The sequence below is a fragment of the Leucobacter sp. NPDC058333 genome, assembly GCF_042726155.1.
Taxonomy (GTDB): Bacteria; Actinomycetota; Actinomycetes; order Actinomycetales; family Microbacteriaceae; genus Leucobacter.
Genome location: NZ_JBHXHV010000004.1, coordinates 404,568 through 513,059, shown reverse-complemented (window position 1 = coordinate 513,059; position 108,492 = coordinate 404,568). Strand labels below are relative to the sequence as shown.

116 protein-coding genes, 2 tRNA genes and 1 riboswitch (1 of these 119 cut by a window edge) are annotated in these 108,492 nt (G+C 66.2%); of the genes, 55 read left to right on the top strand and 63 right to left on the bottom strand.

Going from position 1 to position 108,492, the window contains the following annotated elements; genetic code table 11:
- The first annotated feature begins 74 nt into the window (after positions 1 to 74).
- Entirely contained in the window at positions 75 to 866 is a 792-nt protein-coding gene (locus tag ACFWHR_RS15275) for a uroporphyrinogen-III synthase (protein WP_382449169.1), read from the top strand.
- 2 nt (positions 867 to 868) lie between these two features.
- Positions 869 to 1,291 carry a hypothetical protein gene (locus tag ACFWHR_RS15270; protein ID WP_382449168.1) on the top strand — a complete coding sequence of 141 codons (423 nt, stop codon included), beginning with the start codon at positions 869 to 871 and terminating at the stop codon, positions 1,289 to 1,291.
- A 33-nt stretch (positions 1,292 to 1,324) separates the two neighbouring features.
- Here ACFWHR_RS15270 and ACFWHR_RS15265 read toward each other — a convergent pair whose 3' ends face one another.
- The 3 genes from ACFWHR_RS15265 to ACFWHR_RS15255 form a co-directional block, all read right to left on the bottom strand.
- Complete coding sequence (locus ACFWHR_RS15265; RefSeq protein WP_382449167.1) at positions 1,325 to 1,900, bottom strand: nitroreductase family protein; 576 nt, start codon at positions 1,898 to 1,900, stop codon at positions 1,325 to 1,327.
- Positions 1,901 to 2,003: 103 nt separating this feature from the next.
- Positions 2,004 to 3,017 carry an AEC family transporter gene (locus ACFWHR_RS15260; RefSeq protein ID WP_382449166.1) on the bottom strand — a complete coding sequence of 338 codons (1,014 nt, stop codon included), beginning with the start codon at positions 3,015 to 3,017 and terminating at the stop codon, positions 2,004 to 2,006.
- Positions 3,018 to 3,707 carry a TetR/AcrR family transcriptional regulator gene (locus ACFWHR_RS15255; protein ID WP_382449165.1) on the bottom strand — a complete coding sequence of 230 codons (690 nt, stop codon included), beginning with the start codon at positions 3,705 to 3,707 and terminating at the stop codon, positions 3,018 to 3,020. It lies immediately after the preceding gene.
- 127 nt (positions 3,708 to 3,834) lie between these two features.
- Here ACFWHR_RS15255 and ACFWHR_RS15250 point away from each other — a divergent pair, with 127 nt between their 5' ends.
- On the top strand, positions 3,835 to 5,502 hold the full coding sequence (locus ACFWHR_RS15250) for an amidohydrolase (RefSeq protein ID WP_382449164.1): 1,668 nt from the start codon (positions 3,835 to 3,837) through the stop codon (positions 5,500 to 5,502).
- A 71-nt stretch (positions 5,503 to 5,573) separates the two neighbouring features.
- Entirely contained in the window at positions 5,574 to 6,953 is a 1,380-nt protein-coding gene (locus ACFWHR_RS15245) for a Na+/H+ antiporter NhaC family protein (protein WP_382449163.1), read from the top strand.
- Here the strand turns inward: ACFWHR_RS15245 and ACFWHR_RS15240 are convergent.
- On the bottom strand, positions 6,920 to 7,861 hold the full coding sequence (locus ACFWHR_RS15240; protein ID WP_382449162.1) for a LysR family transcriptional regulator ArgP: 942 nt from the start codon (positions 7,859 to 7,861) through the stop codon (positions 6,920 to 6,922). The genes ACFWHR_RS15245 and ACFWHR_RS15240 overlap by 34 nt on opposite strands.
- Positions 7,862 to 7,950: 89 nt before the next feature.
- On the opposite strand from ACFWHR_RS15240, the gene lysE reads away from it, so the two are divergent.
- The gene (gene lysE / locus ACFWHR_RS15235) at positions 7,951 to 8,565 is read left to right on the top strand and encodes an L-lysine exporter (protein WP_382449161.1); all 615 of its coding nucleotides are present in this window, start codon (positions 7,951 to 7,953) and stop codon (positions 8,563 to 8,565) included.
- Here the strand turns inward: lysE and ACFWHR_RS15230 are convergent.
- From ACFWHR_RS15230 to ACFWHR_RS15220, 3 genes are read right to left on the bottom strand one after another with little or no spacing between them, the layout of a single operon-like run.
- The gene (locus ACFWHR_RS15230) at positions 8,562 to 9,386 is read right to left on the bottom strand and encodes a response regulator (protein WP_382449160.1); all 825 of its coding nucleotides are present in this window, start codon (positions 9,384 to 9,386) and stop codon (positions 8,562 to 8,564) included. The two genes, lysE and ACFWHR_RS15230, sit on opposite strands and share 4 nt — an antisense overlap.
- Entirely contained in the window at positions 9,373 to 10,677 is a 1,305-nt protein-coding gene (locus ACFWHR_RS15225) for an ATP-binding protein (RefSeq protein ID WP_382449159.1), read from the bottom strand. Before ACFWHR_RS15225 ends, ACFWHR_RS15230 begins: the two co-directional genes overlap by 14 nt.
- 17 nt (positions 10,678 to 10,694) lie before the next feature.
- Positions 10,695 to 11,348 (bottom strand): MBL fold metallo-hydrolase, encoded by a 654-nt coding sequence (locus ACFWHR_RS15220; protein WP_382449158.1) that lies wholly within the window; start codon positions 11,346 to 11,348, stop codon positions 10,695 to 10,697.
- 140 nt (positions 11,349 to 11,488) lie between these two features.
- On the opposite strand from ACFWHR_RS15220, the gene ACFWHR_RS15215 reads away from it, so the two are divergent.
- The 3 genes from ACFWHR_RS15215 to ACFWHR_RS15205 are packed head-to-tail and all read left to right on the top strand — an operon-like array spanning position 11,489 to position 14,714.
- Positions 11,489 to 12,490 carry a tripartite tricarboxylate transporter substrate binding protein gene (locus ACFWHR_RS15215; RefSeq protein ID WP_382449157.1) on the top strand — a complete coding sequence of 334 codons (1,002 nt, stop codon included), beginning with the start codon at positions 11,489 to 11,491 and terminating at the stop codon, positions 12,488 to 12,490.
- Positions 12,487 to 13,176: a tripartite tricarboxylate transporter TctB family protein gene (locus ACFWHR_RS15210; protein ID WP_382449156.1), complete on the top strand. Its 690-nt coding sequence runs from the start codon at positions 12,487 to 12,489 to the stop codon at positions 13,174 to 13,176. The genes ACFWHR_RS15215 and ACFWHR_RS15210 overlap by 4 nt, the downstream gene beginning before the upstream one ends.
- A gap of 2 nt (positions 13,177 to 13,178) precedes the next feature.
- Positions 13,179 to 14,714 carry a tripartite tricarboxylate transporter permease gene (locus tag ACFWHR_RS15205; RefSeq protein ID WP_382449155.1) on the top strand — a complete coding sequence of 512 codons (1,536 nt, stop codon included), beginning with the start codon at positions 13,179 to 13,181 and terminating at the stop codon, positions 14,712 to 14,714.
- A 154-nt stretch (positions 14,715 to 14,868) separates the two neighbouring features.
- On the opposite strand, the gene ACFWHR_RS15200 is transcribed toward ACFWHR_RS15205, so the two are convergent.
- Positions 14,869 to 15,348, bottom strand: coding sequence for a hypothetical protein (locus ACFWHR_RS15200; RefSeq protein ID WP_382449154.1), 480 nt, complete (start codon positions 15,346 to 15,348; stop codon positions 14,869 to 14,871).
- Positions 15,349 to 15,477: 129 nt separating this feature from the next.
- Positions 15,478 to 16,554: a threonine aldolase family protein gene (locus ACFWHR_RS15195; RefSeq protein WP_382449153.1), complete on the bottom strand. Its 1,077-nt coding sequence runs from the start codon at positions 16,552 to 16,554 to the stop codon at positions 15,478 to 15,480.
- A gap of 63 nt (positions 16,555 to 16,617) precedes the next feature.
- Here ACFWHR_RS15195 and ACFWHR_RS15190 point away from each other — a divergent pair, with 63 nt between their 5' ends.
- The 5 genes from ACFWHR_RS15190 (at position 16,618) to ACFWHR_RS15170 (ending at position 22,033) form a co-directional block, all read left to right on the top strand.
- On the top strand, positions 16,618 to 18,198 hold the full coding sequence (locus ACFWHR_RS15190) for a hypothetical protein (RefSeq protein WP_382449152.1): 1,581 nt from the start codon (positions 16,618 to 16,620) through the stop codon (positions 18,196 to 18,198).
- Positions 18,199 to 18,291: 93 nt separating this feature from the next.
- A complete protein-coding gene (locus tag ACFWHR_RS15185) occupies positions 18,292 to 19,176 on the top strand; it encodes an ABC transporter ATP-binding protein (protein ID WP_382449151.1) in 885 nt (294 codons plus the stop codon).
- Positions 19,173 to 20,057: an ABC transporter permease gene (locus tag ACFWHR_RS15180; RefSeq protein ID WP_382449150.1), complete on the top strand. Its 885-nt coding sequence runs from the start codon at positions 19,173 to 19,175 to the stop codon at positions 20,055 to 20,057. The genes ACFWHR_RS15185 and ACFWHR_RS15180 overlap by 4 nt, the downstream gene beginning before the upstream one ends.
- Before the next feature lie 9 nt (positions 20,058 to 20,066).
- The gene (locus tag ACFWHR_RS15175; protein ID WP_382449149.1) at positions 20,067 to 21,362 is read left to right on the top strand and encodes a sensor histidine kinase; all 1,296 of its coding nucleotides are present in this window, start codon (positions 20,067 to 20,069) and stop codon (positions 21,360 to 21,362) included.
- The gene (locus ACFWHR_RS15170) at positions 21,359 to 22,033 is read left to right on the top strand and encodes a response regulator (protein ID WP_382449148.1); all 675 of its coding nucleotides are present in this window, start codon (positions 21,359 to 21,361) and stop codon (positions 22,031 to 22,033) included. Before ACFWHR_RS15175 ends, ACFWHR_RS15170 begins: the two co-directional genes overlap by 4 nt.
- A gap of 113 nt (positions 22,034 to 22,146) precedes the next feature.
- On the opposite strand, the gene ACFWHR_RS15165 is transcribed toward ACFWHR_RS15170, so the two are convergent.
- Positions 22,147 to 23,127, bottom strand: a complete 981-nt coding sequence (locus tag ACFWHR_RS15165) for a patatin-like phospholipase family protein (protein WP_382449147.1) — start codon at positions 23,125 to 23,127, stop codon at positions 22,147 to 22,149.
- A gap of 182 nt (positions 23,128 to 23,309) precedes the next feature.
- Positions 23,310 to 24,128 carry a siderophore-interacting protein gene (locus ACFWHR_RS15160; RefSeq protein WP_382449146.1) on the bottom strand — a complete coding sequence of 273 codons (819 nt, stop codon included), beginning with the start codon at positions 24,126 to 24,128 and terminating at the stop codon, positions 23,310 to 23,312.
- A gap of 173 nt (positions 24,129 to 24,301) precedes the next feature.
- Between ACFWHR_RS15160 and ACFWHR_RS15155 the strand changes: the two genes are divergently transcribed.
- Genes ACFWHR_RS15155 through ACFWHR_RS15145 form a run of 3 tightly spaced genes read left to right on the top strand, consistent with a single transcriptional unit; the run spans position 24,302 to position 26,327 of the window.
- Positions 24,302 to 24,661: a GntR family transcriptional regulator gene (locus ACFWHR_RS15155; RefSeq protein WP_382449145.1), complete on the top strand. Its 360-nt coding sequence runs from the start codon at positions 24,302 to 24,304 to the stop codon at positions 24,659 to 24,661.
- Positions 24,658 to 25,620 (top strand): ABC transporter ATP-binding protein, encoded by a 963-nt coding sequence (locus ACFWHR_RS15150; protein ID WP_382449144.1) that lies wholly within the window; start codon positions 24,658 to 24,660, stop codon positions 25,618 to 25,620. The genes ACFWHR_RS15155 and ACFWHR_RS15150 overlap by 4 nt, the downstream gene beginning before the upstream one ends.
- The gene (locus ACFWHR_RS15145; RefSeq protein ID WP_382449143.1) at positions 25,617 to 26,327 is read left to right on the top strand and encodes a hypothetical protein; all 711 of its coding nucleotides are present in this window, start codon (positions 25,617 to 25,619) and stop codon (positions 26,325 to 26,327) included. The genes ACFWHR_RS15150 and ACFWHR_RS15145 overlap by 4 nt, the downstream gene beginning before the upstream one ends.
- A 174-nt stretch (positions 26,328 to 26,501) precedes the next feature.
- Here the strand turns inward: ACFWHR_RS15145 and ACFWHR_RS15140 are convergent, their stop codons facing one another.
- Both ACFWHR_RS15140 and ACFWHR_RS15135 read right to left on the bottom strand, forming a co-directional pair.
- Positions 26,502 to 26,915 carry a YciI family protein gene (locus ACFWHR_RS15140; RefSeq protein WP_382449142.1) on the bottom strand — a complete coding sequence of 138 codons (414 nt, stop codon included), beginning with the start codon at positions 26,913 to 26,915 and terminating at the stop codon, positions 26,502 to 26,504.
- Positions 26,916 to 27,088: 173 nt separating this feature from the next.
- Positions 27,089 to 28,462, bottom strand: coding sequence for a dicarboxylate/amino acid:cation symporter (locus ACFWHR_RS15135; protein WP_382449193.1), 1,374 nt, complete (start codon positions 28,460 to 28,462; stop codon positions 27,089 to 27,091).
- A 281-nt stretch (positions 28,463 to 28,743) separates the two neighbouring features.
- Between ACFWHR_RS15135 and ACFWHR_RS15130 the strand changes: the two genes are divergently transcribed.
- From ACFWHR_RS15130 to ACFWHR_RS15115, 4 genes are all read left to right on the top strand, one after another.
- On the top strand, positions 28,744 to 29,232 hold the full coding sequence (locus ACFWHR_RS15130) for a YajQ family cyclic di-GMP-binding protein (RefSeq protein WP_382449141.1): 489 nt from the start codon (positions 28,744 to 28,746) through the stop codon (positions 29,230 to 29,232).
- 43 nt (positions 29,233 to 29,275) lie between these two features.
- The gene (locus tag ACFWHR_RS15125; RefSeq protein WP_382449140.1) at positions 29,276 to 29,692 is read left to right on the top strand and encodes a DUF3151 domain-containing protein; all 417 of its coding nucleotides are present in this window, start codon (positions 29,276 to 29,278) and stop codon (positions 29,690 to 29,692) included.
- A gap of 131 nt (positions 29,693 to 29,823) precedes the next feature.
- Positions 29,824 to 31,110, top strand: a complete 1,287-nt coding sequence (locus ACFWHR_RS15120) for an adenylosuccinate synthase (protein WP_382449139.1) — start codon at positions 29,824 to 29,826, stop codon at positions 31,108 to 31,110.
- A gap of 10 nt (positions 31,111 to 31,120) precedes the next feature.
- Positions 31,121 to 31,423, top strand: coding sequence for a chorismate mutase (locus tag ACFWHR_RS15115; protein ID WP_382449138.1), 303 nt, complete (start codon positions 31,121 to 31,123; stop codon positions 31,421 to 31,423).
- Here the strand turns inward: ACFWHR_RS15115 and ACFWHR_RS15110 are convergent.
- Both ACFWHR_RS15110 and ACFWHR_RS15105 read right to left on the bottom strand, forming a co-directional pair.
- Positions 31,420 to 32,124, bottom strand: coding sequence for an IclR family transcriptional regulator (locus ACFWHR_RS15110; RefSeq protein WP_382449137.1), 705 nt, complete (start codon positions 32,122 to 32,124; stop codon positions 31,420 to 31,422). The two genes, ACFWHR_RS15115 and ACFWHR_RS15110, sit on opposite strands and share 4 nt — an antisense overlap.
- A 109-nt stretch (positions 32,125 to 32,233) precedes the next feature.
- Positions 32,234 to 33,712, bottom strand: coding sequence for an aromatic amino acid lyase (locus tag ACFWHR_RS15105; protein ID WP_382449136.1), 1,479 nt, complete (start codon positions 33,710 to 33,712; stop codon positions 32,234 to 32,236).
- Between the two features lie 198 nt (positions 33,713 to 33,910).
- Between ACFWHR_RS15105 and ACFWHR_RS15100 the strand changes: the two genes are divergently transcribed.
- The 5 genes from ACFWHR_RS15100 to ACFWHR_RS15080 all read left to right on the top strand — a co-directional run bounded on the left by ACFWHR_RS15100 (position 33,911) and on the right by ACFWHR_RS15080 (position 38,449).
- Entirely contained in the window at positions 33,911 to 34,975 is a 1,065-nt protein-coding gene (locus ACFWHR_RS15100; RefSeq protein WP_382449135.1) for an ABC transporter ATP-binding protein, read from the top strand.
- Positions 34,972 to 35,619, top strand: a complete 648-nt coding sequence (locus ACFWHR_RS15095) for an ABC transporter permease (protein ID WP_382449134.1) — start codon at positions 34,972 to 34,974, stop codon at positions 35,617 to 35,619. The genes ACFWHR_RS15100 and ACFWHR_RS15095 overlap by 4 nt, the downstream gene beginning before the upstream one ends.
- Positions 35,619 to 36,359 carry an ABC transporter permease gene (locus tag ACFWHR_RS15090; RefSeq protein WP_382449133.1) on the top strand — a complete coding sequence of 247 codons (741 nt, stop codon included), beginning with the start codon at positions 35,619 to 35,621 and terminating at the stop codon, positions 36,357 to 36,359. Before ACFWHR_RS15095 ends, ACFWHR_RS15090 begins: the two co-directional genes overlap by 1 nt.
- A gap of 62 nt (positions 36,360 to 36,421) precedes the next feature.
- Positions 36,422 to 37,345, top strand: a complete 924-nt coding sequence (locus ACFWHR_RS15085; protein ID WP_382449132.1) for an ABC transporter substrate-binding protein — start codon at positions 36,422 to 36,424, stop codon at positions 37,343 to 37,345.
- A 57-nt stretch (positions 37,346 to 37,402) separates the two neighbouring features.
- Complete coding sequence (locus ACFWHR_RS15080) at positions 37,403 to 38,449, top strand: Rv2578c family radical SAM protein (RefSeq protein ID WP_382449131.1); 1,047 nt, start codon at positions 37,403 to 37,405, stop codon at positions 38,447 to 38,449.
- Between the two features lie 136 nt (positions 38,450 to 38,585).
- Here the strand turns inward: ACFWHR_RS15080 and ACFWHR_RS15075 are convergent, their stop codons facing one another.
- Positions 38,586 to 38,867, bottom strand: coding sequence for a hypothetical protein (locus ACFWHR_RS15075; protein ID WP_382449130.1), 282 nt, complete (start codon positions 38,865 to 38,867; stop codon positions 38,586 to 38,588).
- 205 nt (positions 38,868 to 39,072) lie between these two features.
- On the opposite strand from ACFWHR_RS15075, the gene ACFWHR_RS15070 reads away from it, so the two are divergent.
- Positions 39,073 to 39,855, top strand: a complete 783-nt coding sequence (locus ACFWHR_RS15070; RefSeq protein WP_382449129.1) for an ABC transporter ATP-binding protein — start codon at positions 39,073 to 39,075, stop codon at positions 39,853 to 39,855.
- Positions 39,852 to 41,240 carry an FtsX-like permease family protein gene (locus ACFWHR_RS15065; RefSeq protein ID WP_382449128.1) on the top strand — a complete coding sequence of 463 codons (1,389 nt, stop codon included), beginning with the start codon at positions 39,852 to 39,854 and terminating at the stop codon, positions 41,238 to 41,240. Before ACFWHR_RS15070 ends, ACFWHR_RS15065 begins: the two co-directional genes overlap by 4 nt.
- A gap of 107 nt (positions 41,241 to 41,347) precedes the next feature.
- Here ACFWHR_RS15065 and ACFWHR_RS15060 read toward each other — a convergent pair whose 3' ends face one another.
- A complete protein-coding gene (locus tag ACFWHR_RS15060; RefSeq protein WP_382449127.1) occupies positions 41,348 to 42,268 on the bottom strand; it encodes a 3-methyladenine DNA glycosylase in 921 nt (306 codons plus the stop codon).
- Between the two features lie 52 nt (positions 42,269 to 42,320).
- Positions 42,321 to 42,713: an RNA-binding S4 domain-containing protein gene (locus ACFWHR_RS15055; protein ID WP_382449126.1), complete on the bottom strand. Its 393-nt coding sequence runs from the start codon at positions 42,711 to 42,713 to the stop codon at positions 42,321 to 42,323.
- 50 nt (positions 42,714 to 42,763) lie between these two features.
- Between ACFWHR_RS15055 and ACFWHR_RS15050 the strand changes: the two genes are divergently transcribed.
- The 5 genes from ACFWHR_RS15050 to ACFWHR_RS15030 all read left to right on the top strand — a co-directional run bounded on the left by ACFWHR_RS15050 (position 42,764) and on the right by ACFWHR_RS15030 (position 48,297).
- On the top strand, positions 42,764 to 43,390 hold the full coding sequence (locus ACFWHR_RS15050; protein WP_382449125.1) for a YigZ family protein: 627 nt from the start codon (positions 42,764 to 42,766) through the stop codon (positions 43,388 to 43,390).
- Between the two features lie 447 nt (positions 43,391 to 43,837).
- Positions 43,838 to 45,007, top strand: coding sequence for a DNA polymerase III subunit delta' (locus tag ACFWHR_RS15045; RefSeq protein WP_382449124.1), 1,170 nt, complete (start codon positions 43,838 to 43,840; stop codon positions 45,005 to 45,007).
- Complete coding sequence (locus ACFWHR_RS15040; RefSeq protein ID WP_382449123.1) at positions 45,004 to 46,629, top strand: alpha/beta hydrolase; 1,626 nt, start codon at positions 45,004 to 45,006, stop codon at positions 46,627 to 46,629. Before ACFWHR_RS15045 ends, ACFWHR_RS15040 begins: the two co-directional genes overlap by 4 nt.
- Positions 46,630 to 46,700: 71 nt before the next feature.
- A tRNA-Thr gene (locus tag ACFWHR_RS15035) sits at positions 46,701 to 46,775 on the top strand.
- 391 nt (positions 46,776 to 47,166) lie between these two features.
- The gene (locus ACFWHR_RS15030; RefSeq protein ID WP_382449122.1) at positions 47,167 to 48,297 is read left to right on the top strand and encodes a hypothetical protein; all 1,131 of its coding nucleotides are present in this window, start codon (positions 47,167 to 47,169) and stop codon (positions 48,295 to 48,297) included.
- On the opposite strand, the gene ACFWHR_RS15025 is transcribed toward ACFWHR_RS15030, so the two are convergent.
- Complete coding sequence (locus ACFWHR_RS15025) at positions 48,294 to 48,899, bottom strand: SOS response-associated peptidase family protein (protein ID WP_382449121.1); 606 nt, start codon at positions 48,897 to 48,899, stop codon at positions 48,294 to 48,296. The genes ACFWHR_RS15030 and ACFWHR_RS15025 overlap by 4 nt on opposite strands.
- Positions 48,900 to 48,944: 45 nt before the next feature.
- Between ACFWHR_RS15025 and ACFWHR_RS15020 the strand changes: the two genes are divergently transcribed.
- Positions 48,945 to 50,066, top strand: coding sequence for an acyltransferase family protein (locus ACFWHR_RS15020; RefSeq protein WP_382449120.1), 1,122 nt, complete (start codon positions 48,945 to 48,947; stop codon positions 50,064 to 50,066).
- 8 nt (positions 50,067 to 50,074) lie between these two features.
- Here ACFWHR_RS15020 and ACFWHR_RS15015 read toward each other — a convergent pair whose 3' ends face one another.
- From ACFWHR_RS15015 to ribD, 5 genes are all read right to left on the bottom strand, one after another.
- Positions 50,075 to 52,048: an ABC transporter ATP-binding protein gene (locus ACFWHR_RS15015; protein WP_382449119.1), complete on the bottom strand. Its 1,974-nt coding sequence runs from the start codon at positions 52,046 to 52,048 to the stop codon at positions 50,075 to 50,077.
- A 158-nt stretch (positions 52,049 to 52,206) separates the two neighbouring features.
- Positions 52,207 to 52,695, bottom strand: a complete 489-nt coding sequence (gene ribH, locus ACFWHR_RS15010) for a 6,7-dimethyl-8-ribityllumazine synthase (protein ID WP_382449118.1) — start codon at positions 52,693 to 52,695, stop codon at positions 52,207 to 52,209.
- 45 nt (positions 52,696 to 52,740) lie between these two features.
- On the bottom strand, positions 52,741 to 54,042 hold the full coding sequence (gene ribA, locus ACFWHR_RS15005; protein ID WP_382449117.1) for a GTP cyclohydrolase II: 1,302 nt from the start codon (positions 54,040 to 54,042) through the stop codon (positions 52,741 to 52,743).
- The gene (locus tag ACFWHR_RS15000) at positions 54,039 to 54,761 is read right to left on the bottom strand and encodes a riboflavin synthase (RefSeq protein WP_382449116.1); all 723 of its coding nucleotides are present in this window, start codon (positions 54,759 to 54,761) and stop codon (positions 54,039 to 54,041) included. Before ACFWHR_RS15000 ends, ribA begins: the two co-directional genes overlap by 4 nt.
- Positions 54,761 to 55,876: a bifunctional diaminohydroxyphosphoribosylaminopyrimidine deaminase/5-amino-6-(5-phosphoribosylamino)uracil reductase RibD gene (gene ribD / locus ACFWHR_RS14995; RefSeq protein WP_382449115.1), complete on the bottom strand. Its 1,116-nt coding sequence runs from the start codon at positions 55,874 to 55,876 to the stop codon at positions 54,761 to 54,763. The genes ACFWHR_RS15000 and ribD overlap by 1 nt, the downstream gene beginning before the upstream one ends.
- A gap of 57 nt (positions 55,877 to 55,933) precedes the next feature.
- Positions 55,934 to 56,074, bottom strand: a riboswitch (FMN riboswitch).
- Between the two features lie 172 nt (positions 56,075 to 56,246).
- On the opposite strand from ribD, the gene ACFWHR_RS14990 reads away from it, so the two are divergent.
- Entirely contained in the window at positions 56,247 to 57,287 is a 1,041-nt protein-coding gene (locus ACFWHR_RS14990) for an alcohol dehydrogenase catalytic domain-containing protein (protein WP_382449114.1), read from the top strand.
- A 61-nt stretch (positions 57,288 to 57,348) separates the two neighbouring features.
- On the opposite strand, the gene trpS is transcribed toward ACFWHR_RS14990, so the two are convergent.
- From trpS to ACFWHR_RS14975, 3 genes are all read right to left on the bottom strand, one after another.
- Positions 57,349 to 58,356, bottom strand: a complete 1,008-nt coding sequence (gene trpS / locus ACFWHR_RS14985; protein WP_382449113.1) for a tryptophan--tRNA ligase — start codon at positions 58,354 to 58,356, stop codon at positions 57,349 to 57,351.
- An 88-nt stretch (positions 58,357 to 58,444) separates the two neighbouring features.
- Positions 58,445 to 59,302 carry an exodeoxyribonuclease III gene (locus ACFWHR_RS14980; protein WP_382449112.1) on the bottom strand — a complete coding sequence of 286 codons (858 nt, stop codon included), beginning with the start codon at positions 59,300 to 59,302 and terminating at the stop codon, positions 58,445 to 58,447.
- 75 nt (positions 59,303 to 59,377) lie between these two features.
- On the bottom strand, positions 59,378 to 60,256 hold the full coding sequence (locus ACFWHR_RS14975) for an exodeoxyribonuclease III (protein ID WP_382449111.1): 879 nt from the start codon (positions 60,254 to 60,256) through the stop codon (positions 59,378 to 59,380).
- Between the two features lie 134 nt (positions 60,257 to 60,390).
- Here ACFWHR_RS14975 and ACFWHR_RS14970 point away from each other — a divergent pair, with 134 nt between their 5' ends.
- The 4 genes from ACFWHR_RS14970 to ACFWHR_RS14955 all read left to right on the top strand — a co-directional run bounded on the left by ACFWHR_RS14970 (position 60,391) and on the right by ACFWHR_RS14955 (position 62,928).
- On the top strand, positions 60,391 to 61,710 hold the full coding sequence (locus ACFWHR_RS14970) for an LCP family protein (protein ID WP_382449110.1): 1,320 nt from the start codon (positions 60,391 to 60,393) through the stop codon (positions 61,708 to 61,710).
- Positions 61,711 to 61,794: 84 nt separating this feature from the next.
- Positions 61,795 to 61,885: transfer RNA gene (locus tag ACFWHR_RS14965), tRNA-Ser, on the top strand.
- Between the two features lie 109 nt (positions 61,886 to 61,994).
- A complete protein-coding gene (locus ACFWHR_RS14960; protein WP_382449109.1) occupies positions 61,995 to 62,258 on the top strand; it encodes a hypothetical protein in 264 nt (87 codons plus the stop codon).
- 148 nt (positions 62,259 to 62,406) lie between these two features.
- Positions 62,407 to 62,928, top strand: a complete 522-nt coding sequence (locus ACFWHR_RS14955) for a hypothetical protein (RefSeq protein ID WP_382449108.1) — start codon at positions 62,407 to 62,409, stop codon at positions 62,926 to 62,928.
- On the opposite strand, the gene ACFWHR_RS14950 is transcribed toward ACFWHR_RS14955, so the two are convergent.
- Complete coding sequence (locus ACFWHR_RS14950) at positions 62,925 to 64,100, bottom strand: low temperature requirement protein A (RefSeq protein ID WP_382449107.1); 1,176 nt, start codon at positions 64,098 to 64,100, stop codon at positions 62,925 to 62,927. The genes ACFWHR_RS14955 and ACFWHR_RS14950 overlap by 4 nt on opposite strands.
- Positions 64,097 to 64,570, bottom strand: a complete 474-nt coding sequence (locus tag ACFWHR_RS14945) for an SRPBCC family protein (RefSeq protein WP_382449106.1) — start codon at positions 64,568 to 64,570, stop codon at positions 64,097 to 64,099. The genes ACFWHR_RS14950 and ACFWHR_RS14945 overlap by 4 nt, the downstream gene beginning before the upstream one ends.
- Positions 64,571 to 64,688: 118 nt before the next feature.
- Here ACFWHR_RS14945 and ACFWHR_RS14940 point away from each other — a divergent pair, with 118 nt between their 5' ends.
- Entirely contained in the window at positions 64,689 to 65,216 is a 528-nt protein-coding gene (locus tag ACFWHR_RS14940; RefSeq protein ID WP_382449105.1) for a DUF6328 family protein, read from the top strand.
- On the opposite strand, the gene ACFWHR_RS14935 is transcribed toward ACFWHR_RS14940, so the two are convergent.
- Positions 65,213 to 65,428: a hypothetical protein gene (locus tag ACFWHR_RS14935; protein WP_382449104.1), complete on the bottom strand. Its 216-nt coding sequence runs from the start codon at positions 65,426 to 65,428 to the stop codon at positions 65,213 to 65,215. The genes ACFWHR_RS14940 and ACFWHR_RS14935 overlap by 4 nt on opposite strands.
- A gap of 102 nt (positions 65,429 to 65,530) precedes the next feature.
- Positions 65,531 to 66,784, bottom strand: a complete 1,254-nt coding sequence (locus tag ACFWHR_RS14930) for an MFS transporter (RefSeq protein ID WP_382449103.1) — start codon at positions 66,782 to 66,784, stop codon at positions 65,531 to 65,533.
- 60 nt (positions 66,785 to 66,844) lie between these two features.
- On the opposite strand from ACFWHR_RS14930, the gene ACFWHR_RS14925 reads away from it, so the two are divergent.
- Positions 66,845 to 67,516: a GntR family transcriptional regulator gene (locus ACFWHR_RS14925; protein WP_382449102.1), complete on the top strand. Its 672-nt coding sequence runs from the start codon at positions 66,845 to 66,847 to the stop codon at positions 67,514 to 67,516.
- A gap of 12 nt (positions 67,517 to 67,528) precedes the next feature.
- Here the strand turns inward: ACFWHR_RS14925 and ACFWHR_RS14920 are convergent, their stop codons facing one another.
- The 14 genes from ACFWHR_RS14920 to ACFWHR_RS14855 all read right to left on the bottom strand — a co-directional run bounded on the left by ACFWHR_RS14920 (position 67,529) and on the right by ACFWHR_RS14855 (position 79,629).
- The gene (locus tag ACFWHR_RS14920) at positions 67,529 to 68,272 is read right to left on the bottom strand and encodes a hypothetical protein (protein ID WP_382449101.1); all 744 of its coding nucleotides are present in this window, start codon (positions 68,270 to 68,272) and stop codon (positions 67,529 to 67,531) included.
- 98 nt (positions 68,273 to 68,370) lie between these two features.
- Entirely contained in the window at positions 68,371 to 69,219 is an 849-nt protein-coding gene (locus ACFWHR_RS14915; protein ID WP_382449100.1) for a hypothetical protein, read from the bottom strand.
- A gap of 66 nt (positions 69,220 to 69,285) precedes the next feature.
- On the bottom strand, positions 69,286 to 69,993 hold the full coding sequence (locus tag ACFWHR_RS14910; protein ID WP_382449099.1) for a hypothetical protein: 708 nt from the start codon (positions 69,991 to 69,993) through the stop codon (positions 69,286 to 69,288).
- A 137-nt stretch (positions 69,994 to 70,130) separates the two neighbouring features.
- Positions 70,131 to 70,652 (bottom strand): hypothetical protein, encoded by a 522-nt coding sequence (locus ACFWHR_RS14905; RefSeq protein WP_382449098.1) that lies wholly within the window; start codon positions 70,650 to 70,652, stop codon positions 70,131 to 70,133.
- A 323-nt stretch (positions 70,653 to 70,975) separates the two neighbouring features.
- Positions 70,976 to 72,241: a hypothetical protein gene (locus ACFWHR_RS14900; RefSeq protein ID WP_382449097.1), complete on the bottom strand. Its 1,266-nt coding sequence runs from the start codon at positions 72,239 to 72,241 to the stop codon at positions 70,976 to 70,978.
- Entirely contained in the window at positions 72,234 to 72,536 is a 303-nt protein-coding gene (locus ACFWHR_RS14895) for a hypothetical protein (protein WP_382449096.1), read from the bottom strand. Before ACFWHR_RS14895 ends, ACFWHR_RS14900 begins: the two co-directional genes overlap by 8 nt.
- Positions 72,533 to 72,856, bottom strand: a complete 324-nt coding sequence (locus ACFWHR_RS14890) for an SAV_915 family protein (protein ID WP_382449095.1) — start codon at positions 72,854 to 72,856, stop codon at positions 72,533 to 72,535. Before ACFWHR_RS14890 ends, ACFWHR_RS14895 begins: the two co-directional genes overlap by 4 nt.
- Before the next feature lie 164 nt (positions 72,857 to 73,020).
- On the bottom strand, positions 73,021 to 74,238 hold the full coding sequence (locus ACFWHR_RS14885; RefSeq protein ID WP_382449094.1) for a glutamate--cysteine ligase: 1,218 nt from the start codon (positions 74,236 to 74,238) through the stop codon (positions 73,021 to 73,023).
- A gap of 205 nt (positions 74,239 to 74,443) precedes the next feature.
- Positions 74,444 to 75,343 carry a prenyltransferase gene (locus ACFWHR_RS14880; RefSeq protein ID WP_382449093.1) on the bottom strand — a complete coding sequence of 300 codons (900 nt, stop codon included), beginning with the start codon at positions 75,341 to 75,343 and terminating at the stop codon, positions 74,444 to 74,446.
- Positions 75,330 to 75,659 (bottom strand): lycopene cyclase domain-containing protein, encoded by a 330-nt coding sequence (locus ACFWHR_RS14875; RefSeq protein ID WP_382449092.1) that lies wholly within the window; start codon positions 75,657 to 75,659, stop codon positions 75,330 to 75,332. Before ACFWHR_RS14875 ends, ACFWHR_RS14880 begins: the two co-directional genes overlap by 14 nt.
- Positions 75,656 to 76,006, bottom strand: a complete 351-nt coding sequence (locus ACFWHR_RS14870) for a lycopene cyclase domain-containing protein (protein WP_382449091.1) — start codon at positions 76,004 to 76,006, stop codon at positions 75,656 to 75,658. Before ACFWHR_RS14870 ends, ACFWHR_RS14875 begins: the two co-directional genes overlap by 4 nt.
- Before the next feature lies 1 nt (position 76,007).
- Positions 76,008 to 77,630: a phytoene desaturase family protein gene (gene crtI / locus ACFWHR_RS14865; RefSeq protein ID WP_382449090.1), complete on the bottom strand. Its 1,623-nt coding sequence runs from the start codon at positions 77,628 to 77,630 to the stop codon at positions 76,008 to 76,010.
- A complete protein-coding gene (locus tag ACFWHR_RS14860) occupies positions 77,627 to 78,481 on the bottom strand; it encodes a phytoene/squalene synthase family protein (RefSeq protein ID WP_382449192.1) in 855 nt (284 codons plus the stop codon). The genes crtI and ACFWHR_RS14860 overlap by 4 nt, the downstream gene beginning before the upstream one ends.
- A 38-nt stretch (positions 78,482 to 78,519) precedes the next feature.
- Positions 78,520 to 79,629, bottom strand: a complete 1,110-nt coding sequence (locus ACFWHR_RS14855; protein WP_382449089.1) for a polyprenyl synthetase family protein — start codon at positions 79,627 to 79,629, stop codon at positions 78,520 to 78,522.
- 98 nt (positions 79,630 to 79,727) lie between these two features.
- Between ACFWHR_RS14855 and ACFWHR_RS14850 the strand changes: the two genes are divergently transcribed.
- On the top strand, positions 79,728 to 80,429 hold the full coding sequence (locus ACFWHR_RS14850; protein ID WP_382449088.1) for a MarR family winged helix-turn-helix transcriptional regulator: 702 nt from the start codon (positions 79,728 to 79,730) through the stop codon (positions 80,427 to 80,429).
- Between the two features lie 42 nt (positions 80,430 to 80,471).
- On the opposite strand, the gene aztD is transcribed toward ACFWHR_RS14850, so the two are convergent.
- From aztD to aztB, 3 genes are read right to left on the bottom strand one after another with little or no spacing between them, the layout of a single operon-like run.
- Positions 80,472 to 81,680 carry a zinc metallochaperone AztD gene (gene aztD, locus ACFWHR_RS14845; protein WP_382449087.1) on the bottom strand — a complete coding sequence of 403 codons (1,209 nt, stop codon included), beginning with the start codon at positions 81,678 to 81,680 and terminating at the stop codon, positions 80,472 to 80,474.
- Positions 81,681 to 81,708: 28 nt separating this feature from the next.
- Positions 81,709 to 82,668 (bottom strand): zinc ABC transporter substrate-binding protein AztC, encoded by a 960-nt coding sequence (aztC, locus tag ACFWHR_RS14840; protein ID WP_382449086.1) that lies wholly within the window; start codon positions 82,666 to 82,668, stop codon positions 81,709 to 81,711.
- Between the two features lie 8 nt (positions 82,669 to 82,676).
- On the bottom strand, positions 82,677 to 84,836 hold the full coding sequence (gene aztB / locus ACFWHR_RS14835) for a zinc ABC transporter permease AztB (RefSeq protein ID WP_382449085.1): 2,160 nt from the start codon (positions 84,834 to 84,836) through the stop codon (positions 82,677 to 82,679).
- Between the two features lie 55 nt (positions 84,837 to 84,891).
- On the opposite strand from aztB, the gene aztA reads away from it, so the two are divergent.
- From aztA to ACFWHR_RS14810, 5 genes are all read left to right on the top strand, one after another.
- Positions 84,892 to 85,545 (top strand): zinc ABC transporter ATP-binding protein AztA, encoded by a 654-nt coding sequence (gene aztA / locus ACFWHR_RS14830; protein WP_382449084.1) that lies wholly within the window; start codon positions 84,892 to 84,894, stop codon positions 85,543 to 85,545.
- A gap of 86 nt (positions 85,546 to 85,631) precedes the next feature.
- Positions 85,632 to 86,759 carry an alanine racemase gene (alr, locus tag ACFWHR_RS14825; RefSeq protein WP_382449191.1) on the top strand — a complete coding sequence of 376 codons (1,128 nt, stop codon included), beginning with the start codon at positions 85,632 to 85,634 and terminating at the stop codon, positions 86,757 to 86,759.
- 153 nt (positions 86,760 to 86,912) lie between these two features.
- The gene (locus ACFWHR_RS14820; RefSeq protein WP_382449083.1) at positions 86,913 to 87,368 is read left to right on the top strand and encodes a DoxX family protein; all 456 of its coding nucleotides are present in this window, start codon (positions 86,913 to 86,915) and stop codon (positions 87,366 to 87,368) included.
- A 201-nt stretch (positions 87,369 to 87,569) separates the two neighbouring features.
- Positions 87,570 to 88,220 carry a LysE family translocator gene (locus tag ACFWHR_RS14815; RefSeq protein WP_382449082.1) on the top strand — a complete coding sequence of 217 codons (651 nt, stop codon included), beginning with the start codon at positions 87,570 to 87,572 and terminating at the stop codon, positions 88,218 to 88,220.
- A 103-nt stretch (positions 88,221 to 88,323) separates the two neighbouring features.
- Positions 88,324 to 89,163 (top strand): aldo/keto reductase, encoded by an 840-nt coding sequence (locus tag ACFWHR_RS14810; RefSeq protein ID WP_382449081.1) that lies wholly within the window; start codon positions 88,324 to 88,326, stop codon positions 89,161 to 89,163.
- Positions 89,164 to 89,169: 6 nt separating this feature from the next.
- Here the strand turns inward: ACFWHR_RS14810 and ACFWHR_RS14805 are convergent, their stop codons facing one another.
- Positions 89,170 to 89,535 carry a winged helix-turn-helix transcriptional regulator gene (locus ACFWHR_RS14805; protein ID WP_382449080.1) on the bottom strand — a complete coding sequence of 122 codons (366 nt, stop codon included), beginning with the start codon at positions 89,533 to 89,535 and terminating at the stop codon, positions 89,170 to 89,172.
- Positions 89,536 to 89,692: 157 nt separating this feature from the next.
- On the opposite strand from ACFWHR_RS14805, the gene ACFWHR_RS14800 reads away from it, so the two are divergent.
- Entirely contained in the window at positions 89,693 to 90,553 is an 861-nt protein-coding gene (locus ACFWHR_RS14800; protein WP_382449079.1) for an SDR family oxidoreductase, read from the top strand.
- Positions 90,554 to 91,293: 740 nt separating this feature from the next.
- Here the strand turns inward: ACFWHR_RS14800 and ACFWHR_RS14795 are convergent.
- From ACFWHR_RS14795 to ACFWHR_RS14780, 4 genes are all read right to left on the bottom strand, one after another.
- Complete coding sequence (locus tag ACFWHR_RS14795) at positions 91,294 to 91,797, bottom strand: CarD family transcriptional regulator (protein ID WP_382449078.1); 504 nt, start codon at positions 91,795 to 91,797, stop codon at positions 91,294 to 91,296.
- A 245-nt stretch (positions 91,798 to 92,042) separates the two neighbouring features.
- Positions 92,043 to 92,594, bottom strand: a complete 552-nt coding sequence (locus tag ACFWHR_RS14790) for a TspO/MBR family protein (protein ID WP_382449077.1) — start codon at positions 92,592 to 92,594, stop codon at positions 92,043 to 92,045.
- A gap of 93 nt (positions 92,595 to 92,687) precedes the next feature.
- Entirely contained in the window at positions 92,688 to 93,347 is a 660-nt protein-coding gene (locus tag ACFWHR_RS14785) for a GNAT family N-acetyltransferase (RefSeq protein ID WP_382449076.1), read from the bottom strand.
- Positions 93,348 to 93,379: 32 nt separating this feature from the next.
- Entirely contained in the window at positions 93,380 to 93,766 is a 387-nt protein-coding gene (locus tag ACFWHR_RS14780; protein WP_382449075.1) for a hypothetical protein, read from the bottom strand.
- A gap of 120 nt (positions 93,767 to 93,886) precedes the next feature.
- On the opposite strand from ACFWHR_RS14780, the gene ACFWHR_RS14775 reads away from it, so the two are divergent.
- The 4 genes from ACFWHR_RS14775 (at position 93,887) to ACFWHR_RS14760 (ending at position 98,093) form a co-directional block, all read left to right on the top strand.
- Entirely contained in the window at positions 93,887 to 94,231 is a 345-nt protein-coding gene (locus tag ACFWHR_RS14775) for a hypothetical protein (protein WP_382449074.1), read from the top strand.
- Positions 94,232 to 94,274: 43 nt separating this feature from the next.
- Positions 94,275 to 95,075: a nitroreductase family protein gene (locus ACFWHR_RS14770; RefSeq protein ID WP_382449073.1), complete on the top strand. Its 801-nt coding sequence runs from the start codon at positions 94,275 to 94,277 to the stop codon at positions 95,073 to 95,075.
- Between the two features lie 153 nt (positions 95,076 to 95,228).
- On the top strand, positions 95,229 to 97,184 hold the full coding sequence (locus tag ACFWHR_RS14765) for an AMP-dependent synthetase/ligase (protein WP_382449072.1): 1,956 nt from the start codon (positions 95,229 to 95,231) through the stop codon (positions 97,182 to 97,184).
- 33 nt (positions 97,185 to 97,217) lie between these two features.
- Entirely contained in the window at positions 97,218 to 98,093 is an 876-nt protein-coding gene (locus ACFWHR_RS14760; protein WP_382449071.1) for a DUF1295 domain-containing protein, read from the top strand.
- A 42-nt stretch (positions 98,094 to 98,135) separates the two neighbouring features.
- On the opposite strand, the gene ACFWHR_RS14755 is transcribed toward ACFWHR_RS14760, so the two are convergent.
- Positions 98,136 to 98,981, bottom strand: a complete 846-nt coding sequence (locus ACFWHR_RS14755; protein WP_382449070.1) for a PhzF family phenazine biosynthesis protein — start codon at positions 98,979 to 98,981, stop codon at positions 98,136 to 98,138.
- Positions 98,982 to 99,042: 61 nt separating this feature from the next.
- On the opposite strand from ACFWHR_RS14755, the gene ACFWHR_RS14750 reads away from it, so the two are divergent.
- The 3 genes from ACFWHR_RS14750 to ACFWHR_RS14740 all read left to right on the top strand — a co-directional run bounded on the left by ACFWHR_RS14750 (position 99,043) and on the right by ACFWHR_RS14740 (position 102,079).
- Positions 99,043 to 99,840 (top strand): alpha/beta hydrolase, encoded by a 798-nt coding sequence (locus ACFWHR_RS14750; RefSeq protein ID WP_382449069.1) that lies wholly within the window; start codon positions 99,043 to 99,045, stop codon positions 99,838 to 99,840.
- A 161-nt stretch (positions 99,841 to 100,001) separates the two neighbouring features.
- Positions 100,002 to 101,069 carry an ACR3 family arsenite efflux transporter gene (arsB, locus tag ACFWHR_RS14745; protein WP_382449068.1) on the top strand — a complete coding sequence of 356 codons (1,068 nt, stop codon included), beginning with the start codon at positions 100,002 to 100,004 and terminating at the stop codon, positions 101,067 to 101,069.
- Positions 101,066 to 102,079 carry a metalloregulator ArsR/SmtB family transcription factor gene (locus tag ACFWHR_RS14740; RefSeq protein WP_382449067.1) on the top strand — a complete coding sequence of 338 codons (1,014 nt, stop codon included), beginning with the start codon at positions 101,066 to 101,068 and terminating at the stop codon, positions 102,077 to 102,079. Before arsB ends, ACFWHR_RS14740 begins: the two co-directional genes overlap by 4 nt.
- A 54-nt stretch (positions 102,080 to 102,133) precedes the next feature.
- On the opposite strand, the gene ACFWHR_RS14735 is transcribed toward ACFWHR_RS14740, so the two are convergent.
- From ACFWHR_RS14735 to ACFWHR_RS14715, 5 genes are read right to left on the bottom strand one after another with little or no spacing between them, the layout of a single operon-like run.
- The gene (locus tag ACFWHR_RS14735) at positions 102,134 to 102,748 is read right to left on the bottom strand and encodes a hypothetical protein (RefSeq protein WP_382449066.1); all 615 of its coding nucleotides are present in this window, start codon (positions 102,746 to 102,748) and stop codon (positions 102,134 to 102,136) included.
- Positions 102,745 to 103,326, bottom strand: coding sequence for a DNA/RNA endonuclease G (locus ACFWHR_RS14730; RefSeq protein WP_382449065.1), 582 nt, complete (start codon positions 103,324 to 103,326; stop codon positions 102,745 to 102,747). Before ACFWHR_RS14730 ends, ACFWHR_RS14735 begins: the two co-directional genes overlap by 4 nt.
- On the bottom strand, positions 103,323 to 103,652 hold the full coding sequence (locus tag ACFWHR_RS14725) for a hypothetical protein (RefSeq protein ID WP_382449064.1): 330 nt from the start codon (positions 103,650 to 103,652) through the stop codon (positions 103,323 to 103,325). Before ACFWHR_RS14725 ends, ACFWHR_RS14730 begins: the two co-directional genes overlap by 4 nt.
- Before the next feature lie 11 nt (positions 103,653 to 103,663).
- Entirely contained in the window at positions 103,664 to 103,852 is a 189-nt protein-coding gene (locus ACFWHR_RS14720) for a DUF2273 domain-containing protein (protein ID WP_382449063.1), read from the bottom strand.
- Positions 103,849 to 104,355 carry an Asp23/Gls24 family envelope stress response protein gene (locus tag ACFWHR_RS14715; protein WP_382449062.1) on the bottom strand — a complete coding sequence of 169 codons (507 nt, stop codon included), beginning with the start codon at positions 104,353 to 104,355 and terminating at the stop codon, positions 103,849 to 103,851. The genes ACFWHR_RS14720 and ACFWHR_RS14715 overlap by 4 nt, the downstream gene beginning before the upstream one ends.
- Positions 104,356 to 104,605: 250 nt before the next feature.
- Here ACFWHR_RS14715 and ACFWHR_RS14710 point away from each other — a divergent pair, with 250 nt between their 5' ends.
- Positions 104,606 to 105,382, top strand: coding sequence for an SDR family NAD(P)-dependent oxidoreductase (locus ACFWHR_RS14710; RefSeq protein WP_382449061.1), 777 nt, complete (start codon positions 104,606 to 104,608; stop codon positions 105,380 to 105,382).
- A gap of 55 nt (positions 105,383 to 105,437) precedes the next feature.
- Here the strand turns inward: ACFWHR_RS14710 and ACFWHR_RS14705 are convergent, their stop codons facing one another.
- The 4 genes from ACFWHR_RS14705 to ACFWHR_RS14690 form a co-directional block, all read right to left on the bottom strand.
- A complete protein-coding gene (locus ACFWHR_RS14705) occupies positions 105,438 to 105,638 on the bottom strand; it encodes a hypothetical protein (RefSeq protein WP_382449060.1) in 201 nt (66 codons plus the stop codon).
- Between the two features lie 110 nt (positions 105,639 to 105,748).
- Positions 105,749 to 106,492, bottom strand: a complete 744-nt coding sequence (locus tag ACFWHR_RS14700; protein WP_382449190.1) for a GolD/DthD family dehydrogenase — start codon at positions 106,490 to 106,492, stop codon at positions 105,749 to 105,751.
- A gap of 2 nt (positions 106,493 to 106,494) precedes the next feature.
- Complete coding sequence (locus ACFWHR_RS14695; RefSeq protein ID WP_382449059.1) at positions 106,495 to 106,956, bottom strand: ribose-5-phosphate isomerase; 462 nt, start codon at positions 106,954 to 106,956, stop codon at positions 106,495 to 106,497.
- Positions 106,953 to 108,492: the 3' portion of a dihydroxyacetone kinase family protein gene (locus ACFWHR_RS14690; protein ID WP_382449058.1), read on the bottom strand. Its footprint extends 185 nt past the window's final position; the window shows 1,540 of its 1,725 coding nt (coding positions 186-1,725); its start codon lies off the right edge, out of view; it ends in the stop codon at positions 106,953 to 106,955. Before ACFWHR_RS14690 ends, ACFWHR_RS14695 begins: the two co-directional genes overlap by 4 nt.

Sequence of the window (108,492 nt, the reverse complement as noted above, 5' to 3'; positions counted from 1 at the left end):
CCGTCAAGGGTCGGGGCCGCAGTTTCGCGCTGCGGGTAGCGACCACAATTTTTTGTGTCGAGTGAGTGGGGTGTATGTCTGCTGAGGCGAAGCCGCTCAGTGGTCTTCGGGTGCTCGTTCCTCGGGGCGGAACCTGGGGCGATCTGGTCTCCAAGGCGCTCCGCGAGCGCGGAGCGCACACGGTGATTGCTCCGCTCGTTGACTTCGCGCACACGAGCGAAGAAGACAAGCTCGTCGATGCACTCGCGGCCCTTGAGGCTGGCAAGTTCGACTGGTTGACCGCGACGAGCTCGACGGTTGCCGACGTACTCAAGCACCACAATGCGGTGATTCACCCCCACACGAGCGTCGCCATCGTCGGCGAGGCTACAGCGGTCGCGTTCACTGATGCTGGCTATCCGATCACTCGCACACCGAGCCAGGAAAACAGCACTCATGCACTGCTCGATGAGTGGAGCGAAATCGACACCGACGCGGTGCTGAAGGTATTGACCCTGCGATCGGACGTGGCGATCCCGGTGCTCACAGAGGGGCTCATGGAGCGTGGTCACGATGTCACGCAGGTGCTCGCCTTTCGAACGGTCGGCGTACCGGCGTCGGTGCACATCCGCGAAGATATCGAGTCGGGCCGCATTAATGCGTTGCTCGTCGCTTCCGCGAAGATCGCGGAGGAGGTCGCGGCGCAGTTCCCCGATATTCCCGTCGACACGATCGTCGCCTGCGTCGGCGTGAACACGCTTGAGGCGGCCGCTGAGCTCGGCCTTCCCGCTGATGCTGACGACCCGAGTCATCCCGAGTACGCCCGCAAGCGCGCACTCATTGAGACCGTCGAGTCGGTCATCGACCAGAGCGACATGTTGGACTGATCATGGCGAGAGTCGAAGTGCACCCGGATCGCGTCGTGATCAAACTCACGGCTGCGGAAAAGTTCGCGTCCATGCGACGCCGCGACATCGTGCTCGACCGCTCCGCGATCTCATCCGCGATCGTCACGAACGACCCGTGGATCTGGGTGCGCGGCGTGCGCGCCCCCGGGGCAGCACTGCCGGGCACACTTGCTGCAGGCACCTGGCGTACGTTTACCGGGCGCGACTTTGTGCTCGCGCGCCGTGGCCGTGACGCCGTGGTCATCGATTTCGAGACACCCGAACACGCAGACGACGAAGATCACGGCTGGCACGGTGAATTCGACCAGTTCTCACGCGTGATCGTGTCGACGGTGCACGCGGGCGATCTGATTCAGGCCCTGCGCCTTGATGGCGGGCCCATCGCCGTCGACACCGAAGCCTGAACAGGCGTCAGTGCCGACGGCACTACGTGTGATTTAGCCGCGAACGAGCACGAGCTCGTCGATTTCGAGGCGCGTGCGCGGAGCGATCTCGCGCTCGCGCAGTGCCTCGGGGAGGGAGTCGGCGTCGCCGAGCTTGCCGATAGCGCTGATTGAGACGGGCAGTAGGCGATCCTCAAGGTTGAACGCAGTGCGAATGGCTTCGCGGTCGAAGCCACCGAGCTGGTGCAGGTGGAGGCCCTCTGCGGTCGCCTGCACGCTCAGGTGCGCGACAGCCTGCCCGAGATCGTACTCGGCCCAGGGAAGGGCGTTGCCAGCGGCGTCGGTCGTCTCGGCCACGTTCACGATGAGCGCGCCGGCGTTGACGGCCCAGGTGCGGTTGAAGCCCATGAAGGTCTCGGTGATCCGGTCGAAGGTTTCACTGCCGCGGCGCGCGATGATGAACCGCCACGGCTGCGTGTTGTTTGCGCTCGGCGCCCAGCGTGCGGCCTCAAGCAGCCCGCGCAGTGCGCCCTCGGGGAACGCGTGCGTCGTGTCGAACGCGCGGGGGCTCCAGCGCTCGGTGAGAGTGTCGAGGATGGGGGCGCTGGTAGTTGCGGTGCGCGGGCTCACGTGGTGGCTCCTTTTGACGTGCGGGTGTGTTTCCGAATACACCCAACCAACGCGGTGCGTTCGCTATTCCCGCGGCGGCTGACGTTGCCATGAGGCGCTCAGCTTAGCCGAGCCACCAGGCGATCCCGGCGATGATGGGCAGCGACGCGAACGTCGTGAGAAACACGGTGTCGCGCACCATCGTTTCGGCGCGACGATAGGTCGCCGCGTAGTTGTAGACGTTTTGCGCGGTGGGCAGTGCGGCGATGATCGTTGCGACGAACACCTCGTGGGGGCCGAGGCCGAAGGCGGTTGCGAGGCCCCAGGCGACGGCCGGCATCAATAGCAGCTTGAGGGCTGTCGCGGTGAAGACGGCGCTGCGCCCAGTGCCACGCTGCAGTGCTCGCTGACCGCGCAACGAGATTCCGAAGCTGAGGAGCACCATTGGTATGGCCGCGTCGCCGAGCATTTCGAGCGGGGCCGAGAGCAGCGAGGGGATGGGAATACCCACGAGCGCGACCACGAGGCCGAGCACCGACGCGATGATGATCGGGTTCGAGGCCGCGCGGCCGAGCGCGCTCAGACCGCCGCGAAGCGCGCCGCCCGACGCGCCGTCCTGCCCCGCCTGCCCGGCCCGCTCGGCTTGCTCTGCCCGCCCGGCTTGCTCCGGGGGCGGACCGTCGACGAGACGGCCCGTCCGCGTCGTTTCGAGCATCGACAGGATGGTCGGCGCGAAAAAGATGAGCTGCACCAGAATGAGGGGCGCCACGTACGCCGCATCGCCCAAGATGTACACGGCGACAGGAAGTCCGAGGTTGTTCGCGTTGACGTAGCCCGAGCACGCTGCGCCGAGCGTCGTTGCTGCCCGATCCCGCTTGAACCACAGGCGTGAGGCGACAACGAAGACGGTAGCAACGATGATCGCGGCGAGGCTCGTGATCAGAATGACGGGGGAGAGCATGATGCTCGGGTCGCTCTGCCGCAGCACGGTGAAGAGCAGCGCGGGGGTTGCGACGAAAAAGGCGACGTTGTTGAGCACGCGGCGCTGATCGCCCTGCACGACGCCAAAGCGTGCGGTCAGGTAGCCGGCCCCGATGATCCCCAGAATGAGCGCGAACCCCTGCAGCACCCCGTACATTCAGTGCGCCTCGCTGCCCGAGGTGGTGACAGCCCCCGCCTCGCGAATGCCGGCGACGAGTGCGCGCAGCCCGAACGTGAAGGTGAGATCGATCACGGAACTTTCGGCTGCGGCGGCCGCGCGGCTCGCGGACTGCTCGGCCGCGGCGAGCACGGGGGCCTGCGCCGCGCCACCGTGGGGGCGCAGATTGTCGGCGGGCGCGAGGGCGTCGAGGGCAGAACCGATGATGAACGACTCAAGCGCGACGATCGCGGGCAGGATCAGGTGTTCGGGGTACCCGTCGCGCGCGAACGATGCCGCAATGCGCTCGTAGTCGGCAATCGATTCGGGTTCGCCGGCAACCGGCAGGGTCGCGAGCGCGGCGATCAGACCCGAGTGACGCCCGAGGGTCTCGCGGTAGGCAAACGCCCAACCGTGCACGGCCTCAAACCACGGCCGATCGATAAAGCCGTGGTCGCCGATGCGGAGCGTGAGTTGCCCGCGCATGGCGGCTACGAGCGCTTCGCGGCTCGGAAAGTAGTAGTGCAGTGCCTGGGGCCGAACCCCGAGTGACCGGGCGACGGCGGCGAGCGTGAATTCGCCGCCCTGCTCATCTGAGAGCGCGAACGCCGCCTGAAGAATGCGGTCGCGTGAGAGCAGTGCGCTCCGCGGTCGCCCCGCTGGGCGCTTGGCGTCGGGGGTCGGGCTCACGCCGCTCCTTCCGTGTGGCTTGCGGGTTTAATTGAATAGGCGTAAATTAATGTCGTTCTGCGACTCGCACGGCGGCGAAACTGCCTTCGGAGCGAGCGCACGGTCTCGAGCAGAGTGGATCGCACCGATGACGGCAGCTGATTTCATCATAGATGGGGCGCGGATTCGCACCCTCCTCTCCGGTGACGCCGACCCAGCGCCGAGGGCGCTCGCGATCGGCGGCGGGCGGATCCTCGGCATCGGAGATTCGGCCTCGATCCGCGAGGCGTTCGCGGGTCGCACGACCGCGATTCACCCCGCGCACGGTGCCACAATCACCCCCGGCCTGATCGACGCGCACATGCATCCGATTCAGGGAGCAGACCTCACCCAGGGCATCGATCTCGGCGGCATATCCGATCTCGCGGGCCTGCGCGACGCGCTCGCCGCCGAGGCCGCGCGGGTGCGCAACGGCACCGCGGGAGGCAGCGCGTCAGGTGCCGCACACGGCAGCGCGTCTGGATGGGTGCGCGGCTGGAATCTCGACTACGCGGTGTTTGCCGGAGAGCCGCTGCGCGCCGAGCTGATTGACGATGCACTGCGCGGGGTGCCCGCACTGCTGTTCTGCTTCGACTTTCACACGGCGCTCGCCTCGACTGAAGCGCTGCGCATCGCGGGGATCTCTGGCGCGCGCGACTTTGACGACAGCTCCGAGATCGTGGTCGATGCGACGGGCCGCCCGACGGGTGAGCTGCGCGAAGACAGCGCGTATCAGCCGGTGCTCGCCCGGATGCCAGAGCTTGACCCTGCGGCGCTGCTCGACGCAGCCCGCCGCACGCTCGCCGGTATGCGCCGGTCTGGGCTCACCGGCGGCACGATCATGGACGGCAACTCAGCGACGCTCGATCTGCTCCAGGCGATCGACGGGTCGGGGTCGGGCCTGCCCGTGCGCCTCGTGAGCGCGATGGACGTGAAACCCACGTATTCGACGGCGGAACGGGCCGCGATTCGCGCCCAGCGCGGTCGCGCTGGCGCGCGCTGGCGGGGTGGTGTGATCAAGCTCTACGCCGACGGCGTGATCGATACCGGCGCGGGCTGGCTCTACGAGGCGGATGCCGACGGTGAGGGTCTCGCCGGTTTCTGGGGCGAGCAGCGCGAGTTCACCGAAGCCGTGCGCGAGTTCACCGCGGCCGGATTCCAAATTGCCACGCACGCCATCGGTGACCGGGCGGTCGGCGAGACGATTACGGCCTACGAGAGTGTCGGGTGCGCGGCGCTGGGCCGGGCGGTGCACCGCATCGAGCACCTCGAGACGCTGCACCCGCGCGACGTCGAGCGTCTCGCAGTTCACGGCATCACCGCCTCGATGCAACTGCCGCACATGCAGTGGCGCATCGCCGACGGCAGTGACGAGTGGGCGAGGCGGCTCGGCCCCGAGCGCGCGGCACGCGCCTGGAACGCTGGTTCGGTGTTGCGCGCTGGCGCGCCGCTCGCGCTCGGTTCGGACTGGCCGATTGCGAGTCTCGACGCGCGCGTCGGTCTCGCCTGGGCGGTGCTGCGGCGCCACCCGGGCGACCTCGACGGCTTCGTGTACGAGCCGGCCGAACGGCTCACCGGGGCGCAAGCGTTGCACGGCTACACGCGTGGCGCGGCGCTCGCGCAGGGCGACGACGACCTGGGCGTTATCCGCCCCGGCGCCATCGCCGACCTCGCCGTATGGGCCGAGGATCCCACCGAGGTGAACGGCGACGATCTCGCCCAGCTGCCGGTGCTCGCGACCTATCTCGACGGCCAGCGCGAAGACCACGCGGCCTAACCCCACCCTCTCCGGCGCGCAGCGCCGACCGCTATCACCGCGGCAGTGATGCCCGACCGAGAAAGCTCAGTATGGAAATTCAGAACACCGCGTGGGCAATAGTGCCCGTGCTCACCGTCCTCCTCGTCTCCGTACTCACAAAGCGTGCGCTGCTCGGCCTGCTCTGCGGCACCGTCGTGGGCGCCGTGCTGCTCGGTGGCTGGGGGTTTTTCGACCAGCTCGTGGGGCTGTTCGGAGCCTCGATGACCAACGAGACCGTTCACTGGCTCGTCATGGTCGTCGTGTTGTTCGGCATCTTGATCGCGTACTTCAACGCGTCGGGGGCCGTCAGCGACTTCGCCCGCTGGACCGAGCGGTTCGTGAACTCGCGTCGCAAGTCACTGCTGCTGACCTGGCTGCTCACGGTCGCGCTGTTCATCGACGACTACCTGAACGCGCTCACCGTCGGTACGTCGATGAAGCGCGTGACCGACCGCTACGGAGTGCCGCGCACCATGCTGGGCGCGATCGTCAAACTCACCTCCGCTCCAATCGCCGTCATCATTCCGTTCTCGACGTGGGCCGTGTTCTTTGCCGCGCTGCTCGAACAGGACGGCGTCACCGTCAACGGTTCGGGTTTCGGTGCGTACCTCCAGGGCCTGCCGTTCGTGTTCTTTGGCTGGTTCGCGCTGGCCATCGGCCTGCTGCTGGCGCTCGGCGTGCTGCCGCTCGTCGGCCCGCTCCGCCGCGAACAGTTGCGCGTCGACCGCTCCGGTGACCCGCTGCCCGAGGGGCTCTCCGAGGAGGAGCGTGAGTTCGAGCTCGCCGACTCGAGCACCGCGACCGCTCGCCCGCTGCCCTTCAACTTTCTTGTGCCGATCGCGACGCTGATCGCCGTCACCATTGCCACCGAGGTCGACATCGTGAAGGGCGCCGCAGCGGCCGTGGTGGTCGCTATCGTGCTGTTCGTCGCCCAGCGTCGCCTGACCATCCGCGAGGTCTTCGAGAGCGCATTCGAGGGCATTTCGAGCATGACCTACGTGATCGTGCTCTTCGTGCTGGCGTTCATGGTGCAGCAGGTCAACATGGATCTGCACCTCGCCGAGTGGGTCATTGGAGTCACCGAACCGGTGATGCACGGTGCGCTGCTGCCCGCCATCGTGTTTCTCGTCTGCGGCGTCTACGCTTACGCAACGGGCGCGTTCTGGGATCTCGCCGCCGTTATCACGCCGGTCGTGCTGCCGCTCGCGATCGCGGTCGGTGTCGATCCGGTGCTCGCGGGCACCGCGGTCTTCTCTGGCGCGGCGCTCGGCTCGACGACGTGTCTCTACGGCGACGGCATCATTCTCGCGTCGAAGTCGGTCGGCGTGAAACCGCTGAATCTGATGCTGTCGATTTTGCCGTACGCGGGGCTCGCCGGGCTGCTCTCACTCGTCGCCTACCTCATCGCGGGCTTCGCGCTGGTGGGGTGAGTTCGTGTGCCGTTCTCGGGGGTCTGGTCACCGAGGGCGGCAGCGGCCTCCTCGGCGATCACGCGCGAGAGCCCATCGAGCACGGGCGAATCGAGCTTCCAGCGCTGCCAGTACAGCGGCATCAGGATCGGCCGGTCGCCGAGCGCGACGAGCCGCCCGTCGGCGAGTCCCGGCCGGCACTGCAGCTCGGGCAGCATGCCCCAGCCCATGCCGAGCTCAATCGCGAGTGCGAACTCAGACGACGACGGCACGAAATTGCGCGGCGGATCGACGTGTGCCCGCGTCACCCGGCGGATGAACCGCTGCTGAAACACGTCGTGACGGTCGAACTCGAGCATGGGCGCCGTCGCGAGGGCCTCGGCGGTGACCCCGTGCGGAAAGTGGCGGGCGACGAAGTCGGGGCTCGCGACGGCGCGGTAGCGATCCGTGCCCACGCGCGTCGATGTGCACCCGGGAACGGCCGCCGCGGTCGCCGTGAGCGCCGCCATCGCGGTGCCGCTGCGCAGCCGCTCCGTCGACACCGTCTCGTCGGCGCGCAGCACCTCGAACGTCGCCCCGGTCTCCCGCGCTGCGCGCGCGAGTGCCGGCACGAACCACGTTGCGAGCGAGTCGGCGTTCACCACGATCGGGATGCGCGTGCCGGCTGTCTGCCCGGCGCCGAGCTCCTCAGACACGTCTGCGGCGATGCGCTCGATCTGGCGCGCCGCGCGCAGCACGGCCGCGCCAGCCTCGGTCACGGTGACGGGACGCGTGCGCTGTACGAGTACCGTGCCGACGCGCTGCTCCATTGCCCGCACGCGCTGGCTCACCGCCGAGGGCGTGATGTGCAGCCGACGCGCTGCGCCCTCGAAGCTCCCCTCCTCGACGATGGCGGCGAACGTTGCGAGGTGTTCGATCGGCAGATCCATGCTTTGATCTTAAGCAGAACTTACGAAGCTGAAGAAAAATGAGGCACGCTCAACTGGAATCGGTGCCGCGCAACCCCTAGCGTCGAACCGTGATCATCCCACTCCTCATCGGTCTCGGCAGCGGCCTCTCGCTCATCGTCGCCATCGGCGCGCAAAACGCGTTCGTTCTGCGGCAGGGCATTCGTCGCGAGCACGTGCTGCCGGTCGTGCTCATCTGCGGGCTCGCCGACGCGGTGCTCGAAACGCTCGGCGTTGCCGGAATCGGTTTCATCGTTGAGCGCGCGCCGCTCGTGCTCGACATCGTGCGCTGGGGTGGCGTGGTCTTCTTGCTCTGGTACGCGTGGACGGCGGCGCGGCGCGCGATGCGGCCCGAGGCGCTGATTGCGGGGGAGGGCAAGCCCGAATCACGGCGGCGCACGATCCTCGCCTGCCTCGCCATCACACTGCTCAATCCGCACGTGTATCTCGACACGATGGTGCTGATGGGCTCGATCGGTAACGCGCAGGGCGACCCCGAGCGGTGGTGGTTCGTGCTTGGCGGCGCGCTCGCGAGCATCGGCTGGTTCTTCCTGCTCGGATACGGAGCGCGGGGCCTCAGCCGGTTCTTCGCAACGCCGAAGTCGTGGCGCATTCTCGACGGGGTGGTGGCGGTGACGATGCTCGTGATTGCCGCGCGCCTCGTGTTCAGCGAGATGGGCGGCTAGCGCGGATTCTCCACCGGAGGTGCCGGCACGATGCGGTACAGCACCTCCGGGCGGCCGCGCTTGCCGTAGCGGTGCGCCAGGTCAATGGCGCCGACGTCGACGAGATAGTCGAGGTAGCGGCGCGCGGTCGCGCGCGAGATCTCGCACCGCTGCGCGAGTTCGACGGCCGAGACCGGGTGCACCGGGTCGAGCACGGCGAGCACCGAAGCGAGTGTCACCTCTGAGATGCCCTTTGGGAGCTGGGTCGGCCTCGCGAAGTCGCCAGCACGGGCGGCGTCGGCACCGGCGCCCGGGGTGCCGGTGCCCGCTGCGCGGTGCGCGCCAGAAGCGAAGTCGGAGGATGTTGGCAGCGCGATCCTGCCCGTCGATTGCAGGCGATCAATCTCGCCCTGTCCGAGCGCGACCTCGCGAGCATCGTCGGGAGCGTCACGTCGCTCGGCGCGGTAGGTGGCTAACCTGGCCTGCAGCGCCTCCTCGGTGAACGGCTTCACCAGGTACCCGATGACGTGCGCGGCGAGTGCCTGGCGCACCGTGACCTGGTCGCGGGAAGAACTGATGACGAGCACGTCGGGCGACGCCTCACGCAGCGTGCGCAGGCGATTGAGCACCTCGATGCCGCTGATGTCTGGCAGCCGCATGTCGAGCAGCACGAGGTCGACGTCGCCGCGCACCCCGTGCTGCACGGCCTCGCGGCCGGTACCGACGGTCGCGGTGACCACGAACCCCGGCGTCCCGGAGACGTAGCGACCGTGCAACATGCGGGCGCCCGGGTCGTCGTCGACGACGAGAACGCGGACCGGGCGCGGATCACCGGCGGTCATTGAGCACCTCCAGCTCGAAGCGGAACCGGGCGCCGCCCCGGTCAGAGCGACTGAGCTCGATCACGCCGCCCCGGCGGGCCACCGTGCGCCTCACGAGATCGAGGCCGATGCCTCGACCAAGCCCCGACGTGTCGGCCTTCGACGAGAACCCGCGCGTAAATACGCGGTCTGCGGTCCCGTTTGCGATCCCGGGCCCGTCATCGGTGACCTCGCCGCGGAAGACGCCGTCTGCCTCGACGAGCGCGCAGTGCACGAGCGTCGCGCCAGCCTCTCCCGCGTTTCGGCAGAGATTCGCGAGCACGAGCGTGAGGTCTTCGTCGACATCGGAGGTGACATCGATTGCCGTTTCAAGCACCGCGCCGTGGCCGCCGAGTTCGGCGCGCAATGCGTCGAGGGTTGCGCGCAGCAGCGGTTGCTCGCCGAGTCGCGCCCCGGCACCGGTGGTGTCGACGGGGGCCGTGTGGTCGATGTAGGCGAGCGCGTCGGCGGTGTCCCCGTGTGAGACGAGGCCGTGAATGACGTGCAGGCGGGTGTGGAACTCGTGCGTCTGCTCGCGTAGCGCGGCGGCCGTACGCCGCACGGCCTCCGCCTCTTGCGCGACGGCGTCGAGGCGACGGAAGCGCCGTTCGAGCAGCGCCGCAAGCAACGAACTCACCAGCGTACCCGCGAGCAGCGCGCCCAGTGCCCACGGCAGCAGCTGGTGCAGCGCCACGTCGAAATCAGCGGAGATGCGCGACTCAAGGATGCCGACGGACAGTGAACCGATCACCGCGCCGTCGGCGTTGCGCACCGGAATCTTCGCCCGCAGCGTTGTGCCGATGGTGCCCCGCTCGGTGCCGAGAAACTCCTCGCCGCGCAGCACGTCTTCGATCGACGTCGACACCGGTTTGCCCCGCTCCGACGGCGTTGGGTGAGTGATGCGGATGCCACGGTCGTCGGTGATGACGAGGTAGTCGACACCAGCAGCCTCTTCGACCACGTCGGCCAGCGGCTGCAGTTCGCGCGTCGCCGCGCTCACGTCTGGACCGGTGCGTTCGAGCACGGTGCGCACCTGATCCAGCTGCGAGAGGCTCGTGGCGACATCGCGCACGCGGTCGGCCGTCGCGTCGCGGATGCTCGACTCCTGCACGGAGATGGCGATGCTCGTCGTGACGCCCACGCCGGCGAGCACAATGAGGGTGGGCAGCAGCAGGATCGCGAGGCGCGCGAACCGCGACGATGCTGGCGACGATCGCGATACGGATCGCGACGATGCTGGCGACGCCGGTCGTGGCGACGTGTGGGTGAACACTCGGAACCTCTGTCTGGCTACAGTTCGAGCGATTCACCCGGGGCGAGGGTGAGCAATTCTTGACCGGTGAGGCCCTTCGTGAAGCGCGCGAACGATCCTCGCCCGAGGTCGCTCAGCATCAGATCGTGGATCTGCACGGTGCGCTTCGGCGCGACAGCGCGAATGAAGTCAACGAGGTCGGTCAGTTTGGTCCAGGGGCCCGACGTCGGGGCGAGCAGCGTCTCGACGGGGATCTCCGGCACGAAATACGCGTCGCCCGGGTGGTAGACGTCGCCATTGATCACGTAACCGACGTTGCTCAGCGACGGAAGGTCGCGATGGATGACGGCGTGCTCGCCGCCCACAGCCCGCACCTCGAAGCCATTCGCCGTGATGGAGTCGCCGGGAGCGACGGCGGTGATGCGCCCTGCGAGTTCTGTGCCGGCAGCAAATTCGGCGTGGTTTTCGGCGAGGCTAGCTGGCGCCCACACCCGCAGCTCCGGCCGGGCCAAAAGCGCCGTGGCGATTACCGACGGATCGAAGTGGTCGGGGTGATCGTGGGTGATAAGGATGGCCGTGGCGGCCGCGATCAGCTCTGCGGAGTTCGACGTGAACGTGCCCGGGTCGATCAGCAGCGAGCGCTCGCCGTCGGCGAGCGCGACGGTTGCGTGAGCGTGTTTGGTGAGGCGCATGGCGCACACTCTACAGTTCGCCGGTGGAGTGCTCGTGAGCATCAATGAGCACAATGCTCGCCGACGCCTGAGCGGCAGCTGAACGCTGCGAGTGTGGGGCAGTCAGTGCGGCACAACGGCGTCCGCACGGAGGAGTGAACATGACACAACCAGCGAAGAGCAGCGCCCGGCGCAACGTTTTCCGCATCATCGGCGGCGCAATCGCCGTCTCGGCCATCGGAGTCGCCACGTTCGGTTCCATCAGTTCGGCAGCGCTCGGAAGCGACGTGCACTCGTCGCTGACGATCATCGCTCCCGCCGCGGCGGGCGGTGGCTGGGACACCGTCGCGCGCGAGATGCAGCAGGCGCAGCGCGCCAACGGTCTGAGCGCGAACGTGCAGGTCGTGAATATGCCGGGTGCTGGCGGCACGATCGCGCTCGGCAACCTGTCGCTGCTTGAGGGGCAGGCCAACACCATGCTCGTCGGCGGTACCGGGTTGCTCGCCGCGACCATCCAGTACGGATCGGCGGCGACGCTCGACGACGTCACCTCGCTCGCCGTGGTGTTCGAAGAGTACGACGTCATTGTCGTGCCCGCCGACTCGCCCTACGAGACACTCGACGACCTCGTCGAGGCGTGGCGCGCAGACCCGAAATCGATCCCGTGGACCGGCGGCGGCTCGTTCGATCAGCTCGTCGTGACCGACCTCGCGCTCGCCGCGGGCATCGAACCGGTCGACACGACGTACATCTCGTCGGACGGCGGCGGCGAGGCCGTCGCAGCTCTGCTGAACGGAACGGCCCAGGCCGCGACGGGCGGCTACCCCGACAACGTCGACCAGATCGAGTCGGGCCGCCTGCGAGCCCTCGCCATCGTCGCAGAGGAGCCCATCGAGGGGGTCGACATTCCCACCGCGCGCGAGCAGGGTTACGACATCACGCTCGCCAATTGGCGCATGCTCGCAGCCCCGGCGGGGCTCACCGACGAAGAGACCGAGGGGCTCAGCGATCTCGTCGCCGACACCCTCGCGACGCCCGAGTGGGCCGAAGCCGTCGAGCGCTACCACTGGAGTGAACAAGTGATCACCGGCGACGATCTGGACGCCTTCCTCGCGGAGGAGCATGACCGAATCGCTCGCCTGTACGAGGAGATGGGGCAATGATGCCGACCAATAATCCGACCGCAATGTCCGCGGTCGTCGGCGAAGAGATTCGTCTCGCCGCGGGCACCGGCCGGTCGGCCGAGCTGCTCAAACACCTGATCATGCCCGCGCTGCTTGTGGCTTTTGCCGCCTACCTGGGCTTCGGAATGCTCACCATGCGCGTGCCAGAGGGCACCGCGTTTCCCGGCCCGCGCTTCTTTCCGACGATCATCGCGAGTGGGCTGGTGCTCTTCGCGATCTTGCTCGTCGTATCAGCGATCAAGCAGCTGCGAGCTGAGGCCGCAGAGCGCGCCGCGGCAACTCGGCAGCTCGATGACTTTGAGCTGATCAGCATGGAGGGATCGGTCGGCGGCGGTGCCGCCGACTTCGCCAGCGCCGATGGTACCGCAAGCGCCGCCCTGACCAGCGCCGATGGTACCGCCGTCGAATCGCGCGCGGTCAAGATCGACTGGCGCTCTCTCGCGTGGATCGTGGGCGCCTTCATCGGGTTCGCCCTGCTGCTGAATGTGCTCGGTTGGGTCATTTCGGCTGGCCTGCTCTTCTGGTGCGTGGCCCGCGGATTCGGGTCGCAGAAGCCCATCGCCAGCCTGATCACCGGGCTCACCGTCAGTTCGCTCGCGTACATCGCATTCGCAATGGCGCTCGGCATGTCGCTGCCGTCAGGCATTCTGGGCGGGGGGTTCTGATCATGGAATCACTCCAGCTGCTCATGGAGGGCTTCACCGGAGCCCTCACCTGGCAAAATCTCGTCTGGGTGCTCGTCGGGTGCCTCCTCGGCACCGCCGTCGGCGTGATGCCCGGCCTCGGCTCTTCGATGGCCGTCGCCCTCCTCCTGCCCGTCACGTTCTCGCTCGAACCGACGGCCGCATTCATCATGTTCGCTGGCGTGTACTTCGGCGGTCTCTTCGGCGATTCAACGATGGGCATCTTGATGAACACGCCGGGCCAAGCCTCGGCGATCGCCTCGACATTTGAGGGCCACAAGATGGCGCTCAACGGCAAGGCGGCGCAGGCCCTCGCGACAGCAGCGATCGGCGCGTTTGTGGGCGGCTTCATCGCGTCGATCCTCGTCGTGTTTCTCGCCCCTGCGCTCGCCGACTTCTCCTCGAGTTTCGGGCCAGCAGAGTTCTTCGCCCTCGCGGTGTTCGCGTTCGTCGCGACGTCGTCGGTCGTTACCGATAACGCGGTGAAGGGGCTCGCGGCGCTGTTCATCGGGCTCGGCATCGCCGTGATCGGTGTCGACGGGGCGTCAGGCGCACCGCGCTTCACGCTCGATTCACCGTTCCTGTTCGACGGGGTGTCGCTCGTCACCGTCACGGTCGCCGTGCTGGCGCTCGGTGAGGTCATCTACGTTGCCTGCCTCGAGCGGCACATGAACGACAAAGCGATGATCAAGCCGAAGGGGCGGCCGTGGCTCTCCAAGGCCGAGTTCAAGGAGGCTGCGCCCGCATGGCTGCGAGGTACGGCGATTGGTTTGCCGTTCGGCGTGGTGCCGGCCGGCGGATCCGAGATTCCCACCTTCCTGGCCTACGGGCTCGAAAAGCGACTCGACGCGCGCCGCAAGACGCCGAAGTTCGGCACTGGCGCGATCCGCGGCCTCGCCGCTCCGGAGGCCGCTGGCAACTCGACGACGGGCATGGCGATGGGCGCACTGCTCGCACTCGGCCTGCCGATCTCGGCGACCGCCGCGATCATGCTCGCCGCGTTCCGCCAGTACGGTCTGCAGCCAGGACCGCTGCTCTTCGAGCGCGCCCCCGAGCTCGTCTGGGTGCTGCTCGCGAGCTTCTTCATCGCGATGATCGTGCTGCTCATCTTGAATCTGCCGTTCGCGATGCTGTGGGCGAAGCTACTGTTGATTCCGCGCCCGTACCTTTACGCGGGCATCACGCTGTTCTGCGCGCTGGGCATCTACGCGACCTCTGGTTCGATTTTCGACCTGTTCATGCTGCTCGGCATCGGCATCGTCGGCTTCCTGATGCGTGCGCTCGACTTTCCGCTCGCCCCGCTGATCATCGGGATGGTGCTGGGACCGCTGGCCGAGACCAGCCTGCGCGATGCGGCGATGAGCGCGAACGGCGACTTCTCCGTGCTGGTGCAGGGGCCGATCACGCTGACGCTGTATGGCGTGCTGCTGCTCGTGCTGGTGTTCGCGGTGCGGAGCAGGATCGTGGCTCGCCGCCGTGCGAAGGCTGAGGTCGCAGAGCCAGCTGAGGTATCGGTGTAGCTGCCCGGCGCCCGGCGCCCAGCGCCAGACGCCAGGCACCCAGCGCTTCGGTGAGAGATTCGGCTTCGGTGAGACCATTCAGTTCGTTCTGGTCTCACCGAAGCCGAATCGCTGACCGTGGGCGGGGGCAAGATGTGTGCTCTCCGGAGGGCAGCTAGGCCCGTGCGGGTTCGAGACCGCGTCCAGACGAATAGCGCCACGCTGTGCCCGCTGCATCCTCAAACTCCATCCAGTGGACGAGATACCGTGGCGACTGGGCGTAGGGACGTACTGGCTTGCCGTATTCGGCGAGTGAGAGCGGATAGTCCCAAGTGTCGGAGTCGCGCTTCACGAAGTACTCGCCAGGCGGCAATATCTGGAGCAGTTCGGATTCGATCTCGCGGCCGTGGAGCGACAAGCCGACCTTGACGTTCCTGATCGGAGCGGGCGAGCTGTTCACCGCAACGAAACCGTACTCATTATTCTCGTCACCGCGGAAGGACCCCGCCCAGGCCCATACTCCGCTCGCTTGAGCACGTCTGAGTCGTTCGTCTTCTTTGACCTGAGACCGGTGGGACTGGCGCAGCTGAATCGCAGCGAATCCCACGGCGAGAGTAGTGATCCAGGTTGGCAGGTCGCCCCAGAAGCCATTCATTCATTACTCCTTCAAACAGGATACGTAAACATATGCATAAATAAACCTAGCAATGAGTGCAGGCCAGACATAGTTTTAGCATTGTTAAGAAGGGGTACGTTACGGATGGATCGCTGTGCGTCCGCGGGGCTAGCCTGCAATGACCCCGAGCAGGGCGTCGATGTCATCCGGCGTCGTGTCGAAGGCGCACATCAGGCGGTAGAGGCCGGGTTGGGTGGGCCACGCGCCGAACGCAAACGCAGTCTGGGCCCGTGCCGCCACATCGGCGGGAAGCTCCACGAAAACGGCGTTGGACTCAACCGGTTGGGCGATCCTCAGCCCCGGCAGGGCACCCGATGCTTCGATGCTCCGCAGCCCATCTGCCAGGTGCTGCGCGAGGGCGTTGGCCCGCGCGGCCGAGCGCTGCCAGAGATCGCCCTCGTACAGGGCGACAAGCTGCGCCGAGATGAAGCGCATCTTCGAAGCGAGCTGCAGGTCGATCTTCCGCAGGAACGTGATGCCGGACGCGGCACCGGGCCGCAGCACCACGATCGCTTCGGCGCCGAGCAGACCATTCTTTGTGCCGCCGAGACTCAGCAGGTCGACGCCGACTTCAGTGGTGAGCGCGCCGAGCGAGGTACCGAGATGCGCGGCGGCGTTTGCGAGGCGTGAGCCGTCGACGTGCAGCACCATGCCGAGCTCGTGCGCCTGATCGGCAAGGTCCCTGATTTCCTCCGGGGTGTACACCGTGCCGAGCTCGGTCACCTGCGAAATGGAGACCGCCCCCGGCTGCGACCGGTGCTCGCTGCCGAACCCCCACGCCTCACGTGCGACGAGCTCGGGGGTGAGCTTGCCGTCGGGGGTGTCGACGCCGAACAGCTTCAGGCCGCCGGTCTTTTCGGGCGCTCCCGCCTCGTCGGTGTTGATGTGCGCGGTGCGCGCGCAGATGACGGCGCCCCAGCGGGGCAGCGCAGCCTGCAGCGCAAGCACATTCGCGCCGGTGCCATTAAACACCGGAAACGCCTCGGCGTCAGCGCCGAAGTGCTGCCGCGCGACCTCCTGGAAGCGCGCCGTCCAGGGGTCGCCGCCATACGCCGGCACGTGACCCGCGTTCGCCGCGACGATCGCCTCGATGACCTCGGGGTGCGCACCCGACCAGTTGTCCGAGGCGAACGAGCGGGAAACGGGGGTAGCGGGTGCGGGCGACTCTGCGGCGTGCTGGCTCATCGCCCCAGCCTACGACTCCGCACGGTGCCGTTGCCCCAGCGTTCCCGGAGTATTGTGGGCTGGGTGAATCGCAGCGGACCCGGCCATCAGCGTCGCGTGCGTGGCTCGCTCACGGGGCAGGTTGTGGCTCGGCGGGGGCTCCCGGGGTGGTGCGCCGATGTGCTTCAGTGGGCGGCGCTCGTCGGCCTGTCGGGCTGGGCGTGGCCCGTCAGCGGCGGCGCGGTGGTGTTCTTCGCCATCGTCGGGTGGCTGTTCGGATTCGTGCTGTATCGCTGCCGACCCGGCGCCCGCTGGGCGCGCGGCCTCGTAGTTGCCGGTGTGCCGATCGCGATCGCCGCGCTTTTCTGCTGGGGGCTCGCTCGCGACCCCGAGTGGATGACGCCGCTCGTAATGCTGCCAGCGGCAGACATCGGGGCGAGGATCGCGGAGCTGCGCGAGCGTGCCACCGGTATCCGGCGCTCGGTACTCGCCGCCGACTGGGTCGGCATTGACGCGGTCGGAGATCCGGGCGGCGTGCAATTCGATGTGCGCCCGCTCCTCGCCCGGATACCGCGTGCGGAGCAGCGCGAGTTCGCGCGGCAGAGCCCGCAACTTCGCCAGGGCGGCCTCGTCGCTCGCCTGATATACGTGACCGTGGTCGTTGCGGTCATGCCGCTCGGACTCTTCGCGATGCTATTCGGTATGGGCCAGGAACTCAGCGACCACCACGACGATATGGTGGGCGAGCTGATCGCGATGACGGCGATGCTGTCACTGATGACACTGGCGTGGATCGTGCTGATCTGGTGGAGCGGGGCGACACGCGCCCGTGTCACATCGGTCGCCGACCACCTGCGGCTGTTGCGGTTTGGTCGGGCCAACGGTTTCGAGTATTTCCCCGGCCCGGTGGCTGGGCGCGGCTCAGACACGCTGACCCGGGTCATGCGCACCCCGCGAGGTGCGCGTCCGATCATGATCGCAAACCGCGAGGGAGCGCGCCGCGGTGGCGCAGCGCCCGCTGGGCCCGCGTCGCCCGCAGCAACCGCGGCCTCCGCAGCCGCGGTGTCGGCCGGGATCGAGACCACGCACTTCGGCGGCCTCTGCGAAGTGGAACTCGCTACCGAGCTGCCGCACCTGTGGCTACGATCAACCCGGCATCGCGCGCCGGCGTTCTCTGCGTACACCGCCCCCGACCGCTCCCAGCGGCTGTCGCTTGAGGGCGACTTCGATCGGTACTTCGAGCTGTATTGCCCGCAGGGGTACGAACGCGACGCGCTGTACCTGTTCACCCCCGACGTAATGGCGTGGTTGATCGACGACGTGAGCGGCTTTGACGTCGAACTCATCGATCGGCGGCTCGTGCTGCGGTCGCGGGGCGACCTCGTCACACGCGATCCCGAGGATTGGGCACGGCTCGCCGAGGCGCTGCAGGCCGTGCGGCAGCGCATCGTGCAGTGGGAGCGGTGGCGTGACGATCGCGAAGCGTCAGCTTCGCTGAACTACGGCTCAGCGGCGGCTGCGCTGCAGCTGACGTCGCGCGCGGCTCCTGGCCGCGTCGGAGCGGGGGGCCGCCGGCTGCGGTTGGGGCTCGGCGCGGGCGCCATCTTCGTCGGCGTGTACGCGACGATGTTTGTGCTGCTGACCGTGATCGCGAACGTGCTCTAGTTCTGGCCGCGCGAGCACTGTCCACCGATCGGTGGACCCGGCGTCGACCGACCGGTCGTACCGCTGCGGCGCGGTCGGGCGCATGCTTGGCGTATGCACAGCACAACTCGATCCGCCGCCATCTCGGTGCGCGGTCTCACGAAGCACTACGGCGACCGCCAAATCCTCGACGGTGTCGACCTCGACGTCGCCCGCGGCGAGACCTACGCGCTACTCGGGCCGAACGGCGCGGGTAAGAGCACAACAATCGAGGTGCTTGAGGGTGTGCGGCGCGCATCGGCAGGTGAGGTGAGTGTGCTCGGGGAGCACCCTATGTCAGCCCCGCGCGCGTGGAAGTCGCGGATCGGCATCGTTGCGCAGTCGACCGGTGAACTCGGCCCGTACACGCCGCGCGAGCTGATTACACGATTCGCATCGCTCTATCCCAATCCGCGCGGAGTCGATGAAGTGCTCGAGCTCGTGGGGCTCACGCAGCACGCGAAAACGCGCGCCACCAAGCTCTCGGGTGGTCAGCAGCGCAGACTCGACGTCGCGCTCGGCATCGTCGGCCGGCCCGAGCTGGTGTTCCTCGACGAGCCGACGACCGGGTTCGACCCCGAGGCGCGGCGCCAGTTCTGGTCGATGCTCGCAGGGTTGACGAGTGAGGGAGCGGCGGTGCTGCTCACCACGCACTATCTCGACGAGGCCGAGTACCTGGCGGATCGCGTGGGTGTCTTAACCGGCGGCCGCATTGTCGCCGAGGCAACCCCCGACCAGCTCGGTGGCCCCGAGGCGCGGACGCCGATTGTCAGCTGGCGCGACGCCGCCGGTGTGCGGCACGAGGAGCGGAGCGCGGCTCCCGGCCTGCTCGTGGAGCGGCTGGTCGACGAGGCCCGCGAACTGGGGCTGGCCGAGGGGCCCGCCGAACTCGAGGTGCGGCGCCCCGCCCTCGAAGACATCTATCTCGACCTGATCGGCGCAACCGGAGCGGAACGATGAGCACACACGACACAACACCGGCCCAGTCACTCAAGCGTCAAGCGCAGGCGGACGCCGTGCCGGGCACACTCCCGGGGATCCTGCGCACCGGTTTTGCGAACATCGGCTTCGAACTCCGCGGTTACTTCCGCACCCCGGACGCCGTGTTCTTTACCTTCCTCTTTCCGCTCGTGATGCTGGGCATCTTCGGCGTCGCGTTCGAGTCGCAGGGCGACGTCGGCGTGCTCGAGGACGGCACAGGCGGCATTTCGATGGCCGCCTACTATCTGCCCGGCATGGCAGCGGCTGGCCTACTGCTGATCGGCATGCAGAACCTCGCGACCGACATCGCTCGCGAGCGCAGCGATGGCTGGCTGCGGCGCCTCGGCGGCACACCGCTCTCGCCCGTGAGCTATTTCATCGGCAAGATCGGCATGATCCTGGTGACGGCCCTCGCTCAGCTTGCGCTGCTCGTGGCGTTCGCGGCCGTCGCGTTTCAGGTTGAGCTGCCGACCGAGCCGGAACAGTGGTTGCGCCTCGCGTGGCTGTTCGCATTCGGGATCGTGGCAATGGCGTTGCTCGGCGTCGCGCTCTCGGCACTGCCGCGTTCGTCGCGCAGCGCCACCGCGGTGATTCTGCCGATCGTGCTGCTGCTGCAGTTCATCTCGGGCGTCTACCTGCAGTTCTCGATGCTTCCCGAGTGGTTGCAGCAGGTGGCCAGCTTGTTCCCGCTGAAGTGGCTGGCGCAGGGCATGCGCTCGGTGTTTTTGCCCGATCATTTCAAAGCGCTCGAACTCAGCGGTTCGTGGGATCTCTCTCTGGTCGCACTCAATCTCGGAATCTGGCTGGTCGTGGGGCTCGTGCTGAGCCTCGTCACCTTCCGGTGGCAGCGACGGTCATAGAGTGAAGCCATGATTCCGAGTGAGGCGCAGCCTGCCGCCACCACGAGCTACTCCCTTCGGTGGTGGGACGCTGGCTTCGTGGCGACGCTCACGACGATGGGAATCGTCGGCGGGCTGGTGCTCTGGAGCGACGATGCGCCGAGCATCTGGCCGCACGCGGCCTCCGTGTGGGGCGTGCTGGCGCTGATCGGGGTGTGGTATCTCGTGCTGGGTCGCGCGGCGCTGCGGCGGGCCGGCCTGAATCTGCCGTCGCGGTCGGGCGATGCGGTGTTTCTCGCCGGGTTGATTCTGCTGATGGGCCTGGCCACGTACGCTGTCGACACGTACGCAACGCTGCAGGCGATCGGGTATCCGCTGATCTGGACGGTCGCACGTCAGTACCGGTCGGCGGTGCTGCTGAGTGCGGCTCTCGCGGTATCGATCGCGCTCGGTTTCGTTGAATACGGCATGGCGTTCCTGCACGAGGGCGGGGCCTGGGGCGCGATCGCCGTCGCGACCCTCTCGTTTGTGTTCGCCGTAGCGATGGGCACCTGGATCACCCGGATCCACGATCAGGGCGAACGTCACCGGGCACTCGCCGAGGCGCTGCGCCGCTCGCAGAGCGAAGTTGCCGCGCTGTCTGAGTCCGCCGGGGCGTCGGCCGAGCGGGAACGCCTCTCGCGAGAGCTCCATGACACCCTCACGCAGACCCTGACCGGGCTCGTGATGCTGAGTGAGCAGGCCGACCGGGCGCTCGCGGCCGACGATATCGCGGGCGCGCAGGATCGACTTGCGCGCGTGCGGTCTGCGGCTCGAGAGTCTCTCAGCGAGGCGCGGGCGCTCGTCGCCACCACGCAGCCGCTCGGCGACGGCGGCCTTGAGCTGGCCATAGAGCGGACCGCGGCGAGGTTGCGCGCCGACACCGGGCTGGAAGTGACGTGCGATATCGCGCCCCTCGAACTCGACCGTGAACGGCAGGTCATGCTGTTGCGCGCCACCCAGGAAGGGCTGTCAAACGCGCGCAAGCACGCCCGCGCGTCAGCGGCGAAGGTGTCGTTGACGCGAGCCGGGGATGGGAGCATCGTACTCATGGTCGACGATGACGGTGTCGGACCGAGCGCGACGGACGCGTCAAGCGATGCTGCGATCGCCAGCGGGTACGGGCTCACGGGTCTCGCCGACCGCATCCGAGGAATCGGCGGCGAAGTACGGTTCGGTGCCGGGCCGAAAAGCGGGGCGCGGCTCGAGGTGCGACTGCCAGCGGTGCGACTGGCAGCTGTGCAGGGTGCGGCAGCGCGGCTGAATGAGCGCGAGGGGGAGCGGTGACAGTGCGAATCTTGGTGGTCGACGACCACCCCATCGTGCGCGCCGGCATCGCCGGGCTACTCGCCACAGAGCCCGACTTCGAGGTCGTCGGGGAGGCCGCCTCGGGAGAGGAGGCACTCGCGCTCGCCGCCGCTGCGCGCCCCGACGTCGTGCTGATGGACTTGCGGATGCCCGGTATCGGCGGGGTCGAGGCGACGCGGCGTCTCGTGCACGGCAGCGACGCACCGCCACGGGTGCTTGTGTTCACGACGTACGAGGAGGACGACCAAATTCTCTCCGCAATCGAAGCGGGAGCAAACGGCTACCTCGTGAAGGCGGCGCCGGCCGAAGAGCTCGCCGCGGGCGTGCGCGCCGTCGCCGCCGGGCAGACGGTGCTGGCGCCGTCGATCGCCGCGCAATTGGTCGCGCGAGCGAGTGGTGGCGGAGGGAATAGTGGTGCGGGGAGTCGTGGCGCGGTGACCGGCTCCGAAATTCACGTGCCGAGGCTGACGCCGCGCGAGATCGAGGTGCTGCGCCTCGTTGGCGATGGACTGAGCAACCCCGAGATCGGCGCACGGCTTTTCATTGGCGAGTCCACGGTGAAGACGCACCTGCTGCGCGTGTTTGAAAAACTCGGGGTCTCGGATCGCACTCGCGCTGTGATGCGGGCGCTCGAGTGCGGCATTCTCTGATCGGGCTGTGGATAATTACACGGGTGTAATTCGTGTCGTGTGGGTCGATGCGGGGCGGGGATCGCAGAGTTATCCACACCCCCGCCCCGCATCTGTGCAGAATTACACCGTTGTCATTCGCTGCCGCCTGAGTCGGTGATTCCCCAGAATTCAGCGAGAACTTCCGCGTGGGCCACGCCCTGCGCGTAGCCGAGGCGCGCCGCCTCCGGTCGTAGCCAGCCGCGCATCGCGTTCTCCCCGAACAGGTGCTCGTCGGTGGCAGCGGGGGCAATGATCTCCACGCGGCTCCCACCAGCTCGCAGATGGTCCGCCTGTGATGAGAGGTGGGTACCCCACTCGACCGGGGTGAGTGCTTTGCCGCCGAACGGCGACAGCACCAGTACGCGCTCGTACCCCGCGGCGAGGTCGGCATTCTCCGCGTTCGTGCGGAAGCCACCGTCGATGTAAGCCGAGTCGCCGATTCGGTATGGTCGTCCGCTCGAGCAGCTCGCGGCAACCGCGTCGGTAAGACTTACCCCCGAATCGCGGTCGAACACCACGGGTTCACCGGTGTTCGCGTCGACGGCGGTGAGCCACACTCGGCCGGCCGGCCACTCCTGACTGGGCAGGCGGGACGCGACAGTGTCGTGCCACGCGCTCTGCCACGAGCTGCCCGCATCGGTGTTGATGTTGGTGTTGATGTCGGTGTCGAGGTCGCGGGCGGCAGCACCCATGAGCACCCGCATTTCGGCGAGACTCCCAGCGGCGTCGATGACCCGCTGAATGCGATTGACGGGGCTCGGGCCTACGGGCTGGGTGTGTGGCGGGCGCCGTGGCAAGTGCTGTGGCGCTGTGGCTTCCGCCGCAAGGATGTCGGCGTAGAGCGCAGCGGGTGCCGCGCCCCCGAGCTGCGCCGCCGCCGTTGATCCGGCGGACGTGCCGATGACGAGGTCTGCCGCGCGCGGGTCGAGCCCGCCCTCGTGCAGGCCAGCAAGAACGCCGATGAGCCATGCGTTTCCGGTGGATCCGCCACCACCGAGTACGAGCGCACGTGAGCGAGGCACCGCCGGTTGATCAGCCTCGGAGTGGTGAGAAGGGGGAGTGTGTGCGTCCATAGGAGTCGCCTTTCGCAATGTGCTGATTGGCGCTCCCCGCCGCGACTACTGCCGTCGCGTGATCATGCACAGTGGGGGAGCACCCGATGTGGATACTGCGTACATGGGTCTCACCTCCTTACATGTGCAACACGATCTGATGCATCTTTTCACGTGCCGCGGGCGGGCGCAATATCGCCGGACTACCGCTCCCGCCAGTACCCGCAGAAGTCGACCGCGTGTTTTGCGACCCCGCGATCGTTGACGAGCAGTCGACGACCGCCCGTAGCGAGCTGCTGTTCGCCGGCGACAAAAGCGGACACGGGGCCCGAGGTCGCAGCCTCGGGGAGCTCGCGAAGGGCATGGAGCGCTGCGGCGCCCGGACGCGCCCCGTGCTCGCGAACGATCCACTGCACGTCGACTCCCGCGGGAGCGTCGATGGGTTGGCGATCCTCGTCTTGGGGTATTTCAATCACCGCGTGCCCCCGGGCGCTTCTGGGAAGGTCGCGCAGAATGCCGATCACGGCGGGCAGAGCGCTTTCATCGCCGGCCAGCACGACCTGATCTGCGTCGGCGACCGCGCGGTACCCGCAGCCCTGGTCGATGAGCGCAACGCGCGCGCCCACCGGCATTGATGCTGCCCACGGTGCCGCGACTCCCGCGTGCGCGGGGTCTTCGGATTCGTGCATCACGAAGTCGATGTCGAGCTCGTGTAGGTCGGGTCGAAACTCGCGCACCGTGTAATTGCGGATTTCGGGTCGCGTCGCCTTCGGCAGGGTGAGGTAGCGCAGATATCCGCGCGTATCGAAGCGATCCGCCATCCGGTCGAACCGCGTGCTATCGCCCGCGACGGGAATCGCGAGCCGGAACCACTGATCGAAGCCGAGGTGCCGCCAGCGTGAAAGGTCGTCACCGGCAACCGTGAGTCGGACGAAGCTGGGTGAGATGCGGCTCGCAACCACGACCTCCGCCGTGATGAGACCGCTCTCGGCGTGAACTACGGCGATATTGCTGGCTGTCATGCCCGCCTCCTTGGCTCGCGGCGCCGGGTGCCGCGACCTCCAACGCTAGTTCATCAGATGATTGCTCGGCTACCATTCTTGACAGAGTGCGGGTCGGTGTGTAGGTTCATTAGTGAAGTAACTAACCAAGGAAGCTGCTGATCACGGCGACCCATACTGAAACGAGGTGAGGAGTGTTCGACGACAACCGTCCGATTTTCCTCCAGCTCGCCGACCGCCTCTCCGACGACATCGTGCGGGGCACGTACGACGAAGACGAGCAGGTTCCCTCAACGAACGAGCTTGCCGCCCACATGCGCATCAATCCCGCGACGGCGGGAAAGGGTCTGGGGCTGCTGGTTGACCAGGGAATTCTCTACAAGAAGCGCGGCATCGGCATGTTTGTCGCCGAGGGCGCACGTGCCCGTATTGCTGCCGAACGACAACTCGGTCTTACGGACCGGTTCGTGCGGCCGCTCCTCGCCGAGGCCGCAACGCTCGGCCTGACCTCCGCCGATGTCATCCGCCTGATCGAACAGGAATCTTCATCATGACTCAGATCGCCATAGAAACTCGGAATCTCACGCGACGCTATCGAGGGGCCACTGCTCTCGACGGAGTCTCCGTGCAAATCCACGCGAACGTTATCACCGGCCTGCTGGGCCGTAATGGCGCCGGGAAGACGACGCTCATGTCACTCATCACGGCTCAGGATCGGCCAAGCTCGGGCTCCGTTGACGTCAACGGCCATCCGCCGTTCGAGCGCGCTGAGACCATCGAACAGATGTGTTTCGTGCGTGACAATCAGCGCTATCCAGACGACTATAAGTTGCACCACGCGGTGCGGGCGGCTCGCTTCTCGTATCCGAATTGGGATCAGGGCGTCGCCGATCGACTGATCGACGCATTTCGGATCCCGAGCAAGTCGGTCGTCAAGAAGCTCTCGCGTGGGCAGCTGTCATCGCTCGGTATCGTGCTCGGGCTCGCCTCCCGATCGCCGATCACCTTCTTTGACGAACCGTATCTGGGACTCGATGCAACGGCGCGCGCGATCTTCTACGATGAACTGCTTCGGGACTACGCCGAACACCCGCGCACGATCGTGCTGTCAACGCATCTCATTGACGAAATGGACCGGCTGCTCGAACGAGTGATTGTCATCGATCAGGGCAAGATCGTGCGTCACGATGACGTTGATGCGATGCGCGGCAGTGCGTTTCAGGTCGCGGGCAAAGCGAGTGAGGTCGACGCCTTTATCGCCGGTCGGCCCGTGCTGTCTCGTCGTCAGATCGGCGGACTTGCGACGGCGGTCATCAACGAAGCCCCGACCGCCGAGCATCGCGGGGCGGCGGGCGGCCTTGAGTTGAGCGCCGTCTCGCTGCAAGACCTCGTGGCAGCGTACGGCCTCGCCGACTCGACGAGCGAGGCCTCAGCCCGTAGCGCGGGTGACCAGTCGGTCGATTCTGCCGCCGACACCTCCGCAACACCGCACTTTGAACGGAGCGCATCATGAACCGCGTACTCAAGGTGACCAGGCTGCATACCAACAAGATCAGCAGCTTCGTCACCGCACCACTGACGATCTTGGCGATGGTGATGATCGTCTCAGTGGTCATTGCCATCGCCATCCAGCGCGCGGGTTCAGTACCTGGCACGGCCGAATACATAGAGGGTGCCCGCTGGAACAGCGGCGTCGTCTGGTCGCTCCCGGGGTTCCTGATCTACTACGGGGTGCAGGCCGTAGCGACGACCTATCCGTTCGCGCTCGCCCTCGGCACGACGCGCCGCAACTTCGTGGTCGGGACCATGCTGGCGAACGCGCTGCAGGCCGCCTACGTCACGCTGCTGCTCGTGGTGCTGCTCGGCATCGAGCGCGCCACAGACCACTGGTTCGCGTCGGTCTACGTTCTGGACACCTACGCGCTGGGCGCTGGGAACCCGTGGGTGCTCGCCGTGACCGGGTTTATCGGAGTACTCTTCTGCCTCACCGTAGGCGGGTTCTTCGGCGCGATCTGGGTTCGGTTCGGAGCCAAGGGGCCGGCGGTCGTTGGCGCAGGTCTCGCGCTCGTGGTCGCAGTGCTGCTGCTGGTTTTCGCCCCGCGGCTCCCCGAACTCGTCGGCGCGATGAGCGGCGCCAGTGTCGCGATCACAGCGCTCGGTGTCATTGTGCTCGCGCTGATCGCGACCTGGTTCGCCATGCGCCGAGCCGCAGTGCGCTGACTGCTGCGCTGCCGGGCGCTGCGCTAGCGCGCGCCGCCCTGGCGAGCGGGGCCCTGGCGAGCGGGGCAACTTTTGGAGGGTGTCGGCCTAGCAACACGCCCCAAAAGTTACCCCGCTCGCGGGGGCAGGGGTTTGGGTGGGGTGGGTTTGGGTGGGGTGGTGTAGGGCGGCCGGTTAGCCGTTGGCCTGTTCGATCCACTCCTTTTCCTTCTGCACCCACTCGTCATCCTGCGGAAACTCGTCGACGCCGGGGATGCGCCGAACCTCGAGCTGATTGCCCGCCCCGAGCGGAGCGCGCGCAGCCCAGCTGGCTGCGTCTTCGATGGTGGGAACGTCGATGATCCAGTACCCGTTGAAGCGCGCCTCGGTGGTGCCGTAGGCCCCCTCCACGATTGCTGGCGGATCAGCCGAGAAGTCGACCACGCGCCCCTCTTCGGCGGGTGCGAGCCCGCCGCCTCCGGCCATCACTCCGGCCTCGATAAGCGATTCGTTGTAGCGCCCCATTTTCTCGAGCATCTCGGAGAACGGTACTTCGGCCGCCGCGGCGAGGGCCTCGTCGGTGGCGCGCATGATGAGCATGAACTGCATGTGAACTCCATTCGGGTGTGCAATGCCCGAGCTGGTGCCGAGCGGTGTGGAATTGACTGTGGCACGATCCGTCGACATTGGGAAGAGGTGCCCGGCGTACGCACAGCGGAGGGGGTGCCGCGCCAGTGCGCAACACCCCCTCCGCTGTGCTGTGACAGCGTGCGTTCTACCGCTTAGACCTGCTGCGCGGGCACCCGGCCAGTTGCGGGGCTTTCGGCGGTATCGCTGCCGGCTTCGACGTCAGTGTTGTCGAACGCGAGGCCCTGGCGCGGCGCGTTGTAGAGATCGAGATCCAGGATCCCCTCGCGCTTTGCCACGATCGCTGGCACGAGTGCCTGACCGGCGACGTTGACCGCGGTGCGGCCCATGTCGATGATCGGATCAACCGCGAGCAGCAGTCCGACGCCCTCGAGCGGCAGGCCGAGCGTCGACAGGGTCAGCGTGAGCATGACGGTCGCGCCGGTGGTGCCGGCGGTTGCCGCCGAACCGACGACCGAGACGATGACGATCAGCAGGTACTGCACGATCGTGAGATCGATGCCGAAGAACTGCGCGATGAAGATTGCCGCCACCGCTGGGTAGATCGCGGCGCAGCCGTCCATCTTCGTGGTGGCACCGAGCGGCACAGCGAACGATGCGTACCCGCGGGGCACGCCAAGGTTGCGCTCCGTGACTCGCTGCGTGAGCGGCAGCGTGCCGATCGACGAGCGGCTCACGAAGCCGAGCTGCACCGCGGGCCAGACGCCAGAGAAGTACTGCTTGACCGAGAGCCCGTGAGACTTCACCAGGATCGGGTAGACCACAAAGAGCACGAGCGCGAGCCCGAGGTACAGCACTGCGACGAACCAGGTGAGCGAACCCATCTTGTCCCAGCCGTACTCGGCGACGGCGTTGCCGATGAGGCCGATCGTGCCGATTGGAGCGATGCGAATGATCCACCACAGCACCTTCTGGATGATGGCGAGCGCTGACTCGGTGAGCACGATGAACGGCTCGGCCTTCGATCCGATCTTCAGCGCCGCGATACCGACGGCGACAGAGATGACGATGACCTGCAGCACGTTGAAGCTCGGGCTCGCCATGATCGCGCCACTCGCGGGGTCAGCGCTGGCCGATACCCCCAGGCCCAAGAAGTTCGACGGCACGAGGCCGATGAGGAAGTTCCACCACGTGCCGACAGAATCGGGTGCGTCTGGGGCGAGCGCCGTCTGCGACGCGGCGGCACCGGGCTGGAACGTGACGCCGAGTGTGATGCCGATAGTCACTGCGATGAGCGCGGTGATGGCAAACCACAGCAGCGTCTGCCCCGCGAGGCGCGCCGCGTTGGTCACCTGCCGCAGGCCGACGATGCTCGACACGATGGCGGTGAACACGAGCGGGATCACGGCCGCGCGCAGCAACGATACGTAGCTGCTGCCGATGGTCGCGAGCGTCGCGTGCAGCCCGTTCGGGTTATCTTCCGCGTCGGCGCCGAGTGAGCGAGCAATGCCGCCCAGAATGAGGCCGACGACGAGGGCGGCGAGAATCTGCCACCCGAACGACGTCATCCAGCGGGGGAGGCGACGGGCCCGGGGCGGGGCAGCCTGTGTTGCAGACACGGTGAGGAGTCCTTTCGAAGCGGGTCGAGGTCGGGCCGGGGTTGAGGTGTCGCGGCGCGGTGGCGCGCGGGCGCAGCGCCCGGGGAGGGCGCCCGTCGATGACCCCGGAAACGCAGAACAGCCTAACAAGACATTCGTAAAATGAATACCTGACATTACATTTCGCGCATGTCGAGGTTGGGCGGGACGACGCCCGCGCGATCCCGCGCCGCCTCGGGTACGCTGGGCACATGGCTGATTCTTCGTTTGACGTGGTGAGCAAGATCGACTCAATGGAGGTCGAAAACGCGGTAAACCAGGCCCGCAAGGAGGTCGAGCAGCGCTACGACTTCAAGGGCGTGGGCGCCGACGTCTCGCTCACGGGCGAGAAGATCCAGATCAAGGCGAACACCGAAGAGCGCGCGAACGCCGTGCTCGACGTGCTGCACTCCAAGTTCATCAAGCGGGGGCTGTCGCTGAAGTCGCTCGACACGGGCGAGCCCTACGCGAGTGGTAAGGAGTACCGTATCGATGCCTCGCTCAAGGAGGGCATCGACCAGGCCACCGCGAAGAAGCTCAATAAGCTGATTCGCGATGAGGGCCCGAAGGGCGTGAAGTCGCAGATTCAGGGCGATGAGCTTCGCGTGTCCTCGAAGAGCCGCGACGACCTGCAGGCGACGATGGCGCTGTTGAAGGGCGCCGACATCGACGTCGCTCTGCAGTTCGTCAACTACCGCTAGAGCTATCGGGCTGCCGTACGAACTGCGTCGTTACACTGACAGCATGATTGGCGAAAACCTGCTCGGACCCGAACCCACCCTGCTCGCTGCCGATACCGCGGTGTCTGAAGCGCTGGCCTCGGGGGCCGACCCGGAGGCGGTGGTGCGCGAGCACCCCGATTCGCCGCGCGCCTGGGCAGTGCTCGCCGACGCCGCTGACGCTGAAGGGCGCGAGGTCGAGGCCTACGCGTTTGCGCGCGTCGGGTACCATCGCGGTCTTGATTCCCTGCGCAAGTCGGGCTGGCGCGGCGCCGGTCCCGTGCCGTGGTCGCACGAACCCAATCGTGGCGTGCTACGGGCGCTGTACGCGCTGCGCCGGGCAGCCGGGCGCATCGGCGAAACGAGCGAGGTGGAACGCCTCACTGAGTTCCTCAACGGCGCTGACCCCGAGGTGATCCGCGCCATCGAAGCTGGTCACTGAGCCGCCTGCCGCGTCGGCTGATGCGGCGGCCTCGGCGGCCGCTACGCCTGCCGCCGAGCAACTTCGGCGAAAGTTGACAGCGCTTCGATAGACTGGCTCAGTACGTGCCGTTGTCGAAGGAAGGGGCTGAAATGCCCGCAGTGCTCATCACCGGTGCCCAGTGGGGCGACGAGGGGAAGGGTCGCGCAACCGACCTCCTCGGCAGCCGAGTCGACTATGTCGTCAAGTTCAACGGCGGCAACAACGCCGGCCACACCGTGGTGGTGGGCGACGAGAAGTATGCGTTGCACCTGCTGCCGTCTGGCATTCTGACCCCCGGCGTGACGCCGGTGATCTCGAACGGCGTCGTCGTCGACCTCGACGTGCTGCGGGGCGAGCTCGAAGCGCTCGGCGGCCGCGGTGTCGACGTCTCTCGCCTGAAGGTGAGCGCGAACGCGCACGTCATCACGGCGTACCACCGCACGCTCGACAAGGTCACGGAACGCTTCCTGGGGAAGCGCCAGATCGGCACCACCGGCCGCGGCATCGGCCCGGCCTACGCCGACAAGATCAACCGCGTCGGTATTCGCATCCAAGACATCTTCGACGAGGGGATCCTGCGTCAGAAGGTCGAGGCTGCTCTCGAATTCAAGAACCAGGTGCTCGTCAAGATCTACAACCGTCGCGCAATCTCTGCCGACGAGGTCGTTGAAGACCTGCTGGCCTACCGTGAAATGCTCGAGCCAATGGTCTGCGACACCGCACTGTTGCTGCACGAGGCGATGGCCGAAGACAAGACCGTGCTGTTCGAAGCCGGCCAGGCCACGATGCTCGACATCGATCATGGCACCTACCCGTTCGTGACGTCGTCGAACGCGACGGCTGGCGGGGCGAGTACCGGATCGGGTCTGCCTCCCCACGCGCTCGACCGCGTGATTTCGGTCGTCAAGGCGTACACGACGCGCGTTGGCGCCGGCCCGTTCCCGACCGAGCTGTTCGACGAGTCAGGCGACTACCTGCGCAAGCAGGGCTTCGAGTTTGGCACCACGACGGGCCGCCCCCGCCGCTGCGGTTGGTACGACGCCCCGATCGCCCGGTACGCGGCGCGCATCAACGGCGTCACCGACTTCGTGCTCACGAAGCTCGATGTGCTCTCGGGCCTCAAGACGATTCCCGTTTGCGTCGCGTATGACGTCAACGGAGTGCGGCACGACGAGATGCCCGTCAATCAGAGCGACTTTCACCACGCGACTCCCATTTACGAGGAGTTTCCGGGCTGGAATGAAGATATCTCGGGCGCGCGTCGCTTCGAAGACCTGCCGAAGAACGCGCAGGACTACATCGTGGCACTCGAACGCATCAGCGGATCGCGCATCTCTGCCGTTGGCGTCGGCCCCGAGCGCGAGCAGGTCGTGGTGTTGCACGACCTGCTCGGCTGAGGAGCCCCGCGTGGGTGACCAGTTCGCGATTGACCGGCTGGAGCGTCTCCGGTCGAGCATCGACAACATCGATGCCGCGCTCGTGCACATGCTCGCGGAGCGCTTTCGCTGCACGCAAGAGGTGGGTCAGTTGAAGGCGAAGCACGAGATGCCCGCCTCAGACCCGTCGCGGGAGGCCCGCCAGATCGACCGTCTGAGGAGACTCGCCGAGGACGCGCACCTCGACCCTGAGTTCGCCGAGAAGTGGTTCAACTTCGTGGTGGCGGAGGTCATTCAACACCACACGCAGATCGCCGACGAGCACAAGGCTTAGAGGCGCAGCAACTGGGTGAGTTCACTTGCGGCGGCGCGCACGGCCTCCCCGTGCGCCGCTATCGCAGCTGGCGGCATGCGAAAGCTGGGCCCGGCAATACTCAGTGCCGCGATGGGTTCGCCGCCACTCGAGAACACGGGTGCGCCGATGACGGTGGAGTCAGCGTCGTCGACCGCGGGCATCACGACGAATCCGCTCGGCGGCGTGCGGCCGTCGAGCACCTCGCCGGTCACCGATCCTGACATCGCGACAGTGCGCCCCGCCCAGCCGTCAAAGCCGACGTGCCGAATCGGCAGCGGGCTCTGCACTTCGCGAAGGAACGTGCACGTGTTCGCGGGGCCCGGCACCGCGAGATAGCTTGACTCCGACGTCAGCGCGGTGAGTCGCTGCAGCACCGGTGCTGATGCATCAATGAGGTCTTCTGCCCGCGCCCCCTCAGCGGATACCCGAGACTGCACAAATCGCTCACCGAGCGAGTACTGGCCGCTCTCCGCGCGCGACACATAGCCCCAGTGTTCGAGGGCGCGCAACATGCGCATGGACGTGCTCGTCGGGAGATCCGTCGCGCGAGCCAGATCGCTCAGTGAAATGGGGCCGTGCTCGACGACGTTGGTCAGGATCTCGAGCGCCCGATGCACGGCCTGTGGTCCGAGCGCCGAGTCGACCTCGGTGGTCGGTTCTCCGGAGTCTTTGCCTGTCATCTCACTACCCCCGGGTCGAATGCACCGCGAGCCGTCGCTGCAGACCCGCGCGCACACGAGTTTATGCGACCTTGCCTTGGCAAGCCGCCATGGAGGGGGTGCAGGAGGGTCACTCGCGTTCGCTGCCGACGACGGCCGCAAACCGGGAAATGAGTCCGACGGCGGTTTCCAGGTCGCCTCGAAGGTCGCGATCCGAGAGGTCACTCGGCAGTGCGCGGGCCATCGCGAACAGTTCGGCCAGACCTGAATCGACCGCTGGCGCCGGCCGGGTTGATTCGTCCCCGGCCACGCGCGCGGCGCGCACCGCGATCAGGATCTCGGCCGCGACAATCACCTCGAACCCGTCGATCGCACGCTCGAGCTTGGTCAGCGCGCTCGGCGCGAAGGTGGCATCTTCTTCGACACCGCACGAGAGTGTGGCACTGTGCATCGAGACCGGCGCAGCTCCCGCGTAGATGTCGCCCAGCCCGCTCGCCGCCACGTACTCGATGATCATGGTTCCTGACGTGCCGCCGGACTCCGGTGCGAGGAAGCGGGGGAGTCCCGTGAATGCGTCATCGTTCATGAAGCGCATGCGAGCGATCGTGAGCGGTGCCAGTTGCGCCAGTGCGAGCGCCGTGCCGTCGAGCTCGTGGGCGAGCCAATTGACGAGGAATGCGCCGTGGTGCACTGCGGTGCCGGGTGCAGCAGCCCCGTCGTTGTCAGCGAAGAAGCGCGGGTTCTCTTGCGAGATGCTGATGGGGGCTTCGACGGCCTCGCGCAGGCGATTGACTGCCGTCGCGAGTACGCTCGCTGCAGACAGAAAGCCGCGGAATGCGAACGGATCTTGAATGCGCGCGGGTGCCCAGTGTGACGCGCCCAGCAGCGTGGCGAGACGCTGCGCCATGCCCGCCGCACCGGGGCTTGCAATCGCGACTGCGGCGTTGGGGGAGAAGGCTTCGGGGTTCGCTCGAACGGCGGTCGCCGAGAGCGCGAACGCCGCGAGGCCAGCGTCAGCGAGTGCCTCAAGTCGCGAGACTGCGAGGGCCGCACCCGCGAGGGTGAGCGCGTTCGAGCTCATGAACGGTAACGCGCTATCAGAACCGATCGCGGCGATCGGTTCGAACCCGCCGCCGCTCGTAGGTCGCTCGCCGGTGAGCGCGAGCGCTGTGCCCGCGAGGGCGGGAAGATCTGCGGTGCCGATTGCGCCATAGCGTCTCACCTCGGGCAAGCTCTGCGTCGCGAGCATTCGCTCGAGCCCGTCGATGAGCTGGACGTCGACGCCAGATCCGGGATGCAGCAGCTGATTGAGTCGCACCGCGAGCATCGCGCGTGTGACCGCAGGGTCAAATGCTGGGCCGGCGTCGACGGCGTGGCTGCGCAGCAGGTTCATGCCATGCGCCGCCGAGTCGCTGGACGCGGTCGTGTGTCGGTTCGCCCCGACGCCCGTGGAGCGCCCGTACACGGTGTGGGTCTCAGCGATCGAGTTCGCAAGATGATAGAACTCGCCAATCTGACGACGTGCCTCCTGTGAGACGCGGATCGGGGCGCCGGCGGCGATGGCGGCGACGTCGTGAACGGTGAGCTGGCTCGGGAGTGTGTACGTCATTGTGTCCCTGCTGTCGGAGAAAGTGTTGCGAGGTTCCCGGTAGTTTATTACAGTGTGAACAAGATGTGTTTCGCTAGATGAAATTAACCGCAAGGAGACAACGATGTCGCCACACTCGTGGAAAACTGCCGACTGGTCATTTAGATTGGCCACGTCGGGCCCGCCGACCCCGTCGCGCCAAGCGAGTGCGGGTCGCGCATGATCGCGTTCTCACACGTCGTCAAGACGTACGACAACGGCACCACGGCCGTCGCTGACCTCTCGTTCGTGGCTCCGACCGGCAAGATCACGGTGCTCGTCGGCCCATCGGGGTGCGGCAAAACCACCACGCTTCGCATGGTTAACCGGCTGATTGAGCAGACCTCCGGTGACATCTTGCTCGGCGGCGAGAACAATGCTCAGACTGACACCATTCGCATGCGCCGAAAGATCGGCTATGTCATTCAGAACGCTGGCCTCTTCCCGCACCAGACCGTGCTCGACAATGTCTGCGCCGTGCCGTTTCTGAACAAGAGTGACCGGGCGCAGAGCCGTGCGCGGGCACGCGACCTGCTTGAACTTGTCGGCATCGACCGTGATTACGCCAGTCGCTACCCCTGGCAGCTCTCCGGTGGCCAGCAGCAGCGGGTCGGCGTCGCGCGGGCGCTTGCCGCCGACCCGCCGTACATGCTCATGGACGAACCCTTCAGCGCAGTTGATCCGATTGTTCGGAAGCAGCTGCAGGGCGAGTTCTTACGCATTCAAGCAGATCTCGCGAAGACGATCGTCATGGTCACGCACGATATCGACGAGGCGCTCAAGCTCGGCGACCAGATTATCGTGCTGAAGGAGGGCGGCATTCTCGCGCAGATCGGATCTCCCGCCGAAATCCTCGCTAATCCGGCGGATCAGTTCGTGGCCGACTTTCTCGGCGAGTCGCGCGGCTATCACGCGCTGAATTTCGAGGGAATCGCCGACCTGCAACCGCAGCGCACCCCCGTGTTCCGTCTCGGCGACGAGGTCGGCATCGCGGCGGGCGAGTGGGCCGTCGCGGCAGACGCCGCGGGCCGGCCGCTCGGCTGGGTGCGTGCGAGCGGGAGCTCAGAGCCGCTCGCGGAGCACGCTGTGACGTTCTCGCAGGCGGTATCGGCCAGCGCGGGCAATCGCCGCGAACTGCTTGACGCGTCGCTCGCGAGTCCGAGTGGGCTCGCGATCGTCGTCGATGCCACCGGTGCCTACGCGGGGACGCTCGCCGCGCACGCGGTTGCCGGGCGGGCGTCATGAGGCTCGACTGGATCACGAGCAATGCTGATCAGATTCTCGAGCTGACGCTTGCACACCTGTGGCTCACACTGCTACCGACGGTGATCGGACTCGTGCTGGCGATACCGCTCGGCTACTTCGCCTTTCATAACCGCCGCCTGTATCCACTGATCGTCGGAGGAACGAGCCTGTTCTATACGATCCCGTCTCTGGCACTGTTTATCCTGCTGCCGAAGGTGCTGGGAACGAAAGTGCTCGATCCGCTGAACATCGTCGTGGCTCTCGTCATCTATACGATTGCACTGCTGGTGCGCGTGGTGGCCGATGGTCTCGCTTCGGTGTCGCACGATGTCGTGTACGCCGCCCAGGGTGTCGGATACACGCGGGCGCAGATCTTCTTCAAGATCCAACTGCCGATCGCCGTGCCCGCGATTCTCTCGGGATTGCGCGTCGTGGTCGTGTCGAACATCTCGATCGTGACGATGGCCGCAGTCATTGGCATCGCTCAGCTCGGTTCGCTCTTCACGATGGGCTTCACGCGCCGGCTCTTCGTGCCCATCATCATCGGCCTTGTGACCTGCCTGCTGTTGGCGCTCGTACTCGATCGCCTCCTGGTCATGCTCGGGAAGATCATGACTCCGTGGAGCCAGAAGGGAGCGCTCTGATGGATATCGTCGGGTGGCTCACGGATCCCGCGCACTGGACGGGCGCAGGATCCATTCCGTTCCAAGCTGGTATGCACCTGCTCTACTCGGTGATAGCCCTTGTGTTTGCGGCCGTGATCGCCGTGCCGCTCGGCATCTTCGTCGGCCACACGGGGAAGGGCGACAGCGTCATCATGGGCTCCGCGAATGCCGTGCGTGCGCTGCCCACCCTGGGGCTCCTCATTCTGCTGGTGATGGTGATCGCCCCGGCCTTCAGTAGCAATCTCGCGTTTGTCGTGCCGTCACTCGTCGTGCTTGTGCTCCTCGCTATTCCGCCGATTCTCAGCGGTGTAGCCAGCGGCATTCGCGCGATTGACCGGTCGGTCATCGATGCGGCGCGCGGCATGGGCTATTCGACCGCGCAGATCATCTGGCGCATCGAGGTCCCCTGCGCGTTGCCGCTCACTCTTTCGGGCATGCGCGGTGCAACACTCCAGGTGGTCTCCACCGCAACCGTCGCCGCATATGTCTCGCTCGACGGTCTCGGACGCTTCATCATCGACGGGCGCGCGGCGAATGACTACGCCGAAATGGCGGGCGGCGCTCTCGTGCTCGCAGCCCTCGCGATCCTCCTCGAACTCGCATTTGCCGCCTTCGGTCGCATTGCGGTCTCGCCCGGACTGACGCGCCGCGTGGTGAGCCAGGCAGTGCCCGCAGTCGAAGACACGGCGACGCGGGCACTGAGCGTTGCGGGTGCCTGACGGTGACTCCAGCAGCAAATGGCACACAGAAGTCTTACTCGAACACCCCGAAAGGAAACATCATGAGGCAGAAGATCGCGATCGCGGCACTTGCAACGGCCGCCGTGCTCACCCTGAGTGCGTGCGGCGGCGACCCGATGAGCTCGGCCGATGAGGGCAGTGCAGCCGGCTCGTCGGACAAGGTCATCGTCGGCTCAGCCGATTTCTCGGAGAGCCAATTGCTCGCAACCATTTACTCGCACGCCCTGAGCAACGCGGGTGTTGAAGTCGAAGAGAAACTCAACATCGGCAGCCGCGAGGTGTATCTCGAGGCGCTGCGCGACGGCTCGATCAATCTGCTGCCCGAGTACAACGGGTCGCTCTTGAACGAGTTGGGTGCCGACGGCGAAGGCAAGGTCGACGCGGGAGACCCGGAAGCTATTCAGGGACAACTTGAAGAACTCCTCAAGCCCGATGGCATCACAGTGCTTGACGCGTCGCCCGCTGAGAATACCGACACGCTTGTCGTCGTACAGGACGTTGCGGAGAAGCACGATCTCACCGAGATCTCCGACCTGGAGGCGGTGGCCGGCGACCTCGTGCTCGCAGGGCCGGCGGAGTGGAAATCCCGGTTCGAGGGGGTGCCCGGCCTGAAGGAGGTGTACGGCATCGACTTCAAGGAGTTCAAGGTACTTGATGCTGGCGGGCCGCTCACGCTCTCCGCGCTGCAGAATGGCCAGGCCCAGGTGGGCGACATGTTCAGTTCTGATCCCGCCATCGTCGACAACGACTTCGTTGCGCTCGAAGACGACAAGGGGCTGTTCCCCGCCGCCAACATTCTGCCGGTCATCAGCGAAGATGTCGCGAGTGACGACGTTACCGAGGTGCTCAACGAAATCTCAGCGGCGCTCACCACCGAGTCGCTGATGGAGATGAACGGGCGGATCGCTGACGGTGACGACATTGGCGCGATCGCCGACGACTGGCTGGCGGAGAATGGGCTGTAGCGCGCATCGTGACGCGCGCCGCTTGCGCTTTATTCGAACATATGTTCGAATGTCTCCATGCGATGGAGTGGACAGGCGGTAGCAGCGACGGCGAGCGATGATGCGCTCCCCGGGCTGGGCATTGCGGAGGTCGCCGCGCTGCCCGGCCATCTGCGCACTGTGAGGTCGCCCGAGTTCGCCGGCGCTGTGTTCCACGAGGTGATCGCGAAGAGCGCCCTGAATCGGGTGCCCGGGCAATCATCAATGCCGTTCTCGTGGACCATCAATCCGTATCGTGGTTGCTCGCACGCCTGCGTCTACTGCTTCGCGCGAGGCTCGCATCGCTATCTCGACCTCGACACCGGGCAAGACTTTGACGCCCAGATCGTCGTCAAGGTCAACGTCGCTGAGGTGCTCGGCCGCGAACTCTCGCGGGTATCCTGGGCGCGCGAGTACGTCGCTCTCGGCACGAACACTGATCCGTACCAGCGAGCAGAGGGCCGATACCGGTTGATGCCGGGCATCATCGCGGCGCTCGCGCGAAGCGGCACCCCGATGTCGATACTCACCAAGGGGTCGCTGCTGCGCCGCGACCTGCCCGCGCTCGTCGAGGCGAGCGAGCGAGTGCCCGTGGAGCTCGGGATATCGATTTCGGTGGGCGACCCAGAGCTGCAGCGATCGATCGAGCCTGGCACGCCCACCACAAGAGCTCGGCTCGACACGATCGCCGCCGCGCGCGATGCGGGGTTCGAACCAGACGTGTTCATGATGCCGGTGCTGCCCGGCCTCACCGATGGCGTCGACCAGCTCGCCGCGCTCCTCCGAGATATACGCGATGCGGGGGCGCGCTCGGTGCTGTACGGTCCGCTGCACCTGCGCTCGCACGTGAAGCCGTGGTTCCTCGCCTGGCTTGAGCGCGAACACCCCGAATTGCTGCCGCTCTATCGCTCGTTGTATCCGGGGGCGTCGAGCCGCGCGCCGCAGGCCTACCGCATGGAACTGGCCCGACGCATTCGTCCGCTCATCGCGCGCTACGGGCTCGAGCGGACGGCGAGCTCCCGCGCGTTCGCGAGGGCGGGCGCGGTGAGCGAAACGCCGGGCGCGCCCGCGCCGACCCTGTTCTGAGGTGCACCAATTATTGGTGCTGCTGCGTTTTCCCAGCTTTGACGGATAGCTTTACCGCGAAGCCAGCCGGTCGTGCCGAGATGCACCGCCTCGCTGGCTTCGCCAATTCCCGGTCGAGCTATTTGCGTTCGGCAAGCTATCTGCGTTCGGCAAGCCAGAATCTCAACGGGTGAGCTTGCCCAACGCCGATTGCTTGCGCAACGCGGAGGGGGTGGCTGTGGCTTTGGCGGTGGCTGTCGCCCCGCTCAGCGAAACCGCGCTGCAGGGTTGTGCACTCGCGCTTGCCCGCTGGTGTCTCGATCGCGACGGGTACGAGCTTGTTTCCATCGCTTCCCGTGAATGCGCTCACGTTGTACGGCGACGCGCGCATGTCGACCTCGCGGATATCTCTGGCCAGCACGAACGCGTCGAGCAGCACGTCGCCGGGAACGACGATCGGGCCAAGGCGCGGAGGCAGCCACCGAGACGCACTGGCTCTGGATGGGAGCGACCGGGGCGACGAACGCGGACGAACTTCCCGAACTCGCAATCAGGTAACGGGGGGCTTGGGGGCAACGCGCAGCATCGAAGACTTTCCAGGTAGCCCTACTAGGTGATAGCTCCCCGACTGGTTGAATCTCTATATGAGCACTCCGATCCCACCCGACGATGCCCCACCCGACGAGGCTCCTCTCGTCCAGTGCGTCAATCTCGGTAAGAGTTTTCCCGGTGCTGATAGGGCTCACCCGACTCAGGTTCTCCGTGGTGTTTCTCTAGCGGTGATGCCCGGTGAGATGGTCGCCATCGTCGGCCCCTCTGGTTCAGGGAAATCGACGCTGCTCTATTGCTTGGCAGGCCTCGAACCGGCGACTGAAGGCGCGGCGTATCTGCTCGGCACTGACGTAGCGCGAATGCGCCGCAATCGACTGGCGAAGCTACGGCGCGACAAGGTCGGGTTCATCTTCCAGTCGTACAACTTGATTCCGTCGCTCACCGCCTCTGAGAACGCGGCTCTACCAGGCAGGTTGGGTCGGATGAAGGGCGCGAGTGCCCGAGCACACGAAGCACTTGAAGCTGTAGGCATGGAAACTCGAAGCAAGTTCCTACCCGGCAAGCTCTCCGGGGGCCAGCAACAACGTGTCGCTATCGCGCGAGTCCTCGCGTCTGGTGCGTCGCTCGTCTTTGCAGATGAGCCGACCGGGGCCCTCGATTCGCAGGCTGGGGATCGGGTGCTCGGCATGCTGCGTCAGATAGCAGAGGGGCAGCGCGGTGTGGTGCTCGTCACCCATGATCTTGAAGCGGCGGCACGTGCCGACCGTGTGCTTGTGCTGCGCGATGGCATAATTCATTCCGAGTTGAGCAAGCCCACGGCGGCTCAGGTGTCAGAGGCCGTGCGTGCGGCCTCCGAGCAGACGATGCCCGCATGATCGCCAGCGTCGCCGTTAGAGAACTCCTGAGAGAGTGGCGGCTCTGGGTAGGAAGTTTCGTCGTCATAGCTGCGACTGCTGCCATTCTGTCGGCAGTCATTTCGCAGTTCGCGACCGCTGCGGCGCTGACGGAAGACCAATCGGATTCCCTTCTCTCGATGACGAGAGGAATGTTGGTATTCACCTTGTTGGCTGGGGTAGCGGTCGCGAGTTCAACCACGAATCTTGCAGTAGCCTCGGGGCGGCGAGGATACGCACTCTTGCAGATCGCGGGAGTGCTGCCGAGGCAAGTCACGGCGATTGTCGCCACGCAACTTGTGATCCTCGCCCTTTTTGCCACTGCACTCGGGCTGGGCGGCGGCGTTCTTGCTGCTCGCCCGCTGCTCGGCCTGGCTAGTCAGGAGGCCGAATTGCCCGGCCTGACGGTCGTGTTCGATCTTAAAACCGTATTGTGGAGTGCAGCCGTGATGATTGGCGTCGTCCTGCTCTCTGGTGCTCGCGGCGCGTTCAGAGCAGGCACAGTACCTCCAGTTGAGGCGCTACGCGACGCGGAACCGGCGAAGATCAAAATGGGGGTTGCGCGGTGGATCGCGGCAGGCGTCGCCGCTCTGTTCGTAATTGTGTTCAGCGTCGCGCTCTCCACCACTTCTCAGGCGGCATCATTCTCTGGAGAAGACCCCAATAGAGCGATGGCGATTAGTGGTGTTGTGGGCCTGGGGCAACTGCTCGCTATCGCGCTCACCGCATTCGTGGCGGCTCTCGCGCCGATGATCTACCCGCTGGTGCTTCGCAGTTGGACAGCGTGCATTCCCGTCGGCCTTTCGACCTCGTGGTTCCTGGCTCGTCGTGGCGGGAAATATCGGATCACGTTGAGCAGCGCGGCAGTCACCCCGCTTATGGTGGGAATTGCGCTCACCGGCAGCCTCTACACGCTGTTCCTCACTGTTGGCGGTGCGATGGCCCGAGAAGGAAGGCCAAGTTGGGAGATCAACCATGCCTCGATCTTCACGCTGCTCGGCCCGGCGCTGTTCCTCGCTGCACTCGGAGCTGCTGCGGTGATCTTCATGACTAACCGCACTCGCACCCGAGATAATGCGCTCGTGGAGGTGAGCGGTGGCACCTCTGCCACACTCGGCTTCATGGCGATCCTCGAGACCATCATCTACGTCGGCACGGCGCTCATCATCGGGGCACTCGTATTCGGGGTGATTGGTCTTGCAGCGTCTGGCGCGCTCACCCAGATGATAGGACAGGTGGCGCCAGTGTTCGGAGTTGGGGTCGCTCTCGTGGTAGCCGCGAGCGGGATACTGCTCATCGGCATCGCGACCGTGATCCCCACCTTCACTGGACACCGCCGGACCATTCCCGCTGCACTCTCCAGCTAACCGATACAGGAAGGTGGTGTCCGCTGACGGTTTGCCCTGAGTGAGTTGATGAGCGGCGGACTCTGCGACCAGAGAACAACCACGGGCCGCCTGCGCGCTCTCCTTCGCTATCCGTCGGTCGCCGCGCCATCTGCGAGCGTCGCACGCGCCACCCTGATAGCGTGCAGCACGCGGAGACGCAGGGCGTCGCCCCGCTCAGCGAAACCGCGCTGCAGGGTTGTGTACTCGCGCTTGCCCGCCGGTGTCTCGATCGCGACGGGTACGAGCTTGTTTCCATCGCTGCCCGTGAATGCGCTCACATTGTACGGCGACGCGCGCATGTCGACCTCGCGGATGTCTCTGGCCAGCACGAACGCGTCGAGCAGCACGTCGCCGGGAACGATCGGGCCAAGTTTCGCTGACCATTTGTACACGTCCATACCGGCGTGCAGGCACGCAGACTGCTCGGTGTCGATCTGCGTCTCGCGTGTGGGGCGCATCGCGTTCAGCGGGGCCGCGTCGGCGGTGAAGAACCGGTACGCATCGAAGTGGGAGCAGCCAATAGTGTGCGTCTCGACGACGCGATCGGTCGCGGCGTGCCCAATTCGCAGTGGCAGCCGAGTGTGACGCAGCTGCTCGGGCGTCATTCGGTAGACCATCGCCCACTCGTGCAATCCGAAACAGCCGTACCGAGGCGCATGATTGAGCGTGGCAGCGAGTAGCTGCTCCACGTAGTCGACGGTGCCGCCGCGACGCGCGAAGAACCCGGCGACGTCGACCTCTGCAGCGTCGTCACCGCCGACAGCGCGATAGTGCTTCCAGGCCAGGCGATCCGGCGCCGCTTCGAGACACACCCCCGCGCCCGGATGCCACTTCGCCAGCTCGGCCGGCTTCACGGAGTAGTAGGTCCAGAGAAAATCCTCTACAGGATGCGGCTCGCGGCGCGAGCGGCGTTCGAGGTGCGCTGCGGTGAGGCTGGCAACGCGATCCTCGTGCGCGCCGGCCCGCGACCGCCACTCGTCGGAGCTGAGAATCACGGGGGCTGGCACTCAGCGAGTGTAACGCCTCGCGGCTTGGCACTCGCGGTCAGATCGTCGCGCGTTATTCTTCGTCGGGCGCTTCTGCGCCGCGTCCCCGCAGCCGGTCAATGTCGCGGCGCTCCCGCTTCGTGGGGCGACCGGCGCCGCGGTCGCGCACGATGTCGGCTGGACGCTCCTCGCGGGGGAGCGGCGGAGGCGTGAGGTCTTCAAAGTGCTTCGCTGCCTCGACCGCGCTGCCGCGCCGCACGGGGAGCCCCGTGACGCGATACACCTTGTCGAAACCGCTCTGACGCACCCGCACCTCATCGCCGATGCGCACCGCCTGTGAGGCCTTCGCCGTTGCGCTGTTCACGCGCACGTGCCCTGCCCGGCAGGCCGTTGTCGCCTGGCTTCGCGTCTTCGCCAGGCGCACGCCCCACACCCAGGTGTCTACCCGCACGCTGTCGCCGCCCATAGACTCGATGGTAGCCGGGGCGGAGGGCGCTCCGCATTCGGGTGAGGGCGATGAGCTACGAGACAGTCGCTGCGGCGGTGGATGCCGAGCAGGAGATCTCGCGTTCCCGATTTATTGTGCGGCTCGAACGCGTTGATGACGAGGCCGAGGCGCGCGCGGTGATCGCGCGCGTGCGGTCTGAGCACCCGCGCGCCCGTCACCACTGCTCCGCTTTTGTGCTCGGCCCGGATGGCCGGGTGCAGCGCTCGAATGACGACGGCGAACCGAGCGGAACGGCCGGAGCGCCCATGCTCGACGCGCTCGTATCGGCGGGGCTCAGCGACGTCGTCGCCGTGGTGACGCGCTATTTCGGCGGCGTGCTGCTTGGTGCTGGCGGGCTCACCCGCGCGTATCGATCGACAGTTGCGATTGCGACGCTGCAGGCGCGGCGGCAGGTTCGCGATCTTCGGCACACCGTCACCGTTCGTTGCGCCTACGACATCGCGCCGCAGATCGAGGCCGAGGCCAGGCGGCGCGGATACTCCGTCGGCACCGCCGAATACAGCGATCTCGTCACCCAGCACTTCGCCGTCGCCGAACACGAGGTGGCGGCGCTCACGGCGCTCGCCGCAGAACTCAGCGCGGGTGCCGCGCGGGTCGACCTGGGCCCCGCCACCTACGTGGACCTCCCGGCCTAACCCCGACCGCGATCCCCCCTGGCCCCGCTCCCCGTTCCTGTTCCCCCGTTCCCCGCTCCCGCCCCCCCCCCCGTTCTGTCGTCGCAAATGATCCCTTCACGAGGCTGATCGGCTCATTTGCGACGACAGAACGGGGGGAGGGTACGGGGTAGGGAGGCGCGGCGCGGCGCGGGGCAGGGCGGGCGGCGCAGGGCGGGGTAGAACTAAGAACCCCCGGGATCCTGTGGGACACAGGGCCGGGGGCCAGGTCTTGCGAGTAGCAGGGGAATTGCCACTCGAAAGATGTGGTGTGAACTCGGGGGAACGAATTTTCAACCACTGACGAGCGTAGGCGTCTTCAGTCGAGATGTCCCTTGAAATGGGCCTATTTCACCCGGCGATTCACCCGCGTTCACGGCGGACGCCTGCCGCCCGCACAGTGTCGGGGGAGGGCGATACGCTTGACGGGTGGAGTACTGGTCGGAAATCGTGGGTCAGCCGGAGGCGGTGCGGGCGCTCGACGACGCCGCAGCTCTCGATGTGACGCCGTCGCACGCGTGGCTCATCACTGGCCCGCCGGGCTCAGGCCGCTCTAACCTTGCGTTTCGGTTCGCCGCGGCCCTAATTTCGCGCGGGCAGGATCGCGAGGCGGTCTACAAGCAGGTGCGCGCCCGCACTCACCCCGATCTCGGGGTGCTCACCACGCAGAAACTCCTGATCGACATCAAGGCCGCCCGCGATATCGTGACGACCGCACACTATTCTCCCGCTGAGGGTCGCTACCGGGTCATCGTGATTGAAGACGCAGATCGGATGCCGGAGCGCACGTCGAACGTGCTGCTCAAAGCACTCGAGGAGCCGCCCGAGCGCACCATCTGGATTCTGTGCGCCCCGAGCGAGGCCGACCTGCTGCCGACCATTCGGTCACGTGCGCGGTCGCTCCGTCTTGTCACGCCGAGTGCCGCAGACGTGGCGCGTCTGTTGCACGAGCGCGACGGTATCGATGCCGGGGCCGCCGAGCGGGCCGCTCGGTTGGCGCAGAGTCACATCGGTATGGCGCGGCGGCTCGCGAGCGACCCCGATTCGCTCGCCCGGCGCGATCGCACCATCAGTATCGCGCTCGGAGTGCAGACCCTGGGCGACGGCATGCGGGCGGCCGCGTCACTCGTGAAGGTCGCTGAGGCCGACGCGGCCGCGATCACTGAGTCACTCGACGCGCGTGAGCGCGAAGATGCGCTGCGCAGCCTTGGCTTGCCGCCGGGGGCGGCGATTCCGCCGCAGATGCGCAGCCAGATCCGCGCGCTCGAAGAGGATCAGAAGCGTCGCTCAACGCGCAGCCTACGAGACGGTATCGACCGAATCCTGACCGATCTGCTCTCGCTATTTCGCGATGTACTGCTCACCGCGCTGCGCGCCGATCCCGAACTCATTAACCGTGAGAACGAAGCGGCCATTGCCGAACTCGCCGATCGCTGGGGCCCAGAGCGTTCCCTCGTTGTTGTCAGCGCCGTTGAAACCGCGCGCGAGCGGCTTGGCCGCGGTATCACCCCGGCCCTCGTGCTTGAAGCCCTGTTCGCGACCCAGAGTACGGCCGCCGCACTCGCGCCGGCTGAGCTCTCACTCGGAGGAAACCGATGACGCGCACCACCCCAGAACACCCGCGAACCACGACGCGCCCGCAGCGTGCGCGTCGGGGTGCTCGCGCCAAGCGTCTTCTGTGCGTTGCCGCGCTCGCTACCGTTGCCGCGCTCGCTACCGTTGCCGCGCTCGCGATTTCGGGGTGCGCGCCCATTTCGGCGCTCATGCAGCAGGCCTTCGCCGGTGACCCTCAACTGCCCGAACGGCCCGAGGGAACGGTGGCCAGCTTCGGCGAGCAGCAACCCAACTGGACGTCGTGCGAAAACGGGATGCAGTGCGCCGATGTGTACGCGCCGCTTGACTGGGCTGATCCGGCGGGCGACACCATCACGCTGCGTCTGATTCAGCAAGAAGCGCTGGGCGGCGATGCCGTGGGCACACTCTTCGTGAATCCCGGCGGCCCGGGAGCATCCGGGGTCGACTACCTCGCTGGCGGCGTCGACGGCGCCGTGCAACCGGCTGTGCAGCAGCAGTATGACGTGATTGCGTGGGACCCGCGGGGAGTTGGCGCCTCGTCGCCGGTCACGTGTCTCGACGATGCCGGCATGGATAAATATCTGTTCGGATTGTCAGCGAGCGACACGCTCGAGACTGGCTCGGACGCCTGGATCGAGGGCAGTCTTGCCCAGGAGAGCGCATTCGGGAAGGCGTGCCTGGAGCGCACCGGTGATCTGCTCGCCCACGTCAGCACGGCCGAGACGGTGCAAGACCTCGACATGCTGCGCGCTATCGTCGGCGACTCGAAGCTCAACTATCTGGGCTACTCGTACGGCACGTACATCGGGGCGCGCTACGCGGACGCGTACCCCGAGACTGTTGGCCGACTCGTGCTCGATGGGGCGATGGATCCGTCGGCGACACTCTCTGATGTTGTGCGCGAGCAAACGCTGGGCTTCGAGGCGGCGCTTCGCGCTTATGTCACCGACTGTCTCGAACGTAACGGGTGCCCGTTGAGCGGCCCTGCCGATGTCGCAATGGCTCAGATCAGCGATTTACTTGACCAGGTCGACGCCGAACCGCTCACGGGTACGGACGGGCGCGATTTCACCTCGTCGACGATGCTCACCGCGATAATTACTCCGCTTTACTCCCAGAGCAACTGGGGCTATCTCGATCAGCTTTTCTCGTCGGTCGCGCAGGGCGACCCCGAGGTCGGCCTCACACTCGCCGACTTTTACTACGACCGCGTAGACGGCACCTATCAGAGCAACTCGACCGAGGCGTTCTCGGCGATCAATTGCCTCGACTATCCGGCAGGCGATGTCGACCCGAAGGCGATGCGTGCTGAGGCTGCTGAACTCGCGAAAATTGCGCCGACGATCGGACGCTTCCAGGGGTACGGCGCGCTCGCCTGTGCCGCGTGGCCCGAAAAGCCGACGGCAGATCGCGGGGCCGTCACGGGCGAGGGAGCAGACCCCATTCTCGTGGTGGGCACTACGGGGGATCCGGCGACGCCGTATCAGTGGGCCGAGTCGCTCGCCAAGCAGCTCGAAAGCGGGGTGCTGATCACCTACAAGGGCGAAGGACACACGGCATACGGCGGAAACGACTGCATCAACGAGGTCGTCGACGCGTATCTGCTGACCGGGGCGGTGCCGAGCGCAGACCCGCAGTGCTCGTAGCCGCCGTGTGCGAACCGAGCGCCACGACATGCTAAAGTAATCTCTCGTGTGCGAGAACGTTCTCGCACTCCGCCGACTTAGCTCAGGGGTAGAGCAGTTCCCTCGTAAAGAACAGGTCCCGGGTTCAAATCCCGGAGTCGGCTCCACTTGGCCCCCGCACACGCGGGGGCCTTTTTTGTGCGCGGAGGCTGCTGGCGCTGTAGCGGCTCTGTCGAAATGGCCGCCTGCGGAGAAGTCGCGAACGTGGTGGGGTGCATCCGCCGCATCGAGACGGACTCCGGGGGGAAGAAGATCCGACACGACGGATGCACGCCTCTAATACGCGCATAAGTCGATATCGTGACGCGCGTTTGCAAGACAACGGCGGATTGCGCTACTTTTTGTGACCAGCTTCTCTGAAAGCGCAGAGATTGCAGTCTGTTTTTAGATGATTTTGCTGACAAGGCAGTCAAACCGTGTTACATTCGCTTTCACTTGCGTCTGCTGTCGGGGGTCCCATTCGCATTCTTATCGTCGAATTCACCGGGAGTCCCCACTATGGCTAGAACTGAGATCTGCACGCTCGCGACAACGGGCGGAGCGCCGACCACCACGCTGGTGATTGCGGCGACTGCGCTGCTCATCCTCGGCATCGTTATTGTGCTCGCGAGCCGCAGCCGGAGTCGACGGGGGAGGCGCGGGCTCGTGCTTGGAATTGGCGTCGTCGCCCTTATGGGAGTTGTCGCATTCGCGCCAGTGCTCAGCGCGTCGCCCGCGCAGGCTGCCACTGGCGCCGCATCGTCAGCTTGCGAGACTGCACAGCCGACCGCTCCGGCCTCGCAGCCCCAGAGCCGCGAGGGTCAACCGCCTACGGAACCGCACGATGACGACAACCCCGAGGCGCCGCTCACCGAGGTTGTTCCCAATGCGCCCGCTCTGGCCGAGGCCGAGTGCGGAATCGAGCCGATTGTCGTCGTGCCCGAAATCGGCAGCGTCACCTACTCGCAAACGCGGGTCGACAACGTCATCACTGTGACGGCTACCGCCAACGAGGGATACGTGATTGCTGCGGGCGCAGCGACGAGCTGGACATTTGACGTCACCCCGTCGGCGTGCCAGTGCGTGCCCGACGAGGTGAACTGGGGAGCGGACGCCACCGGGTTCTCCTTGAACGTGTCGACGGGTCTCGTGACCAATCTGCCCGCGGGATGGGCCCAGCCGCTCGCTGATCAGGGTGCTACGTTCGCGGTGTCTTACGAAACCAACGATACGCTCTCGGGAACATGGTTGGTGACGAACGGTGACCTCCCCGCGGACGTTGATCCCGGAGCAATCGAGTTCACGGGAACGACGACGCGATCAGACACGAACGGCAGCGTCACTCCGGACGGGAACCTGCAGTTCAGTCTCTCGAGTTCAGGCGCAGGCGCATACGACGCCATGGCTCAGGCGCAGGCTGACGTGCAGGCTCGGTACCCCGAACTGGGTATCTACTTCATTGCGAACGACTACAGTGCAACCTCGGCGACCACGCTGACCGTATCTCTCACCGACTCGTGCGGAACAGTCGTGAGTCGCGACTATCAGGGCGTCACGGGCGGCGGCGGCGGCAACAATGGCGGCGGTAACAACGGCGGCGGCGGTAACAACGGCCACGGCGGCGGTAACAACGGCGGCGGCAACAACTAGCGCGTCAGCTCCCGGGAGATCTCGTCGGAGGCGTGCTGCACCTCAGCCACCAATGAGGGGTCTCCCGGACGCTGCGGGTCGAGCCACTCGTCGTGCATGTCACGCGGCAAGACCAGGGGCATGCGGCCCCAGACCTCTGCGGCCTCGCCAACGGCCTCCCGAGTCACCATCGAATAACTGATCAGCTCGGATCCATCGTCGAGGGTCACGGTCGACGTGAGAGCGGCGATCCCGAACACCTCATCGCCCGGCAGCCGAAAGCGCCCCTGTTTCTCGACATACCAGGTCGCTGGGAGCAGTGCGCGATGCTGAAACGGCCGCTTCCACGACTGCAGCAGCTTGTCCGATCGCGAATTGAACGCGGTGAACTTCACCGGCCCGCTCGCATCCAACCACAGCCACCACCACGCAAGCTGCACCTGTCGATCGCCCGCCGCATTCGCGCGAATGACGGGGTTGAGATTACGCGCATTCTTACCCGTGATCTTCGCATTCCCCGAACGCTCTGCGAGCCACTCGTTGACGAGCGCCGCGTTGCCGGGCTCGCTCAGCGGGTCGAGATCGAGGGGCAGCGAACCGCCGAGTCCGTATGACGCGCACATGCGGTCAGGATACGCTGCGGGGCGAGGCCTCGCTAGGCTACAGAAATGAGCTCTCCGAAGGCGGTAGCTATTTCACAACCGGGCAAGAAGCCCCGCGTTGCATTCTGGGACAACGCGCGCTTCGCGCTTATCGTGCTCGTCGTCATCGGCCACACGCTCTCGACCGTGCGCGACGACACCGCCCTCGCGTACGGCATCTACACGTACATCTACCTGTTTCACATGCCGGCGCTGATCTTATTGAGCGGGTACTTTTCGCGCGCAAACACCTCGACGAAGACGATCAGAGCGACCGTGCAGCTCATCGTGCTCTGGATTCTGTGGGAGGGCATCTGGGCCGCCATCGACTTCGCCGCGTCAGATCGCACGCCCGGCAAATCGTTTCTCGTGTCACCGTCGTGGACGCTGTGGTTTCTCGTCACCCTCGTGACGATGCGCATCGTATTGCCGTACATTGCGCAGTTGAGACATCCGCTGATTGTCTCGATCGCGATCGCTCTGTTTGGCGGAGCGGTGCCGGTGATCAACACCGAATTCTCGGCCGCGCGCACGCTCACCTTTCTCCCGTTCTTCGTCGCTGGCTGGCTAGCGCACGATCGCGGCTGGCTTACCGGAGAGTGGTTTGCGCGGCCGCGGCGATGGGTGCGCTTCGTCTCGTGGGGAGTGCTGGCCCTGGTGGCAGCGGTCTTTCTGCTGATGCCCAATCTGCAGTCGTTCTGGGGTATCGACGACTGGCTCACCTGGCGAGACGGCTACGAGTGGCGCTTCGAACATGCGCCCATCGGCGATTGGGTGCCGCGGCAGTGGCTTGAGACAACGCTCGGCGGCGTCGCTGTCACGGCGGCGCTTCTGGCACTCGCCGCCGCGATGACGTTCGCGGTACTCGGGGCGACGCCACGTCGCAGGCTCGTCACAACCGATTGGGGTGCGCGAACACTCTCCGTGTACCTCCTGCACGGGCCGATCATCTGGACGTTGCGCGAGTACGGCGTGATTGACGCGATCGGCGCGCTGGGCGAACTCGGGGTGGTGATCCTCGTCGTCGGTGCAGCGGCCCTCGCGTCGCTGCTCGCCCTCGCACCGGTTGAACGGGCGTTCCGGTGGATACTGACGCCGAACGTCGACTGGCTGCTCAGCCAAAAACGGCGCAACGCGCAGCCGGAGTAGCTTCGGGGCTAGCTGTCTTCGGGCACGAGCAGCTGATGCTGCGCGAGTTCGCGGTAGAGCGGGGTGCTCGCGACCAGCTGCTCGTGGGTGCCCTCGCCGATAACGCGCCCTTCGTCGAGGACCACGATCTTGTCGGAGTCGACGACCGTCGACAGGCGGTGCGCGATCACGATGAGCGTTCGCCCGGTCGATACTGCGTCGAGGGCCTCCCGCATCAGCCGCTCATTGACCCCGTCGAGACTCGCGGTTGACTCGTCGAGCAGCAGGATCGGCGGAGCCGTCAGCAGCGCACGCGCAATGGCGAGGCGCTGCTTTTCACCGCCCGACAGCATGACGCCATTTTCGCCGACGGGAAGATCGAGGGCGCCCGCGAGCCCCGCGCTCGCTGCTCCGGGCTGCCAGGCGCGGGCTCGCTCGAGCAGACCACCCAGGTTCACGGCCCGCAGCACGCGCTCGCACGCAGCGTCGCTGGCCTCGGGGGCCGCGAGCAGCAGGTTGTCGCGGAGCGTGCCGGCGAGCACCGGCGCGTCTTGCTCGACATAGCCGAGCTGACGGCGCAGTTCGGCGCGATCGAGGGTGCGCACGTCGGCGCCGTGCAGCGCTACCGTCCCGGTTTCGGGATCGTAAAAGCGTTCGACGAGGCCCAAGATCGTGGACTTGCCCGCGCCGGAGGGGCCGACGAGCGCCACGCGTGATCCGCGGGGTACCGTGAAGCTCACCCCGCGCAACACCTCGGTCTCTATGAGATCGGCCGGGGCAGCCTCGGCGTCGCGCCGCGCACCGCGGCCACCGCGCACGAGCTCGCGGGCATCGGCGCGCTCGGGGGCCGCCGAGCGGTATGTGAACGTCACATCGGTGAGTTCGATCGCGGGCGCGTTGTCGTCGCGCACCTCCGCGAGCGGCACGAGGCGGCCGATCGGAGAGCGCTCGGCATCGCGCTCGGATTCGGTTTCGAGGTTCGCGATCTCCTGGATGCGGCCGAGCGCGCCGAGCGCCTGATTGATCGCCGAAATCGCGCCGAAGGCCTGACCGAGTGGCGTGACCATCAGGAACAGGAAGATGATGAACGTCACCAGCTGTGCAATGGTGATCGCGCCAGTGGCTACGCGGTAGCCCCCGAGGCCAAGCACCACGAGAAACGAGAGCTGCAACGCGAGGAAGGAGACCGGCACGATGAACGCCGAGATGCGTGCGACCTTAATGCCGAGCAGATAGGCCTCGGTCGCGTCGCGCTCGGTCGCATGTTGCTCACGCTCCGCGGCGCCCGCGGCGCGGATGGTGCGGATCGAGCTGATGGACCGGTCGACCTGGGCGGCCAGGTCGCCCACCTTCTCTTGTGCGCGAGCCACAGCTGGTCGAATGCGTGAGGAAACCGCGACCACGACAATGAGGGCGACAGCGATGACCGCGAAGGTGATTCCGAACAGCGCCGGATCAATCACCAGCATGCCGATGAGTGCTCCCACAAAGATGAGGAGGCCACTGATCGCCTCGACGAGCCCCTGGGTCAGCACCGCGCGCAGCAGTGTGGTGTCGCTGCCCACGCGGGAGACGAGGTCGCCCGTGCGGCGGCGATCAAACTGTGAGATCGGCAGGTGCAGGATCTTCGCGATGAGGCGCTTGCGGCTGGTGAGCACGACACCCTCGCCCATGCGCTGCAGTACGTAGTGCTGCAGGCCGCTGAGCACCGCCCCGACGATGACGACGATTGAGAGCAGCGCGAGCAGCAGGCCGAGCGGTGACCCGTCTTGCACACGCGTGATGATCTGGCCGAGCAGCGGGGGTTGCACGAGGGACGCGACCGCTGCGACGAGGCCGAGCACGAGCGCGACGATCAGCAGTCGACGCTGCTCGAAGAGATACGGCAGCAGTTGCTTCAGCGAGGCCCGGGGCCCGCGCGGGGCGGTCGGGGCTGCTGAGCCAGCTGGCCCCGGCGTCGTATCAGGGTTCGGATTTGCTGCTGCATCTGCTGGCGCGGTCACCCGCTCAGCCTACGCCTCGCGCCTGACCTACAGCCCACCCCCTCCAGCCCACCCCCTCCGCCAATCCGCGAGCGGGGTAGGTTGTGACGCGTGTCGCGGGCGCGACACGCGTCGAAAGTTACCCCGCTCGCGGGTGCGCGGGTGCGCGGGTGCGCGGGTTACGCCGTCAGGGCGCGGGCCGTGACGAGCATGTGGAGGGCCGCCTCTGCGGCCTCGCGGCCCTTCGACTCGGGGGCGCCGGGGCGACCCGAGCGGTCGACCGCCTGCTGTTCCGTGTCGGTCGTCAGTACGCCGAATCCGACCGGCTTGCCAGTGTCGAGCTGCACCCGCGTGAGCCCGTCGGTGACCGACGAACTGATGTACTCGAAGTGGGGTGTTCCGCCGCGAACCACTATGCCGAGGCAGACCGCGGCGTCGAAACCGCCGCCACCCGACTCCCGCGAACCCAGCGCGAGCTGAGCGGCGAGCGGCAACTCAAACGCGCCCGCGACCCGAAATGTAGAGTGTTCGCCACCGGCGGCCGCGATTGCCTGCTCGGCGCCCGTGACGAGGTGCGACATGATCTCCTCGTGCCAGCTGCCCGCGATCACGGCGACTCGCAGGCCGGTGGCGTCAACGGTGAGGTCCGGTGCTCCGGCTCCGCTCATAATGTGCTCCTTTGGGAATATGTATGAATGTCGACGCGTGGGCGCCTACTCGCCGTCGCGCACGTCCGCGGGCAACTGGTGTCCCATGCGGTCGCGCTTCGCGGCCAGGTACGTGAGGTTCTCTTCGGTGACGCCGACGATCAGGGGCACGCGCTCACTCACGGTGATGCCGTGCGCTTCGAGCTGCGACACCTTCTCAGGATTGTTCGTGAGCAACCGGACGTTGTCGATACCGAGGTCCGAGAGGATCTCGGCCGCCGCCGTGTAGTCCCGCGCGTCGGCGGGCAAACCGAGCTGCAGGTTTGCGTCGAGGGTGTCGACGCCCTGCTCCTGCAGCTGGTACGCGCGCAGCTTGTTCGCGAGCCCGATGCCGCGCCCCTCCTGACCCCGCAGGTACACGACGACGCCCCCGGCCTCGTGCACGCGATCGAGTGATGCCCTGAGCTGCGGCCCGCACTCGCACTTGAGCGAGCCAAACGCTTCGCCGGTGATGCACTCGGAGTGTACGCGCACGAGCGCCTCGCCGACTGGCAACGAGCCGTCGGGCATCGGCGCCACGAGCGCGATGTGGTCAATGCCCGCGCGACGATCGCGATACGCCATCGCGCGGAATTCGCCGTGCTCCGTGGGCAGCAACGTGTCAGCCCGCAGGCTGACGCCGCGTCGCTGCTGCTCGGTCTCAGCGGGCGCACCCTCGGGATCATGAGCGTTCAGGTATGCGATCAGCTGCTCGATCGTGATCACGGCAACGCCCTCGCGGGCCCCGAGCTGGATCAGCTCCGGGAGGCGCATCATCTCGCCGTCTTCGGCGACGATCTCGGCGATCGCCGCAACGGGGCGCAGCCCCGCCAGCTTCATGAGCTCGACGCTCGCCTCGGTGTGACCATCGCGGGCGCGCACGCCGCCATCGACCGCGCGTAGTGGCAGCACGTGCCCGGGGCGGCGCACGTCGGTGGGCACCGCGTCGGGGTTCGCGAGCGCGCGTAGGGTCGTCGTGCGATCGCTCGCGCTAATGCCCGTTGTGACACCGTGCGCGGCATCGACCGTCACGGTATATGCGGTTCCGCGTACGTCTTCGTTACGCGACACCATCATCGGCAGTTCGAGTTCGTCGGCGATCGCGTTTGTCATGGGCGCGCAGAGCAGCCCCGACGACCAGCGCACGGTCCATGCGATCCACTCGGCCGTTGCCAACTCCGCCGAGATGATGATGTCGCCCTCGTTCTCGCGATCCTCATTGTCTGCGACGATCACCGGCTTTCCCTCGCGGATTGCGGTAATCGCGTCCTCAATCGTCGAGATACCGGGGGTCTTGGGAGCGGCGTCCGCCTGCTCGATGGGGCTCATGCGCGGAATCCTTCGGTGCTGGGTGAATCGGTGCTGGGTGAGTCAGTACTGGGTGAGTCAGTAACGGGTGCGTCAGTGCTGGTGGAGGGCAGTTCGGCGACGCCGAGGCGCAGCATGCGCGCGACGTGGCGGGCCAATATGTCCGTTTCGACATTTACGCGATCGCCGGGAACGAGCTGCCCCAGAATTGTTGCGACCAACGTCTCGGGGATCAGAGACACCTCGAACCACTGCTCGTGCTCGGCCTCGTCAGAGATCGCGGACACCGTAAGCGAGACGCCCGAGAGCGTTACCGAGCCCTTGTCAACGAGCAGCGGGGCCAGCGAGGAGTCGAGCGAGAATCGCAGCACTCGCCAGGCCTCGTGCGGCGTCGCAGAGATGAGCGTCGCGGTGCCGTCGACGTGGCCCTGCACGATGTGCCCGCCCAGCCGGGTATCGACGCGCACCGCGCGCTCGAGATTCACGGGCGTACCGGGTGCGACGTCGCCGATCGTCGACATACGGATTGACTGCGCCATTACGTCAGCCGTGAACGTGGCACGGCCGTCGGGCGCAGTGCCGCGATCAATGACGGTGAGACAGACGCCCGAAACAGCGATCGAGGCGCCGTGCGCTGCATCGCTGGTCACGGTCGGTCCCGCGATGACGAGCCGCAATGAGTCGTCGACCGGAGTTACCGAGACGATCTCGCCGATTTCTTCGATGAGTCCAGTGAACATCAGGATCCTTCCGGGGCGAAACCGCCCGAGGTGTGGGGCGAAAGAGTGGGAACCGAGGCCGTCACGAGCAGGTCATCGCCCAGCGTTTGGACGCGCGCGTCGGTCAATCGCAGGATGGCCGAGATGCTGGCGATACCGAGATCGCCGATGCCGAGCCGCGAGCCGCCGAGTAGCGCGGGCGCCACGTAAACGAGCACGTCGTCGGCGAGTCCGGCGGCGATGATCGCGCTCGAGACCGCCGGGCCGCCCTCGACGAAGACGCTGCGAATGCCTCGCTCCGCGAGCGCGGCGAGGTCTGCGGCGAGGTCGCTGCCGGTGAACTGCAGCGGCTCTGTGAGACCGTGCGCCGCAAGCGCCGGGTGCGCGCGAACGCGCGCGTCAACGGGAATCTCACGGCGACCCAGCACGACCGGGATCGGTTGCTCGCTGGCGGGCACGAGCAGCCCGCCAGCGGAGTCGCGCGCGGTGAGCGTCGGGTCATCGGCGAGCAGTGTGCCGGTGCCGACGAGGATCGCGTCGGCTGCAGCCCGCCGCCGGTGCACGTCGGCGCGCGCATCTGCTCCGGTGATCCACTGGCTCGTTCCGTCGTTCGCCGCGGCGCGACCGTCAAGGGTCTGCGCCCACTTCACGGTGACGCGTGGGCGACGCGGAGGCGCGGCGTCGCGCCCTTGCGTACGCAGCCACGGCCCGAGCATCTTGCGTGCCTCGGGTGCGAGCACGCCGCCGAGCACCTCGATTCCGGCAGCGCGCAGCGTCGCGGCACCGCCGGCTGACGCTTGGCCGGGGTCCGAGAGCGCGAACGCGACTGCCCCGACGCCGAGCTCGACGAGCGCGACTGCACACGGTCCGGTGCGGCCCGTGTGATTGCAGGGTTCGAGAGTCACGACGGCGGTGAGTTCATGGGCGCGCTGCCGCCAAGCGTCGGGCAGCTGTGCAATCGCATCGACCTCGGCGTGGGGTGTGCCGGCGCCGCGATGCCAGCCCTCTGCGACGATCCGGCCGTCGCGGTCGAGGAGCACGCACCCGACTTGGGGATTCGGGGTATCAGCGCGACCGCGCAGCGCGATGGCGAGGCCCCGCCGCATGCCGTCCTCGATGAGGCTCTGCTCGAGCATCCCGATCCGCCGTTCACTACGTGCCGGGTGCGCAAGGGTCCACGGACGTCCGTGACTCACGCGTTCCTCTCATCCGGACTCGAACGCTCTATACGTCCATTACCGTCGGTACCGGAATTACACCGGTTCAGCATCGTGGGTACGACGCTCGCGGACTGTCACCGCCGGTTCGGAATCACACCGACCCCGGAACACGTTCATCATCGTAGTCCTCCCCGGCAGATTGCGTGAATGTGTGCGCATTCATTACGCCGGGGGCGCAATGTATGTTGTGAGATACCCAGGCGAGAGGGCTAGCGTGAGCCCCGCAGGGTGATCCCGCCCTCACATCCGTGTGGCCGTGACGCTCGCGGCCGGAACAGGAGTCGCTATGCGCGCTGTGACCTACGTGAAGAACAACACCGTCGAAATTCACGACAAGCCCGTCCCTGAAATCGCACCAGATGAGGTGCTGCTGAAGGTTGGCGGCGCCGGGCTCTGCCACTCGGACATCGCGATCATTGGCATGGGCGACGATAATCCCCTCATCGGCGGCACCCTCGGCCACGAGGTCTCTGGCACGGTCGAGAAGCTCGGTGCAGACGTGCAGAACTGGCAGGTCGGGGATCGCGCACTCGTCGCCCTGATTCTCGCCTGTGGGCAGTGTCGCGAGTGCCTAGCCGGGCGTGACAACCAGTGCGAGACGGTATACCCCCGAGAGGCACTCGCGCCGCTGTCGCCTGGCATTGGCAGCCCCGGCGGCATGGCCGACTACATCGCAGTGAAGTCGCACCACCTCGATCCCATCGGTGACCTCGACCTCGTCGCCGCTGCGCCGCTGGCCGACGCCGCGCTCACCCCGATGCACGCGATCAACACGGTGCGCGATCGCATGACCGGAGATGCAACCGTGGTGACGATCGGCCTCGGCGGGCTCGGCCACATGGCGCTGCAGATTCTCGCCGCGACGACCGGGGCGCGCATCATCGCGCTCGACACGGACCCCGAGAAGCTCGCCTACGCGGAGGCGCACGGTGCCGACCTGGCGATTCCGAGCGACGGCAGCGCAGCGAGCCGCATTCTGGCGGAGACCCGCGGGGTCGGCGCAGATGTTGTGTTCGACTTCGTCGGCGTGCAGCCCACGGTCGACCTCGCACGCGCGGTGGTGCGCGGCGGCGGCGCAATCCGGTTCGTCGGTCTCGGCGAGGGATCGTTCTCGTACGTTGCCGGCAGCAGCAGCCCGCTGCCATGGGGTGTCAATATCGAACGCGCCTACGGTGGCAACCGCTCCGACATGCGGCATGCGGTAGCGCTGGCGCGCGCTGGCAAGATCGGCGTGGAGGTCGTGGAGTATTCGCTCGACGATGCGGTTCAGGCCTTCGACGATCTGCACCACGGTCGCATTCAGGGCCGGGCGGTGCTCGTGCCGTAGCACGGGTGCGCTGGCGCGCTGGTGCCGGGCATACCGCCCGGCGCCAACGGCGCCAGCGGCGCTAGCGGATCAGGCCGATGCGGTCGTAGACGCGGGCCAGCGTGCGGTTGGCCACCTCGTTGGCGCGCTCCGCGGCCCGAGCGAGCAGGCGGTCGAGCTCAGCCGGATCCGCCAGGAGCTCCTCAGTGCGCGTGCGCACGGGAGCGAGGCTCTCCTCGACCACCTCGACGAGGCCCTTCTTCAGGTCGCCGTAGCCGCGACCCGCGTATTCCTGCTCGACGGACTCGACCGTGCGATCGCTGAGCACCGCGTAGATGGTGAGCAGGTTCGAGACGCCCGGCTTCGCCTGGCGATCGAAGCGAATGTCGTTGTCGTCGTCGGTGACGGCGCGCATGATCTTCTTCTTGGTGACGTTCGCGGGGTCGAGCACCTTGATGAGGCCGGCCTCCGACTCGGCAGACTTTGACATCTTCGCCGTCGGCTCCTGCAGGTCGTAGACCTTCGCGGTGCCCTTCGGGATCTGCGCCTCCGGCACGATGAACGTGTCGCCGAAGCGCGTGTTAAAGCGATTCGCGAGGTCGCGTGTCAGCTCGACGTGCTGGCGCTGATCTTCGCCCACAGGCACGCTTTCGGCCTGGTAGAGAAGAATATCGGCGGCCATCAGGATCGGGTAGGTGAAGAGTCCGACCGACGCAGCATCGGCGCCGTTCTTCTGCGACTTATCTTTGAACTGCGTCATGCGGCTCGCCTCGCCGAACCCCGTCACGGTGTTCAGCACCCAGGCAAGCTCAGCGTGTGCTGGCACCTGTGACTGCACGAACAGCGTCGACTTCTCGGGGTCGATACCGGCCGCGATGTACTGCGCCGCGGTGCGGCGGGTGCGCGCAATCAGCTCAGCGGGGTTCTGCGGCACGGTGATGGCGTGGAGATTGACGACGCAGAAGAAAGCGTCGAAGTCCTCTTGCATCTGAGTCCACTGGCTCAGCGCGCCGATGTAGTTACCGAGCTGCAGCGAATCGCTCGACGGCTGCATGCCTGAAAAAAGAACGGGTTTTGCGGGTGCACTCATAGTGAGGTTCCTTGCGAGTTGTGCAGGTGAAAGTTGGGCTTGCGCGAGTGCGCAGTGTCGCCGTGCGTCGGGGCCGGTCAGCGTTCAGTTAGACGCGGTAGTCGACGACCACGGGGGCGTGATCCGACCAGCGGGCGTCGTACGACGCGGCGCGGTCGACCGTGTATGACTCGACGCGCTCGGCGAGCGCGGGGCTGACTACGTGGTAGTCGATGCGCCAGCCAGTGTCATTGTCGAACGCCTGGCCGCGGTTTGACCACCACGTGTACGGGCCGTCAATCTCACCGTGAAAGCGGCGCCCCACGTCGACCCAGCCGAAGCCCTCGCCCTCGGTGCCGTCGACGCCGACAATGGTCTCGCCCGCGGTGCCGAAGAAGCGATCGAAGTAGGCGCGCTCGCGGGGCAAGAATCCGGATCGCTTGACGTTGCCCTTCCAGTTCTTGATGTCGAACTCGCGGTGGCCGACGTTGAAGTCACCGACGACCGCGACGAGCTCCCGTTCGGCCGTGAGTTCGCGCATGCGCTCACCCATGGCGTCGAGGAACGCCCACTTGGCCTCCTGGCGGGGTGTTTCGACCTCGCCCGAGTGGGTGTAGTTGCTGATGACGGTGAACGTATTGCCGTTCACGTCGAAGTCAGCCTCGATCCAGCGCCCCGACGACTGGATCTGCTCTTGAGCGTCGAGCCCTCCGAGACCCACGCGGTGCGCAGTCGCGGGCACGCGGCTCGCGATGGCGACGCCGGCGCGGCCCTTGATCTGGCACGGGTCGTGCAAGAAGTGCCACCCCTCGCCGAGCAATTCGGTCAGATGCGAGTCGTCGGCGCGCACCTCTTGCAGGGCGAGCACGTCGACTCCGCGGGCATCGAGCCAGTCGCCCATGCCCTTGCGGAACGCGGCCCTGATGCCGTTGACATTGACGGATGCGACGCGCAAGGTTTCAGCCATGCCAGCCAGTCTACTTCGGGCGCGGGCGTGCGTTGGCGCGACGCCGTGCGTCGCGTTTAGTGCGGGGTCGGCGACTCAGAACACCATCGGGCGGTCGTAGTCATCGTCAAACGTGCCGCCCAACAGGTCGACATCAATGTCACAGACCACCGGTACGTGGTCGCTCGGAGCATCGCCCTTGCGTTCCTCGCGTTCGATGGATGCGCCGGTGACTGCGTCTGCGAACGCGGGCGATCCCATGATGAAGTCGATGCGCATACCCTGATCCTTCGGGAACTTGCCCGCCTGGTAGTCCCAGAACGTGTAGCCCTCTGGCACGATCGGGCGCACCACGTCGGTGACGAGGGGTTCGAAGGACGCGAGCATCGATCGCTCCTCCGGCGAGACATGCGTCGAATAGCCCACGCGGAACGACGGGTCGGCCATATCGGAGTCGAACGGAGCGATATTCCAATCACCCATCAGCGCGAGTGGCAGCTGGGGATCCTCATCGAGCCAGGAACGAGTGTCTTCTCGCAGCGCTTCGAGCCACGCGAGTTTGTAGGCGAAGTGAGGATCATCGAGTGAACGCCCGTTGGGTACGTACAGACTCCAAAGTCTGAGGTCGCCGACCGTGACGCCGAGCGCACGAGCCTCAAGTGGGAGATCGTTCGGGCCGACGCCCTGCACGCCCTCCTGGCCCTTGACGGGCTTACCGAAGCCGGGCATGCCCGCGAATTCCCGCGCGACGTCAGTCATCTCGTGGCGGCTCGCAATTGCGACGCCGTTCCACTGGTTGAGGCCGTGAATTTCGACCGTGTACCCGGCCTGTTCGAACGCCGCGAGCGGAAACTGATCGGGCCGGCATTTGATCTCTTGCATCGCAAGCACGTCGATGTCTTCGCGCACGAGCCAATCGACCACGCGGGCAAATCGAGTGCGGATCGAGTTGACGTTCCAGGTGGCGATGCGCATGAGATTCAGCCTACCGGTGGCCTGCCAACTGCACCCTTTGCGTCGTTTCCAAGGCCATACCCAGTGCCACACGGTACATTGAGACGTTATTGTCGGGTGCGATCAACCTCGCCCGCACGACCCTGGGAAGCTGAATGACACAGAAACCTGCTGCAACGCTCGAACGCCAGTCGTTCGTGCGACATGGCAAGCTCCGTCGTTCGAGTGCATGGGGCAACGCGCTTCGGGTGCTATTGACGGCCGCAATCGTAGTTGTAATGAGCGGTGTCGCCACCGTCGCCTACGCGGTGTGGGGGCTCGTGCAAGACATTGACACCGTCGAACTCGGAAACGAGGCGGGTGGTGTCGGGGTCGGTGACGAAACGATTGACGGCGCGCTCACGATCCTGCTCGTCGGATCAGACTCCCGCGCGGGTCAAGAAATTGACGACGGCGAAGAGGGCGAACTCAACGACGTCACGATGATGCTGCACGTTTCGGCCGATCACAAGAACGCGACCGTCGTCAGTTTTCCGCGCGACCTGATGCTCCCGATCCCGAGCTGCCCGGGTCCCGAGGGTGAACCCGATTACTACCCGGCCATGAGTGAGCAGCAGCTGAACTCAACGCTCGCAAACGGCGGACTGCCCTGCGTAGCGGCAACGATTTCACAGCTCACCGGCATGGAGGTTCCGAATGCCGCGCTGATCACCTTCGACGGCGTGATCGGGGTCTCGAATGCAATCGGCGGCGTCGATGTCTGCCTCGCGCAGCCCATCGTCGATGAGTACACCGACCTCAATCTTCCGGCGGGCGAGAACACACTCGTCGGGCTTGAGGCGCTGCAGTTCTTGCGCACCCGGCACGGCGTCGGCAACGGCGGCGACACGAGCCGCATCAGTAATCAGCAGGTCTTCATGACCGCGCTGGTGCAAAAGATGAAGAGTGCTGACACGCTCTCTGACCCGATGAAGGTCTACGGCCTCGCGAAGGCCGCGGTCGAGAACATGACGATGTCAAAGAATATGGCGAGCGTCGATTTCATGCAGCAGGTCGCAAACACGGTCAAGGACATTGACCTCGAGAACATCAACTTCGTGCAGTATCCGGCCTCTGATCACCCGTACCAGACCGGCCGCTTGACCCCTGACTACGCGAGCGGGGATGCGCTGTTCGAGGTCATTAAGAGTGGTCAACCATTCACGGTGCAGGGTGTCGGTGAGGGCGTTGCAGTTGAGGGGTCTGACCCCGCGACGCCTGAGCCGGGCACAGAAACACCGGCGCCCGAGGTTGACCCGACCACCGGTGAGCCGATCACCGACCCTGCCACGGATCCCGCGACAGACCCGAATGCTCCGGCGGCCGACCCGAACGCACCGGCGCCTGACGGCTCCGGTGAGACGGTGCTGCCAGACAACGTGACCGGTCTTCAGGCGGACAAATCTGTCTGCACACTCGGCCGAACGGTGTTGTAGGCGCGAATCTTCGCGGTATTTCGCGGCGATCGATTTCCATCCCGCCTGGTTCTCCAGGTAGACTGGACGACGTTGTTCGCGTATGGAGACGTGCCAGAGCGGCCGAATGGACTTCACTGCTAATGAAGGGTCGGGGTTAACTCGACCGGGGGTTCAAATCCCCCCGTCTCCGCCAGTCGAGCAACACATGAACCCCCGAACGTCGTCGAGAAATCGATGGAGTTCGGGGGTTTTTTGTGCGTACACTGGCCGTCCACGGAAGTTGAGCAAAGGAGCTGGAGCACATGTCTATGAAGCCTCGGAAGACCCTGGCCGGTGTTGGAGCCGCGATCGCCCTCGTCGCAGGGGGCGTCGTCGCAGTCGCGGCACCCGCGCAAGCGGCGGGCGGCTACACGTACCTGTACCCGACAAACTTCACGACGAAGGCGGCGTGCGACGCGAAACGCGTGACGATGAACTCCTCGTGGACCCGCGCGAGCCAGTGCTTCATCATGACCGACCGCGGCGTCATTGACTGGAAGTTCCAGGTCTCGGTGCGGGGGTACTGACCCGCTGTGCGGTGCCGAGCCCCTTGCTTCTCGCCGAGCCCCTCGCGCTTTGGCGCAATCGGACAAGGGGGTCGGCGCGCAGGAAGGGGCTCGGCGATGCGCTGGCCCGTGCGCCAGCGCACGAGCACGCCCACGTACAATCGGGTAAATGGCACGCATGCGCGAACGCGACCCCGCGGAGGATCCGGCGATCACCGCTGACCGGCTCAAAGAGCGAATTTACGTCACATTCGCAGCGCTCGCGGTCGTACTCACTCTGCGCGGGCACGCAGCCGAGACGGACGCCACCTCGGCCCTCTTGACGGTCGTGATCACGGTCGCGGGCACCCTGCTCGCCGTGTTCGTCGCGGATCTTGTGTCGCACGTGCTCGCCCACGAGACGTTGCCCACGCGCGTTGAGCTCACCGTGATGGCCCGCGTGACGTTCGGTGCCGCCGGCGCGGTCGCCGTGCCGGTCGTCTTCCTGGCGCTCGGCGCGCTCGGTGTTTGGACGCTCTCGACGTCGCTCACGGCGAGCACGGTGGCGCTCATCGTGGCCCTGGTCGTCATTGCGCGGGCCGCAGTGCGCCGACTCAAACTCAGCCGGTTGTGGAAGTGGGTGTTTCTCCTCGCAGAAGCGGCGCTCGGGCTCGCTGTCATCGGGCTCGAACTGCTCGCCCACTCGCTCTAGGCAGCGTCTCGCCCCACCAGCTCCCGCGCCCGCTGCCGCTCGATGACGACCACCGCGATCACGACGCAGACCGCTGAACCGGGCACTGTAGCGACCGGCAGCGTGCTGCAGATGAGCACTCCCGCGGCGGTGGCCAGGTACAGCACCGACTCTCCGATACTCAGGTGTCTGCGCAGCAGGATTGCCCAGACGACCATCATGAACAGCGCCACTGGCACGCCGAGCGACAGCGACGCGACCGACGCATTGAGGTGCTCGGCGGTGTTCGCCAGTAGATCTAGCTCGACCTCGATGCCCGCCGAGATTGCACCGACAGCCGCGAACAGGGCGTAGTGGGCATACCCAAAGGCGAATCCGGTGCGCGCGCTCGTGAGTGAATCGCCGTACTCGTTCGAGAAGTACAGCCACCAGACTCCCGCGGCGAGCACGAGGCCCGCGCCCGCGAGCCCGACGATGCCATCAATTTCTGTGCCCGAGTTCAACGCGTCGATGATCGCGTTTGCCGACGCGAGCAGGCTTTCGCCGAGCAAGATCAGCACGAACAGGCTGTAGCGCTCGGCGACGTGGTGGGGGTGCCAGGGGGTGTTTCGCGCGCGCTCCGCCCATACCGGCACGAGCACTTCGAGCACCATTGACGGCCAGAATGTCCAGAATTGCGCTTCCGGCGGTAACGCGAGTCGCGCCACCCAGATCGCTTGCACCACGCTGATCCCGATTGCGTAGCGAACGGCGACCGCCCGCTGTTCGGGGTCGGAGAGCGCCAGCCGCAGCCACTGGCCGACCATCGCGAGGCGCATGATCACGTAACCCCATGTGATTGTCGCCCAGTCGCCACCAACCATCGCGTCGTGCACGCCGGCGGCCAGCACGAGTACGCCGCCCATTTGCACGATGGTGGTGACACGGTAGAGCCAGTCGTCGGTGTCGAACGCCGAGGCGAACCAGGTGAAGTTCATCCACGCCCACCAGATCGCGAAAAAGATCATGACGTACGAGAGTGTGGATTCGGCACCGTGCCCCTCGACGATGCCGTGGTGCAGGCTCTGTGATGCCTGCGAAACGGCGATCACGAAAACAAGGTCGAAGAACAGTTCGAGCGGGCTCGCGACGCGGTGTCGCTCCTGCGGATCCCGCCCCGACATCCGCACCAGGCCGATGCGATTCCAGTTCACCGAGTCACCGCGGCAATCAGCACGGGATCGGTGCACCCGGCAGCAAATCCGCGCACTCGAGCGCGGATCTCGCGCTGCAGCACGATCGTGCCGATCCGCTCCATGATCGGCGCGAGCCAGTGCGGGCGGCAGGCGAAGTTATAACGCCAGATGACCTGCGTGCCGCCACCCTCGACGGGCCTGAATTGCCACCCGCCTGCGAAACGTTCGAGAAACCACGGCCCGCGCGTCATACGCATCCCCGTGTTCGACGGTCGCTTGAACGAGACGCACTCACTGGTCATCGCGATGCCCCAGCGGTGTCGAGTCCAGGTGCGCACCCCGGCGGCCTGCTCAAGTTTCCCGTCGAGGAGGCGCTCCGCCCGAATGAACGGATCCCAGCGGAGCCGCAGTTCGCCGTGGGTCTGCGAGATCGCAAACGCGATCGCGGGCTCCACGTCGACCGTGGCACGGGCTTCAATCGTCGGCACAGGCGTCTCTTCTCAACGTCATCGGACAGCTAGGGAACTCATGCTACTTTGCGAGTTCCGTGCGCTGAAACGGGTCAAGGTCTGGCGACCCCGTGGTGATGACCCGTACAGTCGGCGTATGACCGATCTGAACGGCGACGGCCGTGCCGAGACGACGAACGAGCGCGCGGATCGCAACTGGAACGAGATCTTGCAAGAGCTGCGCGTCGCGCAGACCGGTACGCAGATCCTCGGCGGGTTCTTGCTCGCGGTTGCATTTCAACCTCGGTTTCGCGAGCTCGATGAGTTTCAGCTCGTGCTGTACCTCGTGCTGGTTGGGCTGGCGGGCATCGCTGCCGTTCTTGGCCTCGCCCCGGTCACACTGCACCGCACCTTCTTTGGTCGGGGACGCAAGCCCGACATTGTGAGGCTGGGCGGCCGCCTACTCGCCGCCGATCTGGTGGTGCTTGCCCTGCTCGCGGCGGGCGTGACCGGGCTGGTCTTCGACTTCGCGATCGGACGTACCGCGGGCGTTATCGCGCTCGTCGCCGGGGGTGCGGTCGTCGTTGGGCTCTGGAGCGTGTTGCCTCGACTGGTGTTTCGCCGCGACGGCACGCCGGATCCGCGCGGCCCGGGCGACGACGCGGCCGGGGTCGTGAGCCCTTAATCGGGAGTGTCGACCGTGATGTGGTCGAGGTCGTCGCGCTCGCCGCCCTCGTCGCGGGCGTTGCCCTCGGCCTCCTGCGTGGTTTCGAAGGCGTCGGCACCCTCGTCGGTGTCGAGTTCAGCGTCGCCGTCGAACTCGGATTCGGGCTGCGATCCGGATCCCGATCCCGCGTCTTCCACGGCGCCGGGGGCGTCTTCGTGCTCTGTTGTCATGATGTGTGACCTCCTGCGAGCGACGCTACGCGGGGTGCAGGGTGAACGCAGCGGGGTTGTCGGGGATGATCTCGGCTGGTAGCGGTCGAGACCGCGATCCGGTCACCCGTGCTGATCTCGCTTCGGGATCAATGGGAGCGCGATCAGCGGCGCGAGCGCCACGAGCCCGAAGACGAGAGGATAGCCGAGCAGCGAGATCGCAGCGCCGAGTCCCGGCCCGACCGCGGAGGCGGCAATGAACTGGCCGGTGTTCTGCACGCCGAGCGCACGCCCGGCCCAGGCACTGCCCGCGGCCTCCGCGACGGAGGTGTAAGCGAGGCCGTTGTCAGCGACACTCACCACCGTCGCAATGACGAGCACGATGCCGCCGACGACGAGGCCAGCGGGAATGATCTCGTGCGCCGCCCCGACGAGCGCGAGCAGCAGCATGACCGCGACGCCGGCGATCGCCACCCAGCGCAGCACCCGCACCCGCTCTCCGACGCGGTCGCTCACGCCGCCGATCACGATGCGCCCGAGGGCGCCGACGAACTGCGCGATGCCCATCAGTAGGCCGGCCGCCGTCGCGTTCCAGCCGAGTCCCGTGATGAGCCAGAGCATGCCAAAGGTGGCGAGCGCGAACTGAGGGAGGACGAGCAGGATCGAAACAGCGTGGATGCGGGCGAGGAAGCTGTCCGCGCGATAGGGGTTGGTTGTCGTCCTGGCTGTGGTCTTGGTTGTGCTCGTGGGCGCGAGCACCGCGGGCGGCGCGACCGGGCGCGGAGGGTTGCGGATCCCGAAGGCGCACGCGAGGGTGATTGCGGCGAGGATGGCGCCAATCACCACGAATACTCCGTCCGTGTGGATCTCAGCCGCGAGGGGTGGTACCGCCACGGCGGCCGCTGCGACGCCGAGCGGTTGCGACATTTGGCGCACGCCCATGGCGAGTCCGCGGCGATGCCGCGGGAACCAGCCGACGACGACCCGCCCACTCGCAGCGTTGGTGCTGGCAGCCGCGGCGCCGCCGAAGAACAGCGCGATGCCGAGAGGTACGAGATCCGCGGTCGCGGCGGCGGCCCACGCAGCTCCGGCCGCGGCGACAGCGGTGAGCGCGAGCCCGCCCGCAATCACCCAGCGTTCGCCGAAGCGGTCGGCCGCCGCACCCCACAGCACGAGCGTCAGCACCATGCCGAGGGTGGGGGCTGACGCGAGCGTGCCAGCGGCGGCGAGCGGTACTCCCCGGTCGAGATGCAGCATCGGAATCAGATAGATCGGCGCGCTGACGAGCATCGTGCCAGCGGCCTGGGCGAGGAGCCCGAGCGTGAGCACCACCCAAGCGCGCGACGGCACGGGTTCGCGATGCGGCGATTGCGTCATGGGGCTCCTATCTTCGGTACACCAAAATGGTATACCACGGCGGCATGTCATACTTTCCGGATGGAAGGTTCGACCGAGGGTGGGGCGTACGGCACGCTGCGTCGGTCAATCCTTGAGTTTGATGTGATGCCGGGGGAGCGGCTGTCTGAGCGCGGGCTTGAAGAGGCACTCGGTGCCTCGCGCACTCCGATTCGGGCGGCACTCATGCGGCTCGAAACCGAGGGGCTCACCGGGCGCGAGGGGCGTGGATGGCGCGTGGCGCCGATCGACCTGACCGAGGTGCGAGCCGTCATGGAGTATCGCGAGATCGTTGAGATCGGGGTGGTGCAGCGCGTGGTCGAGCGCGCGGCAGAAGCTGACATCCGCGCACTCGCGGCCGCCGTCGAGGCGCGGTCCGAGCACGATGATCAGCCGACGGGCCTCCGCCAGGGCAGCGACTTTCACCTGTCGCTCGCGGCGCTCAGCGGCAACTCGTTTCTGCGCGACGCCGTCGCTGATACGCTTACTCGGCTGGCTCGACCTCGCTGGCTGGTGGTGCGCACTGCTGAATCGCGCGCTCGGGTGCGCGACGACCATCGGGAACTGATCGCCGCGCTGCTCGTGCGCGACGCAGACCGGGCGAGCGCACTCGTCGCAGCGCATACGCGGGCGACGCGGGAGCAACTCGTGGGCTTCCTGGTTGAGGAGCGAGCGAGGCTGCGCGGCCGCGGTTTCGCGATCGTGGAGAGTTAGGGAGCGAGCTCGCTACTGCTGCGCGTCCTCGAACCGTCGGATTGCATCTTCCGGGTTCGTGAGCAGTTCACGATCTTGCGGCCGCTCGAGATAGAACTGCATGAGAGCGGCTACGACGTTGGGGTCAGAGCCAAGTTCAGCTGCCTCGACGTAGTAGACGCGACCGTGGTCGGTTTCGATCCGCACGGAGGGCACTAGCTCGGTTTTCTTCCGTCCTGCGGGTTTGGCCACCGCTTCAGCTGTCACGCGGACGACCTCAGACCACGGCAGATAAACGTCTTCGTGCTTGTGCATTATTCCGATTCGCTCGGGGGCGAGTCGGATCCCGGGATTGGCTCGTAGGTAGCGGGCTACCTGGCGCCATGCGTACGCGCTGAAGGCGAGAAAGAAGGCGCCCATCATCCAAGCGAGGCGTGGAGCTGCACCCAAAGGGCCTCCGCCGTTTTGCAGGAGACCCTCAATTACAATCCAAGCGCTGTAGACACCGAACGCGGTAGTAACCAAAGTCATCCCGATTGAATTGAACGGACGGAGAAATGGTGGATGCGATACCCAAGTGACACCTCGATCCACTCGATATCTGATCAGTTTTTCCTTCGGATCGAAGGCGAGGCTGACGCAGTAGCCGACCAGACCCCAGAACCAAAAGAGCAAATTGATACTCAAGATTCCAGTCATGTATGGCGGTGTTGAGTCGAGAATCAACCCAAGCGCCGTCGCCATGAGGATGACGACAGAACCACCGATTCCGATCACGCGGCTTCTCAGCGGGAAAGCTGACGCGGCAACCTGGTTTTCAACTAGTCCTCGCGATTGAGGAGTCAGACGAACCCGAAAAACGCGAGTTGAAGCGCTCATTGACTCTGAGCATCACTAAAGCGACGAATCGCTTTCTCGGGGTCAGCGAGCAGCTCGCGATCCTGCGGCCGTTCGAGATAAAACTGCATGAGTGCCGCCACTACGTTCGGATCAGAGCCAAGTTGAACAATATCGACGTAGAAGACGCGGCCATCGTCTGCGTCTATTTGCACACAGGACACCAGTCGCCTCCTGTTTTCGGTGCCTCTGTTGACGGTCTGAGTAGTGACCTTCGTAATGCGATTCCACTCCAAGAACAGATCTCTGTGCTCCAAGTTCAGTCCCACCCGGTCAGGTGCTAGCTGAACTCCAGCATTCGAGCGGCATGCGCGAAGCGCGTCTCGCCAGATGAAGAAGCTAGCTCCGAAGAAAACGGAACCGAGCAACCAGCTTGACCAGGGAGCGGCGCCCCAAATGACGCCTCCATTCTTTAATGTGGCTACGCTCACGAAACCCACACTGTAGGCCCCGATCAACGTGGAGATTATGGCGATCCCCAGTGTCATTAGTGGGTTGAGATACGGCGTTTGAGAGATCCAGGTGACCACCGACGACGCGCGATACCGCACGGTGCCACTCGTCGAATCAAAAAATACTCCAAATCCCAGTGAGACAAGCCCCAGCACCCAGAACGTAATGCTTATGCAGAAGAACCCAAAGAGGTACGGCGAAGGCGACAAATGAGCGAGCGCCATGCAAGTGAGGAAAATCAATGCGATCGCTCCTCCGCCCCCGAGGAGTCGACGGGAGAAGGTGAATACAGAGGGTTGGACCTCTTCTCCCATGCGAGCCAAGGTTTGCTGACTCAAATCCACATTGGCTACTCGAGTGAGCGGTGCACTCATTGACGCGGCTTTTCAGCCTGCGAGCAAACGCCTATGTGCGGAATGGTCCATCTAGGACACTCTTGACTATGAGATCTGCGCGTCGCTGAAATGGCGGATCGCCTCTTCCAGGTTCGTGAGCAGTTCACGATCTTGGGGTCGCCCGAGATAAAACCGCACGAGCGCGGCCACGGCGTTTGGGTCAGAGCCGAGCTCAAATGCCTCGACGTAGTAGACGCGACCTTGGTCGGTTTCGATCCGCACGGAGGGTACTAGCTCGGTTTTCTTTCGTCCTGCGGGTTTGGCCACCGCTTCAGCTGTCACGCGGACGACCTCAGACCATGGCAGATAAACGTCTTCGTGCTTGTGCATTATTCCGATTCGCTCGGGGGCGAGTCGGATCCCGGGATTGGCTCGGACATAGCGGGCTACTTGGCGCCATGCGTACACGCTCGACCCTAGAAAGAACAGGCTCATCAGCCATGCCAATCGTGGAGCTGATCCCCACGGATTTCCATCGTTTTGAACTAGACCGGTAGTCACAAACCACGCGCTGTAGGCGCCGAACGAAGTGAATATGAGCGAGAACCCAATCAAGATGAGTGGGTGAACAAGCGGTTCTTGCGAAACCCAAGTACACGCAGATTTCGTGCGGACTCTGATCTGGTCCTCTTTAGTGTCGAACGAGAGGCTGACGCAGAAGGCGGTCATCACCCACAGCGACAGAAAAAAACCAAACCACATGTACCCGGTCATATACGGGGGCAGCGAGTCGAATGTGAGTGCAGCGGCCATGGCAAGGATGAGGAGCGCTGATCCGCCTCCCCCGATGAGACGACGTCTCGTCGAAAAAGACGTGGCTGCAATTCGGTCGCCGCCCGGACTGTTCTGTTGCGGGCTGGGAAGTACGCGAAAAATGCGAGTTGGAGTGCTCATTGACTCTGCGCGTCACTAAAGCGACGAATCGCTTTCTCGGGGTCAGCGAGCAGCTCACGATCTTGGGGTCGCTCGAGGTAGAACTGCATGAGTGCGGCTACGACGTTGGGGTCAGAGCCAAGTTCAGCTGCCTCGACGTGTATGACTTGGCCATTGCGTGTCTCGATGCGCACGCACGGTACGACGCGCTTCGAACGCTCCGTGCCCGTATTCACGACCTCCACCGCTACGCGTTTAAGCTGCTCCCAGTACACAAATTCATCGGTGTATATGCGGCAAACCCCTACGCGATCCGGAGTGAGCCGAAGGCCGAAATTCGCCCTGGTCGTTCGGTACAGTACTCGCCAGGCATAGAAACTCATGCCGCCAAAAGCCGCTCCGAGTATCCATGCCGAGCGGGGCGCCGCGCCCCAGACATTGCCGTCGTTCTCGAGGACGCCAGCAATCGCGATGCACAGGCTGTATGCCCCAATCGACGTAACGATAAGCGCAAGACCCATTGTTGCCGACACGCTCAACAATGGGTTCTGGGATATCCACGTGACGCCAGGATCCAATCGATACCTGACTTCATGTCCCTTGGCCCCTAATGCAGTGCCGCATGCCAAGGTAGCCAGTCCCCACAAGCAAAAAATGACAGTGGAACTCAGAAAACCGAAAATGTAAGACGGAAGAGGGAGAATGACCATCCCTGTGATCGCAAGCAGCATAAACCCAAAAACCCCGCCACCCACAGCGAGCATTCTGGTAGCCGTTAAGGCGGTCGGGCGAACTCTTTCCCCCACACGCTGTTGCGTTTGCGCGCTGAGATTGACTGCGACCACTCGAGTGAGTACCCGCGTCATCGAATTGTGCCGTATATCTCGGGGAAGTTGCGTCGGTGGGGATCCAGTTTTGCCGAGATCTGATATTTTCCCAACAACCCCTCGTCTATTGCCTGTCGTGAGCGCAGTGATACCCAACTCTCCCAACCTGTCTGGCTACCTTCGGCGCCCCAATACCCTCCAATAGCGCCCAATCCAACGCCCACAACGGCACCACCAATAGCTCCTGCAACGGTTCCCGCCCCAGGAACAAGGAACGTGCCGACGGCTGCTCCTGCGCTGGCACCCAACTTGCCGCCCGCCCACGCTCCCGCCGCACCACCCGCCGCCCCGCCTACGGCGCCCGCTGCCACCTTGGAGGGTGATTCTCCGCTGTAGATGTCGTACGCGCCAGCGGCGATTCCGCCGAGCAGGCCGGCAGTTTTGCCGCCCGTAACGAGGAAATCTTTGACACCGAGTTTCTTGATCTCTGCGTCGATGCTATCTCGCGCCGCTCTGTGCGCGTGCTCGTCGTACTTTTCTCCGCGCGCAATGCGGGCGGGGACCCTTGAGCGTCCATCCTTCTGGTGCTCTTGCCAGCGTGCTTCGTGTTTCTGCTGCTGATCGAGAAACTCAGACAGCCCCTCGCTGATTCGCTTATCCGATTCGGCGGCGAGGGCGTCATAGCTCGCGAGCCCCGCATCGCGGAGGTTCTTGATCAGGTCGTCTACTGCGTCGAGTTCTGAGACCCGCCCGAGAAGGGGACCGAAGTACTCGTTGATCCAGCTCTCCAGGTCCGCGCGCCACATCGCCACGAGGTCTCGGATCTCCTGGAAGAGTTTGACCTGATGTTCATGCTTCGACTTCGCGTCTGCAGCTTTGGCGTCGGTGTCGCCGGCCTCGCTCGCTGGGGCTGTCGGGGGCTGAATGTACCGGGCGTCCGTAACGGTCAGGTTTGCTGCTGTTGCCGTATCCGCGTAGCCAGAAAGCAGATTGCGGCCCCGCTCGAGCAGGCCGCCGTAGGCATCGACGATGGAAGAGGCGTCTTTGGCGAAGCTCGCGACGATACTGATCGCATCTGCGTGCTGGCTCGCGGCGTACGTGAACGAATCGAAGGATGCTCCTTTCCAGAAGAACGTCATGTTCTCGGGAGTCACTCGTATCCGATTCGCCACATCATCGAGCCTGTCGTGAACGGTCGAAATGCTGCGCGAAAGGTCGTAAAGCGCCGAAACGTCTCCTACGATCTTGAGGTCGATGGGTCCGCTCGTCGCAAACGCGGCGGGGTCGATCGGCTCAGTCATCGGGCAACACGTCCTTCAAATCGTCGAACACGTCAGCGGCGTCATCATCGCCCGCGAGCAGATCGTTCGCAACTTCGAGCACGAGATCGCTGAGCCCCTCCTCGGCGAATACAACGCGATCGGCCTTGGACTTGAGCGCCGCCACGATCGTCGCGAGTTCACCGGATGCAGAGCCAGCGTCCGCCGCTGTCGGAAATCCGCTCAACGCTCCACCTAAGTCGCCAACAACGTACGAGAACGTATTGAGCTGCTCCGTGATGCCGGGCAGATCGATTTCGATGTGGCCGCCGCTCACGCGATCCGCCCTCCAGCGCGCAACGCCCGTGGCACCTCGGGATCAAAGGCCACGATGTCGAACGGCTGGGTCTGTTGGATCACGTCGAGCGCTGTGGTCTCGATGAGTTTCCACGGTTGATCTCTGCCGCACGCCTCGAGCAGCCGATCGAGCGCGGTAAACACGAAGATCGCGCGTCTGCGGTCGGTGGTCTCGTGCACCTCCGCGGCGAGGCCGCCGTCTGGCAGCTCGCGCACTGGGAGATACAGCACCGGCGGCACGACGGCTTCGACTTCGTCTCCGACGACAGCGCGACGAGACTCGTGAAAAGAGTCGAACAAACCGCGCGAGGGTGGGGGAGCAGGCATTATTGGGGTTTCTAACTAGAGTGACTGTGAAGTCACGTTAGCAGGAGTTGCCTTGCCTATTTCAGTGCATTGCTATTTTTACACACAGATTCTGCTATATCTCCATGCGGGCGAAGCTCGGCCAAAAACTCCGAAACCTACATCGAGAGCGGGTCCAACACCGACGTCGCCGGGCCGATCCGCTTGTGCGTGTGCTCAATGGCCTCCTCGACGACGCTGCGCAAGCTCCGCCGCGTGCGCAGCGACCGACGCTGTCGCTCGGCGCCCGTACCGTGCGCGAAGACTTCGTCGATCATTCGGGAGACCCGGTTGAGGTCGCCCGAAGCGGCGAGCGCCGGGCCGATGTGCGCGCGCAGCGCATCAATGGCGACCTGCGGATCGCTGGGCCGCCCGAGGATCGGGTTGAGCAATGGCCCGGCGACACCGTGCCGGCTCGCCGACCACATGGCGAGGCGGAGCACCGAGGTCGGCAACGAATCGGGCGAGAAGCCCGCGCGCCACTCGAGCGCTGCGGTGGTGACGAGTGCGCGGATGATGCCCGCGAGCGCGATCGAGTGCGACGCCTCAAGCGGAACGTCTGCGACGCGAATCTCGACCGTCGGAAACCTCTCGCTGAGCCGCGCGTCGAAGTAGATCATGCCGCTGTCGACGAGCACGCCGGTAGCGAGCAGGGAGTCAACGGTGAGCTGGTAGTTCTCGGGCGTGCCAAAGGGATCGTAGGGCCCGGCCGTCGGCCACCTGCTCCACACCTGGTAGCGCTGGCTCGCGTAGCCGCTGTCTTCGCCGTTCCACATCGGGGAGTTGGTGCTGAGCGCGAGCACGAGCGGAAGCCACGGGCGAATGCGATCGAGCACGCCAATTCCCTCGGCTGCGTCGGCGACACTCACGTGCACGTGCAGACCGCACGTCAGTTGCTCGCGCATCAGCCCCTGGAACCGCTGCTCCATCTCGGAGTAGCGGCTCGAAACGGTGACCTGCGCAGGCCCAGCCGTCGCACTCGTGCCCATCGCGACGGCGCGCAGCCCCAGCTGCTGCGCGGCAGCATCGGCGAGCGCGCGCCCGGCAATCACGCTGCGAGCGAGGTCATCGAGTGTGGCGTGCGGGGTCGAGATAACTTCAATCTGCTCCCGCTTCGCCTCACGCTCAAGGTGGGTGAGGCATTCCGCGCCCGGCACAAGCGCCGCGACATCATCTGAAACCGCCGCAGCGAGTACCAATTCGATCGCGGGTGCCGGCCTGCCCGTGCGCGGGTCCACGATCAGCAGTTCTTCTTCGATGCCGACGGTGCGGAGAGTTTCGCCCGTGGGCGTGACGCGTGATGAATCAGCGGGCGGAATATCTGACGGAGTGTGCATGCCAAGTACTTTCTGGTACGCAGCAGCAGGCACGCCTTTCGGCGCGTCTTCCGCATCGTGACCGACTGCGGAAACGTGAGCGTTCGCCTCACTGGCGCTCGCTGTCTTCGTTCCCCCGGGACGCTCCCATTGGGAAGGTCCGCTTCATCAGAGTACGGGCGCTCAACCCGCCTCAACACACCCTTGACGAAGTCGTGCTGGCGCCCTATAGCGTCGTGCGCAACCACCACGCGATGACGATAAACGTGACCACGGTCCCAGCCGCGTAGTTCAGCCAGATGAAGCGCCGCCAGGCGCGGTTCGTGCGCCCCGAATCTGCATCGGAGACGCGGGCATAGGGCGCGCAGTTCGCAATGTACGGTACCGCGACGATCGCGGCGAGTGGTCCTGGAAACGTCGTGAACAGCATGAGCACGCCGGCAACCGTCCACAGCGCGAGGGCGAGGCGCACGGTCGAAGCGGCACCGAGCACGGTCGCGATGGATCCAATACTTGCCTCGCGATCCGGAATCACATCTTGCACCGCACCAAACGCGTGCGCCGCCATTCCCCAGCAGAAGAACGCAATCAGGATCAGCCATAGCTCGGGGGTGAACTGCGCGCCTGCCGCCGTGAGGCCGACGATCGCTGGGCTGACGAAGTGGGTGCTCGACGTGGCAGAGTCAAGGAACGGCCGCTCCTTGAACCGGAGCACGGGCGCCGAGTACGCGACGACCGCGGCCGTACTGATGCCGATCGCGAGCCACGAGCCGGGGCCGCCCGCGATCGCCAAAACGACAAGAAACGGCACGTTCGTGAGCACCGCAAGCCACAGCATCGGTCGGTGGTACCGCGGCGTGAGCAGCGCGCCTTCAATGCCGCCCTTGCGCGGATTGTTGATGTCGGAGGCGTAGTCAAAGACATCGTTGATGCCGTACATCGCGAGGTTGTAGGGAATCAGGTAGTAGAACGTGCCGACGATCAGCAGCCAATCGACCTCGCGCGTCGTCAGCAGCATCGCAGCGGCGAACGGGTAGGCCGTGTTGATCCAGCTCACGGGCCGCGACGCGACGAACGCCTGCCGCAGCAGTTGGGCGTTCCAGCCGGAGCGCTCACGCGTGTGCATCGGGGCGATCCTTTCTGAAGGTGAGGCGAGTCCAGAGCGCCGGTGCGAGAAGCGCGACGGCAATCGGGTAACTGAAGTCTTCCACGGGCACGAGGCCCACCGTCGGGCCGAGGGTGTGGCCATGGCCGTAGGTGAACAGGTCGGCGGCGATCATGAGCGAGTCGAACACGGTGGTCAGGATCGCGAGCGCGATGACCGCCACACCGGTGCCGGCCCACTGGCGCCGCGCGACCCGCCGATTACGCCACGGGGTGAGTGCGAGCGCCGCAATCAGCGCGAACCCGAGAAACGGGAGGCTGATGAGGAGGTAGGTCACTGGTCCGGCCCCTCGACGTGAGAGGAGCGGCTCGATCGCCATTCGACCAGGCGCACGGCGCCAGTGAAGATCACCATGGTGCACAGCACCAGGAACGCCAGAAAAACCGGCTCCTCGACGGGCAGTTCGTGCGCGATCAACACGCCGGTCATGCCGTCGCTTGCCCCCATGCGAAACACGCCGCTGACGATGCCGACGAGATCCCACGCGAGCAGAAAGGCCACGCCGGTGACCATCACTATCGCTGCCGCCCGCCAGTCCCGCCAGAAAAAGAGGTGGAAGCGAGCGTCGATGAGCAGCATGCAGGCGCTCGCGACGAGCAGGCTCGAGAGGTAGATCGCGCCCATGTCAGCGCTGTTCCGGGGCAGGCAGGGGTCCCGCGGAGTGATCCCCGCGAATGTGCTTGAGCACGAGTTCCGCGCTGATGAGACACATCGGAATGCCGACGCCAGGTGCCGTTGTTGCCCCCGCATAGAAGAGATTGTCGACCCTCTTCGAGCGATTTTGCGCTCGAAACATCGCGCTCTGTCGCAGTACGTGCGCTGGCCCCAGCATGCCGCCGCTCCACGAGTGGTAGTCGGCCTCGAAGTCGCGGGGGCCAATGGTCTCGCGCACCACGATGCGCTCCCGCAGGTCTGGAATGTTCGCCCATGCGCTGATCTGATCGATCGCAGCGTCAGCCGTGCGCTCGACTGCCTCGTCGCCCGAGCCCTCGGATCCGCCCCTTCCGATCGTGGGGTCGGCGGGCACTGGTACGAGTACGAAGAGGTTTTCGTGACCGGCCGGAGCCACCCCGGGGTCCGTGTCGCTCGGCTTGCACACGTAGAGCGACGCCGGGTCCGGGATGCGTCGCGGCTCGTCAAAGATGTCGCCGAAATTGCGATCCCAATCGCGCGTGAAGAACAGCGTGTGGTGGGGCAGCTCCGGCAGTTCGCCGCGCACCCCGAGCAGTACAAGTACGGCACCGGGGCCGCTGATCTGCTTCGACCACCAGTGTTCGGGGTAGCTGTGGGCCGCCTCCGGCAGCAACTGCGTCTCGGTGTGGTGCAGATCGGCGGTCGACACGACGACGTCAGCGGGAATGCGGCGCTCGCCGCCGTCTGTGCCGTGTGAATCGCGCCACCGAACAGCGCGCGCGGCGGGCTTGCCACCGGGCTCCGCGGCCCCGATCTCGATCTCCGTAACGTCGGCGCCGAGCACGATCTCGACACCGGCCTCCCGAGCGAGCGCCGCGAGACGCTCGACCAGATGGAAGAATCCGCCCATCGGGTAGCGCACACCCTCGTCAAGGTCGAGCGCGCTCATCAGGTGATACATCGCGGGGGCGTCTTTCGGATTCGTGCCGAGAAACACTGCCGGGTACCCGAGCACCTGCCGCAGCACGGGATGCGCGAAGCGCGCCGCCACGAACGACCGCAGCGAGGTGCCGAGTAGGCGGGCGAGCCGCGGCAGCGATCCGAGCACGGGGCCAGCGCCGAGCGAGCGCCACCGTGTGAAGGGGTTGTACAGAAAATAGCGCTCGGCCATAGCCGTCGTTTCTGTCGCCGAATCTAGGTAGGCGTCGAACGCCGACCCGCTGCCGGGTTCCAGACGCTCAAACGTCGCGCGCGCGGCCTCTCGACCCACGGGAATGGTGACCGGTTCCGGGAGATCCCGATCCTCCGCTTTCCCGTCGGCACCCGGCTCGCTGTACACGCGGTAGCCAGGGTCGAGCAGTCGCAGGTCGAGTTGCTCCCGCGTCGAGGTGCCGAGCATCTCGAAGAAATGATCGAACACGTCGGGCATCAGGTACCACGACGGCCCGGTGTCGAAGCGGAAGCCGTCGCGCGTGAGCGTGCCAGCCCGGCCGCCAACGCGGTCGCCGCGCTCAATCAGGGTGACCGAGTGGCCCTCGCGCGCCAGTAGCGCCGCAGTTGCGAGACCGGCGATGCCGCCGCCGATCACCACGGTGCGGGGCGCATTCCCGGTCATCGGGTCTCCACCGCGGTGCGGGCGATGGATCGCGCAATGATCTGCGATTTCTGCCAGTCAGGCACGCGCACTCGGCGGGCGTAGAGCTCGTCGATCGATGTGCGGGCGATGCGGTTGCTCAGGCACGCGAAGAGATTCAACGCGCACCGCACGGCAGCGCGAGCGTCTTTCGGCAGCAGCGGCAGCACAGCGCGGGCGTCGGCGAGTTCGGCCTCGATACGCCGCACCCACTCAACGCGATCGGCGTCGGTGAGCCGGTCGCGCGTGCCGAGGTAATTGCGGCCGAGGCGGTCCGTATCGTCGGCGAGATCACGCAAGAAGTTGATGTTCTGGAAGGCAGCCCCCAGGCTGCGAGCGCCTCGCTCGAGTCGGTGTCGTTCGAGCGCATCGAGTGACCGGTCGCGCGTGAACACGTGCAGGCACATCAGCCCGATGACCTCTGCGGATCCGTACACATACGCGCCGTGCTGCTCGGCGGTGAATCCGCGCACGGCGGGTGCGCCGTCGTCAGTTGCCGGCAAATCCGCCCGCATCGATGCAAAGAACGGCGTGATGAGCGCTGCAGCGATGCCCGCAGCGCGTGCGGTCTGCGCGAAGGCGTGCACGATGAGATCGCTCGAGTATCCCGAGCCGACGGCTCGCATCACCTCGGCTTCGAGCCGATCGAGGGCATCGGCCTGTTCCCCTCGGCTGAGACCGGCACCGTCGGTCACGCCGTCGACGAGCTCATCGGCCACGCGCACGAGCGCATAGATGTTGCGCACGTGGCCGCGATGCCGGGCGCCGAGCAAGCGGGTGGCCGCACCGAACGACGTCGAATAGCTGCGAATCACAACGGCCGATGCGCGCATCGCCGACCGGGAGTAGCGGTCGAGCGGCGAACGGGCCCTCACGAGCGACGCCCGTCGAGTCGAGCGGCGAGCGACACCAGCGTCTGCCGCGCGGCATCGGGAAGCTCCGACGCCGGGTCGGCGAGCGTCTCGTGCAGCGCGCGCATCTGGTCGTCGATGAGGCCGTGCACGAACGACTCCGCTCCGCATTCGCGGAGTAGCCGCTGCACGCGCTCGCCCTCGGTGACCGTCAGTTCGCAGTCGCCGAACGCCGGCTCAATCTCGGGCCAGGCGCTGGTCATACGTGCGGCAGCAATCACCGCCGTTTCTTTGCCCTCGCGCAGATCAGAGAAGGCGTCCTTGCCGTGTTCGGCCGGGTCGCCGAAGGTTGAGAGTAGGTCGTCCTGCAGTTGGAAGGCGAGACCGAGGTGTGCCCCGGCCGCGGCCAGCGCCGCGTCGGCCGCGGCGGAGTCGGCCCCCGCGAGAATGGCGGCTGCGCGCAGCGGTAACTCGAATGTGTACGTCGCCGTCTTGAGGCGGCACATCTCGAGGACCGTTGCCGTGTCGGCGACGACGGTGCCGTCTTCGAGACCGATATCGAGCTGTTCGCCGACGACCGATTCGGTGATGGCGTGCGCGAGCAGATCGAGCAGTGCCGTGCGAGCTGCTGGCTCCACGTCGACCCGCGCGAAGATCTGGTGCACCTCGGCGAGGAGCAGATCACCCATCAGAATGCCGCAGCTGCGCGCCCAGTGCAGGCGCTGCGCCGCGGTCGTTTCGGTGTCGCCGGGGTGGGTGGCGAGCAATCCGATCAGGTTTGGGCTGCCGCGCCGGGTCAGGTCTCCGTCGAAGACGTCGTCGTGCAGCAGGAATGACGCGTGCAGCAGCTCAATGGCGGCTGCGATGTCGACGACCGCGGCCGGCACGGGGCCCTGTTCAGCAACCGCGCGAGTATCCGCGCGAGCATCGGGGCGGAGCGCACCGAACATGTCGAGCATCAGGCGCGGTCGGATGCCCTTGCCGCCAGAGATGCGCTCGCCGCACAGCTTCCAGAGCTGCCCGAACACGGGGTGATACGCCTCGGCCGAACGCACCCGTGCGGTAAATACGGCATCAATCGTTGACGCCACGGCGGTCGACCCACTCGGCACGTCGAGGGCGGGACCCACGGCCCGATCCTCCCGCTGAATTTCCAAGCGTCCCCCACTCGTGTAGAAATCTTGATTACTTGCCTAGCAAGTGATCTACTTCAGGATAATATTTCAGCGTGACGAAAAACAAGCGGGTCGAGCCGACGCACGTGTCGGAGCGCCCGGTCGCGACAACTGCGATGTTTCGCGTCGATCACTCGGACCCGAGTTCGGAGCTCGTCGACCGGTCTGGTCTCGAGCCAGAAGATGTCCAGCAGATCGCCCGGCTGATGGAGGCGCTGCGATCGCTTCGGGAGGCCGAGGATCGCCTGTCGGCGGCGTCACGTAAATACATGCGACTCGGCAGCATCGATATGCGCGCCCTGCATTTTCTGATTGTCGCTGGCAATACGGAGGTGCTTCCAACCCCCGGTGCGATCGCTTCTCACCTCGGTATCTCGAGCGCGTCGACGACAAAGCTGCTGGATCGGCTCGAGCGCGGCGGCCACATTTCGCGCGAGCGACACCCCGAGGATCGTCGCGCACTCGTGATTCGAATCACCCCTGAAACGCATGAGGTGGCGAAGCGAACGGTCGGTCAGCAGCAGGCGAACCGATTCAATGCGGCGGCCCGACTGACGCCGTCCGAGCGCGCGGTTGTCGAGCGTTTTCTGCGCGATATGACCACCGAGATCGATGTCAGCGGGATCGCGTGGGCTGAGGCGGCGGAGCAGACGGCGCGGGCGTCGTCGGGCGCTTCTGGCGCGTCGGGCGCAGCGGGTGTATCAACGGCCGCCGATCCTGGCGATCACGCGCCGAGGGGCGCCGCATCGGAGTGATGCGACGCCCCTCGGCGTGCTGGTCTGGATGACGGGTAGGGGTCAGTGCTCACCGAGCGCGAGCGCGAACTCGACCGGTGCCTCGTCGAGTTCGACGGTTGCGGTCACCTTTCCGGTGCGCAAGTCAACCGCGTGCACGGCCTTCGCCGCGGGTTCGGTGACGTACGCGGTATCACCGTCGCCGACGATCGCGGGGTGGGCGTCCTGCCACTCGGTCGGGCCCTCCCAGGGGTCGATGACGGGGAACTCGTTCACGAGTTTGCCGGTTTCCGGGTCGAGCACATGGATCGAGCCATCGGTTGACAGGATGTAGGCGAGGTCGTCCGGGCCGCGTGTGACGTCACGGAACGTGAAGCGCACCGTGTCGGGCAGATCAATCACCTGCACCTTCTCGGCCGCGGTGTCGATGAGCGTCACCGCGTTGAGCAGGTACCCCTCGGCATCGGGATCGGTCTTGTAGTCGCCGACCGCGATCGGGCTGGTCTCAGAGACGAAGGCGCTGCCCATCCGGCCGAACTTGTCAGGCGCTTCGAGCTTCATAAACTCCCCGCCCTTAAAGATGAGCGTGCCATTTTCGCATCCGAACACCACGACCTCGTCCGCTGCCGTGCCCTCCCCGTGGATGCCGGGGCACTCGTCACTCGACGTGAGTTCGTGCCAGTGGTCGCCATGCGGCTCGAGTGCGACAGCGCCGCTGCGGGTGTTTTCGTCACCGACAGTGGTCAGCAGCGTGCCGTCCGCGAGTTGGATCGAGACTCCGTGATGCGCGTTCTCGCCCGTGTAGGTAACCGCCTCAGGGAGCTTGCCGTCAGCGTGCGCGAGGTCGTGCGCGTCAAAGATCGTCGTCTCGGCCGCGCCGTCGTCGAAGAGCACGGTCTTGCCGTCGTGGCGCACGACGTGCCCCGCCGCGGACGCGGATACGACGAGATCGGTGAGTGCCGGCTCCTCGGTGTCGAGCAGCTGGAAGCCCTTCGACGTCGATACGAACACGTGTCGCCCGTCGCCCGCCGCGTTGACGCGGGTGAACGCTTCGCTCTCGAACTCGTCAACGACTTTGAGGGTGTCAGCGTCGACGACGGCGACTCCGCCGGCATATGAAATGGCCGCGCGCTTCGCGCCAGCGGTCTCCGCGGACGTCTCGTCTGCCGCGGCGGAGGTGCCGCCCGCGTCGCCCGTGGAGCAGCCCGCCGCGAGCAGCGCGATCCCGAGTAGCGCGACCGGGGCGCCGTATCGGAGGTGTCGTCGGGTCATGGTGATGTCCTGCTTTCTTTCGTGGGTGTTACTGCGTCAGCCCGTTGGTGATGCGCTCGGTGTTCGCGCGCATCAGGGCAAGGTATGTGTCGGCTTCTCCGCCGGGGGCCGAAAGTGATTCCGTGAAGAGCTCCTCGACGCGCACGTCGATCTCTGCCTCGCTCGCCAGCACCTGCACGAGACGATCTGGCTGCGAGGACTCCGCAAAGATGGTGGTCACGCCCGCCTCGGTGATTGCGTCGCTCAGCTCTCGCAGGTCTGCGGCGCTCGGGGCCGCGAGCGTGGTGCCGCTCGGAACCGCGGCGCCGATAATACGAAAGTCGAAGCGGTCGGCCAGATAGCCAAAGACGTGATGGTTGGTGACGAGCGCGCGATGCGATTTCGGGATCGCGCCGAACGCACCGGCCATGTCCGCATCGAGCTCACGCAGTTCGTCACGGTAGGCATCAGCGTCGTCCGCGAGCTGCTGCGCGTCGATATCGTCGATGCTCGTCGCCTCTCGCTCGATGGCGTCGACGACGTCAAGCATGGTGCGTGGGTCCGTCCAAAAATGCGGATCGGGGGCGCCCTCGGCCTCCCCGCTCGTGTACGGCAAAGCGGTGACCTCGTCGCCAGCGACGAGCACGGGGGCGCCGGCGTCGGCCGCCCGGTCGAGGTGCTGCTGGAGACCCTCCTCGAGCCCGAGCCCGCTCGAGACGACGAGATCGGCCTCGCCCAGCAGTGCGGCCTCTTTCGCCGAGATCTCGAACGAGTGCGGGTCAGCGTTCGGGCGCATGAGCGTCGTCACGTCCGCCTGATCGCCGAGCACGTTGTCGACGACATCGCCGAGAATGTTCGTGGTGACCACGATCCGCGGTCGGCCTGAGTCGCCAGTCGTCGACGTGCCCACAGAGCAGCCAGCAAGCGCGGTCGTCATGGCGAGCGCCGCGGCGACTGCGAGTGCAGTGCCGGTGCGCGAAGCTGTGCGCCGAACGTCTCGTATCTGCATGATGCGGCCTACCTTCCGGTCTCGACGAGAAAGTCGGACGGCACGCCGGTCTCAATCGTGCGCGCGACGCGGGCCGTGTCTGCGTAGTCGATCTCGTAGACCGTCCCCGTGCCCGGATTGTTCACATACGCGCGCTGCGCATCGACGGTGAGTGACACCTCCGCCGGATCGGTGCCATGCGGTTCAGCTCCGTGTGGCACTGTCACGAGGGACTCCGTCGTGCCAAGCTCGGCGCCGTCCGCGTCGAGCACGCGCACCGAACCGTCGGGGGAGAGCGTGACGACGTGCTGGGTCTCGTCGTCGACGGCGCTTGCGGCGAGCGGAGGTTCGGCGGTGGTGATCCAGCTCCACGATCGTGCGCGAGTATCGAGCAGCCAGACGCCGCTGCCCTCCCCGAGGCCCGCGACGGTCGGGCGGCCCTTGCGGGCCGAGAACTCGGTTGCGGCGGGAGCCGCGCCTGCCGGATACGGCACCAGCGTGAGGGAGACTTCGCCGTCGGCCGCGGTCGCGAGCACCGCGCCGTCGGCGCAGCCGACCACGAGCGCGAGCCGTGTCGTGATCGTGCCGGAGGCTTCTGCGCAGGCGATGGAGTCGACCTCGGTGCCGGTGTCATCGATTGCGCGCAGCCGTTCGACGACGCCGCCCGCCTGCGCCTCCGACACGAGCGCCCCGTCGCCGAGGGGAGCGATGAGTCCGTCGTGTGGAACCACATCAATCCGCAGTGTCTCCTTGATTTCTCCCTGCGACAGCGCGGCGTTGTCGAGCAGTACGGCCTCGCCTGATTCGGGAAAGAAGAGGCCGGTGCCGCCCGCCGTGGCGAGCATCCCCGTTGCGACCGTCGCGACGCCGTCGCCCGAAACCGTGCCTGGCGCACCCGGGGCGGCCTGGTAATAGTGGAAGTGGTCGACGTGATCCCAGGTCCATGCGCCGCTGTCGATGATGTCAACGCCCGCGTCGTCCGCGACGAACGCGTACCTGCCGTCGCTCGTCACCGCGCGCGGGGCGCGAACGTCGTCGAGTCGGGTCTCGGTGCCGTCGAGCAGATTGAGCAGGGACGCGGATCCGTCGGCGTCGATCGACACCAGGTGTAACGGCGGCTCGGACACCTCGGCTGCGCCGGAGACCTTGCCGTGCGCTCCTCCGTCGGAGTTGCCGTCGGCGCTAGCGTCTGCCACTGAGTCTGCCGTGGTCGGGCCGGAAGCCTCCGGAGCGCTACAGCTCGCGAGCAGCAGGCTGACGGCGGCAACACCGCTGATCCCGCTGACGCGTGCGATGCGCGCGGTGCGCGCGCTGCGCCTGCGTGTGCCGTTTGCGCGGTCGCCTGCGTGGCCGCCTGCGCGGCTGCCGCCCACACGGCGGGAAAGCCGACGCACGGCCGCCGATCCGGCAGCGATTACGATGGCGCTCGCCGCGATCGACGCGCCCGCCGCCGTGCCAGCGTGCCAGGAGACGAGCAGCCCAACGAATACTGAGAGCCCGCCACAGGCTGAGGCAAGCGCCATGCGCGCCGGGACTCTGCGAGTCCACGGCGCGGCCGCGACCGCGGGGGCGATCAGCAGACCCACAACGAGCAGCGATCCGACGGCCTGGTATGAACTGACGACCGCGAGCGTCACTAATCCGACGAGCGCGAGCTGCGCCAGTTGCGGGCGCAACCCGAGCGTCGCTGAAATGCGAGGATCAAATGCAGCCGCCACGAATCTGCGATGGCAGGTGAGGGCCACCGCGATCGTCAGCAGCGCTGCTCCGGCGAGCAGCCAGACATCAACGGTCGTCACCGCCAGGATGTCGCCGAACAGTATTGCCGTTGCGTCGGTGGCAAAGCTGCGCGAGTGCGACACGATGATGACCCCGAGTGAGAGCATCGCGACGAACAGCAGCCCGATGCTCGTGTCATAAGAGAGCCGACCTCGCCGCTGCAGCCATCCGATCAGCGCGCTCATGGCCACTGCGCTCGCCGCCGCGCCGAGAGTGGTGGGAAGGCCGACGACCGTCGCGACCGCGACGCCGGGCAGCATCCCGTGGCCCAGCGCCTCGCCGAGAAACGCCATCCCGCGAATGACGACCCAGGTGCCGACGACCCCGCAGACCAGAGCAACAAGGGCTCCGCCTGCGAGTGCGCGCAGCACAAAGTCGGTGGTGAAGGGTTCGAAGAAAATGTGCAGCACGCATTCATCTTATTGTTATCTGATAATCACTATCAACATGAAGTATTGTGTGGGCATGTCATTCCCCCTTCGCATTGCGAACATTCACGTCAGTTACGACGGCGTGCCGGTGCTGAACGGCATCGACCTTGAGCTCGCAGCGGGCAGTGTGACGGTGATCGCCGGGGCCAACGGAGCGGGGAAGTCAACGCTGCTCGAGGTGATGGCGGGGGTGCGGGAGCCGTCGAGCGGACACGTGGATCGTGTCGGCAGTGTCGCACTCGTGGTGCAGCGCACGGCCGCACCTGACGAGCTTCCGATCACCGTGCGCGAGGTCGTGGCGATGGGAACGTGGGGGAAACCGGGTGAGGATCAGCGCGGAGCGCGTGGGTCTCGCGCGCGGCTGAGTCGTGAGGATCGCCGAAACCGCGTGATCCGGGCGCTTGATCGCGTGGCGCTCGCCGAGCTCGCGGAGCGCCCGTTCTCCGCGCTGTCGGGCGGGCAACGGCAGCGGGCCTTGCTCGCACAGGGGATTGCGCGCCGCGCGTCTGTCTTCTTGCTCGACGAACCCGCGTCTGGGCTCGACTTCGATAGCCGAGAACGCACGCAAACGCTGCTCACCGAGGAGGCCGAGCGCGGCGCCGCCGTGGCCTGTGTGACCCACGACGAGGTGGCGATTCTGGCGGCCGATCGCGTCGTGCGGCTCGACGGTGGGGTGCGGGTGGCGTAGCCGCTCGACCGGTGCCGCCTAGACTGGTGGGCACGCTCGGTCGCGCTTGCAGTGGCCGAACCGAGAAAAGAGGTGTCGGGCAGGTGATGATCACCGAAGCTGTAGCCGAGGTCAACCTCGACGCCATCGCCGCAAACATTCGCGTGCTGCTCGAATTCTCGCAGGGTGCCGAACTCATGGCAGTCGTTAAAGCCGACGGCTACGGACACGGCGCGGTCGAGGTTGCGCACGCCGCGGTCGCCGCTGGCGCAGGCTCACTCGGTGTGGCGACCATTCCCGAGGCGCTGGCGCTTCGCGCGGGCGGAGTGACAGCTCCGATCCTGAGCTGGTTGTCGACGAGCCGATACGCCGAGGCAATTGCCCAGGGGGTGCGGCTCGGGGTGAACTCTCCGCAGCAGCTCGCGGCGATTGCGGCGGCGGCGCGCGAGGCTGGCAGACCCGTTGAGATTGACGTGAAGGTCGACACGGGGCTCAGCAGAAACGGCGTGACCGATGCCGAGCTGCCCGAGGTGCTGCGTGACCTGGGCGCGCTGGTCGCCGAGGGAGCGGTGCACGTGCACGGACTCTTCAGCCACCTGTCGCACGCCGACGTGCCCGATCACCCGCAGAATGACGCGCAGCTGCGGCGACTACTGGCGGCGCGCGCGGAGTTCGATCGTCAGGGCATCGCAATCGAGCAGCTGCACCTCGGAAACTCGGGCACGGCGCTCACGCGGCCCGACCTGCACCTCGATGCATTGCGCACGGGCCTCGCCATGTACGGGTACACGCCGCTCGACACCCCCGATGCCGCGCTGACACCGGCAATGACGCTGAAGGCGCCGCTCACGCGAACACGTCGGGTGAGCACCGGTGACGGCGTCTCCTACGGACACACTTGGATCGCCGAGCGCGACACCACGCTCGGCCTGGTGCCGCTCGGATACGCCGACGGGGTGCCCCGCATCATGTCGGGCAAGTTCGACGTCGCAATCGGCGATCGTCGTTTCCCGAGCGTGGGCAACGTGTGCATGGACCAGTTCGTCGTGGATCTCGGCCCCGACGGGGCAGGAGTCACCGACGGCGACGAGGTCATCCTGTTCGGGCCCGCCGAGGGGTGGCGCCCGAACGCGCGCGAGTGGGCGGCGGCGGCCGGCACGATCCCGTGGGAGATCCTGACCAGTATCGGCGCGCGCGTGCCGCGAAGCTACGTGCGACACGACTCCGTGAGCTAACCGCGGGGTCCGCGCGCGAAATACCAGAAACGAACACCCGCGAACCGCAAAATTTAGAACTCCCCAGATTCGCATCGCCGCGGTCTTCTACCGTAAAACAGGGCCGAATTGGCCCGCCAAAGTAGAAGCACCGAAAGCGAGACACCAGTCATCATGCCCCGCACACCCGCGCCCCGTTCCACCGCATCCTCAGCATCGACCTCGTGGGGTCTGCTTGTCGTACGCGTCGTGCTCGGCGCCGTGTTCGCCATGCACGGCGCGCAGAAGCTCTTCGAGTACACGATCGCCGGCACCGTCGAATCGTTTAGCAGCATGGGCGCCCCGCTTCCCGAGATCACGGCGCCGCTCGTCGCGGTGATCGAGTTCGCCGGTGGTTTGCTGTTGATCCTGGGGCTATTTACGCGGCCCGTCGCGATTCTGCTCGCGATCGACATGATCGTCGCGCTCTTCCTCGTCCACGTATCGGCCGGATTCTGGGTCGGTGAGGGCGGCTACGAGTTCGTCGCCCTGTTGGGCGCCGCGGCGCTCGGCCTCGCGCTCACCGGCGCCGGATCGCTCTCGCTCGACCGCCCGCTGCTGCGAGGCCGCGCCCTCGCCTGGCTGGCGTAGCGCCCGAGCCCGGCCGCATCCGCATCCGCATCCGCATCCGCGCCCGCGCCCGCGCCCGCGCGTATCCGAGCGGGGTAACTTTTGGGGCGTGTTGCACACACGACACCCCCTAAAAGTTACCCCGCTCGGGGTTTGGTGGGGGGGGGTGAGGTGGGTGGTGGGATGGGTGGGGGCGGGCGCTGCGATCTGTAGGGTTTGGGTATGACTGTTGTGCAGGCGTTGTTGGGGTTCGCGGCGGTCGCCGCCGTGCTGACCGTGATCCCGGGCATCGATACGACGCTCGTGTTGCGGGCGGCGCTCACCCGCGGCCCGCGTCACGCGATCAGCACGGCCCTCGGCGTCGGTGCCGGGTCGCTCGCCTGGGGAGCAGCCGCGGCTCTCGGCGCCACCGCGCTGCTCGCCGCCTCGCGCACCGCCTACCTCGTCGTCGCGGCGGCGGGAACGGCCTATCTGCTGTATCTCGGCGTGAATCTGATCGTGCAGAGCTTTCGTGGCGGATCGCACGAACTCGCGCTCGCCGAGACGTCTCAGGCGGTGTCGCCGTGGCGATCCTTCGCTGCTGGCGTGTCGACGAATCTGTTGAACCCGAAGGTTGGCGTCTTCTACATCGCGACGATTCCGCAGTTCATCCCGGCCGGGATGCCGCCGCTCGAGGGCGGGCTGTTACTCGCCGGGGTGCACAACCTGATCGGCATGGTGTGGTTCGCCCTGATCATCGGGGCGGCGACCGTCGCGCGGCGGTGGCTCTCGAACGCGCGTGCGCTGCGCATCGTCGATCGCGCCGCGGGATCGTTCCTGGTGATCTTCGGCATCAAGCTCGCGTTCGACACGCGTGCCAAGTTCCTCGCCTAGTCAACGCTGTCTCTGCGCGCTCGTGTGAGCGACGCGCGTGCGCGATGGTGCGTGACAGTGCTAGACAAGAAGCACGCGTATCCGCGACTAGCGAAGGAGCACCATGGCAGCGTACGAGCCGTTCACCGCACACAACGGATTCACCCTCCCGCCCATCGGTCTGGGCACGTATCGACTGAACGGTGACGCGGGAGCTGAGATGGTTTCCGGCGCGATCGCGTCAGGGTATCGCCTGCTCGACACCGCCTTCAACTATGAGAATGAGGGGGCCGTGGGCCGCGGCATTCAGCTCGCGGGCTCGCAGGCCGACGGCGTGATCGTGACCTCGAAACTGCCAGGGCGTCACCACGAGTCGCCCGCGAACCGCACGAGCATCGAAGAGAGCCGCGCCCGGCTCGGCGTCGACTCGATCGGGCTGCACCTCATTCACTGGCCGAACCCGTCACGTGAACTGTACGTCGAAGCCTGGCAAGGGCTCGTAGATGCCCGCGAGCGCGGTGTCGTTGACCAGATCGGCGTCTCGAACTTCTTGCCAGAGCACCTCGACCGCATCGAGCGGGAGACCGGCGTGCGACCCGTCGTCAATCAGCTCGAAGTGCACCCGTACTTCCCGCAGGAGGAGGCTGTCGCGCTGCACCGCGAGCTGGGCATTATCACGGAGGCGTGGAGCCCGATCGGGCGCGCCGGCGCGGTGACGGAGGAACCCGTCGTGCTCGAGATCGCGCGGGCGCACGACTGCACGCCGGTGCAGGTCATCCTCGCCTGGCACGTGGCGAGGGGTGTCGTCGCGATTCCGCGATCTCAGAGCCCTGAGCGTCAGCGCGCGAATCTCGCCGCCACCGAAATTACGCTTGACGAGGCCGAGGTTGCCGCGATCACGGGGCTCGGTCGTCCTGATGGGCGATTGTTCGACGCCGACCCGGCGACGCACGAGGAGATGTAGCTCCGGTTACGCCGCTGGCTCTCGCCCGATGATGTCGTCGGCGCGCACTGCGATCCACTCGATCAGTGGCAGCATGCGCGCCATGAGGTCGTTGCCGCGCTCGGTGAGGGAGTATTCGACGTGCGGTGGCACAGTCGGGAGGGACTCGCGGTGAACGATGCCGTCTGCGACGAGCTGCCGCAACGTCGACCCGAGCATCTTCTCGCTAATGCCCTCGACCTCGCGGCGCAACTCGCTCCACCGCCGAGTGCCGTCGGATAACGTCCACAGCACGAGCACACCCCACCGGCTCATGACGTGATCGAGTACGACGCGCGTTGAGCACGCCGGAGCGAACACCCCGTTCTCGCGTAATTCAGCATAACTAACCATTTGGGTAGTACCTTACCGGAAAGTGGGTACTGGTGCGAGGGAATGTTTCGGGGTGAGCGTCCGCTGCACTCCTCGAAGCCGAAGCGAACTGGATTCTCCCGGAACCATTCCGGAGATCCGCCCGGCTCTCCCCCGTTTCCTCTCGAAAGGACTCACCATGACGCTCCTCATCACTGCCGCAAACGGCGCACTCGGCCGTCTCGTCATCGACTCGCTGCTCGCACGCGGCGTCGCCCCGAGCGAGATTGTTGCGGGTGCACGCACTCCGGCACGGGCCGCGGATCTTGCCGAGCGCGGCATCACCGTCGTGCCGCTCGACTACGACGCTCCCGAGACGGTTGATGCGGCCTTCGCAGGCGTCGACCGGGTGCTGCTTATTTCGGGCAGCGAGGTCGGCAAACGCGAGGCGCAGCACCGCACCGTCGTCGAGGCGGCGAAGCGCGCCGGAGTCGACCAGCTTGCCTACACGAGCCTCGCGAAGATTGAGGGTAGCTCGCTGCCGCTCGCGGCGGAGCACCTCGCCACCGAGCGGGCCATTGCTGAGTCGGGTCTGCCCGCGACGATTCTGCGCAACGACTGGTACGCCGAGAACTACGCGGCGAATCTCGCACAGGCCGACGCCACCGGTGTGCTGCTCTCAGCGACGCACGGCGGTCGCGTCTCGGCTGCCGCCCGGGCTGACTACGCTGAGGCGGCTGCGGTCGCGCTAATCGGCGACTCCCACATTGGCAAGACGTACGAACTCGCGGGCACGCCCGTGACTTACGACGAGATCGCCGCGGCGCTCGGTGAGGTGCTGGGTCGCGAGGTTGTGCACCAGGATGTTTCCGCCGAGGAGCTGCAGGCGGCCCTGACCGGGGCCGGCCTCGACGCGGGCACTATCGGGTTCTTGGTGGCGCTCGATGCAGGGATCGCCGCAGGCGATCTCGACGTCGAAGACCCGACGCTGAGCGAACTTATCGGACGAGACACGACCCCGCTGGTCGAGGCGCTCCGCGCCGCCCACGCCGCTGCGTAGCGTCTCGGCGCCGGAGTGGAGGCTCGGCGGGCGCGCGCTGCGGCCGGATCCACGGTGGTCGGGCCTCTGGCGCTGGGCTAGCTGTCGTCGAGCCCGCCGCCGGGCTCTCTGTCGTCGGGCCCGCCGCCGGGCTAGCTGTCGTCGGGCCCGCTGGCGTCGAGCCCGCCGTCGCCGGGATCTCTGTCGCCGAGCCCCTCTCTTATCGCCGAGCCACTTACGTAGTAGCGCGATCTCGATAGGGACTCGGCATAGAGCGAGGGGTTCGGCATCGAGCAAGGGGTTCGGCGGCGTACGTGGAGCTCGCCTCGGGCAGAGCGCCTAGCCTCTGGCAAGCGGTTGGGCATCGAGCGAGGGACTCGGCGCTGGGGCAGGGGCTCGGCGGGCGCGCCTCTGTCGTAGGGCCCGCCGCCGGGCTCTCAGTCGCCGAGCCCGCTGGCGTCGAGCCCGCCGCCGGGCTCTCTGTCGCCGAGCCCCTATCTTATCGCCGAGCCCCTTGCGTAGTAGCGCGATCTCGATAGGGGTTCGGCGGCGTAAGCGGGGCTCGGCAACGAGCGCGGGGCTCGGCCCTGAGCAAGGGCGGCGTCAAGCCACGCGAACCAGGCAGCACACGCAAAACGAGCGGGGTCTGCGCACGGTATTCCGTGTGCAGACCCCGCTCGTCAAGAACGCGGTTGCGAAAACCTCAGACCGCGAAACGCGGTTGCGCGAGCCTCAGACCGCGAAACGCGGCCAAGAGAAACTCAGACGGCGATCTTCTCGCCGGCGAGGATGCGCTCGACCTCGTCATAGGCGTCGGCCTCGGCGATACCGCGGGCGAGGGCGAACTCGGTGACGAGGATGCCGCTTGCACGCTGGTACATGGCCTTTTCGCCGGTCGAGAGCTTCGCGCCCTGGCTGCGACGCCACAGGTCACGAACAACCTCACCAACGCGGTGAACGCTGCCCGATGCGAGCTTCTCGCCGTTAGCCTTGAAGCGGCGCGACCAGTTGCCCGGCTCCTCGGTGAACTCTTCCTGCAAGATCTGGATGAGCGACTCAATGCCATCGCGGTCGATGAGCTCGCGGACACCGATCTCGGTGAGCTGATCTGCAGGGATCTGAATAGAAAGTTCGTTGAGCAGTGGCTGCAGCGTGAGCCACGTGCGCTCGACGCCACCGATCTTCTTCACCTCGATCGCAGTGATCGTAACCGCGCCGTGGTGCGGGTACACGAGGGTGTGTCCCACGACGTGAGACTGCTGCATATGATCTCCTCAGACAATGTCGTGTGCGAACGCGCGGGCTGGATGCCTCGCGGTATCGACGAGTGCGCCGGTGCTCACGAACGCCGCAATATGCGGTTCGCGGGCCTCCGAAGTGGCACTTCTCATCAATTTTAGCCTAAAATGGCGATTTTGCCCAATCGGAAGGAGTATGATGCCCCGTTTCGAAGCCGACCCACAACACGGATCGACGGTCACTCCTGCGACAGCCCCGAAACCTCGCGGCGTTAGTTCAGCACGATAATGCCGATGTTCAGGCTGGTCGCGAAGCACAGCCAGAGCAGGTAGGGCACCATGATCCAGCTGGCGATCCGCGACCATTTTGCCGCCGCAATCGCGAGCGCAATGACGACGATGATGAGCGCAATGATGATCACCGCGGCGACCCACCACGCGGCGGCACCGAACACGGGGTAGCCAGCGAAAAACGCGGGTGTCCACAGCGAGTTCAGCACCAGTTGCACGACGAAGAGCCTGAGGGCGGGGCGCGCGTCATTTGGGCCGCCCATGCGGAACCCTGATCGCCAGATCAAAAACCCCGCGAGGGCGATGAGTGCATACAGCAGCGTCCAGACCGGCCCGAAGACCGCGTTCGGCGGATCCCACGGCACCTTTTCAGCGTTCGCGTACCAGCCGTCGACGTTGCCGGTCGACGCGAGTGACCCGCCAAACGCCACCGCTGCGACAATGACCACAAAGGCGATCGCGACGATTACCTGCCGAAGTGTCGTCGGTCCTTTGGCGCGGGCAATGACATCGGGGCGTGGTTCGGTGTGCACGTGCGGTACCTCCCGGGCGTGGTTTGGCGAGCAGTGATCACCTCAATACTCGCGCCGAACCGCGCGCCACGACAGGGGGTTGCCCCGCGCCGGTTACTCCGAAAGCGGTTCCGGATCGCGCCAGTACGTCTGCACCTCGGCACCGCCCGCGAGCCGCACTCTGCCGTGCGGCTGGTAACCGAGCGATTCGTACTTGACGTCGTTGACCGGGTTCGAAGACTCGAGATAGGTGGGCGTGCCCGCGGCGTCGTAGCGCCGCAGCACCTCGCGCAGCAGCCGCATGCCCTCGCCGCGGCCACCGAACTCCGGTGCGACAGCGAGCAGCGTGAGGTACGCGTGCGGTTCGCTCGGGCGAGCGGTCTCAAATGCGTGACCGGCCGCGTGCAGCGAGACCGCGGCTTCGGGATCGAGAATATCCGCGACGAGCGCGTCGTAGGCGGGGATCGACGAGGCGCTGATCTCGTCTGCGCCCGGCGGCAGCCACACGGCGAGTGCCGTGACCGCCCCTTCGGGGTCCACAGCCACCACGGACTCGGGGAAGCGAAGCGCCTCGGTGGCGGCGAAGCGCCAGTAGGCAGAAGCCTGCTCGCGGCGGCGGTCGCGGTCGGGGAAGGTCGGCCCCCACACCGGATCGTCGAAGAATGCCTCGGTCAGTGCGATGGTCATCTGGTCGAGGTCGGCGAGCGTCGCAGTGCGCACGAGGCGCTTCGGCTCGGCGTGCTCGGGCGAACGGCGCTGGGTGGGTGTGGTCACCCGTCTATTATCGGCCTCAACGTCAGCCGCGGTCACCCTCGTGCATCGCGGTCGCCCTCTTCAAGCGCCTCAAAACTGTCAAACCCAAATTCCCAGTCTCGCGAACTCAGTTCGTCGTCTGACAGCGAACCCCCAGTGATCGGTCTGGGATAGCTCGGGTGCGCGCGCAGTTCCCCCGCCTGTTTCGAGAAATCCGGCTGCGCACGGCCCTCCCACGGGGCGGGCAGCGACAGGACATCGTTGCCGACTCCGATCACGAGATCTGCAGTGTCGACGTCGTCTTGGTTGCCGGTCATGATGGGGATTCTTACGGCCTCGGCGCGTCCATTCTTCGCGATCGCGGCCGTGAGTTTCACCAGGGCCTCCGCGACGTCGTCGGTCGTCGTCACGGTCTCTCCGGCATAGGTGATGGTTCGCATGGTCAGACTCTTTCACGCGATCGCGAGGAACATCAGGCGGTTGTGTTTTTGGGGGAGTGCCAGGTATACGCTGGCGCACGAGGCCGATGCTGGCCGATGTTACCGGGGGGAGCGTGATCGATGACCGATGTTTCGTGGATCGATCTCCCGTGGACGCCGCTCGCGGCCGCGGCATACGCGATGAATCTGGTGATCGGAACGCTCAGCCTGCGGGGACGAAAGGTGCCGCGAGTGTGGCACGGACGTGTCTTCTTGCTCGCGCTCGTGCTCACCGCGGTGGCCGCTGTGGCGGCGGGCGAGCAGCCCTGGCGCGCGGCAGTGTTGTGTATCGCGCTCGTGCCGCTCGCGTTCCTGCCGTTCATGGGGCGCCCGGTTCGCCGCTCCCCGCGTACGCACATCGCGATCGGGCTCGCGGCCGCACCTCTGTACGTTGCGGCTGTCGTGCTCTGGGCGGCGACGCTGTGAAGGCCGGCGCACTATGTATCGACGAGAAAGTTCGAGGCTGACGGTGGAATTTCAAGACGTACTGTTCAATCGGCGTACGACGAACGGGCCGTTCTTGCCCGATCCCGTGTCTGAGGAGCACCAGCGGCTGCTGATTTCGGCGGCCGCATCGGCGCCGTCGCAGTTCAATAGCCAGCCGTGGCGCTTTGTCGTGATCGAGGATCGCGAAACTATCGGGACCATCGCTCGCGTGAGCGGTGAATCGATGACGTCAGTGATCGGCGAGGGTTCATTCTTCACGCGCTACAAGCGGCACTTCAGGTTCAGCGCAGAGGAGATGGCCGAGCACCGCTCCGGCATGTACTTTGACAAGCTGCCGGCGCCGCTTCGGCCGTTCACCCGGGCCGTATTCACCGCCTCCGGGCTCGCGATGATGCGCATGCTGCGCGTGCCGCAGACGCTCGGCGAGGAGAACCGCAAACTCGTCGCCGGATCCCCGCTGATTTTCGGCGTGATGCTCGATCGGGCGGAGCGGACCGCGCATCCGCTCGCTGACTTCTATTGCCAGTTCAGCATGGGTGCTGCGGTCGAAAATATTTGGTTGACCACGGTCGAACTCGGTATGGGCATTCAGTTCATCTCGTTTCCGATGGAAGAACCCGCGCAGTGGGCGCGGCTGACGAAGCTGCTCAATGTGCCGGATCACCTTGAGCTCATGGCGCTGTACCGGTTGGGGTACGTTCCGAAAGACCAGCAGCGCCCAAAAATCGACTGGTCGAGCCGGGAGCGGCGCCCGCCGTCGCAGTTTGTCTACCGAGAGACGTGTGCGACTCCGCAGCAGGGCTGGGACGATATCGCACCCTGAGGTCGGCGGTGCTGGCACCCGATCCAGCTCTCATCCCCGCCGAAGAAGATGTTTCGCAAAGCAAGTAACACAGGATCTGTGATACAAATGTCGTAAATGCCTTAGCTGCTGAGTAACTAGCTCAGCGAGGGAGCCGGGAAGCGGTGCACCACGATGTCTCAACGTGACGCGACGGTCGATCGCACGAACCCGAAGCGCGGGTCAGGTTCTCACGCGGTGCCGGGTGACAGCGAGCGCAATGAGGCGAGTACGCCGAGCATTGTTGATCTGTCGCTGACGCGCAACGTCACTGAGCTGCTGATGAAGCGCGCTCGCACCGCGCCAGCGCACATCGCGTTTGAGACTCGCGCGCCGGGTGCTTCGCTCGAAGATCCATGGCGCCAGGTGAGCACCGCCGAGTTCACCCGCGAGGTGCAGGGGCTTGCGCGAGGCCTGATCGCGAGCGGCGTGCAGGCGGGCGACACGGTGCTGATCATGGCGCAGACGCAGTATCTTTGGGCGGTGGTTGACCACGCCGCCCTGTTTGCGGGGGCCATCGTCGTGCCCGTGTATGACACTGCGTCTACGGCTCAACTCGAGTCCGTCATTGCCGATGCGCGTCCCGTCGCTGCGTTCGTCGGGAGCGATGCGTTCGCAGCTCGCCTCGGCGCCGCTGGGTCGGCCGCCGGTGTCAACATTGCGTCGTGGGTGCTCGATTCATCCGCTGACGAGGTCACAGACGACACATCAGGATCGCGGCACGGGCGCAGTCTGCACGTCCTCGCGCAGCTGGGCGAGGACGTCAGCGACGCCCAGTTGGAAGCGCGACGCATGACGGCAACGCTCGACGACGTGGCCACGATCGTCTACACCTCTGGAACGACGGGCGACCCGAAGGGCGCCCTGATCACGCACCGCAATCTTGTGGGGCAGGTGCTCAATACCGCGGCGGCGTACTCGGAGGTTGTGCAGGAGTCGGGCAACACGATCCTCTTCTTGCCGCTCACCCACGTGTTGGGTCGCGCGCTGCAACTCATCTGTATCGCCAACGGCATGCGCGTCGCGCATCTGGCTGACCCGAAGGAGGTCGTTCAGGCGCTCGCGATCCTGCGACCCACCTTCCTCGTCGTAGTGCCGCGGGTGCTCGAGAAGATCCAGGGTGCTGCGGCTGCTGCCGCAGCCGCCAAGCACCTCACGCCCGTCTGGCGGGCGGCGGTGCGCTCCGCTGAGCAGTGGGGGGCGCACCTCGAAACGCTGGATCAGCGCCCCTCGACCCGCGCGCCCCTCGGCCTGCGCCTGCGCCGAGCGCTGTTTGACCGACTCTTCTACCGCCGACTTCGCGCAGTCATGGGTGACCGCGTTGATTTCTTGCTCTCGGGCGCTGCCACGCTGCGGCCAGAACTCGCGCGGTTTTTCCGCGGCATCGGCGTTCCCGTGATCGAGGGGTACGGCCTGACCGAGACGACGGCCCCGCTCACCGGTGGCCGGCCAGGCGCCCTCGTCGCGGGCAGCGTGGGTACGCCGCTGCCCGGCAACGAGGTGCGCATCGCACCAAACGGCGAGGTGCTCGCGCGGGGCGTCGGCGTGTTCGCGGGCTACCGCAATGCGGCGCATGACGACGGCGTGTTCTTCGACGGCTACTTCCGCACCGGCGACATTGGGTCGCTCGACGCCGATGGAGCGCTCACGCTGCGCGGTCGGCTGAAGCACGTCATCGTGACCTCTACGGGGCGCACCATTTCGCCCGAGAGCTGGGAGCAGGCCGTCGAGACGCATCCGCTCGTCGCGCACGCGGCGCTCGTCGGCACCGATCGGCCGTACCTCACCGCGCTCCTCGTCATCGATACCGAGGCGACGCGAGAGTGGTTCGCGCAGCGCGGCGATGCTCCGCCCGCGGCGCTGTCGGCAGCGGGTGTGTCTGAGTGCCGGGACGGCCGGTTGCTCGAAGAGATTTCGAGCGCCGTCGACGAGGCAAACGCTGTGGTGTCGCCGTCTGAGCGCGTGCAAACGTGGGCCGGTGTTGTGCTGGGCCCCGATGTCTCCGAAGACTTTGTGACTCCGACCATGAAACTGAAGCGCCAGGCGCTGCTCGCCGCGAGCGAGACCATCATCGATTCGCTGTACCGCTAACCGGTCAGCGCACCTCAAGAACAGGACCGAACTATGTCTGAGCCCAAATCACGCTCGGTGATTCTCATCGTTGCAGCGCTCGTGCTTAGCGGGTTGCTCGCGTTCGCTGGCAGCCAGCAGGGATGGAGCGTCGGGCCGTTCGCCGGATTCGCCATTGCAGTCGCGGCGGCGTTCATCGTGCAGTGGGTCGCGTTCGTTCCCGCTGCGATGACGCAGACCGACCGGTACTTTGACCTCACCGGGAGCCTGACATACATCGCAGTCACGGTGCTGCTGCTCGCGCTCTCGCCTGAGCGAGACGCACGCAGCATCATTCTGACCGTGCTCGTCGTCGTGTGGGCGGTGAGACTCGGCAGCTTCCTGTTCATGCGCAATCTGCGCTCGGGTGGGGACGACCGCTTCGAAGAGATTAAGGCCTCGAAACTGCGCTTCTTCTCGGTGTGGAGTGTGCAGGGGTTGTGGGTCAGTCTGACCGCTGCTGCTGCGTGGATCGCCATCACCTCAGCGCACTCGGCGCCGCTCGGCTGGACGACGTTCATCGGGATCGCTGTCTGGGTGATTGGCTTCGGTATCGAGGTGACGGCCGACCTGCAGAAGAGCCGCTTCAAGGCCGAACCGGCAAACTCCGGGCGATTTATCCGCTCAGGGCTGTGGTCGGTCGTGCGGCACCCCAACTACCTCGGTGAGATTCTGCTCTGGATCGGGGTCTTGATCGTCGCGGCGCCCGTGCTGCAGGGGTGGCAGTGGGTCGCGCTGCTCTCGCCGGTGTTCGTGATCGTGTTGCTGACCCGGGTGAGTGGGATCCCGCTGCTCGAGGCAAAGGCGGAGCGCAAGTGGGGCGATGATCCGGAGTACCGCGCGTACCGCGCACGCACCCCGGCGCTCGTGCCGGGATTGCGCGGGAAGTAGCGGCGCTCGGCGTACTTGGATGACACGGCGCGCATGGCCAGCTCAGCGCACCTGGCCGCCGAGCCAGACGCCGCCTTCATCACGCAGGGTCACGGTGATCAGGGACGGGCTGCCCATCGCGCGGCCCTGGCGAACGTGAAGCGTGTCGCGGGAGCCTGGGTTGAGTCCGTCGACGAGTCCGTCGGCGATGAGGCCGTAGACCAGAGCGGCGGCCGCGATCCCGGTCGCTGCGTCTTCGGGGTATCCCGACGAGCGCGGAAACTGGCGCGCCTCGAACACGAGCGGTTCGGCTACCGCGTACGGATACAGTCCCGTGGATTCGGCCGCCGCGCAGGCTTCGGCCACGAGCGCGTAGTTCGGCGCAATGGCGTCGAGCACCGCGGTCGATCGCACAGGGACGAGCGTCTTCACGCGGCTGGTGCTCGCGTTGCGCACTGGCCTGTCTGCGAGGTCCTCGGGTGCGAGCCCGAGCGCCGCGAGGATCCCGGGCACGGCGGTGGGCGGGACGGGTGCGCTAGACCCGGCGGGCTGCGCGATCTCGACATCACCGCTGAACGAGACTCGCGCGTCGATCACGCCACTCGCCGTGCCGACGCGCAGCCGCGAACCGTGAGTTGCGGCGCCCCGCTGCAGCAGCCAGACGGCTCCGAGCGTCACGTGACCGCACATGCTCATCTCTTGCGTCGGTACCCAGAACCGCAGCGAGAAATCGATGTCGTCTCCGGGCTTCGCGGGAAACACGAAGCCGCACTCGTGTCCGTAGCGCTGCGCGACGCGTTGCATATCATCGTCGGTCATGCCGCTGGCGTCGAGCACGATCGGCGCCGGGTTTCCACCGTTCGGGCCGTCGGAGAATACGTGCACCGTGGTCACCTCGGTACGACTCATCTGGCCAGCGTATCCGAGACCGGATACGGTTTCTGTAGTAACGAATGACGGGCGGCACGATATGACTGAGACACCAATCGCGCCAAAGCGCCCGAGGCGACGCGCGAGACGCGTGCTTGCAATTGTGGGCATCACTCTGGCCGCCGTGCTCGTGCTCGCAATTGGCGGCTTCGTGATCTGGGCCAACACCACCTATTCCGCAGAGCCGAAGGCGCTCTCCGCGGTGCAGCAGGACGACCGAGTGCAGATAGCCAACGTCGACGGCGCGGTGGTGATGACTCCGACCGAAGGGGCGAACGGTCGTGGCCTCGTATTCTTCGCAGGCGCGAAGGTCGAACCCGAGGCCTACGCTGCGACCTTCCGCGACGCGGTCGCCGCGGGTGAAACAGTGGTGATCGTGCAGTCGTTTCTCAATCTGCCGCTGTTCGAGACCCGCGAGTTCAGCGAGTTCACGCGCCTCGCCCCGCATCCTGACACGTGGGCCGTTGGCGGCCACAGCATGGGTGGCGTGAAAGCCTGCATGTACGCTGCGGACGGCGGCGGCGATGGTGACATGGCGGAGGTCAACGGCCTCGTGCTGTTCGCTTCGTACTGTGCGGATGACGCACTGGCCGATCGCGACGACCTTGAGGTGCTCTCGGTGTCGGCCACGAACGATGGACTTGCCACCCCGGCGAAGATCCAGGCATCCGTCGCCGACCTGCCCGCCGACACTGAGTTCGTAGAGATAGAGGGCGGGGTGCATGCCCAGTTCGGTGCCTACGGCGAACAGTCGGGTGATGGCGAGCCGACCATTTCGGACGACGAGGCGAGGTCAGAAATCACAGAGGCGCTGCTCGGATTTCTTGAGGACAACTGAATAGCGCGGGTTGCGGCCGCGTGAGCGCCGCGGGGACTCGACAGACATGATTTGCCACTTGTTTCGATAAAGCTCAATATAGACGTATGTCGATACAGCCTTCGCCGCAAAGATCGTCACTCAGAGAAGGTCCGGACGCTGCTGCGCCAGCCCTGCGACGCATGTCGACGCTGGACCGGTGGCTGCCCGTGTGGATCGGGCTCGCGATGATCGCCGGGCTGGTGCTGGGCCGATACGTACCGGGACTCTCGGGAGCGCTCGCTCGGCTGGAAGTGGGCGGCATCTCCGTGCCGATCGCGCTGGGGCTGCTCGTGATGATGTATCCGGTGCTCGCGAAGGTGCGGTACGACAGAGTTGCGGCGGTGACCGGCGACAGGAAACTGCTGGTTTCGTCACTCGCGCTCAACTGGGTCGTGGGCCCCCTGGTGATGTTTGTACTCGCCTGGGTATTCCTGCCTGACCTGCCCGAGTATCGAACCGGGCTCATCATCGTGGGGCTTGCTCGGTGCATCGCAATGGTCGTGATCTGGAACGATCTCGCGTGCGGTGACCGAGAGGCTGCCGCGGTGCTGGTTGCGATCAACTCGGTGTTTCAGGTGGTCATGTTCGCGGTGCTCGGCTGGTTCTATCTCACCGTGCTGCCGGGGTGGCTCGGCCTCGACTCGCAGGGGCTCGACGTCTCAATGGGGCAGATTGCCGTGAACGTACTGGTGTTTTTGGGGGTTCCGCTCGTCGCCGGAATCGCGTCGCGCTGGTTGGGCGAGAAGCGTCGCGGTCGTGCCTGGTACGAAGAGAAGTTCGTTCCGAAGGTCGGCCCGTGGGCGCTGTACGGCCTGCTGTTCACGATCGTGTTGTTGTTCGCGCTGCAGGGTGAGGCAATGACGCGGCGCCCGCTCGATGTGGCACGAATAGCACTGCCGTTGCTCGCATATTTCGCGCTGATGTGGTTCGCCGGTTTGCTCCTCGGAAAAGCGCTGGGCCTAGGATACGCCCGCTCGACGACGCTCGCGTTCACTGCGGCGGGGAACAACTTTGAGCTTGCGATTGCGGTGGCCATCGGTACGTTTGGCGCCGCCTCCGGCCAAGCGCTCGCGGGCGTTGTCGGCCCGCTTATCGAGGTGCCCGTGTTGGTGGGACTCGTGTACGTCTCTCTGTGGGCCGCCCGAGCCTGGTTTCAGACTGATCCGTTTGGTGAACCGCTTCCGGTCGCGAAGGGGCGTGCGGCATGACGACCGTTGCTGCGGACGCCGTGTGCGCCCCGGCCGCTTCGCACGCGATGGACGCCGAGCCCGCCGCGCTGCTCGCGGGGGTGTTCAAGGCGCTGGCCGATCCGCTTCGGCTGCGAATGCTGTCGGCGGTGGCGACGGACCCGAGGGGCGAGTCGTGCGTCTGCGATCTCGCGGCCCTCGCCGACGTATCTCAACCGACGATCTCGCACCACCTGAAAGTGCTCAAAGACGTTGGTCTACTTGAGGCCGAACGACGAGGCACCTGGGTGTGGTACCGGGTACGCGCTGAGCGCCGCGCCGCCGTAGCAAGCCTGCTTGACGTGTTCGCGCCGACCGCTGTTACCGAAGGAGAGATGGTCACAGCGCCAGTCGGACCGGAGATCGTCGATCTCGACGATCGCGTGACTCGCCTCGCGGACGCACTCGCGGAGCGACACGCAGATATCCCGCGGCAGGCGGTTGTCGGATTGGTGCGAGAGTCGTTTACGTCGCTGGCCAGGAGCTCAAGGGTCACTCAGCACCTGATCTCGCTCACCGAGCGCTTCGCGCAGCAGCGCCTGGAAGACCTTGCCCGCTCTCGGGATTCCGGCCCGCCGCAGGTGCTGTTCGTGTGCGTCGCAAACGCTGGCCGCTCCCAGCTCGCCGCCGCCCTCACGCATCAGCTGTCTGAGGGTCGGGTTGTCGCGCGTTCCGCGGGTTCAGTGCCCGCGGCCGACGTGTACCCCGGCGTGCGCGCGGTACTCGCGGAGCTTGATGCGGGCGGCGAGCACGCGTTTCCGAAGCCGCTCACCGACGACGCTGTGCGCGCGGCCGACGTGGTGGTCACGATGGGCTGCGGTGACGTCTGCCCGATCGTGCCGGGCGTTCGCTACGAGGACTGGGCAGTTGCTGACCCCGCGCTCGCCTCACCAAAGGGCGTCGAGGCGATTCGAGACGACATCGCTGTGCGGGTGCGAACTCTCATTGCGTCACTCGGGGCGGGGCGGGGTGACGCAGTGTCGACGGACTGAGGCCCCCCGCGGACGCTGGCGTCGGGCGCGCTCTCGCGACTGCCCGCCCGACACCTAGCTGACGCGCTGCTGATCGCGGGCGAGCGCTGAGCGCAGCCCGGAGTGCACCGACGTGAACGCGGCGGTCTCGACGCCGGTCAGGGTGGCGAGGTTCGTCACGAGCTGGTCGACGGTGCGCGCGACATGAAGCGGTGACGTGTTCTGCCGCGGCGTGACGCTGACGTGCAGCACGGGCGTGCCCTGAATATCGTTGGCGGTGACCTTCGCCGCGAGAATTTCATCGCGCGAGGTGAGTGCGCCCAGGAGCGCTTCGGCGGCAAAGCCCTCTGTGACGGCGATGCGACCGAGATCGTTCTGGGTGCTCGTGCCGTGCAATAGCATGCGACGACGACCGCGAACGGCGCGCGCGGCGAGCACCACGAGCAGGATGATCAGCACGACGAGCGCCGCGACGATACCCACGCCGAGCCAGGTCGCGGGACCATCGGCGATAACCGTCGATTTCCCAGCGTTCGCCAGCCACGTGCGGCTGTCTTCGCCGGTCTGCTGCCAAGCCTCGCCGACAGCTGGAACTGTCGTTGCTGCAATGACCAGCCCGCCCGCGGCGAGCAGCACGATGCCAAACAGGCACAGGATGACGCGGTTGAATCCGCGTTTGGTGTGGTTCATGCGATCTTCTCCACGTTCTCCTGCTGAGTGCGTACCACCACGCGCGCTGCGGGTCGCAGCCGATACGACTCGACCTCGGTACGCACGATGTCGCGGGCGATGGTGAGATCAATCGGAATGCCGAGGTGCGGGGTGAGGGCGACATCGATGGTGCGGTGCCCGACACCGACGCGTACCCGATCGCGAGGCAGATTGAGCTCGTCGCTGACGTGCTGCGCTATCGCTGACGCGATGACGCCGTTGTCGACGACAATGGCGCGATCCTCGTCGGTAATTTCGTGCTTCGCGAGACGACCGGGCGTGATCGCGAGAATCACGAGGATCAGGCCAATCACGGCGAGAGCGACGCCCGCGGCGGTGCTCGCACCGGCGGCGTCGGATCCCGGGAGCGCGACAAGCCAGCCGAAGGTTTCCGCGGGGTCGAGCAACAGTGGCGGCTGGCCACTGAGGTGCAGTACGAACTCGAGCGCGGTGTAGGCGAGCGCCAGCACGACGAGCGTCACGACGACGAGCATGGCGACGGTGCGCGGCGAATGCGTCTCGCGGCGCACGACGCGCCGCAGTGCGGGTGACATCATCGCACTCTCCTTCGCTGCGGTGCCGAGGCACCATTGACCGTGAGATTCACTCGGATCACGTCTTGGCCGAGCGCACTGCTCAATCGCTGTTGCACATCGCGCTGCACGCTGGCCGCGGCGTCGAGCACCGACGTCGCCGCCGCGATGGCCTCGGTGTCGTCGAGGGCCGGAACCGGCACTGGGGCCGTGATATTCACGATGACCCCGTCGGGCGACCCGCCCACCGACACACGCACGCGGCGCGGCGGCGCGTGCACCGCGGTGGCGGCCACGTGCTCGGCGACCTTCTGCACAACGGCGTCTCGCACAACGATCCGCCCGCGCACTGGGGCCTCCACTATGACGTCTTTCGCCCGGAGAGGGCGCCCGCGAGGTCGCGCACGTCGAGCTTGCCCGACACGATGCGACCAACGAGTGCCCCGATCCCCATGAACAGGGCGACCAGCAGGAAGCCCCAGAACCCGAAGACGAGCGCTGAAATTGCTAGGACGGCGCCGATGGCTACGCCCGCGAGTGTGGCGTTCATGCGACTCGTGACTCCGCGTCATCGTCGCTGTCGTCGGTGCCGGCGACGTGGACGTCGTTGACCTCAACGTTGACCTCGACGACCTCGAGGCCGACGAGCTGGCTGATCGCGCCGGCAACGGCGGCGCGAACGTTCGCTGCGACCTGCTGAATCGGTGCCGGGTACTCAACCACGATCGTGATGTCTGCGGCTGCCTGGGTCTCACCAACCTCGACCTTGACGCCCTGCGTCAGGTCGGTCGCGTTTACGGCATCGCGGATCGCGCCAAACGCGCGTGCGCCGCCGCCGCCGAGCGCGAAGACTCCGGCGACCTCTCGGGCTGCAATGCCCGCGACCTTTGCAACGACGCCATCAGCGATGACGGTCTTGCCCTCTGCCGGCTCGCCGGCCGGGCGCGCTGAGACATCGAGCGTGGTGGGGCGATCGACACGCGGTGACTTCGTGGCGCCGGTTGTCGAAGCGGCTGCGGTTGCGGGAGTGGCGGGCTTCAGATCCTCAGTCATGGGATTGCTTCCTTCGAAATCGAGTGGCCCGAGGGCCCGTCATGCGGACCGCTCGGTGGGCTCGGTGTGGTGAGCCTCACATATAAGAGTGCGCGCGGTCGAAAAGTGTCACAAAAAAGTTGGAGGTTCTGAAAATACCTGCGCTCGGCACCGCGGGCTTTCATGTGCGCGCCGGTAGATTCGCGGTGAAGTCGTGAAGTCGTGAAGTCGTGCAGTCGTGAAGTCGTGCAGTTCGAGGAGAAGAGTCGCCGTGCCGAATACAGCAGCAGTCAGCCGCGTTGCGCTTGTGATGGGCGCGGGGAGCCAAACGGGCATTGGCTTTGCCGCGGCGCACGCTCTGGCGACAGCCGGGCATCGGGTTGTCATTGCGTCGACAACGTCGCGCATCGAGGAGCGCGCAGAAGAGTTGCGCGCCAGCGGGGCGCAGGTCGCGACCGTCATCGCCGACCTCACCGATTCTGCCGAGGCCGAGCGGGCGGTGGCCGAGACGCTGGCGGCATTCGGTCGACTCGATGTGCTCGTGAACAACGCCGGTATGACGTCGGTCAGCGACGAGCAGCAACCGGCGGGGGTCGCAGACATTACGAACGAGCAGTGGAGCATCGCGCTGCGCCGCAATCTCGACACCATGCTGTTCGTCACCCGCGCAGCGACGCCCGCGCTGATCGCGGGCGGAGCGGGCCGCGTCGTGAATGTCGCTTCGCTCTCTGGCCCGGTCACGGCATATGGCGGCGACGTGGCGTATCACGCGGCGAAGGCCGGGGCAGTCGGGCTGACGCGCGCGGCCGCGATCGATCTCGCACCGCACGGCGTCACGGTGAACGCGGTGGCGCCGGGATGGATCGCGACGGGATCAGCGACGCCGCACGAGATTCGCATGGGCGACGCGACTCCGCTGGGACGTTCGGGCCGCGCCGACGAGGTGGCGAGTCTGATCGCCTACCTCGCCAGCGCGGGCGCCTCGTACATCACGGGGCAGGTGCTCGTGGTCGACGGCGGTAACTCGATCATGGAGGACCGAGGGTAGTTACCCTCTCGGTCCCCGGTAGTCGCGGTGGCTACCCCCGGTGCGTAGCTCGAGACTAGTAGTGCGCGGGCGGGTCGCTGTTCGGGAACGAATCCTCGCCCCACTCGTCGGCGAGGGCGTCAGCGTGCTCGTGCGACACGCTGTCAGACCCCGGCTTCTCGGCCACATCGTCGCGCGTCGGCGCGTTTTTGGTGACGTCGTTCTCCGACTCGGAATCTGTGTCGGCTGCGTGCTGGTCGTCGGTGCGGTCAGTCATGAGTGCTCCTCCTATCAGTGCGCGCGGCGAATGATCCGCCGCAGCGTACTCCCCATCATTGAAGCTCGTGGGGTAGCACGCAAGGCCCTGGCGTCGGGCGCAGCTGACCGCTAAACCGTGGTGCGGCCGCCGTCGATCAGATAGTTGCTGCCCGTAATCATGCTCGCGTCGTCGCCCGCGAGAAACGCGATGAGAGCGGCTACCTCTTCTGGCTGCGCGAAGCGGCCGACTGGAATCTCGGCCTTGGCCCGCTCGCCGCGCTCACCGGCCCAGGCCGCCTTGCCCAGTGGGGTCTCGACGACGGTGGGGGAGACCGCGTTGACGGTGACGCCGCCGCGCGCCCACTCGAGCGAGAGCACCTGGGTGAGCCCAACGACCGCCGCCTTGCTCGCGCAGTACGCTGCGTGCTGGTCGAGCCCGATCACGGCTGCCTGCGAGGCGAGGTTGATGATGCGGCCGTAGCCTGCTTCGAGCATTACGCGACCCGCGGCCTGCGCCATATAGAAGGTGCCGCTGAGGTTGATGTCGATCGTGAGCTGCCAGCGGTCGGCCGGCACGTCTACGGCCGGGTCAAGCAGGGCGAGCCCGGCCGAATTGACGAGGATGTGCGGTGTGCCGACGACCCGAACGGCCTCGTCAATCGCCTCCGCGGCCGCGGTCGGCACCGTGAGGTTCTGCACGATGCCGTGGTGACCGGTTCCGGGGAGGCGATCCCCGATGTCACGAATGGACTCGTTGAGGTCGACCCCGACGATGCGGGCCCCGCGTTCAGCGAGATGGTGCGCGACCGTGAAGCCGATACCGCTCGCCGCACCGGTGATCACCGCAATCTTGCCAGCGAATGTTGCTTCCATGCTCACGCCTCGTATTCTTCGATGGCGCGCACCTTTGCGCCGGAGGGGCTTTCGGGGTCGAATTCGTAACCCAGCCACTCTCGCGCGAGGCGCCGTGCCAGTTCGATGCCGACGACGCGCTGCCCGAAGCAAAGCACCTGAGCGTCGTTCGACAGCACGCTGCGCTCGACCGAGAACGAGTCGTGCGCGGTGACGGCGCGAATGCCGGGCACCTTGTTCGCGGCGATCGCGACCCCGAGACCGGTGCCGCAGACGAGCAGTGCACGGTCGGCTTCGCCCGCGGCGACGAGCTGAGCTGCAGCCACGGCGATGTGCGGGTAAGCGGTATCGCCATCGGCCGTGACCCCGACATCGACGACCGACGCGACTCGCGGATCGTTCTCGAGGTCGCGCTTCAAAATTTCCTTGTAGTCGTATCCGGCTTCATCAGCGCCGACTACGACGCGCAGTTGCGTCTGGCTCATCGGAGTTCCTTTCGGGGGCTCGTGGGTACGGTCAGGGTGCCGAGCGCCTCGACGATCAGGGCGAACGACGTGGCGCCGGCGTCAGGTGTGCCGACACTCTTCTCGGCGAGCGGGCGAGCGCGGCCCTTCTTCGGGCTGAGCAGTGACGTGGCGGCCGCGGCGGAGGTCGCTGTGACAGCGGCCGCGCGCCAGGCGTCGACGAGGGGGTGACCGGCCTCGACGTGATCGCGCAACACCCGCTGGAACGGGATCGCGGAGTCGAGCAGGGTCTTGTCGCCGAGTTCAGCTCGGCCGAGCTCGACGATCGCGGAAACATACGCGTCGACGGCGCGCACCGCGTGCAGTGGCGTGTACTCAGCGCAGTCGTCTCCGAGCGCTGCGCCCGCGGCCTCAAGACCTGCGCCCCAGAGCACGCCGGATGTGCCGCCAGCCTCAGCTGCCCAGGCGCGCCCGGCACAGCGCAGCAACCAGCCAGGGCCTGCGCCTTCGAGCTGCGCAACGGCGTGTACCGCGGCATCTGCGCCCTTGACCATTCCGCGACCGTGATCGCCGTCCCCAGCGACAGCGTCGATGCGGCCAAGCTCTTCTTCGTTCGCGCGCACCACCCACTGCAGCTCGGTGAGACCTGCGGCAACGACGGGCGCAATCGCGGCTCCCGCGGGCGAGGGGGGAGGAGCATCGGCGGCATCATCGGCTGCGGCCCCGAAGGTGGCCGGTCGCAGCTCTGCGATCGCGCTCGTGTGCTTGCGATAGGCGGGGGTGTAGGCGTCGGCGTGCCACACCGATTCGAGCTCATCGTCCAACCAGGTCAGCGTCAGCGAGCAACCGCCCATGTCGAGGCTGGTGACGAGCTCGCCGACCTCGGGTTCGACGGGTGTGAGGCCCCACGTGTCGAGCAACGGACGAATCTCGTTCCAGAGCAGAAATAGTTCCTCGTATTTGGTGGTGCCGAGTCCATTCACGATGACCGCGACGCGGGTGGCATCCGTGCTGGGCCGGGCCGACAGAATGCCGTCGACGAGCGTGGCGGCGAGATCGCGGGCGGGGGCCAGCGGCGCGTCGTGAATGCCGGGCTCGCCGTGAATGCCGAGCCCGACACCCATGTGTCCGTCGGGCACCGAGAACAGGGGCTCCACAGCCCCGGGCATCGTGCAGCCCGAAAACGCGACGCCGTAGGTGCGGGTGGCCGCGTTCGCTGCGCGTCCGAGTCGCTCGACCTCGTCGATGTCGGCTCCGGCTGCTGCGGCAGCGCCCAGCGCCTTGAAGACGGTGAAGTCGCCGGCGATGCCTCTCCGCTGCTCTTCGATTTCGGAGGAAGCGACATCGTCGGTGACGAGCACGATGCGGGTGTCGATTCCCTCGCGACGCAATCGTTCGGCCGCAATTCCGAAGTTCATGACGTCTCCGGCGTAGTTACCGAATGTCAGGATCACGCCACGCCCCTGATCCGCCGCCTTCGCGACGGAGTAGACCTGTGCCGCCGAGGGCGACGTGAAGATGTTGCCCACGACCGCACCCGACGCGAAGCCGGGCCCG

Bases quoted from the DNA above. Each gene is read 5' to 3' on its own strand.
- ACFWHR_RS15275 (WP_382449169.1), top strand. From the start codon at position 75: ATGTCTGCTGAGGCGAAGCCGCTCAGTGGTCTTCGGGTGCTCGTTCCT.
- ACFWHR_RS15270 (WP_382449168.1), top strand. From the start codon at position 869: ATGGCGAGAGTCGAAGTGCACCCGGATCGCGTCGTGATCAAACTCACG.
- ACFWHR_RS15260 (WP_382449166.1), bottom strand. From the start codon at position 3,017: ATGTACGGGGTGCTGCAGGGGTTCGCGCTCATTCTGGGGATCATCGGG.
- ACFWHR_RS15250 (WP_382449164.1), top strand. From the start codon at position 3,835: ATGACGGCAGCTGATTTCATCATAGATGGGGCGCGGATTCGCACCCTC.
- ACFWHR_RS15245 (WP_382449163.1), top strand. From the start codon at position 5,574: ATGGAAATTCAGAACACCGCGTGGGCAATAGTGCCCGTGCTCACCGTC.
- ACFWHR_RS15240 (WP_382449162.1), bottom strand. From the start codon at position 7,861: ATGGATCTGCCGATCGAACACCTCGCAACGTTCGCCGCCATCGTCGAG.
- ACFWHR_RS15230 (WP_382449160.1), bottom strand. From the start codon at position 9,386: ATGACCGCCGGTGATCCGCGCCCGGTCCGCGTTCTCGTCGTCGACGAC.
- ACFWHR_RS15220 (WP_382449158.1), bottom strand. From the start codon at position 11,348: ATGCGCCTCACCAAACACGCTCACGCAACCGTCGCGCTCGCCGACGGC.
- ACFWHR_RS15215 (WP_382449157.1), top strand. From the start codon at position 11,489: ATGACACAACCAGCGAAGAGCAGCGCCCGGCGCAACGTTTTCCGCATC.
- ACFWHR_RS15210 (WP_382449156.1), top strand. From the start codon at position 12,487: ATGATGCCGACCAATAATCCGACCGCAATGTCCGCGGTCGTCGGCGAA.
- ACFWHR_RS15205 (WP_382449155.1), top strand. From the start codon at position 13,179: ATGGAATCACTCCAGCTGCTCATGGAGGGCTTCACCGGAGCCCTCACC.
- ACFWHR_RS15200 (WP_382449154.1), bottom strand. From the start codon at position 15,348: ATGAATGGCTTCTGGGGCGACCTGCCAACCTGGATCACTACTCTCGCC.
- ACFWHR_RS15195 (WP_382449153.1), bottom strand. From the start codon at position 16,554: ATGAGCCAGCACGCCGCAGAGTCGCCCGCACCCGCTACCCCCGTTTCC.
- ACFWHR_RS15185 (WP_382449151.1), top strand. From the start codon at position 18,292: ATGCACAGCACAACTCGATCCGCCGCCATCTCGGTGCGCGGTCTCACG.
- ACFWHR_RS15180 (WP_382449150.1), top strand. From the start codon at position 19,173: ATGAGCACACACGACACAACACCGGCCCAGTCACTCAAGCGTCAAGCG.
- ACFWHR_RS15175 (WP_382449149.1), top strand. From the start codon at position 20,067: ATGATTCCGAGTGAGGCGCAGCCTGCCGCCACCACGAGCTACTCCCTT.
- ACFWHR_RS15165 (WP_382449147.1), bottom strand. From the start codon at position 23,127: ATGGACGCACACACTCCCCCTTCTCACCACTCCGAGGCTGATCAACCG.
- ACFWHR_RS15160 (WP_382449146.1), bottom strand. From the start codon at position 24,128: ATGACAGCCAGCAATATCGCCGTAGTTCACGCCGAGAGCGGTCTCATC.
- ACFWHR_RS15150 (WP_382449144.1), top strand. From the start codon at position 24,658: ATGACTCAGATCGCCATAGAAACTCGGAATCTCACGCGACGCTATCGA.
- ACFWHR_RS15145 (WP_382449143.1), top strand. From the start codon at position 25,617: ATGAACCGCGTACTCAAGGTGACCAGGCTGCATACCAACAAGATCAGC.
- ACFWHR_RS15140 (WP_382449142.1), bottom strand. From the start codon at position 26,915: ATGCAGTTCATGCTCATCATGCGCGCCACCGACGAGGCCCTCGCCGCG.
- ACFWHR_RS15135 (WP_382449193.1), bottom strand. From the start codon at position 28,462: ATGACGTCGTTCGGGTGGCAGATTCTCGCCGCCCTCGTCGTCGGCCTC.
- ACFWHR_RS15130 (WP_382449141.1), top strand. From the start codon at position 28,744: ATGGCTGATTCTTCGTTTGACGTGGTGAGCAAGATCGACTCAATGGAG.
- ACFWHR_RS15125 (WP_382449140.1), top strand. From the start codon at position 29,276: ATGATTGGCGAAAACCTGCTCGGACCCGAACCCACCCTGCTCGCTGCC.
- ACFWHR_RS15120 (WP_382449139.1), top strand. From the start codon at position 29,824: ATGCCCGCAGTGCTCATCACCGGTGCCCAGTGGGGCGACGAGGGGAAG.
- ACFWHR_RS15110 (WP_382449137.1), bottom strand. From the start codon at position 32,124: ATGACAGGCAAAGACTCCGGAGAACCGACCACCGAGGTCGACTCGGCG.
- ACFWHR_RS15105 (WP_382449136.1), bottom strand. From the start codon at position 33,712: ATGACGTACACACTCCCGAGCCAGCTCACCGTTCACGACGTCGCCGCC.
- ACFWHR_RS15100 (WP_382449135.1), top strand. From the start codon at position 33,911: ATGATCGCGTTCTCACACGTCGTCAAGACGTACGACAACGGCACCACG.
- ACFWHR_RS15095 (WP_382449134.1), top strand. From the start codon at position 34,972: ATGAGGCTCGACTGGATCACGAGCAATGCTGATCAGATTCTCGAGCTG.
- ACFWHR_RS15090 (WP_382449133.1), top strand. From the start codon at position 35,619: ATGGATATCGTCGGGTGGCTCACGGATCCCGCGCACTGGACGGGCGCA.
- ACFWHR_RS15085 (WP_382449132.1), top strand. From the start codon at position 36,422: ATGAGGCAGAAGATCGCGATCGCGGCACTTGCAACGGCCGCCGTGCTC.
- ACFWHR_RS15080 (WP_382449131.1), top strand. From the start codon at position 37,403: ATGCGATGGAGTGGACAGGCGGTAGCAGCGACGGCGAGCGATGATGCG.
- ACFWHR_RS15070 (WP_382449129.1), top strand. From the start codon at position 39,073: ATGAGCACTCCGATCCCACCCGACGATGCCCCACCCGACGAGGCTCCT.
- ACFWHR_RS15065 (WP_382449128.1), top strand. From the start codon at position 39,852: ATGATCGCCAGCGTCGCCGTTAGAGAACTCCTGAGAGAGTGGCGGCTC.
- ACFWHR_RS15055 (WP_382449126.1), bottom strand. From the start codon at position 42,713: ATGGGCGGCGACAGCGTGCGGGTAGACACCTGGGTGTGGGGCGTGCGC.
- ACFWHR_RS15050 (WP_382449125.1), top strand. From the start codon at position 42,764: ATGAGCTACGAGACAGTCGCTGCGGCGGTGGATGCCGAGCAGGAGATC.
- ACFWHR_RS15040 (WP_382449123.1), top strand. From the start codon at position 45,004: ATGACGCGCACCACCCCAGAACACCCGCGAACCACGACGCGCCCGCAG.
- ACFWHR_RS15030 (WP_382449122.1), top strand. From the start codon at position 47,167: ATGGCTAGAACTGAGATCTGCACGCTCGCGACAACGGGCGGAGCGCCG.
- ACFWHR_RS15025 (WP_382449121.1), bottom strand. From the start codon at position 48,899: ATGTGCGCGTCATACGGACTCGGCGGTTCGCTGCCCCTCGATCTCGAC.
- ACFWHR_RS15020 (WP_382449120.1), top strand. From the start codon at position 48,945: ATGAGCTCTCCGAAGGCGGTAGCTATTTCACAACCGGGCAAGAAGCCC.
- ribH (WP_382449118.1), bottom strand. From the start codon at position 52,695: ATGAGCGGAGCCGGAGCACCGGACCTCACCGTTGACGCCACCGGCCTG.
- ribA (WP_382449117.1), bottom strand. From the start codon at position 54,042: ATGAGCCCCATCGAGCAGGCGGACGCCGCTCCCAAGACCCCCGGTATC.
- ACFWHR_RS15000 (WP_382449116.1), bottom strand. From the start codon at position 54,761: ATGTTCACTGGACTCATCGAAGAAATCGGCGAGATCGTCTCGGTAACT.
- ribD (WP_382449115.1), bottom strand. From the start codon at position 55,876: ATGCTCGAGCAGAGCCTCATCGAGGACGGCATGCGGCGGGGCCTCGCC.
- ACFWHR_RS14990 (WP_382449114.1), top strand. From the start codon at position 56,247: ATGCGCGCTGTGACCTACGTGAAGAACAACACCGTCGAAATTCACGAC.
- trpS (WP_382449113.1), bottom strand. From the start codon at position 58,356: ATGAGTGCACCCGCAAAACCCGTTCTTTTTTCAGGCATGCAGCCGTCG.
- ACFWHR_RS14980 (WP_382449112.1), bottom strand. From the start codon at position 59,302: ATGGCTGAAACCTTGCGCGTCGCATCCGTCAATGTCAACGGCATCAGG.
- ACFWHR_RS14975 (WP_382449111.1), bottom strand. From the start codon at position 60,256: ATGCGCATCGCCACCTGGAACGTCAACTCGATCCGCACTCGATTTGCC.
- ACFWHR_RS14970 (WP_382449110.1), top strand. From the start codon at position 60,391: ATGACACAGAAACCTGCTGCAACGCTCGAACGCCAGTCGTTCGTGCGA.
- ACFWHR_RS14960 (WP_382449109.1), top strand. From the start codon at position 61,995: ATGTCTATGAAGCCTCGGAAGACCCTGGCCGGTGTTGGAGCCGCGATC.
- ACFWHR_RS14955 (WP_382449108.1), top strand. From the start codon at position 62,407: ATGGCACGCATGCGCGAACGCGACCCCGCGGAGGATCCGGCGATCACC.
- ACFWHR_RS14940 (WP_382449105.1), top strand. From the start codon at position 64,689: ATGACCGATCTGAACGGCGACGGCCGTGCCGAGACGACGAACGAGCGC.
- ACFWHR_RS14935 (WP_382449104.1), bottom strand. From the start codon at position 65,428: ATGACAACAGAGCACGAAGACGCCCCCGGCGCCGTGGAAGACGCGGGA.
- ACFWHR_RS14930 (WP_382449103.1), bottom strand. From the start codon at position 66,784: ATGACGCAATCGCCGCATCGCGAACCCGTGCCGTCGCGCGCTTGGGTG.
- ACFWHR_RS14925 (WP_382449102.1), top strand. From the start codon at position 66,845: ATGGAAGGTTCGACCGAGGGTGGGGCGTACGGCACGCTGCGTCGGTCA.
- ACFWHR_RS14915 (WP_382449100.1), bottom strand. From the start codon at position 69,219: ATGAGTGCACCGCTCACTCGAGTAGCCAATGTGGATTTGAGTCAGCAA.
- ACFWHR_RS14910 (WP_382449099.1), bottom strand. From the start codon at position 69,993: ATGGCCGCTGCACTCACATTCGACTCGCTGCCCCCGTATATGACCGGG.
- ACFWHR_RS14900 (WP_382449097.1), bottom strand. From the start codon at position 72,241: ATGACTGAGCCGATCGACCCCGCCGCGTTTGCGACGAGCGGACCCATC.
- ACFWHR_RS14885 (WP_382449094.1), bottom strand. From the start codon at position 74,238: ATGCACACTCCGTCAGATATTCCGCCCGCTGATTCATCACGCGTCACG.
- ACFWHR_RS14880 (WP_382449093.1), bottom strand. From the start codon at position 75,343: ATGCACACGCGTGAGCGCTCCGGCTGGAACGCCCAACTGCTGCGGCAG.
- ACFWHR_RS14870 (WP_382449091.1), bottom strand. From the start codon at position 76,006: ATGGGCGCGATCTACCTCTCGAGCCTGCTCGTCGCGAGCGCCTGCATG.
- crtI (WP_382449090.1), bottom strand. From the start codon at position 77,630: ATGACCGGGAATGCGCCCCGCACCGTGGTGATCGGCGGCGGCATCGCC.
- ACFWHR_RS14860 (WP_382449192.1), bottom strand. From the start codon at position 78,481: ATGCGCGCATCGGCCGTTGTGATTCGCAGCTATTCGACGTCGTTCGGT.
- aztD (WP_382449087.1), bottom strand. From the start codon at position 81,680: ATGACCCGACGACACCTCCGATACGGCGCCCCGGTCGCGCTACTCGGG.
- aztC (WP_382449086.1), bottom strand. From the start codon at position 82,668: ATGCAGATACGAGACGTTCGGCGCACAGCTTCGCGCACCGGCACTGCA.
- aztA (WP_382449084.1), top strand. From the start codon at position 84,892: ATGTCATTCCCCCTTCGCATTGCGAACATTCACGTCAGTTACGACGGC.
- alr (WP_382449191.1), top strand. From the start codon at position 85,632: ATGATCACCGAAGCTGTAGCCGAGGTCAACCTCGACGCCATCGCCGCA.
- ACFWHR_RS14820 (WP_382449083.1), top strand. From the start codon at position 86,913: ATGCCCCGCACACCCGCGCCCCGTTCCACCGCATCCTCAGCATCGACC.
- ACFWHR_RS14815 (WP_382449082.1), top strand. From the start codon at position 87,570: ATGACTGTTGTGCAGGCGTTGTTGGGGTTCGCGGCGGTCGCCGCCGTG.
- ACFWHR_RS14810 (WP_382449081.1), top strand. From the start codon at position 88,324: ATGGCAGCGTACGAGCCGTTCACCGCACACAACGGATTCACCCTCCCG.
- ACFWHR_RS14805 (WP_382449080.1), bottom strand. From the start codon at position 89,535: ATGGTTAGTTATGCTGAATTACGCGAGAACGGGGTGTTCGCTCCGGCG.
- ACFWHR_RS14800 (WP_382449079.1), top strand. From the start codon at position 89,693: ATGACGCTCCTCATCACTGCCGCAAACGGCGCACTCGGCCGTCTCGTC.
- ACFWHR_RS14795 (WP_382449078.1), bottom strand. From the start codon at position 91,797: ATGCAGCAGTCTCACGTCGTGGGACACACCCTCGTGTACCCGCACCAC.
- ACFWHR_RS14780 (WP_382449075.1), bottom strand. From the start codon at position 93,766: ATGCGAACCATCACCTATGCCGGAGAGACCGTGACGACGACCGACGAC.
- ACFWHR_RS14775 (WP_382449074.1), top strand. From the start codon at position 93,887: ATGACCGATGTTTCGTGGATCGATCTCCCGTGGACGCCGCTCGCGGCC.
- ACFWHR_RS14765 (WP_382449072.1), top strand. From the start codon at position 95,229: ATGTCTCAACGTGACGCGACGGTCGATCGCACGAACCCGAAGCGCGGG.
- ACFWHR_RS14760 (WP_382449071.1), top strand. From the start codon at position 97,218: ATGTCTGAGCCCAAATCACGCTCGGTGATTCTCATCGTTGCAGCGCTC.
- ACFWHR_RS14755 (WP_382449070.1), bottom strand. From the start codon at position 98,981: ATGAGTCGTACCGAGGTGACCACGGTGCACGTATTCTCCGACGGCCCG.
- ACFWHR_RS14750 (WP_382449069.1), top strand. From the start codon at position 99,043: ATGACTGAGACACCAATCGCGCCAAAGCGCCCGAGGCGACGCGCGAGA.
- arsB (WP_382449068.1), top strand. From the start codon at position 100,002: ATGTCGACGCTGGACCGGTGGCTGCCCGTGTGGATCGGGCTCGCGATG.
- ACFWHR_RS14740 (WP_382449067.1), top strand. From the start codon at position 101,066: ATGACGACCGTTGCTGCGGACGCCGTGTGCGCCCCGGCCGCTTCGCAC.
- ACFWHR_RS14735 (WP_382449066.1), bottom strand. From the start codon at position 102,748: ATGAACCACACCAAACGCGGATTCAACCGCGTCATCCTGTGCCTGTTT.
- ACFWHR_RS14730 (WP_382449065.1), bottom strand. From the start codon at position 103,326: ATGATGTCACCCGCACTGCGGCGCGTCGTGCGCCGCGAGACGCATTCG.
- ACFWHR_RS14720 (WP_382449063.1), bottom strand. From the start codon at position 103,852: ATGAACGCCACACTCGCGGGCGTAGCCATCGGCGCCGTCCTAGCAATT.
- ACFWHR_RS14715 (WP_382449062.1), bottom strand. From the start codon at position 104,355: ATGACTGAGGATCTGAAGCCCGCCACTCCCGCAACCGCAGCCGCTTCG.
- ACFWHR_RS14705 (WP_382449060.1), bottom strand. From the start codon at position 105,638: ATGACTGACCGCACCGACGACCAGCACGCAGCCGACACAGATTCCGAG.
- ACFWHR_RS14700 (WP_382449190.1), bottom strand. From the start codon at position 106,492: ATGGAAGCAACATTCGCTGGCAAGATTGCGGTGATCACCGGTGCGGCG.
- ACFWHR_RS14695 (WP_382449059.1), bottom strand. From the start codon at position 106,956: ATGAGCCAGACGCAACTGCGCGTCGTAGTCGGCGCTGATGAAGCCGGA.